Origin of the sequence: Enterococcus sp. ARL09-542, from assembly GCF_005234805.1 — a bacterium.
Taxonomy (GTDB): domain Bacteria; phylum Bacillota; class Bacilli; order Lactobacillales; family Enterococcaceae; genus Enterococcus_D; species Enterococcus_D gallinarum.
The window spans coordinates 1-115,343 of the sequence record NZ_QPQX01000003.1 but is presented as its reverse complement, the minus strand read 5'-3'; the positions used below and the strand labels follow the sequence as shown (position 1 = coordinate 115,343).

The window sequence follows — 115,343 nt, the reverse complement described above, 5'->3', positions numbered from 1 at the left end:
ACGTTTTGATCGTTTTTGATGATTTATCAAAACAAGCCGTTGCTTATCGGGAACTTTCCTTACTACTTCGTCGTCCGCCAGGTCGTGAAGCTTACCCAGGGGACGTTTTCTACTTGCATTCTCGCTTATTGGAACGGGCTGCAAAATTAAGTGATGAACTAGGCGGAGGCTCAATGACTGCCTTGCCATTCGTTGAAACCCAAGCAGGAGATATCTCTGCTTATATTCCAACCAACGTGATCTCCATTACAGACGGACAAATTTTCTTAGAAAATGACCTGTTTTATTCAGGTGTTCGCCCTGCCGTAGCTGCCGGACTTTCCGTTTCACGGGTTGGGGGTTCTGCACAAATCAAAGCGATGAAGAAAGTGGCTGGAACATTGCGTTTGGACTTGGCAAGTTACCGCGAGTTAGAAGCCTTCACGCAATTTGGTTCTGATTTAGATGCCGCTACTCAAGCAAAATTGAATCGTGGACGTCGGACTGTTGAAATTTTGAAACAAAAACTGCATGAACCATTAGCAGTTGAAAAACAAGTGGTTATTTTATACGCATTGACGCACGGATTCCTTGACAGTGTGCCAGTAAATAAAGTATTAGACTTTGAAGCAGAATTGTTTGAATACATTGAAGCAAATCAAGCAGATGTGTTTGAAACGATTCGTGCAACGAAAGACTTGCCAGAAGAAAGCTTATTAGATGACACAATCAAAGCATTCAAAGATATTTTCATGGCTGCAAATACATCACGTGTTTCAGCACAAGACAAAATGTCAACAATGCAAAATGCATAAAAGAGGTGAGAATGAATGGCTGCTTCATTAAATGAGATCAAGCAACGAATTGCCTCAACCAAGAAAACCAGTCAGATCACAAACGCCATGCAAATGGTTTCGGCTGCTAAATTGACTAAATCAGAAGCACACTCAAAACAATTTCAAGTCTATGCAACGAAAGTGCGTGAGATCGTTACTCACCTTACTGCGCAACAACTCTCAGATCTTGCAGCTGCTGGACCTAAAGAGGGCGTCAATTACAACAGTATGCTTGTTAGTCGTCCTGTAAAGCGCACTGGCTATATCGTCATTACTTCAGATGGCGGTTTAGTCGGTGGCTACAACAGTTCGATTTTGAAACAAATGATGACGATGCTGGACGAAGATCATGCTCAAGATGAAGAATATGTTATGATCGCCATCGGTGCGACAGGAGCAGATTTCTTTAAAACACGAGGAATCAAGTTAGCTTATGAGTTGAGAAATCTTTCCGATCAGCCAAGTTTTGACGAAGTGCGTAAAATTGTTACCTTAGCTACAACGATGTATCAAAATGAAGTATTTGATGAACTATATGTTTGTTATAACCATCACATCAATTCGTTGACGAGCCAATTTCGCGTGGAAAAAATGCTGCCTATCTCAGATTTGGATCCAGAAGAAGCAGAAAGCTATGAACAAGAGTATTTGTTTGAGCCTTCAAGAGAAGCAATTTTGGATCAGTTGTTGCCGCAATATGCTGAAAGCTTGATTTATGGTGCCATTGTCGATGCCAAAACAGCAGAGCATGCTGCTGGAATGACTGCGATGAAGACGGCAACAGATAATGCCAAAAATATTATTGGGGATTTGACGATTTCTTATAACCGGGCGCGTCAAGGAGCAATCACCCAAGAAATTACTGAAATTGTTGCGGGGGCATCCGCGTTAGAATAATTTCGAGAACGAATGGAGGAATACGAATGAGTTCAGGCAAGATTGTTCAAGTCATTGGTCCCGTTGTCGACGTGGAATTCTCTCTAGACCAATCCTTACCAGATATCAACAATGCGTTGATCGTTTACAAAAAAGACGAGAAAAAAACAAAAGTAGTATTGGAAGCCGCTTTAGAACTAGGGGATGGTGTGATCCGCACCATCGCAATGGAATCTACAGACGGTTTGCAACGAGGAATGGAAGTCATCGATACAGGTGCCTCAATCTCTGTCCCTGTAGGAACAGATACTCTAGGCCGAGTATTTAATGTACTAGGCGATACTATCGACTTGGAAGCACCATTCCCAGAAGATGCCAAACGTAGTGGTATCCACAAAAAAGCCCCAGATTTCGATGAATTGTCAACAAGTACAGAAATCCTTGAAACTGGGATCAAAGTTATCGATTTATTAGCTCCTTACTTAAAAGGTGGTAAAGTCGGCTTGTTCGGTGGTGCCGGTGTTGGTAAAACCGTATTGATTCAAGAATTGATTCACAATATCGCTCAAGAGCATGGGGGAATTTCAGTATTTACCGGTGTTGGCGAGCGGACGCGTGAAGGTAATGACTTGTATTATGAAATGAAAGAATCAGGCGTTATCGAAAAGACAGCCATGGTTTTCGGTCAAATGAATGAACCACCAGGTGCCCGGATGCGGGTTGCTTTGACTGGTTTGACCATTGCTGAGTATTTCCGTGACGTTGAAGGTCAAGATGTGCTCTTGTTTATCGATAATATTTTCCGTTTCACACAAGCGGGTTCTGAAGTATCTGCCTTGTTAGGCCGGATGCCATCAGCCGTTGGTTACCAACCAACTCTAGCAACTGAAATGGGTCAATTACAAGAACGGATCACCTCGACAAAAAAAGGTTCCGTTACATCGATCCAAGCCATCTATGTGCCAGCCGATGACTATACTGACCCTGCCCCAGCAACAGCATTCGCCCATTTGGATGCCACAACAAACTTGGAACGTAAATTGACTGAGCAAGGGATTTATCCAGCGGTCGATCCATTGGCTTCATCATCTAGTGCATTAGCACCTGAAATCGTAGGGGAAAAACACTATGAAGTAGCAACCGAGGTTCAGCATGCGTTGCAACGTTATCGTGAGCTGCAAGATATCATTGCGATCTTAGGGATGGATGAATTGTCAGATGAAGAAAAGACTCTCGTAGCGCGTGCGCGTCGAATCCAATTCTTCTTATCACAAAACTTCCACGTAGCAGAACAATTTACAGGACAACCAGGTTCTTATGTGCCAGTTGAAGAAACCATCAAAGGATTTGCTGAGATTTTAGAAGGTAAATACGATGATCTTCCTGAAGAAGCCTTCCGAAGTGTAGGTCGAATCGAAGATGTAATTGAAAAAGCAAAAGCACTAGGTTATTAATAAGCAACCATAGAGAAAGAAGGGAACCTCATGGATCAATTTTTAACGGTTAATGTGGTGACACCTGCTGGTTTGGTGTATGAACACCATGCCAAAATCGTGGTTGCACGAACGACAGATGGAGAAATCGGGATCTTACCGCAACACGCGCCGATCATCGTGCCTTTGGCTATCGATGAAGTTCGAGTGAAACGGATCGATTCCGATACTCACGTCGATTGGATCGCTGTCAATGGCGGAATCATGGAAGTGCGGGACAATGTAGTTTCAATTGTAGCCGATAGTGCTGAACGTGATCGTGATATCGATGTTTCTCGTGCTGAACGTGCCAAACAGCGTGCCGAAAAGCAAATCGAAGAAGCAAAACAAGTGGAAGATATCGACCAATTACGACGTGCGACTGTTGCTTTGCATCGTGCAATCAATCGAATCAATGTGTCAAAACATTCCTAAGCGAAGACCAGTGGTCTTTGCTTTTTTTTATCTCAAAAACGTTTTAAAGTCTTTTTAAAGTCTTCCAATGAAAGTTTCAAGAAAGAATATTTTGGCTCTTTTAAATTTTGTGGTATGATAGTAACGTTCAGATGTGAAAAGGAGAATCGAGGATGCAAGTTTATGGAGTAGATGCGATTATTCGTATCGTCAGTCATTTAGCATTTATCTATTTAGCGTTTTGGGCGTTGCAGTCTTTGCGGATCGATGCTTTTTTTAAAGCCTTACAAACGACGCAAATACGGATGGTCATGGTCTTTTTAGCAATTGCTTTAGGCTATACTGCTAGCACTTTTTTCCTTGAACTGATTGCATTATGCCGTAATTTATTTTTAATAGGTTTTTAAGAAATTCAATAATACATGCAGGTTGTGCGATTGTATGCTATAATTGTCAGGATTTTGTGTATGATTCAACTGCATTATTTGGAGGGAACAAAATGGAAGAGATTATCGTTCAAGGTGGTAATCGTTTAATTGGAACTGTCAAGGTTGAAGGTGCAAAGAATGCCGTTTTACCTATTTTAGCAGCAAGTTTGTTAGCAGAAGAAGGAACAACGACTTTAGAGAATGTACCGATTTTATCTGATGTTTTGACAATGAATGAAGTGATCCGTCATTTAAACGTCGAGATTGCTTTTGATCAATCAAAAAATACCATTACAATGGATGCTTCCCGCGAATTAGCTATTGAAGCACCGTATGAATATGTTAGTCAAATGCGTGCATCAATCGTTGTTATGGGACCTTTATTAGCCAGAAATGGTCATGCGAAAGTTGCAATGCCAGGAGGTTGTGCTATTGGCAAACGACCAATTGATCTGCATCTCAAAGGATTCCAAGCTCTGGGAGCTGAAATTATTCAAAAAGATGGCTACATAGAAGCGATTGCTAGTGAGTTAAAAGGAAATACGATCTACCTTGATTTTCCGAGTGTAGGCGCTACTCAAAACATCATGATGGCAGCAGTCAAAGCCAAAGGAACGACGATCATTGAGAACGTCGCTCGAGAGCCTGAAATCGTAGATTTAGCGAACATTTTAAATAAAATGGGCGCAAAAGTCTTTGGTGCTGGGACAGAAACCATGCGCATTGAAGGCGTCGACCATTTGCATGCGGTCTCTCATGCGATCGTACAAGACCGTATTGAAGCAGGAACTTTCATGGTAGCTGCTGCAATGACAGAAGGCGATGTGATTATCAAAGATGCAATTTCTGAACACAATCGTCCACTGATTTCAAAATTAACTGAAATGGGTGCTAAAATCACTGAAGTTCCAGAAGGGATTCGGGTAGTTGGACCTAAAACAATCAAAGCAACTGATGTAAAAACGATGCCTCATCCAGGTTTCCCAACAGATATGCAAGCGCAAATGACGGCGATTCAAATGTTGGCTGATGGGACTAGCATCGTGAATGAAACGGTTTTTGAAAATCGCTTCCAACATTTAGAAGAAATGCGCCGTATGAACGGTCATGTTAAAATTGACGGAAACATCGCTGTGATCGAAGGCGGCCACGAATTACAAGGCGCGCTAGTTTATGCAACGGATCTACGAGCGGCAGCAGCTTTGATTTTATTAGGCTTGCGTTCAAACGGATTGACTCGTGTCCGTAATCTGAAGTATCTTGACCGTGGCTATTATAAATTCCACGAAAAATTGCAACAGTTAGGTGCTTCTGTTGAGCGGGTAACAACTTCTGAAAAAACAGCACCAGTAACCGTTTAAAGAGGAGATGCGACCTTGAAGCTTAATCGATATATTTTAACTAGTTTGGTAAAAATTTTGTTGGTTATCTTATTGGCGATCCTGCTCTTTATTGCCGGCACTATGATCGGCTATGGTATCATTGGAGACGGTATGCCGTTAAAAGTGTTCTCGCCTCATCTATGGAACCATATATTGGACTTCATGAAGTAAACAAAGCTGAAACTAGAATGGAGCACATTGCTTTATTCTAGTTTTTTTCAATTCTATAAATAGAAGAGAGAGGAGTATGAGATGTGAGCAAGCTTTTGATTGGATTTGTTCGGCTGTATCAGCGATTCATCTCTCCCTTATTTCCCCCTAGCTGTCGCTATTATCCTACGTGTTCGTCCTATATGATTCAGGCGATCCAAGTACATGGGGCAGGTAAAGGAAGTTTGATGGGAATCTCGCGAATTTTACGTTGTCATCCGTTTGTAAAAGGGGGAATCGACTACGTACCTCAGCGCTTTACACTAAAACGAAATACCCAAGATCAGGAGCAGCCTACTTATCACTATCGCAAAAAATAAACCCTTCAAACTGCAGGGGTAGGCAGGAATGAACGGAGTAAAGGAGCAAAACGATGATTCGAGCTTTATCACCAAAAGAATCTTTGCCATGGCCGCTATTACTGGATGCTGATCCAGAAAAAGAAGCGGTAGATCGATACATACAAGCCAGTGAGATTCTTGTTTTTGAAAATGAGCAGCAGATCGTAGGAGTGATTGTTTATCAACTGCAAACAGCAGGATGGGAAATCATGAATGTTGCTGTTGCACCGGAAGCACAGAATCAAGGAATCGGTGGTCGTTTACTGACCGCAGCGTTAAGTAAGATTGCTGCAACAAAAACTACGGAAACTCTTTGTGTAACTATCAAAACTGGTAATCTTCCTTCCGCAGCGTTAACACTTTATAAAAAAATGGGTTTCATTGAAAAAAAAGTAGTCAAAAACTATTTTGTCGATCATTACAAAGAGCCCATTTATGAGAACGGCATTCTACTTACTGATCAAGTGATTTTAGAGAAAATTCTCTAAAAAGCATCTCGCGCACTTTGACTTCATTTGAAAAATGGGTTTTGTCCGCCATTCATGTTACTCTGAATCAAATCATTTAGAGCGCGTTATTGTCCTTTTCAACGAAATCAACAGAAATCGCTTTCTTAACTGAGGAAAGTACAGTAAAATAAGGGAGACAACTGAGTGAGAAAGGAATGTTGAGATGACATTACTAGTATTTGATATGGGCGGTTCTGCAGTGAAATATGGATTATGGCAGGACGAACAATTAAGTGACAAAGGACAATTTGCGACGCCTGATACTTGGCAAAAAATGAAAGAAGAGCTCAAAGCAATTCGAGATAGCATTAAAAAACCTCTTGAAGGCGTTGGCATTAGTGCGCCAGGAGCGGTGAATGTTGCACAGCAGCAGATCAATGGGATCAGCGCCATTCCATATATTCACGGATTTAATATTTTCGCTGAATTGGAAGCGTTATTTCAATTGCCAGTCACTATTGAGAATGATGCCAATTGTGCCGGAATGGCAGAATTTTATCAAGGCGCTGGGAAAGATTTTGACACGGCAGCATTCATCGTGATTGGTACTGGGGTCGGCGGAGCACTTTTTCAACAAGGAAAACTGATCAAAGGCGCCCATCTTTACGGCGGCGAGTTTGGTTTGATGGTTCTTGATAAAGGCAAATCTTTTTCGCAGTTAGGGACGGCTGTTCAAATGGCTTGGCGTTATTGTGACCGAATCGGTGTGGATCGCAAAACGATCAGTGGCGAGGAAGTCTTTCGTCGAGCAGAAGAAGGTGATATTATCGCCAAAGAAGAGGTAGACAAATTTTATCGCTATTTGACTGAAGGGTTATTCAGCATCCAATTTGCTTTTGACCCTGAAGTATTGATTATTGGTGGCGGAGTCAGTGCAAAAGCAGGATTGTTGCCAGAAATCAATCAACGAATGAAGAAAATGCTGGCAGCACAAGACTTAAATGACTTTGTTCCACTGATTAAGCTTTGTGACTATCGAAATGATGCCAATCTAGTTGGAGCGGCAGCTAATTTCACCGCACAAGTGCTGAATTGATTCAGCTCATTGTTGCTGCCATTTTTTCAATTTTAAACATAAACCTTGAATCAACAGATACACAAGTTGTGATCACTTTGGAAGAGTGGTCACAACTATTTTTTTCGGAAATCGATTACAATCGCGACGCATCAATCTTTATTTTTTTTTAAATAATTTAAAGTATCTGAATAAAGAAAATATTCTGATAATTCGTTGACATTTTCCCTATTATTAAGTATATTTGATAACATATCCATGGGAGTAGGGGAGGAATAATGATGAAAAAGAAATTTGCATTTTTATTTGCTAGTTTATTTTTATTATCGGCTTGTAGTGCGGGACCAACTGGTGGTTCCACTAGCGGTAGCGGTTCTGCTAGCGGTGGCAACAAACAAGAAGGTGATACGATCAAAATTGGTGTCAATTTAGAATTATCGGGTGCTGTTGCAGCTTATGGAACGGCGGAAAAAGAAGGAATTGATCTGGCGGTTGAAGAAATCAATGAGAGTGGCGGTATCTTAGGAAAACAAATTGAAATTGTTTCAAAAGATAACAAATCTGACAATAATGAGTCAGCGACAGTCGCAGCCAATTTAACGACCAATGATAAAGTAGTAGCAATGATCGGGCCAGCAACTTCAGGTGCGACGAAGGCGGCATTGCCAAATGTCACCAAAGCACAAGTTCCGTTAGTGACACCTTCCGGAACAGATGATGCGATTACTGTCAGCAGTGACAAAGTTCAAGGATTTGCTTTCCGTTCTTGTTTCCAAGACAGTTTCCAAGGAACGATCTTAGCAAAATATGCTGCAGACAACTTGGATGCTAAAAAAGCAATTATTTTAGGCGATAATTCCAGCGACTATGCGAATGGATTATCAGCAGCCTTTAAAGATAGCTACAATGGCGACATTGTACTCGAAGAGAATTTCACAGAAGGTGACAAAGATTTCCAAGCGGTGTTGACGAAAATCAAAAATGCTGACTTTGATGTATTGTTCATTCCTGGCTACTACACCGAAGCTGGTTTGATTATCAAGCAAGCCCGAGAATTGGGAATCGATCAGCCAATTATTGGTGCGGATGGCTTTGGTGATGAAAAAATGGTCCAAACAGCAGGCGCGGAAAATGTATCGGATGTTTATTATACAGGACACTTCTCAACTAAAGCTCCTGCCAATGACAAGGTAGAACCTTTTGTCGAAGCATTCAAAGCAAAGTATAGCAAAGAACCTTCCGCATTTAATGCATTGGCATACGACGCTGTCTACATGATCAAACAAGCCATTGAAGATCAAGATTCAGCAGACTCAACTGCGATTGCTGAAGGACTATCTGCTTTGAAAAACTTCCAAGGTGTGACGGGAGAGATCACCATGGACAAAAATCATAATCCAGAAAAATCAGCAGTTGTATTAGGACTAACTGAAGGTAAAGAAACGTCAGCTGATACAGTAAATCCTTAAATAGAAGGACCGTTCTTTACACGATCAAATAGGGACTGAGACAAAGTCGAAGGTAAGCGAACAAAATGATGAACGATAAATGAAAAAGTCGTAAATCTGTGATCCTATCAATCATGGCAGATACTCATTTGACTCGTTGCTGCAGACTTCTGTCGCGGTTCCTTTTTCTTAGACAAGTATCAAGAATTTAAGGTATTGGAAGTGAAAACATGGAAATGATGATCCAACAACTAATCAACGGTTTATTTCTAGGTAGTATCTATGCCTTATTAGCGTTAGGCTACACGATGGTTTACGGCATCATTAAACTGATCAACTTTGCTCATGGTGAAGTGTATATGATCGGCAGTTTTATTGGTTATTTTTTGATCAATCAATGGAATCTGGGCTTTTTTCCTGCACTATTCATCTCAATGATTGCTAGTGCAGCGTTAGGCGTGACGATCGAGTTTCTGGCCTATCGCCCACTCCGGAATTCCACCCGGATCTCGGCTTTGATCACCGCTATCGGTGTTTCCTATTTATTGCAAAATGTCATGATTTTTTTCTTTTCACCAGATGTCCGACCATTTCCACAAGCCATTGCCCGCAAAACTTATAGTATTGGTTTTGTGGAGGTAAGTAACATACAATTATTGATTTTAGCAGTCTCATTGGCGTTAATGATCCTTTTACAGCTAATCGTCAAGAAAACCAGAATGGGAAAAGCGATGCGTGCTGTTAGCGTGGATGCGGATGCCGCACGGTTGATGGGGATCAATGTCAATCGGACGATTTCCTTCACATTTGCTCTTGGTTCTGCGTTGGCAGCTGCTGGTGGGATGTTAATTGGATTGTATTACAATTCGATCGATCCTACGATGGGGGTTGTGCCGGGACTAAAATCTTTTGTTGCGGCTGTATTAGGCGGTATAGGGATCATTCCTGGGGCAGCATTAGGTGGCTTCGTGATCGGACTAATTGAAACAGTTGCTACTGCATTAGGTTTTTCTGATTATAAAGATGCTTTAGTCTATGTCATTTTAATAATTATATTGTTGGTCCGTCCGGCAGGAATATTGGGCAAGAACCTGAAAGAGAAAGTGTAGGTGTCAGTGATGAAAAAGAATTTGAAATACAACATTACTTGGTTAGCACTCGCCGCTGTTATCTACTTCGGTTTGTTTGCAGCTTATAACGGCGGATTGATCAATCTATTTTCAGACGCGATTATCGTCAATATCGGAATCAATATTATTTTAGCAGTAGGGCTAAATTTAATTATTGGTTTTTCGGGACAATTTTCTTTAGGTCATGCAGGTTTTATGGCGATTGGTGCTTACGCAGGGGCAATTTTAACAGCCAACAATCCTACATTTGGCGGATTTCTTTCTGGTCTTATCGTGGGGATGTTCGTTTCGGGGCTGATCGCACTAGTTGTCGGGATTCCAACATTGCGCTTGAAAGGAGACTACTTAGCGATTGCAACGTTAGGTGTTTCAGAGATTATCCGTATCTTATTAGTCAATTTACGAGGATTGACGAATGGACCTGCAGGGATATTCGGGTTACCGCAATTCAGTAATTGGCAAATCGTCTTTCTTTTTGCTGTCGGCTCCATCTTGGTGGTCTCTAATTTTATCCATAGTGGACCAGGACGAGCAACATTAGCGATACGAGAAGATGAGATCGCTGCGGAAGCAATGGGGGTCAATACAACGAAATACAAAGTGATTGCTTTTGTGATGGGTGCTGTCATGGCTAGTATTGCCGGCACATTATATGCAAGTTATCAACAATCGGTATTTCCGAAAGATTATGGCTTTATGAAATCGATCGATGTCTTGATCATCGTTGTGTTTGGCGGGATCGGTAGTACGACAGGAGCAGTGGTTTCAGCGGTCGTATTAGGTATATTGAATATGTACTTACAAGGCTTCTCAGATTTGCGCATGATTATTTACGCACTGGCATTGATCGCCATTATGATTTTCAAGCCAAGTGGACTTTTGGGAACTTGGGAATTTTCTGTGAAGCGCATCTTTGATAAATTTACAAAAAAGGGGGATGACACGAATGCCTCTATTGGAAGTTAAGAAGCTGACTAAGAACTTTGGTGGTTTGGCGGCAGTTTCACATGTCGATTTACATTTAGAAACTAATGAACTAGTTGGCCTGATTGGTCCGAATGGTGCAGGGAAAACGACACTCTTCAATCTGCTGACAGGCGTCTATGAACCAAGTGAAGGCGACGTTCTTTTAGAAGAACAAGGACAATCCAAGCGATTGAATGGGGAGAAGCCCTATCTTATCGCAGCTATGGGATTATCCCGCACCTTCCAAAACATTCGGTTGTTCAAAGATCTTACAGTGATGGACAATGTTCTGATTGCCATGAACAGCAAACAAAAAGAAGGCTTTTTTACGAGTGTGTTGCGGTTGCCAAAGTTTTATCACAAAGAGGCTGCAATGAAAGAGAAAGTCATGGAATTATTGCGTATCTTTGACTTAGAAAATAAAAGCCAAACACTAGCAAAAAATCTTCCTTACGGTGAACAACGACGTCTTGAGATCGTTCGGGCATTGGCTACTGAACCAAAGATCCTTTTTCTTGATGAGCCAGCCGCCGGGATGAACCCTCAGGAAACAGCGGAACTGACTAAATTGATCTACCGTATCCAAAAAGACTTTCAACTGACGATTTTATTGATCGAACATGACATGAGTTTAGTCATGGAGGTTTGTGAACGCATCTATGTACTGGAATATGGGCAAGTGATTGCTCATGGAAAGCCAGAAGAGATCAAAAATGATCCGCGAGTGATCGAAGCCTATTTAGGAGGGGAACTCTAATGCTGCGTATTGAAAATTTAAGTGTCCATTACGGCATGATCCAAGCGGTTCATGATGTTTCCTTTGAAGTCAATCAAGGAGAGATCGTCTCGTTGATCGGTGCCAATGGTGCAGGGAAAACGACGATTTTGCGGACGATTTCCGGTCTGATCCGACCCTCTAAAGGCACGATTCTCTTTGAAGGCAAACCCATCCAAAAAGAAGCTCCACAAAAAATCGTTGCTAATGGATTATCACAAGTACCTGAAGGACGTCACGTTTTTCCAGGACTCTCCGTTCAAGAAAACCTTGAGATGGGCGCTTTTTTGCGAAAAGACAATCAAGTCAAAGAGGACTATCAGCAGGTCTTCACGAAATTTCCTGTCCTAAAAGAACGACTAAGTCAAGATGCTTCAACGTTATCAGGAGGAGAACAGCAGATGTTGGCAATGGGACGTGCACTGATGTCCAAGCCTCGGTTGCTTTTACTCGATGAACCATCCATGGGCCTAGCCCCAATATTCATCAAAGAGATCTTCTCGATTATCCAAGAAATCAAACAGCAAGGAACGACCGTTTTATTGATTGAGCAGAATGCCAAAATGGCTTTGTCCATTGCTGACCGCGGGTATGTTCTAGAGACTGGCAAAATCGTCTTGCAAGGAAGCGGGCAAGAGTTATTGGAAAGTGATGAAGTCAAGAAAGCCTATCTAGGTGGTTAATAGCTTACAACAAGGAGGATGAAAAATGAGTGTACGTGATTTTATGACCAAGAATGTCATCACTGTTCATTCGGCAATGCCAATATTTGATGCGATAGACTTAATGAAAAAACATGACATCCATCGATTGCCGGTTGTTGATCAGCAACGGTTAGTTGGCCTGATTACAGAAGGCACGATTGCAGAAGCAATGCCTTCAAAAGCGACAAGTTTAAGTGTTTATGAAATGAATTATTTATTAAACAAAACGACTGTAGCAGATATCATGCTGAAGAAAGTGACCACCATCAAACCGGAGGCGCTGCTAGAAGACGCGATTGCAGTCATGCGGGAAGAAAATGTCGGTGTGTTGCCTGTTTTAGCAGATGACGAACTAGTAGGGATCATTACGAATAATGATATCTTTGATGCTTTCTTGAAGATCACAGGTTACTATGAGGGCGGTACAAGAGTAGCTCTTGAGATTATTGATGACCACAGCGGTGTCTTAGCGGAAATCACGCAGTTATTAACAGATCATCAATTAAGTATTTTAACGATCGTGGTCAACCGAATGGCTTTGAAAACGATCGTAGAGATTCAAGTTGAATCCAGACAAGTGTCAGAAATCGAGAAAATTTTTGCCAATGCTGGGTATACGGTATTGAGTGCGGTATTGACCAATCAAAAATAAGCAAAAATCATGCAAACACAATCAGTGATTGCATGATTTTTTTCTGGATGAATGGTTGACTAGATTTGCTTTTGCTTTGCGGTGTTTTCTGGTAGAATAAACAAGGTATCTGAAAGAGGTGAGTATGATGTCGAAAAAAAATAAAGATATTGAAGTCCGTGTGGAAGAAACCGTTAAGGTGATCCAAGGAAAAGAATATGAAGTCCATCAACTAGTATTAGGGAAAAAAGTGATTGGTGAAATTCTCGCATCCGGTCCGAAAGAATTCCAAAGCTTTCTGGACGAAGAAGATTTAGGTGCAAGCCGAACTTTGGATGCAGCAATTGAAACGATTTTGCGCCAATGGAACTTACATGAATAATTTCTTAAAAAAAATGACATTTTGCTCTTGCAATTTGTTATATTTTTAGGTATTATAACTGAGTCAGGTTTTTTAAAAGCCGTTTGGAGGAGTAGCGAAGTGGCTAAACGCGACGGACTGTAAATCCGTTCCTTCGGGTTCAGTGGTTCGAATCCACTCTCCTCCACCATTGGGGTATAGCCAAGCGGTAAGGCAACGGACTTTGACTCCGTCATGCGTTGGTTCGAATCCAGCTACCCCAGTCAGTGAACAATCAAGAAAAGTCAGCAAGCATGTCTTGCTGACTTTTCTTCGTTATTTATAGCAAAATTCTAAGGGTTAAAAGTTGAAGATTTTTTTTATTTACGATAGGCTATAGGTAAATAACTCAGGAGATGAGAAGATGAAATTTAAATTGAATCTAAAAGAAAAAGTCACCGAAGCAGCTGAGCATGTGTATGATGTTGTCAAACGTGAAGATTATGCTATTCGTATTGCACCAAAAGGTATCAAAGTTACACAATTGCGTAAAACAAAAGATACGATCAAATGGCGTTCAAAGAATCATTGATTGCGAAAAGACATTGAGTAAAACAGCCCAATAACAAATAAACCGGACAAGAGTTGTCACCCGTTTCACGTTTTCCTGATTTCTGAGAGGAAGTACTGGGGGAAGCAACTCTGGTTCGGTTTTTTGATTTATACGATATACTCTCCTTCTCGTATGTTACCCTTCGATTTCGATACCGAGAACGGTTAAGTGTCCATTGGCGACTAATTTAATGACCAGTTTAGCTAGTTGGTCAGGAGTCATTTGACTATCGGCAGTAAGCCACCAGTGCAGAGTACCAACAAAAATCGATGTCATATATTCAATAACGAAATCCAGCGGTACTTCGATGGAGCTTTCTGTAATTTTTAATTTTGAAAAAATATGGTCATATTGTTCATAGAGAATCTCCGCGATTCGTTGCCGGACTAATTCGATGGCTGCGCCATCCATGATGGTCAGATAAAAAAAGCGATTGTCCTGAATGTGCTGATAGATTTTTGTCATCGCAAGTTCGACTCGTTTGATCTTGATTCGATTTCCCTGGACTAAATCTTCAAGGGACAAAATCGAAGTAAAGGAGTCGATTGCCATATCAAAAATTTTTTCATATAAATCTTGTTTGTCTTTATAATGAGCATAGAATGTCGCACGATTGATCATGGCTTCGTCGGCAATATCTTGGACAGTCACTTGATCGTAGCCTTTATGCTCTACGAGTCGGATAAAAGCCTCCATGATATGTTTATTCGTGCGTTGAACCCGCAAATCAACTTTTTTCATTTTTGTGAACTTCCTCTCAATTTAAACGACATTTTTACCGTTCCTGTTGCTTATCCCACACATCACATGAATCTGTTTGTTGAAATCTCAATAGATTGTTCTTAAAATAGACATAAGTATTATAACAAACAGTTTGTAAGATAATCAACAAAGTGTTGGATAAAGCGGAGGCACCCTATGAAAAAATTAAGTGCTGGTATCGATGTAGGATCGACGACTGTCAAAATGGTGGTCTTGAATGAAAAAAAGCAGACCCTCTTTGCCAAGTATGAACGCCACTATTCGGATATCAAAACTGCCACAAAAAAAGTTTTACTGGAAGCTCAGGAAGTCATCGGTAATCAACAGGTCGCACTAGCAATCACTGGCTCTGGAGGGATGGGACTGGCCGAAGTTTTAGCGATCCCTTTCGTGCAAGAGGTCATTGCCTGTACTAAAACAGTTGAGACACTGATTCCTGAAACAAATGTTGCCATTGAATTAGGGGGAGAAGATGCCAAAATCACCTTTTTTGAAGGGGCGTTGGAACAACGAATGAATGGTAGCTGTGCAGGTGGGACGGGTGCGTTTATCGATCAAATGGCGGTATTGTTGAAAACCGATGCTAATGGTGTAAATGATTTAGCGAAAAATTATCAAACGATCTATCCTATCGCTTCCCGTTGCGGGGTATTCGCAAAAACAGATGTGCAACCTTTGATCAATGAAGGAGCAGATAAAGCCGACATCGCCGCCAGTATTTTTCAAGCAGTGGTCAATCAGACGATTGCAGGGTTAGCTGCTGGTCGTAAAATCAAGGGGAAAGTGGCTTTTTTAGGTGGCCCCCTTTATTTCATGTCTGAACTACGGCGCCGCTTTGTGGAGACACTGCAAATTGCTGAAGAAGACATTATTTTTCCAGAAAATCCCCAGCTGTTTGTTGCGATCGGCGCCGCTTTATATGGAGAAGAAACAGCTCAACTCAATACATTATTAGCCCGGTTATCAACCGATGATTCAGCGAAATTGCAACCGTCTCACACATTGGCGCCGCTATTTGCTACGGAAGAAGAGCTCGCAGTTTTTAGACAGCGTCATGGCCAATCTTCGGTGGAAGAAAAAAAACTTGCTTCTCATACAGGAGCAGCCTTTCTCGGTATCGATGCGGGTTCAACGACAACGAAAGTCGTATTGATCGACGAAGTGGGTAGGATTCTTTACTCTTTTTATGGCAACAATGAAGGGCAGCCATTGGAAACCACCATGCGGGTATTACAGGAAATGTATCAGCAGATGCCACCAGCTGTGTTCATCGGGAAAGCTGCGGTCACAGGATATGGAGAACAGTTGATCAAAAATGCACTGAAAATTGACATTGGTGAAGTTGAAACGATGGCTCATTATAAAGCCGCCGAACATTTCCAACCGGGGGTCGATTTTATTTTAGACATTGGCGGGCAGGATATGAAGGCCATGACTATCAAAGATGGTGCACTCTCTTCGATCCAGCTGAATGAAGCTTGTTCCTCAGGCTGCGGGTCCTTTATTGAAACCTTTGCGCGTTCGCTGAAATACGAAGTCAAAGAATTTGCGTTAGCAGCCACTACTGCCAAGAATCCAGTCGATCTTGGTTCTCGCTGTACGGTATTCATGAATTCAAAAGTGAAACAAGTCCAAAAAGAAGGTGCATCTGTCGGGGATATTTCTGCGGGTCTATCCTATTCTGTGATCAAAAATGCCTTGTATAAAGTGATCAAAATTCGTCGCCCAGAAGATCTAGGTGAGAAAATCGTCTGCCAAGGAGGAACTTTTTATAATGAGGCGGTGTTACGAGCCTTTGAAAAAATCAGCGGCAGGGAAGTCGTGCGGCCGTCAATTGCTGGCTTGATGGGGGCTTATGGTGCAGCACTGATCGCGTTAGAAAATTACGAGATTGGTGAAGTCACAGCCTTGCTTTCAAGTGATGAATTGAGTCAATTTACTGCTGAAAAAGAATTCACTCATTGCGGGTTATGTGAAAATAATTGTATGCTGACTGTCACTTTATTCTCGGATGGACGCAAATTTATTACCGGAAATCGCTGCGAGCGGGGTGCCCGCATCAAAATCAAAAAAGAAGAGCGCAAGATAAATTTAGTCGATTACAAATACCGCCGCTTGTTTAAGTATCGCCCGCTTCGCAAAAAAGAAGCGTCTCGTGGGCGTATCGGCATTCCTCGTGTATTGAATCTATATGAAAACTATCCGTTATGGCATACTTTTTTTACAGAACTGGGCTTTCGCGTTGAATTGTCCCCACGATCAAACAAAGAATTGTATGAGAAAGGTATCGAGACGATTCCAAGTGATACCGCTTGTTATCCGGCCAAAATCGCTCATGGACATATTCAAGCGTTGATCGACCAAGGGGTCCCATTGATTTTTTATCCAGGAATTATTTTTGAAAGACCAGAAACAGCGCAGGCTGAGAATCATTTCAACTGTCCCATCGTACAAAGCTACCCAGATGTTATTCGCAACAATCTGGATGATATCCGTGCTGGCCGTGTGGATTATCGTAACCCGTTTCTAAATTTGGCAGACGAAACTTCAATGGTCAAAGTGTTGTCAGAAGAATTTCAAGATTTTGGTATCACTGAGACAGAGATCGCGCACGCATTGCGGCTTGGTTTTGAAGAATTGGATCAATTTAAGCTAGATGTTTGTCAGCAAGGGGAAAAAACCTTACGGATGCTGACCGAAACCAATCAGCGAGGCATCGTACTTTCTGGCAGACCCTATCATTTGGATCCGGAGATCAATCATGGGATCGCGGAAGTGATTACCCAAGAGGGCTTTCATGTATTAACAGAAGATAGCATTGCGCATTTGGGAAATGTCGGTCATTTACGGGTCGTTAATCAGTGGGTTTACCATTCTCGTTTATATGCCGCAGCACGGGTCGTCGCTAAAAGCAAGCAGTTGGAATTGGTCCAACTAAACTCATTTGGTTGTGGAATCGACGCCGTCACAACAGATCAAGTAGAAGAGATTATGGAACAATATGGCAAATTGTACACTGTATTGAAAATCGATGAAGGGGCTAATTTAGGCGCCATTCGGATCCGTTTACGTTCTCTTAAGGCAGCTGTCAATGAAAGGGAGAAAAACCATTTTATTCCTACTCAACGTTTTGAAGAACCAGCCAAGATCACATTTACTAAAGAAATGCGTAAACAACATACTTTGTTATTACCCATGCTAAGCCCAATCCATCAAAGCGGGTTAGTCGATGTGGCACTGCAAGCTTCGGGATACAATGTGATCTGCTTGCCGGCGGATGATCGAGAAGCAGTCAATGTGGGCCTGCGTTTCGTAAATAACGATGCTTGCTATCCAGCCATTATTTCCATCGGTCAATTGATCGAAGCACTCCAAAGTGGAAAATATGACTTGCAAAACACTAGCGTATTGATGACACAAACGGGCGGGGGATGTCGGGCAACCAATTATATCCCGCTGCTGCGTAAAGCATTGAACGAGGCGGGGTTTCCACAAGTTCCCGTCGTTTCGGTCTCCATGGGAAATCAAGGCGTGGAGTCAAATCCTGGCTTTAAGTTTACATTACCAATGCTCAAACGCGTGGCTGTTGCATTTTTGTATGGAGATTTATTTGAACGAGTTGTTTATCGAACGCGGCCTTATGAAGCCATCTCTGGTTCTGTAGATCGGCTTCATGAAACGTGGCTTAAAAAAGTTGAAAAAAATGTACGCAACGGTTCTTTTACTTTGTTCAACCACAACATGAAAAAAATCATTGCCGATTTTGATACGATTGATCTGCAGGACATCGTGAAACCAAGAGTCGGTGTGGTAGGCGAGATTTTAGTGAAATACTCTCCTACAGCGAATAACGATATCGTGAGACTTTTGGAAGCAGAAGGGGCGGAAGCGGTAGTACCAGACATGGTTGGTTTTATGAATTATTCGCTTTATAATCAGATTTGGCGCTATCAAAACCTAGGAATGGCCAAAAAAAGCAAATGGATCGCTGAATTTGCCATTGGATTAATCGAACGGATCCAAAAACCGATGGACCGTGCGTTGCGGGCTTCTCAGCGATTTGAAGGATTACACTCGATTTATCAATTAGCAGATGATGCTAGCAAAATCTTATCTATTGGTAATCATACGGGTGAAGGGTGGTTTTTGACTGGTGAAATGATTGATCTATTGAAATCTGATGTGACTAATATCGTTTGCATGCAGCCTTTTGGTTGTTTGCCAAATCATGTGGTCGGTAAGGGTGTAATCAAAGAACTGCGGCACCAATATCCTAAAGCCAATATTGCTGCGATTGATTATGATCCTGGAGTCTCCATGGTCAATCAATTGAATCGGATTCGTTTAATGTTGGCAACGGCCAATAAAGCTTTGCAAAGCAGCAACTAACATTCAGCGCTTTAACTATCCAATAAGACTGTACCAATTTGAGGGAACTTTTTTTCTTATTTTGTCTTTTGTAAGAAGAACAGAATGAAAAAAAGGATTTTTCCCTTAAATTGACAGTCTTTTTAGTTTTTTCATTGGTTATTTAGGTATATACCAGTTATAATAGAAACTGAATGGAGGAATAGACTATGGCAGAGAACTTACCCGTATACATACAGATACATGATCAAATCAAAGCAAACATCGAGAATGAAACCTACAAAATCGGTGACCGTTTGCCTTCTGAGCGCGAATTAGCGAAACAATTCGGTGTTAGTCGCATGACATTGCGCCAAGCTATTCAGACACTAGCCGATGAAGGGATTTTGGAAAGAAAAATCGGATCAGGAACTTATGTGGCTCGTCAGAAAGTACAGGAGAAAATGAGCGGAACCACGAGTTTTACTGAGATCATGCGCTCACTTGGACGGGTGCCTTCTAGTAAAGCAGTGGCCTACTTCTTGACAGCCCCAAGTTCGAGTGAAATGGAAAAATTGCAATTAGAAGGACATGAGACGATTTTACGGATGGAACGCATTCGTTATGCAGATGATGTACCTATTTGTTTCGAAGTGGCGAGTATTCCAGAGAAATTGATTTACAATTTTAGTAAAGAAGAAATCATCTCATCTTTGTATCATGTGTTAGAAGAAAAGGGCGGTCATAAGATCGGAGCTGCCTCACAAACGATCTCAGCAATGATTGCTTCGGAGCAAATCGCTGATTACTTGCAAATCAAACGCGGGGATGCAATTTTAAGAATGCGGCAAATTACCTGTTTTGAAAACGGACAACCATTTGAATACGTGCGTACACAATACGTAGGGAATCGTTTTGAATTTTATTTAGAAAAATAAGACAGGAAATAGAAAATTATATTGACCAAAATGAAAGACAAAAGTGAAAGCTAGTAAACGAGGTGAAAGAGTAGCAAGAATTGTCAGAAATGATGCCTCAAGCAGATTCATGAGGCATCGCTTGACAGTAGCTATCTGAACAATCATTCTGCTTCACCAGCAAGTAATGACAACACAAATTCGATCTGTTTCTCAGGAAATCGGTCGTTCCACATAGCTGACAGGGCCGTGTGCGATCTCTAGTTGTCCTTGTAACAGATCTGTTAGATCGGCTTCTACCGCGGACAAGGATATTTCGGGAACCATCAGCGTTACTCGGATTTTATCCGTATAGTCAATGGATGCTAAGTGAATGTTTTGGTGCTCTAAGTGATTTTGCAGCTTTCCTAGCTGAGGATAATCGATGGTCAAATAAAGTGTCTGGTTAAGTGTCCCTTCAACGATACCGATTTCCTTTAAGGCAGCGGCAACAGTGCTTGCATAAGCGCGGATCAAACCGCCAGCGCCTAATTTCGTCCCACCAAAGTAACGGGTCACAACAGCAACCACATTGATTAATTCATTTTTTTTGAGGACATCTAGCATGGGGACACCAGCGGTACCGCTTGGTTCCCCATCGTCGCTGCTTCGTTGGATCTCATTGTTCTCGCCAATAACAAAAGCACTGCAATTATGATTAGCCTTCCAATGCTCTTTTTTGAGAGCGAGGATGAATGCTTTGGCTTCCTCTTCGGAAGTGACACGTTTAAGGGAACAAATGAATCGGGATTTCTTGATTTCTTGTTCACTTTGTCCATCCTCACGAATGGTGCGATAACTATTCTTCATAGGCTCCTCCTTTTATTTTCAGTATAGGTAATGTGGAGAAAAGTTTCAATGAAAGAAATCAGTAAAGAATAAGTGAACGGATAAAAAAGGAGGCGTTGCCATTGAGTAAACGCAAGAAATACGATATCATCACTCATTACTTAAAATCTAATGGCGGTTCTCAAGTCACATTGACTTTCACACAATTTGATGAACTGTTATTTCCGGCGACAGGGCTGCCAAAGAGTGCCCGCAAGAGCATTGATTGGTGGGCCAATGATTATCGACATCCGGAAAACGGTGCCTATGCGTGGTTGAATGCAAGATATGAAGTGGTTCACGTGAATTTAAAGAAGGAATATGTTGTTTTCAATCAATTGGTCAAGTCCAATTGGTTAATAGACAGTAAGCGTTGACAAATTTGAAACTTGTTCTATACTAGGAATAGGTAATGTTATATTATTTAAAATTTTAGGGAGTGTTCGATATGGCTAAAAAAACGATTATGTTAGTTTGTTCCGCAGGAATGAGCACCAGCTTATTAGTGACAAAAATGCAGAAAGCTGCTGATGCAAAAGGTCTTGATACAGATATTTTTGCTGTTTCCGCTTCAGAAGCAGATCAACATTTAGAAAGCAAAGATGTGAACGTTTTATTATTAGGCCCTCAAGTTCGTTTCATGAAAGGCGATTTTGAAAAACGTTTAGCACCAAAGGGAATCCCATTGGAAGTTATCAACATGGCTGACTATGGTATGATGAATGGTGAAAAAGTGTTGGATCAAGCATTGACATTGATTGGTGAATAAGCCCAATCCATTTTCAACGATTACTTAAGACTATTGAGTAGAACCTTACAGGTTTCGAATTTCTCTGTTTTGGCAGAAAATGAGAACGAGTAAGGTTCTTTTTTTGTGGATGGCGTACTTTAATTGTGTCGAATGTCCAAGGCTTTCGAAAAAACTAGCGAATGTACCTGCTTTTGAAGGCTTGATCAGTCATATATAACGAGAGGAGGGATACGATGGAAGAAGGCGGTCGTCAAATTTTAGTATCCGAAAGGGAACGCAACAACTCCGACCAACTCAAAGGTGACATTCGTCCAGCCGTCTTAATCAAAGAGGGACAAATTGAATGTCAGCGTTGTGGCAGCTGCTTCAATAAAGAGGAGGTACAACTGCCAACAGGGATTCACTATTGCCCTGCCTGCATCCATTACGGACGGGCAGATACGTCTAAAGTTTTTGTGACAGTTTCGGAACAAAGCAGCGTCAGTTTTCCGAAAATTCATTGGCCTGGTCCACTAACGGTTTTTCAAAAAAGAATCTCACAAGCGTTGGTAAGAAATTATCAACAAAAAAAAGCAACGTTGGTTTGGTCGGTAACCGGCTCTGGCAAAACGGAAATGATTTTTGAAGTGATACAAGCGGCAAGGCTGCAAGGACATCGGGTAGCTGTCGTCTCTCCGCGAATCGATGTGTGCCGCGAACTGTTCCCTCGGATCCAACAGGCATTTCCCAAAGAATCTTGTTTACTGCTTTACGGAGATTCAGAGGAAGACTATCGGTATACAGACTTGCTTGTGGCGACCATTCATCAACTGCTGCATTTTTATCGGGCATTTGATCTGATAATCGTTGACGAAGTAGATGCTTTTCCTTATGAAGGGGACCAGCAACTAAGGTTCGGGTTAATGAATGCACTGAAAGCGACCGGCTGTCTGATTTATCTAAGTGCCACACCTTCAGATGCGTTACTAAAAGAAACAACAAATTTTGCAGTGGAAAAAATGCCGCTGCGTTTTCATCAGCGACCGCTGATCGTTCCTCAACTGATTTGGTATGAAGGTTGGCGTAACGTGTATCAAACAAAAAGAAGACTACGGCGCTTATTGTTTCATCTGCAACGCCTATCTCAAACAAATTTTGTCTTAGTTTTTTGCCCAAGTATTGTTTTTATGGAACGGCTAGAAAAAGCTGTTCGATCATTCTTAAAAGAGGAGACGATAACCAGTGTTTCAGCAAAAGACCCTGCTCGAATAGAAAAAGTAGTCAAGGCGCGCAATTCAAAGTATCAGATTCTTTTCACAACTACCATCTTGGAACGAGGTGTTACCTTTGAAAATGTTTCTGTAGTGGTGATGGGAGCAGATCATCCTGTTTTTTCTAAATCAGCACTGGTCCAGATTGCTGGACGAGTTGATCGAAAAGGTCCATTCAATCATGGAGAAGTTCTCTTTTTCTATGATCAAGCAACATCAGCGATTCGTAAGGCGATCTTGGAAATCCAAGCGATGAATCGATTAGCAAAGGAGTGGCTGGCAAGTGAAGTGTAGCTGGTGCCAACAGGAGTTTGCACGAGAACTGTGGCTGCGGGAGATTTTATGGCCATTAGGAATTCCTGCTTCAGAGAAGTGTCCAGACTGTAGGAGTAAATTGCAGTTTGTTGATTTGACTAGCTGCTGCAAGACATGTTGTAATGAAAGCCAAAATTGTCGGGATTGTCGCTATTGGGGGCAACGTTATCCAAAGTTTCAGCTACAGCATCGTGCTCTGATGACATACAATCAAGGAATGCAGGAGTGGCTCCATCAATACAAATTAATGGGCGATTTTCGTCTGCGAGCTACCTTTCTCCCAGAGATCAAGCAAGCTTTCAAAGGATTGCTCTATGATCTGGTCATCCCGATCCCCCTTTCTCATGAACGCTATCAGCAGCGTGGCTTTAATCAAGTGACAGCAGTATTACAAGCTGCCGGGATTGATTACCGATCCTTACTAAAGAAAAAGATCCATTTACCTCCTCAAGCAGCAATGACTAGAAACGAACGATTAGCAGCTCCGCAACCATTTATTATCGAAAAGGGTCAAGAAATCAAAGACAAACGTGTGTTGCTGGTGGATGATGTGTATACGACTGGACAAACAATTTATCATGCTGCAGAAGTACTTTTGACTTGCCAGCCGAAAACGATCACGTCCTTTTCTTTTGCCAGATAAGGAATTGTAAACGCTTAAAAAAATCTTAGCGATTCGCTTTCCAAATGCAAGATACTTCGATATAATAGAGTTAAGAAGAAGAAGAGAGTGGTCCTTTTCCTTCTTAGTGTGGTAGACGAAAGGGGTAATTTTTATGTTTAGATATAATGTACGTGGCGAAAATATCGAGGTAACTGAAGCGATCCGCGATTACGTTGAGAAAAAAGTAGGTAAACTAGAGCGTTATTTTAATGATGTGCCTGAAGCAACAGCGCATGTTAATTTGAAAGTATATACCGAAAAAACAGCAAAAGTTGAAGTAACCATTCCGTTACCATTCCTAGTCTTGCGTGCGGAAGAAACTTCTCCTGATCTATATGCAAGTATTGATTTGGTTGTTGATAAATTAGAACGCCAAATCCGTAAATTCAAAACGAAAATCAACCGTAAATCTCGGGAAACAGCTTTAGTGGCTCCAGACAATGGCGACTTATTCACAACGGATACAAACGAAGAAGAAACCAATGGAGCAGAACTAGACATTGTACGTACAAAACGTCTTTCTCTAAAACCGATGGATAGTGAAGAAGCCGTTTTGCAAATGAATATGCTAGGACATAACTTCTTCATTTTTGAAGATGCCGAAACAAACGGCACAAGCATTGTTTATCGCCGTAAAGACGGCAAGTATGGATTGATCGAAACCGATTGATCAAAGAATGACTTGTCGGAAATCCCCAAAAAAGTCTTTTTTGACAGAGCAGAGTGATCTGCTCTGTTTTTTTGAATAAAAAAGCTGTGATAAAAGGGGCAGTTAAACAAAATGATTCGCTGAGTGAAATAAAATTGCCCTATCAATCCTGCAGGTGTAAATCCGATCTGCGGGATCATAGGGGCAATTTCATGGCCTTTCGGCTGCTGTGTTTGCTAAAGTCTTTTTGACATAGTTCTTTGCTGAGAAATCAATAAATCGTTGGTACTAAACCACCGTCGAGTCTCAAGGCGGCTCCAGAGAAAGAGGATGCGTAAGGACTAGCAACGAAAGCTACAAAGCGTCCAATCTCTTCTGGACGAATGAGCCGTTGAATTTGAGACAGTGGGCGATGCTTTTTCATGAAATCTTCTTCCCACATGGACTCCGGCAAATCACTTTCTTGATACATCGTTTTCAGCATCGTTTCTACGCCTTCGGTCAGTGTTGAACCAGGCATGATCGTATTTACAGTGACCTGTGTCCCAGCGGTGAGTTTTGACAAACTTTTAGCCAAAGAGAGGTTCATCGTTTTTGTCATGCTGTACTGCGGCATTTCTCCAGAAGGCATAACGGCTTCCTCGCTGGCAATAAAAATCACACGGCCGAAGTTTTGTTGGAGCATATGAGGCAAATAAAATTTTGCTAAAGCATTTCCCGACAAAACATTCACATGGAAAAAATGTTCCCAAACTTCATCGGTAATTTCCATGTAATCCATTGGTTCGAAGATCCCCATATTATTGACAAGAAAATCTACTTTAGGGAAGTGGTCAAAAAGCTGTTGGCGAGCTGCTGCATCGGCTAGATCATATGGAGCCACTTGAGGATTCGTCTTAGGAAATTTTTCTTTTAATTCAGCAACGAAAGCTCTGACACTGTCCTTTTGCCGTCCATTGACGATGACATCCGCGCCTTCTTTTGCCAGCTCGAAAGCAATTGCTTTTCCAATACCTTTCGTAGAGCCAGTGACCAGTGCTGTTTTCTTTGTTAATCCTAATTCCATTTCCTTCACTCCATTTCCTTAGTTAAAGTTAAATTGATCCGGATCGGGACCTACCCGGTGATCTTCATTCAAACGATTAAGTTCACGCATATCTTCTTCCGACAAAGAAAAATCAAAGAGTTGCTGATTTTGTTCCATTCTGTCGGGATTAACTGTCTTAACTACCAGTAAAATATCTTGCTGGATATGCCAGCGTAAGGCGATTTGTGCAGGGGATACGTGATGGCGTTGAGCCATCTTTACGAGGATTGGATGTTGGAGAATCTGACCTTGCATCAATGGAGACCAAGCTTGGATCTTGATTCCTTGTTGCTGACAATAATCACGCAGTTCTTTTTGAGCTAATTTTGGATGTAGTTCCACTTGATTTAACACAGGTTTGACTTTTGCTGTAGCGAGCAATTTCTTCAAATGATGGCTCTGAAAATTGCTGACGCCGATGGCTTTGATCTTTCCAGCTTGATGGAGGTCTTCAAGTGCCCGCCAAGATTCTTGATACGCATTTTTGCCAGGCCAGTGGAGCAAATAAAGGTCTAAATAATCCAATTGCAAAAGCGCGAGGGACTTTTCAAAAGCCACGATCGTTTCATCGTAGGTCAAATAATTGTTCCAAACTTTAGAAGTGACAAAGAGTTCTTCTCGTGTAAGTCCCGTTGCTGCTAGTCCTTCTTTGATCCCTTGGCCTGTTCCGCTTTCATTATCATATATTTGCGCGGCATCAATCAAACGATAACCTTTTAAAATGCCGTTTTTTACAACAGTAGCTACTTCTTCATCAGGAATTTGAAAGACGCCCAAACCAAAGCCAGGAATGCTGACTTGTTCGTTCAATGTAATTGTGTCGGTTAATGAATGAATCATATAAATTTCCTCCTTGATTTTTGGTAAATATACCTTATACTAAAAAAGTTCAGATGAATAGTACCTACTTTTTTGTGCTATAGTGTCAAAAAAGTAACTTTTTTGAATTTAAAGGAAGTGTTTAAAGTATGACTCCAAAAAAATACAACATTGGTGTGGAAGCTACTATGGATGTGATCGGTGGAAAATGGAAACCGATTATTCTGTGTAATCTGCGAGATGGCGCCTTGCGTCCGAGTGATTTGAAGCGACGGATACCTGATATCAGTCAAAAAATGCTGACGCAGCAACTAAGAGAGCTGGAGACAGACGGCATCGTTTTGCGAACCTCTTATCACCAAGTTCCACCAAAGGTTGTCTATTCTCTCAGCGACTATGGTCTGACATTAAGCAGCGTATTGGATGCTCTCTGTCATTGGGGAGAAATGCATGTTTCAACATTGAAAGAACAAGGCGTTGAAGTAGCGTTAGCTAGTCAAGAGGCGTAGGGAAGATCAAAAACAAAAACTAGCAATCGTCGAGTCGAGAGTCACTCAGCGATTGCTAGTTTTGCTTAAAAAAAGTGAGGTAGGAAGAGGGTTATTTCACTGAACCGGAAGTAATTCCTTGTACATAATATTTTTGCATATAGATAAAGAGTAGAGTGATTGGAATAGCGATCAGCACACAGCCAGCTGTAAAGGACATAAACAACGAATTGGCTGTTGTTTTTGTCATCATAGAATAAAGTCCGATCGCAACGGTATAGTTTTTGACGTCATCACCCATGATGATTCGAGCAAAGATGAAATCCATCCAAGGACCCATGAAGGCCATCAAAGAGGTATAGACGATAATTGGTTTTGATAACGGCAATGTGATCTTGGTAAAAATATGCCATTTATTGGCACCATCGATCATGGCAGACTCATCTAGCGCCATTGGAATCGTATCAAAGAACCCTTTGGCAACGTAGAATCCCAGTGCCGCTCCAGCCGAATAAACCAAGATCAGCGCTAATAAGCTTTGTGTTAGGTTGAGGGCTTTTAGAATATAATAAACGGCGATCATGCTCATAAAGCCTGGGAACATATTCAATACCAAGGCAACTTTCAAGAAAGGTTTACGAAGTCTAAAGCGCAACCGAGAGAGAGAGTAGGCCATTGCGATTGTAATAAATGTGGACAAAAGACAGCTGCAGACAGCAACAAACAATGTATTCAAGAACCAGCGGACAAAAGGGTAGCTGCCGCTATCATTGGCTAATAGTTGTCGGTAATTTTCAAAAGTGAATTCTTTGGGAATGATATAAGGAACGAAGGCCCCACCTTCTCCTCTAAAACTTGTCAAAATGATCCAAACGATCGGGAATAACCAAAGAACAGAAAGAATGATCAAAATCGTATAAATCAGAAAACGGGTTTTTGACTGCCCTTGTTGGTAGCCGGATTTCTTTTTCTTTACAGACATTGTTACCCCTCCTTATAAGAATTTGTTCGCGTGTACGCAAACAGGCTAAAGACAGCAGATAAGATAAAGATCAAGATACCGATTACGGAAGCTAAATTGTAATCCATCGTGTTGACTGTCAAGTTGTACAGCCACGTTACTAACAGATCGGTCGAGCCAGCACCATAGAAATTAGAGTTAGATGGGCCGCCGCCAGTCAATAAGAAAATAACATTAAAGTTGTTGATGTTGCCGATAAACTGTTGAATCAATGCGGGCATCATTACAAACAATATCTGAGGAAATGTGATGGAGCGGAAAATTTGGAATTTATTGGCGCCATCGATTTCGGCTGCTTCTAGTTGTTCCTGATCAAGATTTTGTAAGATTCCTGTTGTTACAAGCATGGTTGCTGGAATCCCGATCCACATGTTCACAAAGATAATGCTGACTTTCGCAAAGAAAGGATCGGTCAGAAACGGGATCGAAGAAGAGATCCATCCCCAATTCAGTAAGAGTGAGTTAATCGGACCAGAACCGTTTAGTAAGTTACGCATGATCAAAAGTGACACGAATTGAGGAACTGCCATCGTCAAAACAAAAATGGTGCGCCACAATTTTTTGTAACGGATCCCTTTCGCGTTGATCAACAAGGCTAAGATCACGCCGAAGAAGAAACAAGTGATCGTTGCGAGTACAGCCCATGTCAATGTCCAAGCTAGTACTGGGAAAAAGGTGGACGCCATATCACCAGTGATGACATTAGAGAAATTCTTCAATCCTACCCAAGTAAACAGATTTTTTGGGGGTAAATTTTTGTGATCATAATTGGTGAAGGCAATCGAAATCATATATAAGAGCGGTAAGATAGTAAAAAATAAGACACCAATCAATGGGATTGTCATCAATGTTGCATGAAAGCGTTCGTTCACCAGACTATGTAAATCGTCGCGTGTCGTAGGGATTTTAAGTCCTTGTTGTTTTAATTCGTACAAATGACGGGCGCTTTTCAAATTAATGATATAGAGAATAATCAAGAGTGCACAAACGAGCAGGGAAGCAATACCGAAAAGCAATAAGAGCATTGAATTGTCACCTTTTTGCAAGATTTCAATACCAAGTGCTTCGTTATAGACCAACCCTTGTTTTTGTGTTCCTAATGTTTGCAGCATCAGAAGAGCGTGGAAACCATTTCTTATGAACCAAGCGATAAAACCAACTTGTGATACGATGAAAATAATTCCTTTCAGCCATTGTTTATTGGCGAAATTAGCGCTTCCCATCAAAATAAAAGATAGTTTTGTCGCTAGATCGCCTTTTTTGAATAATTCTCTAAAAGTGATATGCGACGCATGTTTTTTCCTGAACATATCCTCTCACCTTGCTTTCGTAATTAACTAGAAAAGGGAAAGCAGGCTTTCCCTTTGTCATGTATAGTGATGTGTTGTTGATTATTCGGTTACTTTTGAAATATCGGAAACAAACTTATCGAGTTTATCTGGGAACTGATCTGGTTTGATTTGACCTTTATAGGTATCGTTGATTAACGCATCCATTGGTGGCCAGAAAGAAACCATCTCAGGCAATTTAGGCATTACGACAGAGTGTTCTGCATCAGACATTTCCATCACAGCTTTTGCTACTGCATCAGCTTTTACTGCATCAGATTCTTGTGCATCTTTATTTGAAGGGACAACGCCGTTTTCAGTAAATTCGATTTCTTGTGTTTCTTGGTTGCTTAAATATTCTGCTAAAGCCATAGCTGCTAATGGCGCTTCGGTTTGTTGGTTGACAGCATAAAGTTTTACACCTAAGAAAGCTTTCATTTGTTTCGCACCACTGCCGAAGTCGATCGTTGGATAGGCGGCAACACCCATGTTGTCTCCAAGCGCTTTTTCTACGTCATTTTTTGACCAAGGACCTGAAAGGAAGGCATCTGATTTACCAGATTGCAAATCAGACAACGCGGATTCACTGGCTTGAAGGACACCGCTATTATTTTTTTGATCGGCGATCCATTGTAAGACTTCAACACCAGCTTCGTTGTTGAAATTGGTTCCATTAATATCTTCACCGTCTTCTCCATAAAGAACATTTCCGTTGCTCATAAATAGAGGGCCAAAAATGTAGTTTGCACCGTCTTCTGCAAAGTTGGTACCGATTTTTCCAGCGGAAGTCAATCCTTCCCAAGTTTTTACATCATCTGCTGTCAATGTAGAAGTATTGTAATAAAGCACTTGAGATTCAACACCGTAAGGATAGCCGTAAATTTTGTCTTTCCAAGTCACGGCATCAACTGCTGCTTCCACGTTCGTATCTTTGATTGTTGCTGCTTGCTTATCACCGATTGGATAAATCAGACCAGCTTCAGCCATTTGTCCTACTTGGTCATGAGGCATCATGAATACATCGGCTGCTTGTTCAGGGTCCTTTGAGACGTCTGCTTTGGCATCGGCAGAAGAGCCAACTGCAACTGTTACTTTTACATCAGGATACTCTTTTTCAAATTTGTCGACTTGCCCTTGTAAGGCATCAATATGTTCGGTATCTACCCATAATTTAATATCACCTTCGACTTTTGCACTAGACTCCGCTGCACTGCCATTGCTTGAAGCAGCATCGTCGTTGCTGTTGCCACAAGCGCCTAGTACGATTGCAGACAAGCTTAAAATACTTCCCCCAATAAGTAATCGTTTTACATCTACCTTCATTCTTGTTCCTCCTAAAAATTAATTGTTTGCGTTTACAGACCTAATTATGCAATCGATTGCAATAATAGTCAAGCAGAAAATGAACAACTTTTTTGGTTTTCTATTGCTTATAAGAAAAATTAAGAATCAGTCCAACACAAAACCTTTCTACAATTGGAATGATAAAGTCGAAATTTTCAGGAAATAACTTAGTTATTCTATTCACATTTGAAAAGCGAATGAAAATGTGGCAGATCATTTTTCCGTCCGTTGTAAAGCAAACGATTGCTTTCTGTTTCAGAGATTGTTTTAAGGAGCAAGAGAAGTAGAGTTTCTTTTGGACACAAGAAGCAATGGGCGTAAAAGAAATCTATTTAAAACAATTGAAAAAAGAAAAAAAGAGTTAAAAAAATCATGGAGAAACATGAACTGCGCCGAAAAATATTTCCTTTATGATGAACTAGTGATAAAATAGTTAGGAGAGTTTCCAGTTAGGAAAAGTAGAAATAAAAGGAGAATTATATAGGCATGGCCAATTTTTTTAGAAAATTAATCGAGAATGATAAAAAAGAATTAAAACGTCTTGACCATATTGCTTCACAAGTTGAATCTCATGCGGACGAAATGGCCGCTTTATCTGACGAACAATTGCGCGAAAAAACAGATGAATTTCGCGGTCGTTTTCAACAAGGTGAAACGTTAGACCAATTATTGCCAGAAGCCTTTGCTGTGGTTCGCGAAGCGGCAAAACGCGTCTTAGGGCTGTATCCTTACCATGTCCAATTAATGGGGGGGATCGTGCTTCATGACGGAAATATCCCTGAAATGCGTACCGGTGAAGGAAAAACCTTGACTGCGACATTGCCGGTTTATTTGAATGCGTTAAGTGGTGCCGGTGTACACGTTGTAACGGTCAATGAATACTTGGCAACCCGTGACTCTACAGAAATGGGTGAGTTATATAATTTCTTAGGATTGACTGTTGGGTTAAACATCAATTCGAAGACAGCAGAAGAAAAACGGGCTGCATATGCCTGTGATATCACCTACAGTACGAATAATGAACTAGGCTTTGACTATTTACGCGACAATATGGTGGTTTACCGCCATCAAATGGTTCAACGGCCATTGAATTATGCCATCGTCGATGAAGTTGACTCAATCTTGATCGATGAAGCCAGAACACCATTGATTATTTCTGGACAAGCAGAAAAATCGACTGCACTATACAATCGGGTCGATAATTTTGTGAAACGATTAAAAGAAGAAGAAGATTACAAAATCGACATCCAATCAAAAACAATTGGATTGACTGAAAAAGGGATCGAGAAAGCCGAAGAAACATTTGGCTTGGAAAACTTGTATGATATCGAAAATACAGCGTTGACCCATCATATGGACCAAGCGTTGCGGGCGAATTATATCATGATCCGCGATATCGACTATGTCGTACAAGAAGGCAAAGTCTTGATCGTCGACCAGTTTACTGGACGGATCATGGATGGACGTCGTTATTCTGACGGATTGCACCAAGCGATCGAAGCAAAAGAAAATGTTGAGATCGAAGATGAAACCAAAACGATGGCTACAATCACTTTCCAGAACTATTTCCGGATGTACAAAAAACTTTCTGGTATGACTGGTACCGCAAAAACAGAAGAAGAAGAGTTTCGTGAAATCTACAATATGCAAGTCATTCAGATTCCGACCAATCGACCAATCGTTCGTGATGACCGTGCAGATTTACTTTATCCAACGCTGGAAAGTAAGTTCCACGCAGTGGTGCAAGATATCAAAGAACGGCATCGTAAAGGGCAACCAGTTCTTGTTGGTACAGTAGCTGTAGAAACTTCCGAGCTGCTTTCAAGCATGTTGGATAGAGAGAAAGTCCCTCATGAAGTACTGAATGCCAAAAATCACTTTAAAGAAGCTGAAATCATTCTGAACGCAGGACAAAAAGGTGCTGTAACGATCGCAACGAACATGGCTGGTCGGGGAACAGATATCAAATTAGGCTTAGGTGTTGCTGAATTAGGCGGATTAGCGGTCATCGGTACGGAACGTCATGAATCTCGCCGGATTGATAACCAATTACGAGGACGTTCTGGGCGTCAAGGAGACCCAGGGGTTTCTCAATTCTATCTTTCTTTGGAAGATGATTTGATGAAACGGTTTGGTTCTGAGCGGATCAAAGTGTTCTTGGATCGGATGAAGATTGATGAAGAAGATGCCGTGATTCAAAGTAAGATGTTGTCTAAACAAGTAGAATCTGCGCAAAAACGAGTAGAAGGTAACAACTACGATACCCGGAAAAACGTTTTGCAATACGATGATGTTATGCGTGAGCAACGGGAAGTCATCTATGGTCAACGTCAAGAAGTCATCATGGAAGAGCAGGATCTTTCACAAACATTGATGAATATGGTCAAACGATCGATTGAACGAGTTGTCGATAGCCATACCCAATTAGAAGAAAGCAATTGGAATTATGAAGGGATCGTCGACTTTGCCGGAAATGCTTTAGTGCATGAAGATTCCATCTCTGTTGATGATATCAAAGGCAAAAAACCACAAGAAATCAAAGACTATCTCTATCAACGGGCAGAAGAAGTTTTCGAGCAGAAAAAAGCCCAATTAAACAGTCAAGAACAATTGTTAGAATTTGAAAAAGTAGTTATTCTGCGAGTGGTGGATACGAAATGGACGGACCATATCGATGCGATGGACCAATTAAGACAGTCAGTCGGTCTGCGGGCATATGGGCAGAACAATCCATTGGTTGAATACCAAACTGAAGGATACAACATGTTTGAAGATATGGTGGGAGCGATCGAATATGAAGTGACACGCTTGTTTATGAAAGCCGAGATTCGCCAAAATGTACAACGAGAACAAGTCGCTCAAGGAGAAGCTCAAGAAACTGAAACAGTCCCAGAAGAAGATCCTAGTTTCAAAAATGTTGGCCGTAATGATCCGTGTCCTTGCGGCAGTGGCAAAAAATTCAAAAACTGTCACGGCAAAAAATAGAAGAATTGATACGTTAGGAAAAAGGCTGGCAGCTTTTCTTGTCCAGCCTTTTCCGTTCATTTACAATACGCGTGAAGAAAGAAGGAAATCAAATGGAAATCGCAGATATCCGGAATCAATTGAATCAAATGAATGAAAAAATAAATAGTTTTAGGGGGTCTCTTTGACTTAGATCAGTTAGAAGAGGCAATCGCTGAAGCAGAACACCAGATGGCGGACCCTACGTTTTGGGATGATTCTGAGCAAGCACAGAAGGTGATCAACGAGAACAATGCCAATAAAGAAACCTATGATCAGTTCAATCAATTGGCAGAAGAATTTGAAGAGTTGGAAGTTCTTTTGGAAATGATCCAAGAAGAACCAGATGCAGAAATGGAAGCAGAACTAGCAGAACGTATCCAAGCTTTGAATGAAAAAATGGGAACTTATGAACTGTCTATGCTGTTAGATGAACCATATGATCGAAACAATGCAATCATCGAACTGCATCCAGGTGCTGGCGGCACCGAGTCCCAAGATTGGGGCAGTATGTTGTTGCGGATGTATACTCGTTTTTGCGAGCAACATGGATATCAAGTCGAAACATTGGACTATCAGGCAGGAGACGAAGCCGGAATTAAGAGTGTCACTTTGTTGATCAAAGGCCATAATGCTTATGGGTATTTGAAATCAGAAAAAGGCGTCCATCGCTTAGTTCGGATTTCACCATTTGATTCAGCCAAAAGACGGCATACCTCTTTTTGTTCGGTAGATGTCATGCCAGAGCTAGATGGTGCGATTGATATCGAAATTAATAGTGATGACTTGAAAATCGATACTTATCGAGCGAGCGGTGCGGGCGGTCAGCACATCAATAAGACGGAGTCTGCTGTACGAATCACGCACATTCCAACTGGTACCGTAGTGGCTAGTCAAGCACAACGTTCGCAGTTGAAAAACCGGGAACAAGCAATGGGAATGTTGAAAGCAAAACTTTATCAACTAGAAGTAGAAAAGAAAGAACAGGAAGCTGCAGCGCTTCGCGGAGAACAGATGGAGATCGGTTGGGGTTCACAAATTCGTTCCTATGTCTTTCATCCGTATTCCATGGTCAAAGATCACCGGACTAACTTTGAAACAGGAAATGTACAAGCAGTAATGGATGGTGATTTAGACGGCTTTATCGATGCCTACCTCAAGTTGAAATTAAATCAAAAATAACTATACTGGGCTATTAAACAGATTGAAATATAATTGTAATCTGTTGAAAGCATTGTGAAATATATTCATGCTATAATAAGCCAGTATGAAAAAAAGTGAGATGGAGAGATAGCTGCATGATTGAAATGAAAGAAGTAATGAAAAAGTACTCTAATGGTACGACTGCTATCCGTAATCTTTCGATTTCAATTGATCAAGGTGAGTTTGTTTATGTCGTCGGACCTTCCGGTGCAGGGAAATCGACCTTTATCAAATTGATGTATCGTGAAGAAAAAGCAACGAAGGGTGTTCTTAATGTAGCAGGGTATGACCTGTTGACGATCAAGAATCGCGAAGTGCCATTGATGCGCCGCGAAATCGGTGTTGTTTTCCAAGATTATAAATTGCTTCCGCGAAAAACGGTTTATGAGAATGTCGCTTATGCGATGCAAGTTATTGGCCGCAAGCCTCGGGAGGTCAAAAAACGGGTAATGGAAGTATTGGACCTTGTAGGATTGAAACACAAAGTACGAGTCTTCCCAAGTGAGCTTTCAGGCGGAGAACAACAACGGGTTTCTATTGCACGAGCAATCGTGAATACCCCGAAAGTATTGATTGCAGATGAACCAACAGGAAATTTAGATCCTGAGAATTCTTGGGAGATCATGAAGTTGTTGGATCGGATCAATGCACAAGGAACAACAGTAGTGATGGCGACACACAATAGCACGATCGTCAATACGATTCGTCACCGTGTAATCGCAATTGAAAATGGTCGGATCATTCGCGACCAAGCGGAAGGAGAATATGGTTACGATGATTAGAACGTTTTTCCGTCATCTCCTTGAGAGTATTAAAAGTTTAAAACGAAACGGCTGGATGACGATCGCGTCACTCAGTGCAGTCACGATCACGTTGACGTTAGTCGGTATCTTTTTGGGTGTTATTTTAAATGCAACGAAGTTAGCCGAAGACATCCGTAAGAATGTGGATGTTTCTGTCTTTGTGGATATCGGAACAGAACAAAAAGACATGGATACTTTGGAACAATCGCTTAAAGAATTACCGAATGTTTCAGACGTTCGTTTTTCGAGTCGTGATGATGAATTGAAAAAAATTCAGGATGCGATGGGGGATTCTTGGAACTTATTCGAAGGGGACAGCAATCCGCTTTATAACGTATACGTTGTTAGTGCCACAGATCCTGAATACACGAAAAAAATTGCAAAACAAGCTGGAGAATTGCCAAATGTTTTCAAAGCAGACTATGGTGGCGATTCTTCTGACAAGATCTTTGCTCTATCAGCTGCGGTTCGTACTTGGGGACTTGGGGCTGCTATCCTATTGATCTTTGTGGCAATGTTCTTGATTTCAAATACGATTCGGATCACGATCTTGTCTCGTCAAAGAGAGATTCAAATTATGCGTCTGGTAGGTGCTAAAAATGGTTACATTCGCTGGCCTTTCTTCTTAGAAGGCGGCTGGATCGGATTGCTGGGATCAATTGTCCCTATCGCTATTATGTATTTTGGTTATCACCAAGTTTACTTGTTAGTCAATCCAGCACTGCTACGTTCCAATTATAGTTTGATTGCACCAAATCAGTTTCTACTGCAAGTTTGTGGTGTCATGGCTCTGATCGGAATCGTGATTGGTTCATTAGGATCGATCATCTCAATGCGCCGTTTCTTAAAAGCGTAGAACGTGTTATTGAAACAGATCTGCTGACTAGCAGGTCTGTTTTTCATTTGCCGACACCTTTACTTTAGACTGCAAGTTCGCTATTCTTTTAGGAGAGGTGAGGGTTGGTATGTTAGTTATGGATAACCTGTTCACGATCATTTTCTTCGTGAACATTTTGTTGTCGATTGTGATTATTTTTAGAGAAAGACGGCAAACGGCTCAGACATGGGCGTGGTTGCTTGTTTTATTGTTTATACCAGTCGTGGGATTTGTACTCTATTTTTTCTTTGGTCGCGGAATCTCCAAAGAAAAAATTTTCGATTTGAGGACACAAGCCAAAATTGGTTTGAACGTGGAGCTGGAAGAGCAAAAGCAAGCGCTGCAGCGGAATCTTTATCCCCATCCACCCACTGCGCAAGTAGAAGTCAAGCAGCTCGTTTATTTATTGACGATCTATGGTCAGTCGTTATATACCACTACAAATGAAATGACTCTTTATAAAGATGGCCGAAAAAAATTTGATGCATTACTCAAAGATATTGAAGGCGCCACAGATCATATCCATATGCAATATTATATTTATCGCAGTGATACATTGGGGGGAGAAATACGAGATGCTTTGATCCGTGCAGCCAAACGAGGAGTGAAAGTCCGTGTGCTTTTGGATGCTTGGGGCAGCACCCAGGTTTCACTGAAATTCTTCGATGAATTACGGGTTCATGGCGGTCAAGTTGCGTTCTTTTTCCCGTTGTTCGTTCCTTATCTCAATCCTCGGATCAATTATCGCAATCATCGGAAAATTGTCGTGATCGACGGCAAGATTGGTTATACCGGTGGTTTCAATGTTGGAAATGAATATTTAGGTGAGGTAGAAAAATTTGGTTATTGGCGGGATAATCATCTGCGAATTTTAGGACCAGCTGTTTACTCACTACAAAACCGGTTTTTGATGGACTGGAATTCACAACATGCTATCGAAATCAAATATGAAGCAGCGTTGTTTCCAATGATCGAAACAAACGGAACGATTGCTGCACAGGTAGTGACTAGCGGTCCTGATTCAGAACACGAAGAGATAAAGATAACTTATTTGAAGATGATTAATTTAGCCAAAAAAGAAATTTTGATTCAAACTCCCTATTATATTCCTGATGAATCGATCCACAATGCCTTGAAACTGGCACTTTTGTCCGGTGTTTCTGTTCATTTGCAGATCCCTAATAAACCAGATCATCCACTTGTCTATTGGGCAACTTACTCTTTTGCTGCTGAGTTATTAGCCTATGGTGCAGTGGTAGAGACTTATGAGAAAGGTTTTATGCACGCCAAAACGATGATTGTTGACAGTGGGGTCGTTTCGATTGGTTCTGCGAATATTGATGTTCGTTCGTTTCGACTTGACTTTGAGGTCAATACAGTTGTCTATGATGCAAAAGTTGCTGAGGAAGCGCGCCAAGCATTTTTTGCTGACTCCAAGGATTCAGAGGAATTGACTTTGGAAAAATACCGGAATCGCCGATTGTTGATCAAGGTCAAAGAGGGATTAGCACGACTTGTTTCGCCGCTTCTATAGAAACTATTTAGTAAACGTAGGTGAAAGTTGGGTAACAAAAAAACAGCAGTAATGCTGAAGCACCTCTTCTAACGTTTGTTTTTTGGATCAACGTTAGAAGGTGATTCATGCAACTGCTGTTTTTTATTATTTCATGATACTTGTGTAGGCTGCCAGAAAAACTGACCCGACTGTCAAAATAAGCATTGTCCAAATAACTACTTGAGTGATTTTGGCGAAGGTGCTTTTTGGTTTTTTTTCGTTCATCGTGATCCACCTTTTAGATTGATTTCTAGTCACAGTTTACCTCCAATTACCAAAGAACTCAAGCTGCTATTCTTATAAATTAAGAAATCTTGAATATTTTGCAAGAGCACAAAAAGTTTTTTCAAAGATTCTCTTGTTGAAGGGTGGTTGTTCTGTTTTAATTAGTAAAGATATAGAGAAAAAATAAGTAGAAAATAAGCAGGATGCTTGAGTAAGGAAAGTAAAAGATTGCAGACTGTCTTATTGGACCGCGGATTTTTAAACGAACTGAAACATAGATGTAAAGAAAATAAAGTATAGTTACACTAGCTGTTAGAAAGGATTTGTTTGTATGTCTGGATTTGGGCCTGCTGTTTTATTTTGGTATATCTTTCCATTAGTCGTTTTTTTTGCTTGCAGATTTTTAGTTTCTGCGTTGTCTTTGAAAGAACGGTTTGGACTGAAGGCACCCGACTTAGCTGTGCCTTTTTTGGTGATTGGGATTCATCAGTTATCAAAGAATACTTTTGAGCAATCGATCACTCCCTATTATTTGATCTCTATCTTATTACTGGGGATTCTCTTAGCTGTCTTTCAAGCGTATTATTACGAAGAAATCCAGTATGGCAGATACATCAAAATGTACTGGCGGAGTATCTTTTTGTTTACATTGATTTTCCATGTTGTTTTGATCATTTTAAATATCGTCACGTATTTGTAATTTGTGACAGGGAGAACCCTTATCCCATCGAGATTTTTCTGCTTAAAGTTTTTTTAAAAACTTTTTAAGAGAAAGAAACTCCTGTTTTTTCGTTTGGTAAAAATTAGTCAAAGAACTTCACTTTTAAATTTCACGTTAAATGTGGTAGAAAGTGGGGGATTGTGGTAGACTGTGATTATCAGGTGGAGATCGGGGGTTATTTATCGATGTTTATGGGTGAATTTCAACATTCGATAGATGCAAAAGGCCGACTAATCGTTCCTTCAAAACTGCGAGAAAAACTCGGAGAAAAATTTGTTGTGACACGTGGATTAGATGGCTGTTTATTTGGCTACCCCTTATCTGAATGGGAAAAACTAGAAGAAAAACTGAACGAAATGCCTTTGGCGAAGAAAGATGCTCGGACATTCGTACGTTTCTTTTATTCCGCTGCCACGGAGTGCGAGATCGACAAACAAGGTCGTATCAATATTCCGGCAACCTTGCGTGAACACGCGTCACTTATGAAAAGCTGCGTGATCATCGGCGTTTCCAACCGGATTGAGATCTGGGATGAAGCGCGTTGGCAAGCATTTACCACTGAAGCAGAAGAAAATTTTGATGAAATTGCTGAAACAATGATTGATTTTGGCTTATAGGAAGAGGAAAGCGCATGGCAGAATTTCAACACTACACCGTAATGTTGAAGGAGACAGTGGACGGTTTAGCTATTCGTCCGGATGGAATCTATGTCGATTGTACATTAGGTGGAGCGGGTCATAGTGAATATTTATTGTCCCAATTATCAGAAGAGGGACACCTCTACGCATTTGACCAAGATCAAAAAGCGATCGATCATGCCAAAGAACGCTTAGCGTCTTATGTGGCTAAAGGAATGGTCACGTTTATAAAAAGCAATTTCCGCTATTTAAAGGAAGCTTTGCAGCAACAGGGTGTCGACCAAGTAAGTGGTGTGTTGTATGATTTAGGCGTTTCTTCGCCGCAATTAGATGAAGCAGAACGTGGGTTCAGTTATCATCAGGATGCACCATTAGATATGCGGATGGATCAGTCGGCTGCTTTGACTGCTTATGAGGTAGTGAATCAATTTGATTATCAACAACTTGTAAAAATCTTTTTCCGTTATGGAGAAGAAAAATTTTCAAAACAAATTGCTCGTGAAATTGAACGTACACGAGCAAATAAACCAATCGAAACGACTGGAGAATTAGTCGAGATTATCAAAACAGCGATTCCCGCTCCGGCGCGGCGCAAAGGCGGACACCCGGCCAAACGGATCTTCCAAGCCATTCGGATTGCTGTGAATGATGAATTAGGTGTCATTGAAGAATCTTTGGAACAGGCCATCGATTTATTGGAAAAAAATGGACGAATCAGTGTTATCACTTTCCATTCTTTAGAAGATCGAATCGTCAAGTCTACGTTCAAAGCTTACAGCACCCCAAAAGATGTGCCACCAGGGTTGCCGATCATCCCCGAAGAATTTCAACCAGTACTAAAATTAATTACTCGAAAACCACTTCTTCCCTCTGAAGAAGAAGTATCTGAAAACAATCGTTCCCGTAGTGCTAAACTGCGGATCGCGGAAAAAATGAAGGAAAGCGAAGGTTAGCAATTATGGCAGAACTAAAAGTTCATGATTATGAATTTGAAGAAACGTCTGAACAAGAGTTTTATGCTCACTCTGAACCGACAATTGAACAGCTGCCAAGCGAACCTGAGCGTCCTGAGGTTATCCGTGTACCAGCATCTCCTGCTCGCCGGTTAAAAAGTATCTCTAATTTAGAAAAACTGATTGCAGCATTTGTGATCATTGCCGTTTTGACATTAGCGATCCTGACGATCAATATTCGGACTACGATCAGTCAAGTCGAACATGATATTTCACTGATCCAATCAGACATCAATGAAAAAAATAGTCAAGCAGAACAATTAGAGCAAGAAAGAAACGAACTTTCTAAAACTGAGCGTATCAAAAAGGTTGCTGAGGATAATGGATTGTCGATCGATGATGACAATTTAAGGAAAGTGGATTAAATGAAGCTAACAGATAAATTCAAGCAATACTTGAAAAAGAAAAACCAAACTACAACGAACAATCGCAAAAAAGTAGGTATTATTCTCTTTGCTACGAGTATTGGATTGTTCTTTTTGTTTGTCACGCGTTTGAGCTACATTGTTATCGTAGGTAATGTGGCAGGTACTTCATTGGCTGAGAAAACCAAGAGCCTTTATCAAGGAAGCGAAGTTGTCAAAGCAAAACGCGGGACAATCTATGATCGCAACGGGATCGCAATCGCAGAAGATGCAACTTCTTATTCTGTTTATGCTATTTTGTCAAAATCCTACGTTAGTGGGAAAAAGAATTTATATGCTGAAGAGAAGAACTTTGATAAATTAGCCAAAATTCTGAATGAGCAACTAGGTATTGATCAGAATGAGGCTGTGCAAACTTTGGAAAAAGGTCTAAAAGAAGAACGTTGGCAAGTGGAATTCGGTAGCCAAGGAAGTAAAATGACGCTGGAGAAAAAGACAGCGATCGAAGAAGCAATGAAAAAAGAAGGAATCGCTGGCCTTTATTTTACAGATCATCCTTCTAGAATGTATCCTAATGGAATTTTCTCTTCTCACTTTATCGGCTATGCTCTAGCAGAAAATGAGGAGAACGACTCTTCTGGCTTAGTAGGAAAAACTGGTTTAGAAGCTGCTTATGATGATGTATTATCCGGAACAGACGGGAAAATCGTCTATCAAAAGGATAACAATCAAAACCCGCTACCGGGAACGGTGGCAGAATCAGTGGCAGCGGTAGATGGCAAAGATATCTATACAACGATTGATAGCCGGATTCAAAGCTATTTAGAAACGCTCATGGATAAAGTGTTCAAAGAATACAAGCCAGAAGATCTGACTGCCACATTAATGAATGCAAAAACAGGAGAAATCGAGGCGATGGCACAAAGGCCAACCTATGATCCTGATGATTTAAGTACCATCAAAACCTGGCAGAATTTATTGGTCGAAGACAACTATGAACCAGGATCGACCATGAAAGTCTTAACCACAGCTGCTGCTATCGATCAAGGGATATTCGATGAAAATGAAACTTTTACACCAAGTCCGGACGGATTGAAACTGTATGATGCGACAATCAATGACTGGGACTTTGGTCAAAAAGGAACATTGACGATGCGTCAAGCTCTTTCTTGGTCAAGTAATATTGGGATGGTTACTTTGGAACAACGAATGACAGACCGTTGGCAACAATACTTGCAACAGTTTGGATTTGGTCGCAGTACGTACTCGGGTCTGCCAAATGAGAATACTGGGATCATGCCGGAAAATAATCCGGTCAGTCAAGCAATGACTTCATTTGGTCAAGCAATCGGTGTGACGAATTTTCAAATGATGCAGGCTTTTACCGCAGTCGCAAATAACGGCACGATGGTCAAGCCGCAATACATCAGCAAAATCGTGGACAATGAAACAGGTGAAGAGACTGTAACACAGCCAGAAGTTGTTGGACACCCTATCACGGAACAAGCAGCGACGAAAGTTCGAGAATATATGCGTGATGTGGTAGAAAGTGAAAACTACGGAAGTGCGTATGGTGTCTATAGTGTACCTGGTTACAATATTTCAGCAAAAACTGGGACTGCCCAAGTAGCTGATCCAAAAACTGGGAAATACTTATCTGGGGATTCCAATTACTTGTACTCAATCGTAGAAATGGTTCCTTCAGAAGACCCTGAATACATTCTTTATCTAACAATTAAATTACCAGAACACCACGACAGCGAAGCATTGGCAAAAATCGCCAATCCGTTGATGAAACGCGTGATGGATTTAAAGAAAGCAACATTAGAAGAAACAGCAACAGAAAATAGTCAGAAAGTAACCGTCAATGATTATCGTAAATTAGATACAACTACCGCGGCAACTGATGTACAAAAAATTGGTCTAGCACCTGTAGTATTAGGGGATGGAAAAACAGTTATCGATCAGTCTGTGGACAGTGGATCGAAAGTACTGCCAGGAGAAAGACTTCTTTTGCTAACGGATAGTGACAAAATTTATATGCCTGACACCACCACATGGTCAAAAGCTGATTTAGTCAAATTGGGCAACATGTTGGATGTTGATGTCAAATTTGAGGGCGACGGGTATTGTGTTTCCCAAAGTCTTGCATCTTATGAGGAAATCACGGATCAAACAATTACCTTCAAATTGAGCGAAAAAGAATAGGGAGAGAACACTATGGAATGGACAGAGATGATATTGCCACTTGCCAGTAGTTTTGCAATCGTTACTGCTGCAATGCCGCTGTTTATCGGCTATTTTCAAATGAAAAAATACGGACAAGAGATTCGAGGAGAAGGGCCAAAATGGCACAATGTCAAAGCTGGCACTCCTACAATGGGCGGCTTCGTATTTTTGATTGCGGCATTGATCACAGCAGTTTGGGTTGGCGCATGGCAAAAGCAGTTGACCGCATCGCTGTTCATTTTGTTATTTATTATCTTGGTTTATGGTGCGCTTGGATTCTTGGACGATTTCATCAAAATTTTCAAGAAACGCAACATGGGTTTAAACTCTTTACAAAAATTGATCGGACAAATCATCGGTGGGATTGTCTTTTATCTGGTCTTTTTATCAGAAGGCAATGCGAATGTTTTGAATCTCTTTGGATTTGAGCTGCCGCTATCGATCTTTTACGGCGCATTTGTGATTTTTTGGTTAGTTGGCTTTTCAAACGCCGTCAACTTAACAGATGGGATTGACGGCTTGGTTGCTGGACTCGGTACGATCTCATTTGCAACTTATGGCCTCATTGCTTGGCGTCAAGATCAAATCGATATCCTGATCGTCTGCTTAGCGGTCATTGGAGGATTGATCGGCTTCTTCCCTTACAATCGTAAACCAGCTAAAATTTTCATGGGTGATGTGGGCTCCCTTGCATTGGGCGGTCTTTTAGCAGCAGTTTCAATACTGCTTCACCAAGAATGGACATTATTACTTGTCGGACTTGTCTATGTGATTGAGACAGCAAGTGTCATGCTGCAAGTCGCTTCTTTCAAATTGACTGGTAAACGAATTTTTAAAATGTCGCCTATTCATCACCATTTTGAAATGAGTGGCTGGTCGGAATGGAAGATCGATACAATTTTTTGGCTGATTGCTTTAGGATGTTCGATCATCACATTAGTGATTGTATGGTAGGAGAGAGGGATCATATGAAAAATATAAATGAATATCAAAATAAAAAAGTTCTTGTGCTAGGATTAGCAAAAAGTGGGTTCAGTGCGGCTAAATTGTTACATGATTTGGGCGCGCTTGTTACTGTTAATGACGGAAAACCCTTTGCCGAAAATCCAGAAGCACAGGATCTTTTGGCGTTAGGCGTTAAAGTAATCACCGGCAGTCACCCAATTGAACTACTGGATGAGGGTTTTTCACTTGTGGTCAAAAATCCTGGGATTCCTTATGATCAGCCTATTGTCCAAAAAGCGATCGAGAAAAATATCCCAATCATTACGGAAGTAGAGTTAGCTTACAAAATTTCGGAAGCACCGATCATTGGGATCACTGGAACGAATGGAAAGACCACGACCACTACGATGATCGCTAATGTTTTAAATACGGGATTTAGTGAAGGCCGGGCATTGTTGTCTGGAAATATTGGCTTTCCAGCAAGTAACGTCGCCCAAACCGCTAGCGCTAAAGATCGCTTGATCATGGAACTTTCCAGCTTCCAATTGATGGGGATCGAAACATTACATCCCAAGATTGCAGTCATCACGAATATTTATGAAGCTCATCTAGATTATCATGGCAATCGATCCGAATACGTGCGGGCTAAATGGCGGCTGCAGCAAAATATGACAGCAGAAGATTTTCTAGTCATCAATTGGAACCAGCCAGAATTAGTCGAACTTTCTCAACAAACAAAAGCAAAAGTGATTCCATTCTCGACACAACAAAAAGTGGCCGGTGCGTATCTTTTTGAAGAGCAGTTATATTTCAAAGATGAGGCAATCATGCCTGTTTCTGAACTGGGCGTTCCCGGCAGTCACAATGTTGAAAATGCATTAGCTGCAATCGCAGTGGCAAAATTAGAAGGGATAGCAAATGAGGCTATCGTTCAAGCATTGCATACATTTAGCGGTGTACCTCACCGTACTCAGTATGTTGATACGATTGAAGGGGTTCGCTTTTTCAATGATTCGAAAGCCACAAATAGCTTGGCGACAGAGATGGCTTTAGGTGGTTTCCAAAAGGATCAGTTGATTTTGTTGGCTGGAGGATTGGATCGCGGCAACTCCTTTGATGAGCTGATTCCATCACTGCAAGATCTCAAAGCGATTGTTTTGTTCGGACAAACAAAAGAGAAACTTGCTGAAGCCGCACGTAAAGCAGGAATCAAAACGATTAAATTGACAGAAGATGTAACTACAGCTGTTCCTTTGGCTTATCAATTAAGCCAACCGGGAGATATCGTTTTATTATCACCGGCCAATGCAAGCTGGGACCAATACCCGAACTTTGAAGTACGGGGGGATAAATTTATGGCGGCAGTAGCAGAACTTAACAGAAATGAGCGAAGTGAATGAAAATACTAGTAACTGGCGGTGGAACCGGCGGGCATATTTATCCGGCATTGTCTTTTGTCGATTATGTTCGTTCCATTGATCCAACAGCTGAATTTTTATATATTGGGGCTACCCGTGGATTAGAGAACAAAATCGTTCCACCAACCGGGATTCCTTTTAAGACGTTAGAAATACAAGGCTTTAAACGAAAACTTTCATTGGACAATGTCAAAACAGTCCAACTTTTCCTGAAAAGTTATCGTGAAGCAAAGAAAATACTCAGAGAATTTCAACCGGATGTAGTGATCGGGACAGGGGGCTATGTCTCTGGTGCTGTGGTCTACGCGGCATCAGTACTTAAGATCCCAACGATCATCCATGAACAAAATAGTGTTCCTGGAATCACTAATAAATTTTTGACCAGATATGTGGACAAGATTGCTATTGCTTTTCAGGATGCAGCGCACTATTTTCCGGATAAGAAGACGGTCTTGGTGGGGAATCCCCGCGGGCAAGAAGTAAAAAACAGTCAGAAGTCTGCGATCCTTGCTTCCTATGACCTTGACCCTAAGAAAAAAACTGTTTTAGTCTTTGGCGGCAGTCAAGGAGCACTGAAAATCAATCAAGCGATTATCGAAGCAATTCCGCTTTTTGCAAAGAAAGATTATCAACTGTTATATGCTTCTGGTGACCGTTATTACCAAGAAATCGAAGAGAAGATCGGTATGTCGAAAGATGCCTTTCCAAATATCAGCATTCGCCCCTACATCGATCAAATGGCAGAAGTCATGGCGAATAGTGACTTGTTGATCGGACGAGCTGGCGCTACATCGATCGCTGAATTTACTGCATTGGGATTACCAGCGATTTTGATTCCTAGTCCTTATGTGACGAATGATCATCAAACAAAAAATGCGCAAAGCTTAGTCAATGCTGGGGCAGTCAAGATGATTGCGGACAATGAGTTGAACAGTCAAAATCTAATTGAGTGTGTCGATGCGATCATGAGTGATGAAAACGTACGGATGGAAATGGCAAAGGCGTCGAAAGAGCAAGGAATCGGTGATGCATCTGAGCGACTATTTCGACTTGTGCAAGAGGTAATCAAATAGTACAATGTGTTGGATAGAAAGGAGAGATTGTCATCAGTAAAGATAAGAAATCTCATGATAATCAAACCACCCCCACGACAGAAGAATTGCCCCCTTGGCAGAAAGAAAATCTGCGTTATCAAAAAGAAAAAGGCGATCAACCTGTATGGTCACCCTCTGTCATTTCCGGGATTCACTCAGATGAAGAACAATCAGAAGACCAAACAGAAGAAAAGCACGAAGAAGGCGCAGAGACTGAAGATTCAGAACAAGCTCCCCGCTCTTTTGCTGATCGATTGCCCAATTTAAAAAAATACCGTAATCGAGTATTGTTGCGCCGATTGCTGTTGATTATTGGTGTTTTGCTGATCCCGTTGTTATTTATTCTGTATTACGTCTCCCCGTTGAGTAAGTTAGCGGATGTTAAAGTCGTGGGCAATGATCAAGTGTCCGCCCAATCAATTATTGAACATTCGGAATTAACGACTGGAGAAGAAATATGGCCGCAGTATTTTGACAGCGAACAAACGGAACAAGCCATCAAAAAAGCGTTGCCTCGTGTCAAAAATGTTCAAGTGACAATCACTTCTTTAAACCAGTTCAAGATTCGGGTATCGGAGTACCAAGAGGTGGCATTGCTAGCAAGCGATAATCATTATTCACCTATTCTTGAAAGTGGTGTCGTGGTCAATGAACCGAGTGACCATCCTCTGGAAGGACTACCTATTTTAGAGAGCTTTTCAGATCAGTCAAAAATCAAAGAAGTACTGACTGCTTATCAGAAGCTCAGTCAAGAGATTCGTGAAGGAATTTCTCAAATCAAGTACACGCCTCGGGACAGTAATGACGAGTTGTTAACGATCTATATGAATGATGGTAACCAAGTGATTGTGAACATTTCAAATATGGCTAGTCAAATGCAGTATTATCCGCAAATCGCAAAAGATTTGAAAGAAGACAGTATCATCGATATGGAAGTGGGCATCTTTACCTATCCGATTTCCAATACAAAAGACAGTGACTCGGCAACAGAACAATCGACCGAAGGGGATTCTTAGGAAAAATTCAAGAGTTTTTTTCATTAACTTGTTTCTAAAAATCGCTATTATATGGTAGAATTGGTAACAGTGAACAAATTATTCTAATTAGATATAAATACGAACTTTTCAAGGTTCGCGATATATGCAAATTAAGTAGGAGGGAACCCCATCCATGGCAAAAACGGGAATGTATGTTGGCCTCGATATTGGTACGACATCTGTGAAAGTTGTTGTAGCTGAATACGTTGATAGCCAAATGAACATTATTGGTGTAGGAAATGCAAAATCAGAAGGAATCAACCGCGGAATCATTGTAGACATTGACAAGACGGTTCAAGCCATCCAAAGAGCAGTAAGACAAGCAGAAGAAAAAGCGGGTATCCAAATTCGCAGTGTGAGCGTGGGTGTGCCAGCCAATCTGTTAGAAGTTGAAAATTGCCAAGGGATGATTGCTGTCAACAGCGAATCAAAAGAAATCACAGATGACGACGTGCGTAACGTAGCATCAGCAGCGCTCGTTCGATCTACACCTCCTGAAAGACAGATCATTGCCATTTTACCGCAAGAGTTTACTGTGGATGGCTTTGAAGGGATCAAAGATCCTCGCGGAATGATCGGTGTCCGCTTGGAGATGTTTGGGGTAGTTTATACAGGCCCTAAAACGATTTTGCACAATATTCGCAAATGTGTTGAAAAGTCCGGCTTGATTGTTAACGAACTTGTAATCACACCACTAGCTTTGACTGAATCGATTTTATCAGATGGCGAAAAAGATTTTGGTACGATCGTGATTGATATTGGTGGCGGTCAAACAACAACTTCGGTAATGCATGACAAACAGTTGAAATTCACCCATGTCAATCAAGAAGGTGGAGAATTTGTAACAAAAGACATCTCTACTGTGTTGAATACTTCTTTCAATAATGCAGAAGCGCTAAAAATCAATTATGGTGATGCTTATCCTGAACGTACATCGGCAAGCGAAGAATTCCCAGTGGACGTCATTGGTAAATCTGAACCTGTCAAAATCGATGAACGGTATCTTGCTGAAATCATCGAAGCACGGATGGAGCAAATCTTTAATAAATCAAAAGATGTCTTGAATGAAATCGATGCGTTTGAATTACCAGGCGGAATTATTTTGACTGGCGGAGCTGCTAGCTTACCTGGCGTTGTCGATTTAGCACAGGAAGTCTTCGAAACAAATGTGAAATTATACGTGCCAAACCATATGGGATTGAGAAATCCGGTTTTCACTAATGTGATCAGTATCGTTGATTATTCTGCTAATTTAAGTGAAGTTTATCAGCTTGCTAAAAGCGCGATCACGGGTGAACGTACGACGCAACAACCTGTTGCTGTTCAACAAGAGATTTCTTATGAGCAGTATGAGGCTCCAGAAGAAACTTATGAAGAACCAGAAGAAGAGAAGAAAGGCGAATCGATCACGAATCGTGTAAAAGATTTCTTCTCAAATATCTTTGAATAATCTAAAACGATACTCAGGAGGAAGATAAACTATGGAATTTTCAATTGATAACAATATCAATGATGGCGCTGTAATCAAAGTTATCGGTGTCGGCGGCGGCGGCGGCAATGCTGTCAACCGTATGATCGAAGAAAACGTTAAAGGTGTCGAATTTATCGCTGCCAATACAGATGTGCAAGCATTGAAAAATTCAAAAGCTGAAACAGTGATCCAATTAGGCCCTAAATATACTCGCGGTCTAGGTGCTGGCTCTCAACCTGAAGTTGGAGAAAAAGCAGCAGAAGAAAGTGAAGACGCAATTCGTGATTCCTTGCAAGGCGCTGATATGATCTTTATCACTGCCGGCATGGGTGGAGGTACCGGAACTGGGGCAGCTCCGATCGTTGCAAAACTTGCCAAAGAAATCGGTGCATTGACAGTCGGCGTAGTAACTCGTCCATTCACATTTGAAGGACCAAAACGCGGCCGTTTCGCAGCTGAAGGAATTGCAAAACTAAAAGAAAACGTCGATACATTATTGATCATCTCCAACAACCGTTTATTGGAAGTTGTTGACAAGAAGACACCAATGCTGGAAGCATTCCGTGAAGCAGACAATGTATTGCGTCAAGGGGTACAAGGAATCTCTGATCTGATTACTGCACCAGGCTATGTCAACTTGGACTTTGCTGACGTGAAAACAGTAATGGAAAATCAAGGAACAGCATTGATGGGTATTGGTGTTGCTAGCGGCGAAGAACGTGTCATCGAAGCAACGAAAAAGGCGATCTCTTCTCCATTGCTAGAAACATCTATCGATGGTGCAGAACAAGTCTTACTGAACATCACTGGCGGATTAGACATGACTTTATTTGAAGCACAAGATGCTTCTGATATCGTAGCAAGTGCTGCAACAGGCGACGTAAACATTATTCTAGGAACTTCAATCAATGAAGACTTAGGAGATGAAATCCGTGTGACTGTGATTGCAACAGGTATCGATCCTTCAAAAAAGGAACGCTCTTCTCGTACAAGCAGACAAAGTCAAATCCATTCAATTCCACAAAAACCAACGTTAGATATGGATCAGGCGAAACCTTCACACGTAGAAGATGATCATGGCTTTGGTGATTGGGATATTCGTAAAGAACAAAACGTTCGTCCTAAAGTAGAAGAAAGCCAATTTGAGAATGTTGAAAAAAAAGAATTTGATACATTCAATAGAGATGAAGTAAAAACAAATGACGACGATGAATTAAGTACACCACCATTCTTCCGTCGCAAACGCTAGGAGGCAGAGCACATGATTTCTGAGAACTTGCACAAGATCCAGCAAGAGATCCAGGATTCTTGTGCTCTTGTTTCTAGAAAAGCAAGTGAGGTTCGTCTGGTTGCTGTGACAAAATCTGTCGATAGTGAAAAAACACGGAAGATCATCGAAGCCGGTGTCACTGACTGTGCGGAAAACCGAGTAGAAAAACTCCTGGAAAAAAAGCAGCAACTAGCAGACTTTCCAGAAGTAAACTGGCATTTTATTGGTAATTTGCAACGCAGAAAGGTAAAATCAATTATAAATGAAGTTGATTATTTCCATGCGTTAGAATCGCTGAAATTGGCGCAAGAAATTCAAAAACGAGCAGCAAAAACGATTGCTTGTTTTGTAGAAGTCAATATTTCAGGTGAAGCAAGTAAACAAGGAATTGCACCAGACGACGTTGTTTCATTTATTGAAGAGTTGCAGCCCTTTGATAAAATCAATGTCATCGGCTTGATGACCATGGCACCACTTGCTTCTTCAGAAGCAGAGCAGCTTCATTATTTTCATCAGTTGAAAGAATTACAAGAAAAAATCGCAGCGCTGCACTTGGCACATGCTCCATGTACAGAAACAAGTATGGGAATGAGTAATGATTTTGCCGTTGCGATCCAAGCGGGTGCGACAGTTGTTCGCATCGGCACCGCATTATTTCAGGAGTAAAGGAGGTTGACATATGTCTTTAAAAGAGAAATTGACCAATTTTTTTGGATTGACAGATGAAGAAGATTATTACGAAGAAAGCGTGGTAGCTCAAGAATCTGTGCGATCCCCGCAAAATATCGCCGTCAATCAAGGTAGTTCTTATGTTGCACCACGCACGACTCGTGCTGAAAATCCAACGAATACATTTTCACGAAGCCATATGCCATCACAGCAAGCGCAAGCGCAGCGTTCAACAGCATCAAGTGCGTCCTTTGAAAGACAACAACGCCCTGTCCAGAAGACAGAGGAAAAGGTCGTTTCTATGGCCCAACAACGCAGTAATCCCAAAACAAAAGAAATAAAGTCCAAGGCTGCAGGCAAGATTACTATCGTAGAACCAAGAGTTTATTCAGAAGCGATGGGAATCGCGAAACAAGTGATCAATGGCGATGCAGTACTTGTTAATTTTCATTTAATTGAGGAGTACCAAGCACGGCGAATAGTTGATTTTTTGACGGGAACAGTGTACGCTGAAGATGGCGATATCAAGCGTGTTGGAGATGAAATCTTCTTATGTACGCCAAAAGGAATGGAGATCGAGGGAACTGCTCAAACATTAGCAGATAGTAATTTCTTCGATATCTGAGTCAAGGAGGAAAGCATATTTTAGTCTTTAGGTTATTAAATCTATTCAGTGATGCAGTATATCTCTATACAGTATTATTAGTGATCTATGCCTTGCTTTCTTGGTTTCCGGGAGGATACCAATCAGCATTTGGACGTTTCTTAGCAAAAATCTGTGAACCATATCTAGGTTTGTTTGATCGTCTAAATCTGAGTTTCGCTGGCATCGACTTTACGATTGCATTTGCCATTATCGTTCTGCAGCTAGCAACGCAAGGTCTGTTCGTTCTTCTACAAGCAATCTTATTCTAACGTAAGGGGTGAATATCGATGAACGCAAATGTCTATCAGCATTTTCGAAGCGATGAGCACCCTTTTATTGATTCTGCGCAAGGCTGGATCGAACAAGTGCAGATGCAATACGCACCCTATTTAACAGATTTTCTTGATCCGCGGCAAGCCTATATTTTAGAAAGTCTGATTCGGCAATCAACCGATTTGAGTTTTCAATTTTTTGGCGGATATGAAGCTGCTGAAAGAAGACGGTGCCTGATCTACCCAGACTATTACCAACCAGCAAGTGAAGAATTTGATTTGGTATTATTCACCATTATCTATCCAAAAAAATTCACGGTTTTAAGTCATGGGAAGGTTTTAGGAACGTTAATGGGCACAGGGGTCAAAAGGGAATACTTTGGTGACATCATTTCTGATGGGGAAAATTGGCAAGTATTTGTGGCAAGCGAAATCAGTCATTTTGTCCAAACACAGGTCGATAAAATCGGGAATGTCTCAGTTCGCCTCGAAGAAACGAAGTACACGGAATTGATCGTACCAAAAGACGGCTGGAGCGAAGAACGAGAAACGGTCAGCTCTCTCCGTTTGGATACTGTCATTTCTGCTGTCTATAATATTTCGCGCCAGCGTTCCAAACAACTCATCGAGTCTGGCAAAGTGAAAGTCAATTGGACAGAAACATTACGTCCGGATTTTATGTTGGATCTACTGGATATCGTATCAATCAGAGGATTTGGGCGTATCCAGATTCAGGGGTTAGAAGGCACGACAAAAAAAGAAAAAGTTAGATTGTTATTAGGTGTATTACGTAAATAAAACAAAGAGGTGTAAACTTATGGCATTAACTCCATTAGATATTCAAAACAAAAGCTTTTCAGTAAAAATGCGCGGTTACAATCAGGATGAAGTCGATGACTTCTTAGATATGATCGTTCGTGATTATGAAGAAGCTGTTCAAAAGAACCGTGAACTAGAAAAATCATTGAAGCATGCAGAAGAAAAACTTGAGTATTTCAATGAATTGAAAGATGCATTGAACCAATCGATCATCGTGGCTCAAGATACCGCAGACAAAGTAAAAACGAGCGCAAGCAAAGAATCTGAAGTGATCGTTACTTCTGCTCAAAACCGTGCAGATGAATTAGTAACGAATGCCGAAAAACGCGCTCATGCATTGACAACAGCTGCAGAAGAAAAAGCCAAAGAAATTCTGACGGATGCAACCAATAATGCGCGTCAATTGGCAACTGAAACCAATGATTTGAAGAAGAAAACGCGTGTTTTCCACAACAATCTTTTGGTTATGCTGCAAACACAATTAGAGCAAGTAAAAAGTCCAGAATGGGAAGAAATTTTGGCGCCATTTTCTAGCTATGTAAAAGATTCTCATCAAGTAATCAAAGAAGTTTTATCAAAAGAACTTGACAGCGAAAATGATTCTGAAGTAAACTCAGAAGCAGTGGAGAGTCCAGTAGAAATCGTGGAATCCAGTGAGAAAGAAATTGATGTAGAAGAAAATCCAGAAGTGAAAACATTGGATGATGCACGTCAATTACTAGATGAATTAAATAAAACAAATGACTAATATACAGAACAGAAAAATTTCTTATACTTTTAAAGCGAGTCTGGGAGAGTGGAAGCCGGATAAAACCCTGTAAGAAATTAGATCATCTGTTAGTCTTGGTCTTGAACAGTGGTAGAGTCCAACGTTTGATCTCGTTACCGATCAACAAAGAATTGTCACTGACAATAAAATTTGGGTGGTACCACGAACACGTTCGTCCCTTTCCGGGATGGATGTGTTTTTTTTTATAGCTTCATAGCCTATGGGCTTATTAGAAGGATTTGGTCGATTCAATGAGTGAATTCACTGAAATTGAGGCAGGATAGACAAAATTGTTTGATCGACATGTGCTTGCACATGCCATAATCATGAGTAATCAGTAAAAGGAGCGAATACAATGAAGATGAAAGAAACATTGCATCTGGGAAAAACGGCTTTTCCGATGCGGGGAAATTTGCCTAATCGCGAAATCGAATGGCAAAAAGATTGGGAAGAACAAAATATCTATCAACAAAGACAAGCACTGAACGAAGGGAAACCAACATTTGTCTTACATGATGGCCCTCCCTATGCGAATGGCAATATCCACATTGGTCATGCATTAAACAAAATTAGTAAAGACATTATTGTACGTTCTAAATCAATGTCAGGATTCCGCTCACCTTATGTACCAGGTTGGGATACGCATGGATTGCCGATCGAACAAGTGCTGACAAACAAGGGCATGAAACGCAAAGAAATGACACTTGCGGAATATCGCAAAAAATGCGAAGAGTATGCTTTGACACAAGTAGATACCCAACGTGAGGACTTTAAACGTTTAGGAATCTCAGGTGATTGGGATCATCCTTACATCACTTTGACACCTGATTACGAAGCTGCTGAAATCCGCGTATTCGGAAAGATGGCAGAAAAAGGCTACATCTATAAAGGATTAAAGCCAATCTACTGGTCACCATCCAGCGAGTCTTCATTGGCAGAAGCAGAGATCGAATACAAAGATGTCAAATCACCTTCGATCTATGTCGCTTTTCCTGTAGCAGATGGAAAAGGAATCCTTGATGAAGATACATCTTTCGTTATTTGGACGACGACACCTTGGACATTACCAGCAAACTTAGGAATTTCAGTAAACCCAACGTTTACTTATGTTCAAATCATGGCAGATGGCCGTAAATTTGTAATCGCCAAAGATTTGTTGGAGACTGTTCAAGCAGCTATTGGATGGGAAAGTGTTGAAATCTTGCAAGAAATTGCTGGAGAAAAACTAGAATACATGACTGGCCAGCATCCTTTCTATGATCGGACTTCATTGGTGATGCTAGGTGACCATGTCACGCTGGAAGCAGGTACTGGATTGGTTCATACTGCTCCTGGGCACGGGGAAGACGACTACATCGTAAGCAAAAAATACAAATTAGATGTCCTATCTCCTGTCGATAGTCGTGGGATGTTTACGGAAGAAGCACCAGGATTTGAAGGAATCTTCTATGATAAAGCGAACCCAATGATCACCGATTTGTTAGCAGAAAAAGGTGCATTATTGAAACTTGATTTCTTTGTCCATAGTTATCCTCATGATTGGCGGACCAAAAAACCTGTTATCTATCGGGCAACACCACAATGGTTTGCTTCAATCGATCAATTCCGTCAAAACATCCTTGATGAAATCGAGAAAGTGGACTGGATCATTCCTTGGGGCAAAACACGCTTGTACAACATGATTCGTGATCGAGGCGATTGGGTCATCTCACGTCAACGTGCCTGGGGGGTACCACTGCCGATTTTCTACGCCGAAAACGGCGAAGCAATCATTACGCCAGAAACGATCGAACATGTTGCAACGCTATTTGAACAACACGGATCAAATATCTGGTTTGAAAAAGAAGCCGAAGAATTATTGCCTGCAGGCTTTACGCATCCGGGTTCACCAAATGGCAAATTCTCTAAAGAAACAGATATCATGGATGTTTGGTTTGATTCTGGTTCTTCTCATGAAGCAGTCTTGCGTCAACGTCCAGAGTTGACTTTCCCAGCTGACATGTATTTGGAAGGTTCAGATCAATACCGTGGATGGTTTAACTCAAGTATCACCACAAGTGTGGCGATCAATGGGGAAGCACCTTACAAATCAGTCTTGTCTCAAGGGTTTACCTTGGATGGTGAAGGCCGGAAGATGAGTAAATCTCTTGGAAATACCATTGCTCCAGAGAAAGTAATCAAACAAATGGGTGCCGATATCCTTCGCCTTTGGGTTAGCAGTGTAGATTATGAAGCAGATGTCCGAGTTTCAATGGATATTTTGAATCAAGTCTCCGAGGTTTACCGTAAGATCCGTAATACAATGCGTTTCTTATTAGCCAATACGGCTGATTTCGATCCAAAAACGGATATGGTTTCTTATGAAAACTTACGCTCTGTAGACAAATACATGCTGGTTCGATTAAACGAAACGATCAAAACCATTCGTGAAGATGGGTATGAGAAATACAATTTCTTGCATATCTATAAGACGATCATCAATTTCTTGACTGGCGATCTTTCTGCTTTCTATTTAGACTTTGCGAAAGATGTTGTTTATATCGAAGCGGAAAATGATCCACAACGGCGAGCAATGCAAACTGTCTTTTACCAAACGGCAGTGGCTTTGACAAAATTGTTGACGCCAATCATTCCTCACACAGCCGAAGAAATCTGGTCTCACTTAAAAGAAGAGGAAGCCTATGTTCAACTAGCTGAATTGCCAAGTTATGAATCATTTGCGAATCAAGCTGAGTTGCTTGATATGTGGACGGCATTTCTTTCATTCCGTGACAATGTCCTGAAAGCACTAGAAGAAGCACGGAATGAAAAACTGATTGGTAAGTCATTGGAAGCAAAAGTGACCATCTATCCATCACAACCGCTGGCAGACCTATTAACGGCTGTTGATGCTGATTTGGCCCAATTATTGATCATTTCACCAGACTTCTTCGAAATCAAAGAGGCAGGAAGTGCCGCTCCAGAAGCAGCGTTACAATTTGAAGATGGTGCAATCTTGATCGAAAAAGCCGATGGTGAAGTTTGCGACCGTTGTCGGCAAGTGCGGACAGATGTCGGAGTGGATGAGAAACTGCCAACACTTTGCGGGCGTTGTGCTCATTTGGTGGAAGAATATTATCCAGAAGCCGTTGCTGAAGGCTTTGAGAAATAAAAATTAGCTGAGAAATAAAGGTAAGCCAAAAATTATCAGTGTGCCGTTGGACGATCTACTTAGATCGTCCGATGGCACACGTTTTTTGTGATCATTTCATTGTGCTGACTTAGTTATCAGCTTTTGTGTCTTTTTCATTGTTTTCTCCTAGCAATAGCAACTAGACGACAGCAACTGATGATAAGAAGCATAGAAGTGACAAAAATGCAGCGCTAGGCAATCGTGCTTGCTTTGTCCCAATCGGTTTTACCCGTTCAGCGTTTTTGAGAGAAAGCTAGACCAACTTGCAGAAAAAGATTGCAAGATTTACATAGAAAAGGTAAACTGTTAAAAATTGGAATATTCAGAATATTTAAAGAAAGGATGAGGGGATGAGGGAAAAAGAGACATTAATGTATGATCCTCGTTTTGAAAGTGATGCTTGTGGCATGGGCTTTATCGTACAAAAAGATGGATTATACTCGAGAAAACTGATTGAAAATGCGTTGACGATGTTAGAACGAATGAATCATCGTGGCGGAACAGGAGCCGAACCAGATACAGGGGATGGTGCTGGTGTGTTGATGGCATTACCTGATCCTTTTTTTCAAGCAATTGCTTTAGCGGCAGAGATTGTTTTACCGCCGAAAGGTCACTATGCAGTAGGCATGTTTTTTTTGCCGCAAGAACGAGAATCCGCAGTCAAATTAAGAAAGGCCGTTGCTCAGGATATTCAGCAAATGGGATTTCGGGTGTTGTGGCAGCGGGAAGTTCCCTATGACTATTCGCAATGTGGTCCAGGAGCACAAAAAGTGATGCCTAGTTTTTGTCAATTCTTTATTGAAAAACCTCTCGATGTGACAGTCGGAAGAGATTTTGAGGACCGTTTGTATCATTTGCGGCGACAATTAGAAAAAAACTATGCAGCCAAGGAACTAGCCATCTGCAGTCTTTCTAGCCAAACAATCGTCTATAAAGGCATGTTACATGCTTATCAGGTCGGACTGTTTTATTCGGACTTACAAGATCCGCGTATGACTTCCAGTATCGCATTGACTCATTCTCGTTTTTCAACCAATACTTTTCCTAGCTGGAATCGCGCGCAGCCTTTTCGTTTTTTAGCCCATAATGGGGAAATCAATACGTTAAGAGGAGCCGAAAATTGGATGCATAGTCATCAAATCGAAGTCTATGATGAGGAAAATTCGGACTCCGCAAAACTTGAGAATTGCATGGAATTCTTGTATCGCCAAGGGAGAGATTTACCTCAGGCGCTTTTGATGATGGTACCTGAAGCCTGGTCGAAAGAAGCCGGTTTGCCAGAAGAACTAGTTGCTTTTCATGAGTACAATGCTAGTTTTATGGCACCATGGGATGGACCGGCAGCGCTTTGTTTTACGGATGGTGAGCTGGTGGGTGCTGCTTTGGATCGCAATGGGTTGCGGCCTTCCCGCTATTCAATTACGAGGGATGGCTTAGTTGTCGTAGCATCCGAATCAGGGGTGGTTGATCTACCCGCAGCAGAGGTAATTGAAAAAGGGGTTTTAGGTCCAGCCAATATGTTTTTGGTCGATACCAAAAATGGCTTGATTTTGAGAAATAAAGAGATCAAAGAAAAATATGCGCAAGCTCATCCTTATCGCGAATGGTTGACAGAAAATTTGTTAACGATGGATGACTTACCAGAACCCCCTTTTTCTGATGGATTATCGACAGAGACACTACAGCGGTTATGGAAACTTCACGGGTACACCGACGAAGTCATCCGGACACTGCTGATCCCTATGGCTCAGACAGGAGAGGAACCGGTTATCTCCATGGGATTTGATTCACCATTAGCAATCTTAAGTGAACGTCCCCAGTCGCTTTTTACGTACTTTAAGCAACTATTCGCACAGGTAACGAATCCACCAATTGACGCGATTCGCGAAAAGCTAGTGATCGGTACAGAATTATTTCTGGGACGAGATGGCGATGTTACAAAAGATCTTAGCCAAAATTGCCATAAATTAAAAATCGCTAGTCCGATTTTAACCACAAGCGAGTATCTGAAGATCAAACATCTAAGTCAGAAACAACAATCGGCGGCAGTCCTCTCTACTCTTTATTTTGTGACTGGCAATGAGCAGCAAACACTGCACCATGCATTGGATACTCTTTTTAAAGAAAGTGAAGCCAAAATTGATCAAGGGGCTACGATTCTCGTGTTAAGTGATCGCGAACCCATTGCACCACAACTAGGTAAGATGGCAATTCCTGTCTTGTTGGCTGTTTCGGGTTTGCATAATTACTTGGTGCGAAAAGGAAAGCGAGCGCTTGCCTCACTCATTGTTGACACGGCTGAAGTCTGCGAAGTTCATCACTATGCTATGTTAGTTGGCTACGGTGCCAGTGGGATTCATCCTTACGGGGCTTACGAAACGCTGCATTATTATGACATGAGTGATCATGTCGAAAATTATCGACAGGCCTGTGAGAAGGGACTCATAAAGATTATGTCTCGTATGGGAATTTCAACTATTGCCGGTTATCATGGTGCTCAGCTCTTTGAAGCTGTCGGTATCTCACCACAAGTCACTGAGGTTTATTTTACGGGAACTGTTTCTCGGATTGGCGGCCTGTCGTTGAAACAAATCGAACAAGAGTATTTTGAGCGATACGAAGCTGCCTATGGTGAAAAACAACAGGATTATCTAGATTCGGGAGGCAGCTTTCAGTTTAAAGCAGAAGGTGAGCATCACCTTTTTAATCCCAAAACCATCTATCACTTTCAAAAAGCGGTGCGCACAGGAGATTATCAGTTGTACAAGGAGTATGCAGCTGTCATGAATCAAGAGGCTTTAAGCACACCCACGACACTTCGTTCACTATGGGAGTTCACACCTTCGCGTCAGCCAATTCCATTGGAGGAAGTAGAGCCTGCTGTCCAAATCGTCAAACGATTCAAAGTAGGAGCAATGTCTTATGGATCGCTAAGTGAGGAAGCTCATAAATGTATTGCTGAGGCAATGAATGCCATCGGAGCTAAATCAAATAGTGGAGAAGGCGGGGAACATCGCGAGCGTTTCAAAGCGGTCAACGGCAAAAATTACAATAGTCGGATCAAGCAAGTTGCTTCTGGACGTTTTGGAGTTAATGCGGAGTATTTAATGAGTGCCGATGAGTTGCAGATCAAGATGGCTCAAGGAGCGAAGCCAGGTGAAGGCGGTCAACTGCCTGGAAATAAAGTTTTCCCTTGGGTCGCTGAGATTCGCGGATCAACCCCTGGGGTTCGCTTGATTTCACCACCTCCTCATCACGATATTTATTCGATTGAAGATTTGGCACAATTGATCCATGATTTAAAGACCATCAACCCTTATGCGCGAATCAATGTGAAGCTGGTTGCCAGTACGGGTGTTGGAACGATTGCAACCGGTGTTGTCAAGGCAGGTGCTGATGTTGTTGTAATATCAGGCTATGATGGCGGTACCGGTGCTTCTCCCCGCAATTCCATCAGAGATGCGGGCTTGCCTTGGGAAATGGGGTTAGCAGAAGCTCATCAAACATTGGCACTCAATCATCTTCGTCAGCGGATGACCTTAGAAACGGATGGTAAATTGATGACGGGAAGGGATATTGCGATTGCGGCACTTTTAGGTGCTGAAGAGTACAGTTTTGCTTCATTGGCCCTTGTTGCGATCGGCTGTGTGATGATGAGAGTCTGCAGTCTGAATACTTGTCCCGTGGGTATTGCCACCCAAAATCCAGCTTTACGAAAGTTTTTTGCTGGTAAACCGGAACATATTATTCATACTATGTTTTTCTTAGCAGAAGACCTCAGAGAAATCATGGCAGAACTGGGTTTTCGTACCATTGATGAGATGGTGGGGCACACAGAAGTCTTGGTACCTCGTTTCATTGCCAAAGGGAAAGCAAAATCATTGGATTTCGCTCGCATCTTGGGTACGACACTTCCGATTGCACGTAAAGTGACGGATCCTTTTTTGGAGAAACGACAATGGCCAGAATTGGATAGTTTTGCCAAAGCAGCAATTGAAAAACAACATCCTGTTGCTATCAGTCAACCGATCAACAATATTCAACGTTCTGTTGGTGCCCGCATAGGGGGATGGATTGCAGAACGCTTTGGGAACTATGAACTTCCTCCAGGATTGCTGCAATTCAATTATCAAGGAATTGCGGGTCAAAGTTTTGGTGCCTTTGCAACGCAAGGACTTGAGCTGAGATTGGTTGGAGAAGCCAATGATTACGTAGCCAAAGGATTGAGTGGTGGCCGTTTGATCATTGTACCGCCAGCAGATGCTAGTTATGATATTGAACAGTCGCCCATTGTAGGTAATGTGGCTTGCTTTGGGGCAAATCGAGGAGAAGGATATTTCAGAGGTCTGGCAGGAGAACGTTTCTGTGTTCGAAATAGCGGAGCCAAAGTGGTTGTAGAAGGAATCGGCGATCATGGCTGCGAGTATATGACTGGAGGTGTCGCTGTTATTCTAGGCAAGACGGGCCGCAATTTTGCTGCTGGCATGTCTGGAGGTGTCGCCTATGTGTATGATCCGGAGCAAGCGTTTGCTGCTCAATGCAATTTAGAAATGGTGGAATTGTTTAAGGTAGATGAGAGCGGGGATGATGCGGTATTGAAAGAATTGATCGAGAACCATTTTGCCTATACAGATTCCTTAAAAGCAGCCGAGATTCTAAGCGATTGGCTCTATCATAAGCAGTTGTTCATCAAAGTTTATCCTAAGGAATATCATCAAATGGTGGAAGCGACTCATCAATTGGCGCAACAAGGTCTCTCAGGAGATGAACTGATCGCTAAAGCTTTTGAGTCAGTTGTCGGTCCTCAGATGACGATCCCAGGAAAGGAGCATGACTAGTATGGCAGATCCTTTTGGTTTCTTAAAATACCCTCGAAAAGAAAATCCGTATCGTCCGGTAGCAGAGCGGATCACTGATTGGCAAGAACTGCAAGAACCATTGCCGGCAAGTGAGCGGCAAGAACAAGCAGCAAGATGTATGAATTGTGGCATTCCTTTTTGTCATACCGGTTCTTTCTATGGCGGGCAACGGACAGTTTCTGGATGCCCCAACGATAATTTGATTCCTGAATGGAATGATCTTGTTTATCAAGGCAGGTTTCAAGCGGCTTTTGAACGGTTAGCGAAAACGAATCCATTACCTGAAATGACCGGACGGGTTTGTCCAGCTCCTTGTGAGAAAGGCTGCACGGAGGCACTAAATGGGAGCGGGGTCACGATTCATGACAATGAGCGTTTCATTATCGACACTGCATTTGAGAATGATTGGGTCCGAGCATCGGGAGAACCGCAAGCAGCAACTGGTTTCAAAATCGCCATCATTGGCAGTGGACCAGCTGGTCTATCCGCTGCTTGGCGCTTGAATCAGTTAGGTCATCAAGTGACGGTTTATGAACGCAGTGATCGTTGCGGGGGGTTGCTGATGTATGGCATCCCTAATATGAAACTAGATAAAACAGTGGTTCAGCGCAGAATCGATTTGATGGCAGAACTAGGCGTGACGTTCCTAACGAATGTCGAAGTCGGCCGCGACATTTCTGCTGAAGAATTAGAAGCTGCTTATGATCGTGTTATTATTTCTACTGGCGCCAGTGTTCCGCGGGATTTAAAGATCCCAGGAAGGTCTTTGACAGGGATTCAGTTTGCTGTTGATTATTTGACAGCAGCAACCAAAGAGGTATTGAACCATGGAAAAGCTGCGAATGAATCCTTGGCAGGCAAACACGTGGTCGTGATCGGCGGCGGAGATACCGGAAATGATTGCTTAGGGACTGCGATGCGCCAAGGGGCTGCTTCTGTTCGTCAGTTGGAAATCACGCCACAGCTTCCACCACAGCGTTTAGCTGAAAATCCATGGCCTGAATACCCAATGACAGCTAAAATCGGGTATGGTCAGGAAGAAGTTGCTGCGGTTCTACAGGAACATACGTATCACAGCATTTCGACAACTGCTTTTGTAGGAGCGGAACGGGGACAGGTGATTGGGATCGAAACAGTCAAAGTAGATGAGAATTTTCAGCCAATCTCTGGTACAGAGCAAGTGATGAAAGCCGATTTAGTTTTGTTGGCAATGGGCTTCTTAGGTCCAGAAACACACTTGTTAGACACCTTCAATGTCCGTGAAATCTATGATGATTATACAACCAATAATGAACGGGTTTTAGTAGCTGGTGATGCAAAAAGAGGTCCTAGCTTAGTGATTTGGGCAATTCGAGAGGGGCGGCTCGCTGCGGAGAAAGTCGATCAATCGCTGAGGGCCTTGATTTATCAACAAATTTAGCAAAAACAACGGGAAAAATGCGACAGATAAGACAAATAAACCGAAGGCTATCTCTGAAAAGCGATGCGCAATCTTGCGCGAAGGACGAATCGTCCAAGAAGCTTAGCAGGTATCCTTCGGTTTTGTTGAATCTTTCGTCACATAGCAGATACTTTGTACTGTGCCCGCGGTCCGCCGATATATTTGGGGCGTGAGCCTAATGCAGTCACATGAGCTGCACCTAACGTTTTGATACTTGGCCGAATAGGGATCTGTACGTGTTTGACATGCATGCCGATGGCAGTATCACCAATATCGATGCCAGCTTTCGCAACGATATGCTCCACTTCAACGGGATCAACAAACAAGCGAAATGCCGCTACAGAACAAGCACCTCCCGCATGAAGTGCAGGGACAACTGCCACTTCTTCTAATTGATAATACTGAGCAGTGCTACGCTCTACAGCTAATGCACGGTTCAAGTGTTCGCATCCTTGAACCGCTAAGCGAATGCCAAGCGGATCCAACACCTCTTTAATGGTCTTAATAATGATGTAGCCTACTTCTTCGCTGGAGTTTTTGCCGATCATCCCGCCAACGACTTCGCTAGTAGAACAGCCTAAAACAAATAAATCATTTTGCGTTAAGTGTGCTGCGTCAATTACTTCAGTTGTGATGGTTACTAAGTCATTTTTAAGTTGATGAAAATCATTCATTGGAATCTTACCTCTCATTCAAAGAAAATTTTTGTGTTCGTTTTAAATAATTGACAAGCGGAAATGCTACCAATATACCAAAAACATTTTGAACGCTATTGCTGAGAATCGAAGCAATGCCTGCTCCAAAGCCAAACATGATGGTCGTTGCTGCGGCATAGCCTAAAATCATCGTCACGCTTCCCAAACAAAGTGCCAGCAGGGGATAGTGACGAAAACGACCAGTAATGTAGCCTTGGCAGCCATGGATCAAAATAGAAAACAATGCCCATTCTGGATAACCGGACAAAAAGTCGATCATTCCGCCGCTCAAGCTGCCGACGATCGCACCTGAAGGACCGCCTAATAAAAGAGCCGTGGTATAGATGCCGGCTTCGCAAAGGGTCACGACACCTTTTGTCTGAGGAACTGGCAGGACAAATAATAAAGAAAGAGCGGTAGTCAGTGCTGTCAGCATAGCTAACCTTGTTAGTTTCTTGGTAGACATGAGGTAACTCCTTTCCTAAAATAAGCAAGTTGATCGACATTTCCTAAAGATTCTGTCAGCTGTAGCCCATTTTCAATGCCGGCAAAAACAAAGTCTTTGGCTTGCTGTACAGCATCTGTCATTGAGCGGTCAGTAGCCAAGAGCGCAGCGATGGCAGCGGATAACGTACAACCGGCGCCGTTCGTTGTCTGTTTGGGTGATTTTGGTGTCTCAAAAAAGAAAAAGTCATCCCCATCATAGAGCAGGTCGCAGGCTTGCTGCCCGTTCAGACGAGCGCCACCTTTGATCAACACAAAAGCAGGCCCAAGTGCTTTGATTTTTTTGGCAGCTATCTTCATTTCTTCCCGAGTAGTAATGGCTTGATTTGCGAAATATTCTGCTTCAACCAAATTGGGAGTAACGATAGTGGCTAAAGAAAATAAGGATTGCAGGGCGTGTTGATACTCTTGATTGGCTTTTGTCTGTCCTTCTTTAAAAGCTAAGACTGGATCTAAGATGATCGGGCAGTCTTGGGTCACTAGGAAATTTTTCACTAATTCGATCGTTTCCAGTGTATGTAATAGGCCGATTTTGATGGCTGCTAAACGGGTGAAAGCTGTAACTGAAGCTAATTGGTCCTTCAGCGTTGCAGGAGGGATATCATAAATGGTGATTTCCTCATTGATGGCTGCGACACAAGTGAGCACCATGTGACCAAAGGTATTGAATTCTTCAAAGGTCTTGATATCTGCAGTGGCACCACCACCTGCTAAGCTGTCTAAGCCAGCAATGGTCAATACTTGTTTCATTGATTCACATCCTTTAGTCTTTCGTTTTATTATAGCGAATGGAGCAAAAATAAAAACAGCCAATTGGCTGTTTTTTTACCCATCCAATTGGCTGCTGCTTATTGATTATTTAGTAAGTTCCGTTCACGATACCATTCATCTGGTTTCCAAATCCATTCAAAGCCATCAGCTGCTAATAGATCATAGGCGGCTTTTGGTCCCATGGTCCCTGCTGAATAATTCGGAAAATCAGGTGTTTCTTTATCCCAAGCATGTCGGATGACATCGACGATGCGCCATGATTGAGCAACTTCGTCCCAATGAGTAAAGTTGGTGCCGTCCCCATTCAAAGCATCTAAGAGCAATTTTTCATAGGCTTCTGGCGTATTTTCTACGATTTCAGTACTATTGCGGTAATCTAGTTTAACAGGAAGGGTGTCGAATCCTTGACCGATTTCTTTGCCATTTAGAGAAAGTGAAAAGCCTTCCGTCGGTTGAATATAAATCGTCAAGACATTAGGTGCTAATTTCTTCTTGCTTTCGCAATCAGTCACATCTTTCTTGAAAACATTCACTGGAACTTGCTTGAAAACGATATTGATACGGGTGCCTTTCTCTGTTAAACGTTTCCCTGTGCGTACATAAAAAGGGACTCCTGACCAGCGGAAGTTGTCGATCAAAAACTTGCCTGCGACAAATGTTTCGGTGGCAGAATCTTCCGCAACATTCATTTCTTCACGATACCCAGCAAACTGCTGATCCTCTAATTGCCCGTGAGCATACTGTCCGCGGACAAAATTGGTTTTGACTTCTTCTTCTGAATAAATGCGAATCGCATTCAATGCTTTGATTTTTTCTGTACGGAGTTCTTTTTCTGAGAAAGCGACTGGTGGTTCCATAGCTAGCAAAGAGAGAATCTGCAAGATGTGGTTTTGGACCATATCCTTTAAGGCACCACTCTTATCATAATAGCCGCCGCGTTCTTCAACGCCGAGATCTTCAGCGATATTGATTTGAACATTGTCGATATAGCGGTTGTTCCATTGCGATTCAAAAATATTATTGGCAAAACGGATTGCAGAAATATTTTGGATCATTTCTTTTCCTAGATAGTGATCGATTCGATAGATCTCTTGCTCACTGAAAACTTGATTGATTTCTTCGTTCAATTGTTTCGCAGAGGCATAGTCACTTCCGAAAGGTTTTTCAATCACCACACGATGGTAGCCTTCGGTTTCAAGCATGCCTTGTGATTTTAAATGTGAGACGATGGTACCAAAGAAGTTTGGAGACATTGCCAGATAAAACAGTTGGTTTCCTTCAAGCTGATACTTCTGATCTAGAGAATCTGCAAGCTCTTTCAATGAGTCATAGTGAGTGGTATCTGTCACATCATGAGACTGATAATAAAAATGTGAAGCGAAAGTCTCAGCTTGTTCTTTTGACTCGATCAAATCTTCGATCGTTCCCATAACAACTTCACGGTAATGGTCATCTGACCAAGGACGACGAGCCGTACCGATTACAGCAAAATCCTCTTTAAGATCGCCTTTTTTATACAAACGGAAGAGGGAAGGGTAAAGTTTGCGTTGTGCAAGGTCACCGGTTCCGCCAAAAATAGTAAAAAGCACCTTTTTTTCCATCGTTTTCACTCCTTACAATTTATCTACAAAAATCGTACTAGCTGCTTTATAACTGACAGCAATTTCTTTATCCGCATTTTTAATGGTGATCGGTCCTTCGTAGGCAGCCGTATCAATGATCTCAAACTCTTCATGAATATTCAGGTCGATGGCTACCAGATAGTCCAACAATTCCCGTTCATCCAACACGCGAGCAATCCGGATCTTTGTCCCGACAGGGTAAGCACTCATCGTCGTTTTTTCTCCTTCGTGGACGGGTTGTCCCTGTTCGGGGATCATTCCGCCGTGAGGACAAAACTTAGGATGTCCTAGATAGGCTTCTAAATGATCAGCCAATGTCCCTGATGTGACATGTTCAAGTACCTCCGCATCATCGTGGACTTCATTCCAAGAATAATTCAAATGCTCCACTAAAAATACTTCCCATAAACGATGTTTACGAATGAGAGCACTTGCCGAAGCTAGTCCGCTTTCGGTCAATTGGACGCCTTGATAAGGAGAGTGTTCCACTAAGCCTTCTTTTAAAAGCTTAGAAATCATCTCGCTTACTGAAGCAGCAGACACATCCAGACCAGAAACGATTTGTTTGTTGTTGATTTTCTTCTGATCACCGCCCAATTCCAAGATGAGCTTCAAATAATCTTCGCGGTTTGGTGTCATGGTATTCATCCTCTCTTATCAAAGACTATCAAACTAAATTCTATCAAAAAAAGCCACAGATTACTACGGAAAAAACCGTGGGAAGAAGGTTTTTTATAAACCGCTTTACTTTATTCGCTTATTCTGACAGTCAGTTTTTTTAAGAAGAAGAAAACTGAGAGAATGATTCATCCTCTCAGTCTTTTTAGTGTGTATTAAGCCCAATCGCCATTTCTGAATACTGGGACTGTTGTGCCATCTTCTTTGATTCCATCGATGGACATTTGGGCAGATCCTACCATAAAGTCAACGTGTGTTTGGCTGCGGTTGAGACCAGCAGCGGCCAATTCTTCTTCGCTCATTTCTGTTCCGCCTTGTAAGCTGAATGCATAAGCCGAACCAAGAGCTAAGTGGTTTGAAGCATTTTCATCAAAAAGGGTGTTGAAGAAAATGATCCCGGATTGTGAGATTGGTGAAGGATCAGGAACAAGAGCCACTTCGCCTAAATGTTTTGCGCCTTCATCAATGGCTAATAATTTTGCTAAAACTTCTTCTCCTTGTTCTGCAGAGAAATCAACCACTTTCCCATCTTTAAAGGTGAACTTCATCCCAGAGATGATCGTTCCCGCATAGCTTAATGGTTTCGTACTTGAGATATAGCCATCGATGCGGCGACTATCAGGAGCGGTAAATACCTCTTCTGTTGGCATGTTTGCCATAAACTTTTCGCCACGGGCATTGAAGCTGCCGGCACCTTCCCATAAATGGTTCTTTGGCAAGCCGATAATAATGTCTGTGCCTGGGGCAGTATAATGCAACGCTGTGAATTGTTCTTCGTTGAGTTCATTAGCTTTTTCTTGCAACGTTTTATCATGATTCTTCCAAGCTGCCACAGGGTCTTCTTCATAGATGCGCGTTGTTTTGAAAATTTGATCCCAAAGCAAGTCTTGCGCTTCTTCTGGTGTTGCATCAGGGAAGACTTTTTGTGCCCAATCTTGACCAGCGGCTGCCACAACCGTCCAGCTCACTTTGTTGGCTTGGGTTGCTTTTCGCAAGTTAATCATGGCTTTCCCCGAGGCGGCTTGATAAGTCGCTACGCGGTCTGAATCTACACCTGCTAATGCATCGGGATTGGCTGAAACCACACTGATACGGCTCGCACCTTTTGCTACCCAATCGTCTGTTTGATCGATTTTGTATTGAGGAATCGTTTCCAAGCGATCGCTGTCGGCGTGGGCAAGAAATTCTTTTTGAACGACATCATCTGTCCATTGAACGATGACTTCTGCTGCCCCTAATGCATAGGCTTTTTTTGTCAAAAGGCGAGCCAAAGGTGCTTGATCAACAGCGATTTGGATGACGATCGTATGGCCTTTTTGAACATTGACGCCAACTTCTGTGATTAGTTGGGCATATTTCTCAAGATTTTGATTAAAATTTGGTAAAACCATTAAAATTCCTCCTAATTTTTCTAACTATAACTTTCTCTATGATAGCACTATTTTTTTTTGAAAACAAATGAAATCGAAGTCAAAAAAACAGATTTTTTCATGCTGAATTGGAAGCAAATAGGGACTAGGACAATCTTAAAAGTTGTTTTGCAATCTTAAAAAAACATGATACAATGAATAAAAGGTTTTTCTGAAAGCGATGTATAGCAGAATTAAGGAGATTAAAAAATTATGGCAAGAAAGAAAACAATTACTAGAGACCAGATTTTAAAAGCTGCCTATGAAGTTGTCGCAACCGAAGGATTCACACGTTTTACCGCACGGAATATTGCAGCGAAAATGAAGTGTTCAACCCAACCGATTTACTTAGAATTCAAAAACATGGATGACCTTAAAAGTGCCTTGATCAATCAAATTTATGATTATCTAGCAACAGAAGTATTTCCCATTGAGAGACGTGGGGACGTGATCGTCGATCTGACTTTGAATTACATTGGTTTTGCGAATAAAGAAAAACGCTTGTATCGCGCGCTTTACCTGGAAGAGTATGGCGGTGGCGATTCCATGCAAAAATTTTCTTTTGATTTATTCGTCAAATCTGTGAAAAAAGATCCGAAATATCAGGATTTAACAGAAGTCGAACTGAAATCATTGCATACGGGTGTATGGATCGTTGCCACTGGATTAGCCGCATTGATGTCTTCGGGAATTCTTCATCCGACGGAAGACCAAATTGCAAAATTGATGACCGAGACCGCAGAAAATATCATTCATCGAGAAACACCGATTGATATTTCATACAAGTCATTCGATCAATAATTAAATCATACGTAAAGAGAAAAAAGCATGTACCCAGCGTGGGATACATGCTTTTTTATGTATGCGCATCAAAGAGATGCAACGATTTTTTTCGCAAAGTCTTCTAAGTTTTGAATGTCTTCTTCTTCGGCAGCCAAATCAACTTTGACGCTTTCTGCTCCTTTGATAGCACCGGTCTTGGCAAAAGCTGCTTCAAAATCATCGACAGATTTGCAAAAATCATCGTAGAACGTGTCACCTGAACCGCAAACACCAAATGTTTTTCCACTCAGGTCTAATTCTTGCAAGTCTTCATAGAAATCAACGATCTCGTCTGGCAGTTCACCATCACCATAGGTATAAGTGGCTACAATGCAAATATCTGCCTCTTCGAATTCATCGGCATCTACTTGCGTACATTCATTGATATCTACCTCAATAGCCAGATTTTCAAGTGCTTCTGCAACGATATCAGCTATTTCTTCGGTGTTGCCTGTCATGCTTGCGTAAACGATTTTAGCTAAAGTCATAAATAAGTCCTCCGATCCTTTAACGGTCAACAGTAAAAACCCTCTCTGATTATAGCAAACCCAGTCAAGAATAACAATTCTTGAAAAAAGTCTTAGGTGAATCAGCAGACTTTGTAAAATTCTTGCTTTCTATGGTAAAATAAGAGGAATTTAAATAAGGGAGACGAGAAAATGATAACATTAAAATCTGCCAGAGAGATTGATCAAATGGCTGAGTCCGGCGCATTACTTGCGGACGTTCATAAACAACTTCGTACGTTTATTAAACCAGGGATCACTAGCTGGGATATCGAAGTATTTGTGAGAAATTATATTGAAAGCCATGGCGGAATCGCTGCACAGATCGGCTTTGACGATTATAAATATGCGACTTGCTGCAGCATCAACAATGAGATTTGTCATGGGTTTCCCCGAAAAAAAGTATTAAAAAATGGTGATCTGATCAAAGTAGATATGTGTATTGATCTAAAAGGCGGAATCTCCGATTCTTGCTGGAGTTATGTCGTAGGTGAATCGACCCCAGAAATCGATCGTTTAATGGAAGTAACGAAAAAAGCGATGTATTTGGGAATCGAACAAGCACAAGTTGGGAATCGAATCGGTGATATTGGTCATGCGATCCAAACGTATGCGGAAGGTGAAGGCTATGGTGTTGTCCGTGATTTTGTCGGTCATGGCATTGGTCCAACGATCCACGAAGCACCAATGATTCCTCATTATGGCGAAGCAGGGAAAGGCCTGCGCTTGAAAGAAGGGATGGTCATCACGATCGAGCCGATGATCAACACAGGAACTTGGAAAATGAAGATGGATCCAAATGGTTGGACAGCGTACACACTTGATGGTGGATTGAGTTGTCAATATGAGCATAGCTTAGCTATCACAAAAGATGGTCCACGGATCTTGACTTCTCAAGGAGAAGAAGGAACCTACTAGAAAAGAATGGACGGATGTCGGAGGAACCCCAAATGAAATGGATCGATAAGGCGAAAAGCAATCAAAAGCTTATGCGATTTATAGAAACGACACAAACGCGGATCACGGAATCTGAAATGGGAACGACCTCAGTTGTCGTAGCCTATTATTTATTACTATCCTTGTTTCCATTGCTGATCGCGATCGGAAACTTGCTGCCTTTTCTTTCAATCGCTCCTAGTAACGTGCTGCCCTATGTCCAAGAATTGATTCCTGGTCAAGTGTATGAATTTATCGGACCGGCCATTGAGAATCTGCTGACTTCTGGTTCCGGCGGCTTGTTGTCTATTTCGGCACTTGCAGCTCTTTGGTCAGCCAGCCAAAGCATCAATGCATTACAAATTGCCATGAACAAAGCGTTTGGTGTCGATCAGCGTTCGAACTTTATTGTTGTTCGTGCGGTCTCTTTTGTCATTATTCTCTTGTTTATGATTGCAATCGTAGGTGTGACGATGGTTATTGGTTTAGGGAAGATCATTTTGGACTTTCTACAACCAATCTTCCATATTCAAGATGATTTGATTGCTACCTTCCAAACTGTCAAATGGCCTTTGACGATCATTGCGTTGCTGTTTATCTTGATGCTAATCTACTGGTTGGTGCCTAATGCCAAAGTAAAACTTCGGTCAACGCTTCCTGGCGCAGTATTTGCTACGGCGGGCTGGATGTTGCTGTCGCAAGTGTTCGGCTTATATGCCCGCTTTTTTGCTGCTAGGATCAGCGGCTATCAAATCATCGGGAGTTTCATTGTGTTGATGATTTGGCTGAATCTGGCAGCAACGATCATTATTTTAGGCGGCATCATCAACGCAGTTGTGGAAGAATATTTATCGGGACAAGAGATCAAAGAACGAAAAGATCCCGTGGAACGTATCTCATCAAAACTTGAAGATACATTTTCCAATAAGGAGAAATAAATGAAAGTGAGAATGAGCGATGGAATTTGCATTTAAATTTATTGTACGTCTTTTCATCACGATGATCATATCTTTGATATTGACGCCCATCATTAAATTGATATCCTTTAAAATTGGTGCAGTCGATCGCCCAGGAGAACGACGAATCAACACCAAAACAATGCCTACAGCAGGAGGACTTAGTATTTTCCTGTCCTTCTCTTTTGCCTTGCTTTGGGAGTTTCGCGAGATGATCCCATTTAACTATGTCTGGCCAATGCTCTTAGGAGCCGCGATCGTTGTAGTGACTGGTTTGCTTGACGATATCTTTGAGCTCTCTCCATTACAAAAGGTCTGTGGGTTAACGCTAGCGGCTTTGGAAATCTATTTTGTGGCGGGGATCAAGATCAGTACTGTGTCGATTCCTTATATCGGTGTATTCGATTTAGGGTGGTTAGGCCTGCCAATGACAATTTTATGGATATTGGCAATCACAAATGCTGTCAATTTGATTGATGGGTTAGATGGACTGGCTAGTGGAGTATCGATCATCAGTTTGATAACGATTGGGATTATCAGTTACTTCTTTTTGCCTGATTCAGTAGCTGTTTCAATGGTGATCTTTACTTTAGTCGCTGCCATCGTGGGATTCTTTCCCTATAACTTTTATCCAGCAACGATTTTTCTGGGTGATACGGGTGCTTTATTCTTAGGGTTTATGATTTCCGTTCTCTCATTGCAAGGGTTGAAGAATGCGACGTTTATTACCGTGATCACGCCTATGCTGATTCTGGGCGTACCAATCACCGATACTGTCTATGCGATGATTCGACGGAAGTTCAACAAACAAAAAATTTCTTCTGCTGATAAAATGCATCTTCATCATCGCTTGCTTTCTTTAGGATTTACTCATCGGGGAGCAGTATTGACAATCTATGCGTTAGCAATGGTATTTTCTTTTATTGCACTGTTGATGAACTATGCCAGTAATACGGCAATTATTCTACTGATCATTAGTACCGCATTTGGGATTGAATTATTTATTGAATTGATTGGTTTGGTGGGAGAGAATCGCCAACCATTGATGTGCGCCTTGAAATTTCTAGGTAATCGGCGCTTTCGTCAGGAAGTTTTGACTAAGAGAACAGGCGACTCACTAGAAACAACCGAGGAGCCAATAAAGGAACCAACAGAATCAAAAACCCCTCAGCGGACCTCGCGCAGAAAACGACGGGCTAGGCATAAAAAATAATCTCGGTCCATCAGTAAAAGAACGATCCTTACATGACATGTTCAGTTGAAGCTGAAAGTCACGTGTGGGTCGTTCTTTTTTTGTATCTATCCCTAAAAGGATTGTTTGCGCAAATCGATTATTTCAACGTTACGATCGACAACGCCAGATTCTGTTTCTAACATAATCGATTGGAAACGCTCATTTAAATTAAGCTTTGGTTCTTGGTCGAAATAATTGGCTGTATAGTCTTTGATATAAATAGGTCCAACCGCAGATGAGAGAGTAATGGTGTAAGGTGCGGGAACCTCTTTGTCTGAGACCAGCAAGAAACGAAAACTTGTATCGAGAGAACAGATCCCTAATTTCGAATAAGGTCCGACACCGTCATCCAGATCCAGCAGTAAAGCACCCTCATTGCTATGATATCCTTCTAGTTTGTTGATGACTGCTTGTGACATTTTTAGTTCCATCATGTGTTCCTCCTTCTTTCTCTTCAATTTCATTCTAAGAGCATTTCCCTCAGAACAAAAGTAATCTGCTTTCAGCTTATTGACGTCTTGAGGCTAAAACGTCTATACTGAATGAGAAGTTATTTCAGTGAAGAAAGAAGGATGGTCAATGCCAAGTGTACAGCAACGAGAAACAGAAAAAATGGGAACAGTTTATGAAGTTGAAAATGATAGCGGTGTCAAACTTGTAACAAGCCCGGAAGGAGCACGCTTACTGGATTGGATCGTGCCGATTGATGGCGGCCGAGACTTAGTTGTTGGGTATGATACGATCGCAGGACACCAGAAAGCGCGTTATTATGGCGCAACGATTGGGCCAGTTGCCGGCAGAATTGCAGGAACCCGATTTACTATCGACGGGAAAGAGTATCAAACAGAAGATAATGATAATGGCAATACATTGCATGGCGGATTTAAGGGATTGGATACCGATACTTGGAAAGCTGAAACATTTGAAACAGAAACCGCAGCTGGCGTAATTTATCGGACAGAACGCAAAGACGGCGATAGTGGATTTCCGGGCAATGTTTCATACACAGTGACTTATACATTGGAAAATGATGATTCATTTACGATTACTTACGATGCCACAACCGATCAGCCTACACTATATAATCCCACGAATCATGGCTATTTCAATTTGACCGGTGACACTAGAAATCCAATCGATGATCACATGGTTCAAATCAATGCAGAATATGTGGCTGAAACGAATCCTGATGTCACAACAACAGGAAAAAAACAACCTGTTGCTGATACGAAGTTTGACTTTCGTGTAGCGCGAAAAATGGGCACAACATTACTTGATGATCCATTCTTATTGGATCATACTCAGGACTGGGACTTGAAAGTGACGAGCCCTGATGAAAAAGTTTCCATCACAGTTACAACGGATCGACCGGCTGTAGTCATCTATACCACACGAGATGGCGAAGAAGGAGCACCAATGAAAACCGGACCTTTTGCAAACCATGGCGGAATGGCTATTGAGACCCAAGGCGTTCCTGGAACAGAAAAATATCCTCAGTTTGGGGAGATCCTCTTACGTCCAGAAAAACCTTTCCATTCTGTGACTCGTTATCGTGTTTTTTATTAATCATAGATAATATATGACCTCTGTCAGTTGATCTCAAACACTGCAGAGGTTTTTTTTGACAATTTTCGATTACGGATGTAAACTTAAATCGTGAACAAGCAAGGAGGAAAAAATATGCAATCATCAAGTGCTCCTATAAAAATCAGTGATTCCGAATGGGAGATCATGCGAGTGATTTGGACATTAGGAAAATCCGATGCCCAAGAAGTCACGGCACTTCTTAGCGAATCCAAAGACTGGAAAACAGCAACCGTTAAAACATTACTAGGCCGTCTAGTGAAAAAAGGCGTATTGCGGACAGAAACCCAAGGAAAAAAATTTGTTTATTATCCTTTGGTTTCCGAGGATGCTACGATTCAAAGTGCCACAGAGAGTTTATTCTCTCATATCTGTGCAAAAAAAATCGGCCAAACATTGGCAGAAATGATTCGTGAATCGGAACTAACGAATGAAGATCTAACAATGTTGGAAGAGGCACTGGCGCAAAAAGAACCGGTAGCCGCTATTGCTTGCAACTGTATACCGGGACAATGTCAATGTACAATGAATGAAGGAGAATAAATCATGAAAAAAATCTATCACATTGAAGGAATGAGCTGCGACCACTGTGTTGCTCGGGTAGAAAAAGCATTGTCTGAAGTGCCAGGTGTCAAAAAAGCAAAGGTAAATTTAAAGAAAGCCAATGCCAAAGTCAAATATGACGAACAACTTGTTACAGATGAAGACATCATCGCTAAAGTAACGGAGGTGGGGTACACAGCCACGGTTGAATAAGTCTCTCGCTGCTGTTCTTGAAAGATATGGAATGAAAAAAGTTCATTTAATTGTTTGCGGAAAGACGGTAGGCAACTTCTGTCACCCCCCAACGCGTTCCAGCAGGGCGCAAAACTTTCCAGCAAAAAGGAGGAGTTTGAGATGAGCCATAACGAAATGGACGGAGGACATTCGGAAATGGATCACAGTAAGATGGATCACAGTAAGATGGATCACAGTAAGATGGATCACAGTAAGATGGATCACAGTAAGATGGATCACAGTAAGATGGATCATAGTAAGATGGATCATAGCCACATGGATCATAGTATGCATATGGGGAATTTCAAACAAAAGTTTTGGCTTTCCTTGGTTTTAGCAATCCCGATTATTCTTTTATCCCCTATGATGGGGCTTGAATTGCCTTTTCAGTTCACTTTTCCAGGGTCTGACTGGCTAGTGATGATTTTAGCCACGATTTTGTTCTTCTATGGCGGTCAGCCTTTCTTGAGCGGAGCGAAGATGGAACTGCAGCAAAAGAGTCCAGCAATGATGACGTTGATTGCTATGGGGATCACAGTCTCTTATGTCTATAGTATTTACGCGTTTATCGCGAATCATTTCATGCATGGCGCACATGTCATGGACTTCTTTTGGGAACTGGCTTCATTGATCGTGATCATGCTTTTAGGACATTGGATCGAGATGAACGCTGTGTCCAATGCAGGGAATGCATTGCAAAAATTAGCTGAATTATTGCCTGATGAAGTAACTCGCAAAAAGGCAGATGGTTCTGAAGAAAAGATACCACTGGACACAGTGAAGAAAAATGATCGTTTGATCGTACGAGCGGGTGACAAAATCCCTACAGACGGTATCATCAAAGAAGGGGCAACCACGATTGATGAATCCGCAGTTACGGGTGAGTCCCGTAGAGTAGCGAAAGAGTCCGGTTCGAAGGTAATCGGGGGTTCCGTAAATGGAAATGGAACGATTACTATTGAAGTAACAGGAACCGGTGATGAGAGCTATCTTTCAAAAGTAATGGAAATGGTTCGTCAAGCGCAGGCGGATAAATCAAAATTGGAAGCTTTGTCAGATAAAGTGGCAAAATGGTTGTTCTATATTGCATTGGTCGTCGGAATTACCGCATTTGTAATTTGGGTGTTCGCAGCGGATTTGCCAACAGCGCTGGATCGAATGGTAACTGTTTTTGTCATTGCCTGTCCTCATGCACTTGGATTAGCCATTCCGTTGGTTGTCGCACGTTCGACATCAATTGCTGCTAAAAACGGCTTATTGTTAAAAAATCGTAATGCACTGGAAAATGCCCATGATCTAGACTATTTGTTACTTGATAAAACCGGTACTTTAACACAAGGAACTTTCTCGGTCACAGGAATTGAAAGCTTTGGTGACTATACAGCAGATGAACTACTAGCCTATCTAGCAGGGCTGGAACAATCGGCCAATCATCCTATTGCTGATGGCATCTTAGCGCAAGCAAAAAAGGAAAATGTTCAGCCGAAGGAAGCGACTGGAATCCAAGCGCATTCTGGTATCGGGATCGAAGGGATGATTGCTGGGGAGAAATGGCAGATCGTCAATCAAAAAGGGATCGAAAAGTATCAGACAACCATTGATCCGGACCAATTGAATAAATATCAAGAACAAGGGAACACCATTAGCTACTTGGTGAAAGGCAATCAAGTCGAAGGGCTCGTAGCTTTGGGAGACAAAATCAAACCAGAGGCGGTAAAATTCATCGAAACATTGAAGAAACAGGGGATTACACCAGTGATGTTAACTGGAGACAATCAAGCAGCTGCTAAGGCAGTGGCAACTTATCTAGGCATCGATGAGTATTTTGCTGAATTATTGCCAGAAGATAAAGAACGAATCGTTGCTGATTATCTGAATAAGAAACAACGGGTAGCGATGGTTGGTGATGGTATCAATGATGCACCAAGCTTGGCTCGGGCAACGATCGGTATTGCTATCGGCGCTGGAACAGATGTCGCGATTGATTCCGCAGATGTTGTTTTGACCAATAGTAACCCTAATGATATTCTGCATTTTCTTGAGCTGGCTCATAAAACTAGACGAAAAATGATTCAAAACCTTTGGTGGGGAGCAGGGTACAATATTGTGACGATTCCCTTAGCTGCAGGAATCCTAGCACCAATTGGTATCATTTTAAATCCCGCTGTCGGCGCCGTTTTGATGTCACTAAGCACAATCGTAGTAGCAATCAATGCTATGACACTCAAAATTGATGAGTGACAAAAAACCGAATCGTTTGTTTCCATTGATTCTCTTGTAAGCAGGAGAACGACCGAAACAAACTGATTCGGTTTTTTAGTCAGTTGAGAATCGAAGATTCTTTGGTAATTTAACGGCAAAGCCGTCGAAATAAACCTACAATCGACCAGTGACTTTATGCTATAATGTGTTCGTTGAGACAAGGAGGACGTTGAGAATGGAACTGAAGAAGTTAGAGGTTCCCACTACTTCGATCACTGAAGTAAAAAAATCTCCGATGGATGTATTTAATCAAGCGAGAGAAGCGGGAACAGCAGTATATGTATTCAATCGTGAAAAAGTGGCGGGGGTCATGCTGACACAAGAGCAATATGAAACACTCTTACAGGAACTGGATCAACGGCCATTAGCGGAAGAAGAGCCGGATCAACCAGCTGTGGCGGGATTGGAAGAATTCTTACAGATTATGCGGCAAGCATTGATCACAGGGGCAACGATTTCTGCAAAAAATTTGGACGAACGAATGGTCGCATTAGGCTTTATTACCCGCAAAACAGGCTTTGGCGGTGTAGTTGACATGATCAATGAATTAAAAGAAACCGGAAAGATTGTCTATCAATTGCGCAAAAAGCCCGATGGAAAATCTGTCAGTGCCGAAGTCATCGGCGAGCAAGACAATCAAACGCAGCTTTTTGATAAATTGATCATCAAAAAAATATTCCTTAAAGAAAACTAACAGTTATGCTGCAGCATAACTGTTTTTTTGCGTAAGTGTAATAGTGTGAGTTTAGTCGATACCGATAGAAATAATGGCTGAGACAAAAGGTGTGAAAAAGATACTCCTGATTAGGATCAAAAAGTACCATCAGATAACAGCTAAGTCTCAGCCTTTTTCAGCGACCCACTAAGCAACCGTCAACCAATAGGTTTTACCATCTTTGGTTCGCTGCATGAATCCGTATTCGATCAAATAGCGGCGAACAGTGACGTAGTCAGCAATAAACTGTTTCAAAATATCATTGACGGCACTTTCGGAATAATTTTTCTGAGAATCAAATTTTTGAGCCAAAACACTCAATACCACGATTTTGCGTTTTTCCTTACTTGGGAATTGATGAATCACCCCATCTTGATCGAAGTAAGTCGCAATGATTTTTTCTCTTTCTTCGCTGGTGATTGCATAACGATCATCCAACATGGTTGCTCCTGTATGGGGAAGAACAAAATCTTGTTCCTCTAAATGTGCCATAATACTTAAAAAGACTTTCGCTTGCCGTTCTTTTTCTTTTAATTTAAAGCGGTGATTTCGTACTGTCGAATTAGAGATACCTAGACGTTGCGCGATGACGGCATCGCTGAGTCCTTGCGCAAATAATGATAAGATCTCTTGTTGGCTTTCTGACAAACCTGTCTGCTCGCGACTTAATGACAGCAATGCATTCAGTAAACCACCATGGACCTCATTTAGATGTAATAAGATGCATTTTTTGGCGGTATAAAAGCGATCAGAGGTTGGATAAATCTGTCCTTTTTCATAATTAACATCGCAGAATAGGCATTGATAATGTGTTTTTGTGGAACGATACCCATGTTCATAGTCAGACAAAGAGGTGGCGGGAATAGTTTTCACTTTAATCATCTCCTTTTGTTTGTTTATATACTAACATTTATAAATATCGTTTGCAAATATATAAACAGATGGATTTTTTATTTTTTGTTTTAGCGAAAGTATTAAATTACGGATCAAAATGTGATAGGATTAACAGCAATAACAAAAGGTAACTTTGTGTGGATAGGAGTGATACGATGACAGATGTCAGTCAACGTTTTAACAAAGAAGTCTATCAAATTGCTGTTTCTTTGATTCGAAAATTTGATGAGCGGGTATCTGGTATACCAGATATTTTGAAATTAACATTAGGCGAACCGGATTTCAATACACCGGATCATGTCAAAAATGCTGGTGTTCAAGCAATTGAGCAAAATTACAGCCATTACTCAGGAATGGCCGGGTTAACGGATGTTCGAGAAGCCGCAAGCCTTTTTTTAAAAGAAAAATATCAATTGAGTTATGATCCGTTATCAGAAGTATTAGTGACTATCGGTGCAACTGAAGCAATCTCTGCTTCTTTATTAGCAATTCTGGAACCAGGAGATAAAGTCCTTTTGCCAGCACCTATTTATCCCGGATATGAGCCCGTGATTCAACTAGCTCACGCTACCCCCATTTATTTAGATACCACAGCGAACGATTTTGTATTGTCACCGGAGATGTTGGAAGGGGCTTTGATTGAGCATGGGGATCAGGTCAAGGCGGTTATCTTAAATTATCCTAGTAATCCAACCGGCGTGGTTTATTCTCGTGAAGAAGTTCAAGCACTTGCGGAAGTTCTGAAAAAATATCCTGTGTTTGTCGTTAGTGATGAAATTTATAGTGAACTTTCTTACGACGCACCTCATGTATCGATCGCAGAATATTTACCGGAACAGACCATTTTGATCAATGGGTTATCAAAATCACATGCAATGACTGGCTGGCGGATTGGTTTTATCTTTGCTCCCGTTGCCTTAACTGCCCAAATTATCAAAGTTCATCAATATTTAGTAACGGCAGCCTCAACGATTTCACAAAAAGCAGCTGTAAGAGCGTTAGTTGAAGGAATCAATGATGCTGCAGTTATGAAAGCCGAGTACCGTCAGCGACGTGATTTTCTCTATGAAAAAATGACAGCATTAGGTTTTGAAATCGCCAAGCCGTCAGGAGCTTTCTATTTATTTGCAAAAATCCCAACCGGTTATGAACAAGATTCGATGGCATTCTGTGTTGATTTAGCAGAAAAAAATCAATTAGCAATCATACCAGGGATTGCATTCGGACCCGAAGCCGAAGGATATGTACGCCTAAGCTACGCAGCCAGCCAAGAGAACCTGCAAGAAGCCATGAAGCGACTAAGTAATTATATGAAGAAACAACCAAATCAATAAACACATCAGAGCGTCCCAATGGGACGCTCTTTTGCTGCGAATCACTGCGATTGACACTCGAAGAGTGGCAGAGCAGATGATGAGCAGTACTAGGCGATCAAAGAGAGCGTAGTCACATTCAAATGAATCACTGCGATTGACACTCGAAGAGTGGCAGAGTAGATGATGAGCAGTACTAGGCGATCAAAGAGAGCGTAGTCACATTCAAATGAATCACTGCGATTGACACTCGAAGAGTGGCAGAGCAAATGATGAGCAGTACTAGGCGATCAAAGAGAGCGTAGTCACATTCAAATGAATCACTGCGATTGACACTCGAAGAGTGGCATGTAAGTTCGTCTTAGCGCAAACACGCTAGAAGCCAGTGCAAAGCAAAGTAAGTGTAGCCCCAATATGGAGTCATAAAGAACAACACACAGCGGCACTTGTACCTTTTGCTTTTTAAGAAGGAACCAGGCAAGCTCTTTTCACTTCAATGAAAAGAGAGGAACAATGACGAGCGATACATTTTAATGTTTACAAAAGATTTACATGGGTTTATCTATTCTTTACTTTAAATCAATCATGGGTTTACAAGGGGTTGCTAAACTAAGCATATAACGAAAGGAGATTTAACAAATGAAAAAACTGGGATTCTTAATTTTAGCAACAGGACTATTACTAGCTGGCTGTGGAAATAGCGGATTAAATGCTGCTGATAGCGGTCAAGCATCAAATGAATCAAGTGCTTCAGGAGCAGCGTCTGGAAATGTAGAAATTTTGGCTGTTGGATCAACTGCACTACAACCATTAGTTCAAGCTGCACAAGAAAGTTTCACCTCTGAAAATCCAAACTATATGATTACTGTTCAAGGCGGCGGTAGCGGCACAGGACTGAGCCAAGTAGAAGCTGGTGCTGTAACAATCGGTAATTCTGATGTTTTTGCTGAAGAAAAAGACGGAGTAGATGCTAGCAAATTGGTAGACCATAAAGTCGCCGTAGTTGGAATGGCTCCTGTAGTGAATAAAGAAGTTGGTGTTAAAGATATCAGCAAACAGGACTTGATTGATATCTTCACTGGTAAAACCAAAAATTGGTCTGAACTTGGTGGAAAAGACCAAGAGATCGCAGTGATCAACCGTGCATCTGGTAGTGGTACACGGGCAACATTTGAAAAATGGGGACTTGACGGGGCCGAAACAATTCAAACCCAAGAACAAGACTCTTCTGGAACGGTTCGCAAAATCGTTGCAGAAACACCAGGAGCAATCAGCTATCTTGCTCTATCTTATCTGGATGATTCTTTACAAGCATTAACGATTGATGGTGTTGAAGCAACTCCAGAAAATATTGCTACAAATGACTGGAAAATTTGGTCTTACGAGCATATGTATACAAATGGCGAACCAGATGCAAACATCAAAACATTTCTTGATTACATGTTGAGTGACGATATTCAACAAGGTGTCGTGAAAGAATTAGGATACTTACCAATCACAGAAATGAAAGTTGAACGTAGTGTTGAAGGGGAAGTTACGAATATAAACTAAGAAACTATAGTTATCAATGAATAGTCAGAGACGAAAAGGGCAAATAAATGCCCTTTTTTTCTGTATTTTTATGCTTTTTTCCTATAAAATGAAAAGGAGTAAAATTGAAAGGGGAAAAAAATGTCAAAACAGACAAAATACTTTGTATATATTTGTGCACTTTTGCCGCTACTGTTTTTAGGAAATACAGGAACTGTTTTAGCTATAGAAATTGAAAGCAGCAGTCAAACACTTACTACAGAAACAATGAATGAAACAAGTGCCTCTAACACCTCAACGACGGATAGCACAAGTACCGTGTCGTCAGATGCAGAGGGAGCTTCGAATACCAGTAGTTCAGAAAAGAGTAGTCAAGAAAGTACAAAAGAAGAAACACAAGCTTCAGATGAATCACAGCAAGAAACACAAGAAGAACCCGAAAAAATTTATGATGTTCAAGGTGGACTTGATCCGTCGAGCAGAAATCGTTCCGATTTGAAAGAACAGGTGGGCATTCAGCGGCGTTCTCTGCGTTCAGCAGACGTCGCGTTTATTGAAGCCGGAGACCCATCGACTCCTAGTCAGGATTTTATTGATGTCTCTTCTCACAATGGCATCATTAGCGTGGAACAATACAAGATTATCAAAAGTTATGGTATTTCTTCCGTGGTTGTGAAATTGACAGAAGCTACTTCTTATCGCAATCCATTAGCAGCATCTCAAATTGCGAATGCTCAAGCGGCAGGACTGGTAGTACATGCTTATCATTACAGTTGGTTCACGACAGAAGCGCAAGCTAAAGCAGAAGCCGAGTATTTTGTCAAATATGCCAAAGAATTGAAGCTGCCAACCTCAGCTTTGATGGTTAATGATATCGAGGACAATCAAATAATGGGAAAAGCAGATCATACTGCACTTTCTAAAGTATTTGCCAATCGTATCAAAGAATTAGGCTATAGTAATACCCATCATTACACTGGGGTACTTTGGGTCACTCAAAAAGCGATCGATCCTGCTGCACTTGGCTATAGTAATGTCTGGATCGCGAATTATCCGTATGTTCCTGCAGGACAAAAATTCACGGAATATAGTGCATGGCAGTGGACCTATAATCTTTCTTTCCCAGGAGTCAGTGGGACCTTCGATATGTCTTCTGACTATCAGAAATACTTTACTGGTCAGGGGCAAGGAGGAGCAATACCAGACAACCGCTACGCTACGATTACGAAAGATAACTACATGATTTGGCAGAATTTTTCTTGGAAGAAAAAAGCAGATTCAAAAGATTATTTGGGTCAAACGTTACAAATAAAATATCGTTACGAGCATATCAATGGTAGTACGTATTTTTCTGTGTACGATAATCAAGGTACTTGGATAGGTTATATTAATGCTGGTGGAACTAAGACAACTGATGGCGCACAAGGAAGTTGGCAGTCAAAAGAAACGTATGTAAAGTTTCGTTCGACCGGAACGGTTTATCGCAATTTTAATTTCGATTCCACAGCAATAGTATCAGAAGAAATGTTGAGGAATCTTTACAAGGTAACAGGCACCTATCGTCATTTTAATGGTGTCGTATATGATTCAGTATATGATCTCAATGGTAAATGGATCGGTTATATCGATTCTGCAAAGCTTAGTGTGGAGAATCAAGGTCCAGCTATTAGCGACGAACGCTATACAACAGTCACTAGTGCAAATTACTCGATTTGGCAAAATTTTTCTTGGAAAATGCGTGCGTCAAGTAGTTCTTATTTGCACCAGACGCTAAAAATTAAATATCGTTATGAGCATTTGAACGGCAGCGTTTATTTTTCATTATATGACAATCAAGACAATTGGGTGGGTTATATTAATGCAAATGCCACGAAAGTTGCCGACAATGCAGCGGGTGCTGTGTTATTCAGTGGACAATACGGAACGGTTACTAGTAAAAATTATTCAATATGGCAAAATTTTTCTTGGAAAGAAAAAAATAAAAGTGCTAACGTTTATGGACAGACATTGCAAGTGAAACGCTATTATAATCATTTTAATGGCAGTACCTATTATTCTTTATATGATAATCGAGGTACTTGGCAAGGATATATTAATAGTGGTGGAATGAAGATGGCGGATAATGCAGCTGGGAGTGCACAAAGCTATCATAAGAAAATAAAGTTCACACAAAATTTTCCTTTGTGGCAAAACTTTAACTGGAAAAAGAAAAGTACCGTTACAGATGCAATGAAACAAGAGACGTATGAAGCAAGATATGTATATCGTCATTTTAACGGAAGCAATTACTTATCAATTTATGACAACAAAGGTATTTGGCAAGGTTATATTAATGAATCGGCCACTCGCCAAGTAAACTAAAAAATTCAGGACTTGCGTATAGATTACGCAGGTCCTGAATTTTTTTTGGTCTCAAGAGGAAGTGTGATCGTAAATGTTGAGCCAGCCCCTGGGAAGCTGTCAACTGTGATAGTGCCGCCTAACAGTTTCGTATAATCTTTAACGATGGCTAGTCCTAAGCCGGTTCCTCCTGAATTACGCGTACGAGCTTTATCTACGCGATAAAAACGTTCAAAGATCCGAACTTGATCTTCTCGATCTATACCGATCCCTTGGTCACGAACTGAAAGCTGTAATTGTTTTGCTCGATACGAATAGTCAACTTGGATGGTCCCTTGTGATTTGGAATAATTGACTGCATTTTCAATCAAATTTTTTAAGATTGGTTGCAGTAGCTCTCTTTTTGAGATGAAAATCAACTCTTCGGGACCATTAATGATAAAGGACAACTGTTTTTCTCGTGCAATTGGTTCATAGGAGCGGATGATTTGCTCAATCAATGCTCGAAGGTTGATTTCTTGTGCGGTGTAATCAAATGAATGACTATCTTTGGATAAAAGAATAATCTCTTGAATCAAATTTTCTAGACGATAGGCATCTTTTTGGATGATTTTAAGGAACGAAACCAATGTTTCTCGATCTTCTAAGGCACCATCCAATAATGTTTCCGTAAAACCAATCAAAGAAGTGACTGGCGTTTTCAATTCATGAGAAACATTACCGACGAAATCTTTTTGCATTTTTTCTAATTGACGCACCCGAGTCAGATCATAAGAGATCCCTAACAACTCATTTTCATTAAAGAGACGCAATGTTACATCAAGAACTCGCGGATGATCATCACTCAAAGCAATTTCTTCTTGTAAAGAAGGGGTCTGCTCGTTCATGTGATAAATTAATTGAATCAACTGTGTATCATGAATCACTTCAGTGAATGGTTGTGGCAATTGAGGCAATGCTTCGATCCCTAGCTGCTCTTGCATGGTAGGGTTCAGCAATAACAATCGGTCATCCTGATCAATGATAAAAACCCCGATCATCAGTTCATTCAACAGGCCATACAATTGTTGCTCAGAAGCGGCATAAGCTTGATAGGTTCGACTCATTTGTTCACTCAATTGATTGATTGTCTGGTATAAGTCATCATGCTCAGGTGTTTCTTGCATAATGATCGCCTGTTGATCAGGAGAAGAAATCATTTTTTTTAGAACAGGCAAAATAGTCTGCACAGGACGATTTCTTTGACGTAACGCATGAAACGTCAAAAAGCTGACAAATAAACAAAATAGGAGATAAACTAAAAAGATCGAACGCTGAATGGTTTGGCTTTTAGCAAAAAAAGGTGCCGTTGGTTCAGCGATCCGCAAAATTTGCTGCAAGTTGCCATCTTCTTTGACAGGGATCGCAACATACAGCAATTCTTCATTCAATGTATCACTTTTTCGCAAAGACTGGCCCAGATTACTACCTTTTAAGACTGCTTGCACTTCAGGCCGGTTGGCTCTGCTTTCTTTTAAAGACGAATCGTAAGTATCGTAGATGATCCGCCCATCCTTGTCCAATAAAGTGATCCGGCTGGAACTATCCTGTACATAGGCATCAGCAAATTGTTGCAATGTCGCTGGTTGATTATCAGAAAGGTTCAAGAAAATCGCCGCTTTTTCTTCCAAGAAGTCTACTTGTTGGGCAATCACTTGCTGGCGATAGAAGCTGCTAAGAAATTGCCAGCAGATGATAAACAGTACGGCTAATAGCAGACTCCATAGGCCATAGCCAAAGCGTTTCATGAATGAGGCTCCTGAAATTTATAACCAAATCCGCGAACTGTCACTAAATACTCGGGATGTTTCGGGTCACGTTCCAGCTTTTCGCGTAAATGACTGATATGCACATCAACGATTCGGCTTTGGCCATCAAAGTCAAAATTCCAAATGCGATTCAGCAGCGTATCGCGGTCGATCACACGGCCTTTCCGTTTCATGAAGTATATTAGCAGTTCAAACTCTTTTGGAGTCAGAAAAATCTTTTCTCCCTTGACGCTTACTTGGTAATTGGTCAAGTCTGCTAAAATGTCACCAATTTGCAACATTTCTGCTGGCTGATCCGAAAGATCTGCAGTGCCTCGCGGTTCCAACCGTCTAAAGATTGCTTTCATCCGAGCAAGCACTTCTCTAGGGCTAAAGGGCTTGGTCAAATAATCATCTGCTCCGATTTCAAGCCCAAGAATCCGATCAATCGGATCATCTTTAGCGGTTAAAACTAAAATAGGGGTCTCGATTTTTTCTTGTCGTAGTTTCTTGGTGATTTCGATACCGTCCATTTGCGGCAACATCACATCTAAGATAATGAAGTCAAAATCTTCAGATAGTGCCAGATCAACCCCCATTTTACCGTCGACAGCCGAAACGACTTGGTATCCTTCTTTTTCTAAATTGAATGTAAGTAAAGTAACGATAGATGGTTCATCATCTACCACGAGAATTTTTTTCATCATGAACTCCTTTCTTAACAAAGGAACAATCATTTTACGTTGTTCTAGCTATATTTTAGCATGAATAAAGAATTGGTACTATTGTCTACCACAAATAAATGCTATAATAAAGGACGATTTGAGAAGAAAGCTGAGGGTGTTCGATGATTGGAATCAGTGCATGTTTAGGTGGGGTCATGTGCCGCTATGACGGGCAGCATCAAGCGGTTGCTCAACTGGTTGAACTCGTTCAAACTGGTCAAGCAGTGATGGTCTGTCCAGAAGTCCTTGGCGGGTTGCCAATTCCTCGTGAGCCAGCAGAAATTGTTGGTGGGGACGGTAGAGATGTTTGGTCACAAAAAGCCAAAGTCATTACTGTCACTGGAGAAGATGTCTCAGAACAATTTATGAACGGCGCAAAGCTTGCCTATCAAAAATTACACGATCTTGGGATCACGCAACTGATCTTAAAAGAAAAAAGTCCTTCTTGCGGCAGTCGGATTGTTTACGACGGCAATTTTTCAGGAGTCAAAAAAGAAGGTGTTGGTGTCGCCAGTGCTTATTTTCAACAACAAGGAATGACCGTGCTGTCGGATGTCGACTGGCTTGCTGAGCAGGAGGAAAATAATGGAGATTGAAAAAACCAATCGAATGAACGCGTTGTTTGAATTTTATTCTACACTGTTAACTGAGAAGCAGATGAATTATATGGAATTGTATTATGCAGATGACTTCTCATTAGGTGAGATTGCAGAAGAATACCATGTAAGTCGGCAAGCAGTGTATGATAATATCAAACGAACGGAAAAAATTCTTGAAGACTATGAAAAAAAACTACACATGTTTTCGGATTATATGATGCGGGAAGACTTGTTGGAGCAATTATCTGAGTACACCAAGACGCACTATCCCAAAGATGAAACATTGCGCTCGTTGATCGAAGAGATCCAAGAAATCGAAGAATAAAGGAATGAAAAAAGATGGCATTTGAAAGTTTAACAGAACGCCTACAGCAGGCGATGAGCAAACTGCGTAAGAAAGGGAAAGTTTCTGAAGCAGATGTAAAAGAAATGATGCGGGAGATTCGTTTGGCTTTATTAGAAGCCGACGTTAATTTACAAGTAGTCAAGGAATTTACCAAAAATGTTCGTGAACGTGCAGTTGGAGCAGAAGTCTTAGACAGCTTATCTCCCGCGCAACAAATCGTCAAGATCGTTGATGAGGAACTGACCAAAACATTAGGTTCTGAAACAGTTGGTATTGAGAAATCACCAAAAATCCCGACTGTTATTATGATGGCTGGTCTGCAAGGGGCCGGTAAAACGACATTTGCTGGGAAATTAGCCAACCATTTGATCAAGACAGAAAATGCGCGGCCTTTGATGATCGCAGGGGACGTGTACCGTCCAGCAGCGATCGATCAGCTGAAAGTTTTAGGCCAACAATTAGATGTACCAGTTTTTGATATGGGAACCGATGTCAGTCCTGTTGAGATCGTTCGTCAAGGGATGGCATTGGCAAGAGAAAAGAAAAATGATTATGTCCTAATCGATACTGCCGGTCGTTTACACATCGATGAAACATTGATGGATGAATTGAAGCAGATCAAAGAGTTAGCACAGCCGAATGAAATCCTCTTAGTCGTTGATGCGATGACTGGACAAGATGCCGTGAATGTCGCCGACAGCTTCAATCAACAATTAGGTATTACTGGGGTCGTTATTACGAAACTAGACGGGGATACTCGTGGGGGTGCTGCGCTTTCCATTCGACAAGTGACTGGTGCGCCAATCAAATTTACCGGTACTGGGGAAAAACTGACAGACTTAGAAGTCTTTCACCCTGATCGGATGTCCAGCCGTATTTTAGGTATGGGAGACATGTTGACGCTGATCGAAAAAGCCCAACAAGATTACGACGAGAAAAAAGCAGAAGAATTAGCGCAAAAAATGAAAGAAAATTCCTTCGACTTCAATGACTTTGTTGAGCAGATCGACCAAGTGATGGGCATGGGACCTATCGAAGATCTTTTGAAGATGATTCCAGGAATGAGTCAAATGCCAGGTATCGAAAACGTCAAAGTCGATCCGAAACAAATCGCGCGTCAAAAAGCGATGGTCTATTCAATGACGCCTGCAGAACGGGAGAATCCTGATTTGCTGAATCCAAGTCGTCGTCGTCGGATCGCAGCGGGGTCTGGAAATAGCGTGGTCGAAGTCAATCGGATGATCAAACAATTCAAAGAATCCCAAAAAATGATGCAACAAATGACCAAAGGGAATATGAATATCCCGGGTATGGATCAAATGTTTGGCGGCGGTGTTAAAGGAAAATTAGGTAAAATGGCCATGAACCGAATGGTCAAAAAACAAAAGAAGAAAAAGAAAAAACGTAAATAATTAACTGAAATAAGCAAGCAGCCGTTATGCTGATCACCATGAAAAGTATCGAAAAGATTCCAGGATCATTTCTGATACTAGAAGATGGTTTGGTCGACAACGGTTGCTTTTTTCGTTTGCGGTCTTCTGTTCGTCAGTTGCTTGTTTGGAAAGGGAATACCTATCAGTTGGATCGATAGCTGAAACGTAATATAGCGACCTTTGAACATGTATCGGCTGAGCAAGGATAGATGGTTTAACTAGCTGATCCAAGTAGATTCATTAAGTACTTGAACGCGTTGCAAGGCAAAATATTCGTGCTTTAGACGGATAGATGCTACTATTTATTTATAGTAATTGAAAGGAGCAAGTGACGATGACAAACAAAGATCGAGTTGAAGGTAAAATTACTGAAACAAAAGGGAAAGTTACGGGCGATGACTCCGAAAAATTAAAAGGGAAAACCCAAAACGAATACGGTAAAGTGAAAGATAAAGTAGAAGACTTTGCAGATGACGTTTCTCGCAAAGTGAATCATTTCTTTGATAAACATGACGATAAAGATAAGCCTAACCGCTAATTTAACTGAAACAACCGTTAACGATTTCGTTAACGGTTGTTTTTTTCTTTTAAAAAGGAAGACTGTCAAAGAAGTGCTAGCTGACAGTCCGGCTATTCATAAAGCGACGAGCATGCCACCATTTTTTGATTGCTTTCGGATAAACCAATAGGAAGCTGACTACAAGACAGACCACTAAGTAAATACAAATCGAAACGATAGTTCTCGTTTGAGAGAAGTCATCATAATAGAGTTGGACCAGCAACCAATTCATATTGATCAAGTAGAACCAAGTACCAATGGCCATCACTAAAAAGACGGGCAATCGAAAGGCGGGAACCGTCAGATAGTCGCCGTCATTTTCTAAGGAGATGCGGGCAAACACTTCTTGAGCAGCAGCAATCAACAACAAGGATAGGAGTAGTGTGGCGAAGACTGCCCACCAATTGACTGGTAAGCCATTGGGCCAGTCATTCCAAAGATTGTTCAATACTAAGTGCCCCCCTTTTCCATAGAAGAAAAAGCTGAGAAATTCTTGCAGATTATAGTAAAAACTGTAAAAACCGCTCATCAAGAAAAAAATCAAAACGATCGTTAATGGACCGAAAAAGAGATTGCCCAAAAGCACCCCTAAGAAGGATCCGATGGCTGTCACTGCCAAATTTCCTACAAACGTACCAACACCAGATGCGAATAGATCTGATAGCGGAATTTGGAAATATTCGGAGGGAATCATCAAGTAGCGAATGCAAATATTGCTCAAAATACCAATGATTAAAGCGAAACTGACCGGTGCAAATAAGAAAACCGCTTTTTGACGGAAAATCTGTCGTTTTTTAAACGGCAATGAGAATAAAAAACGATTGAAATTTGTCTTTTGATCAATGAAAAAACTAAGAAAACCAAAAACAAACAATAATGGAAGAATAAAATAAGCGCCTGAGGTATTGAAATTAGCAATATACGTATCCTGTCCATTACTTTCTGGTACCGGACTATTATAAATGAGCAAGTTTTCATCCTTGTATTCATCGATCGATGAGTAATAGACTGGTTTTTCTCCGTTATAGTCCTTAATATAGTAATCAGGATGCTCTTGGAAATCTTTCTTGAATTCTTCTGAATCAAAATAGTTCTTTTGATTGTGCCAAGAACGTTGGGTATCCCAGCCCATTCCTGCATAAATCAAAACCAAGATCAGACAAAAGCCAAGCAACAGTTTGCCATATCGCTGGCAATAAATTTGTTTTAACATTTTCTTTCACCTCTAACCTTTCAACAGGGATTCTTGACTCAAATTGGCTTCAAATAAATCTTCCAAGGTCAATGGGAGTTCTTCAAAGAGCAACGGCTCTAGTTGCCGGATCTGTTCTTCTAATGCCGCGTCGTATTCTTCGAACAAAGCAACAATCACCCGCCCTTGACGATTGATCAATTTCGAATGCTGTTTGATCATTGGCGGTACCTGTTTCCCACGAAAGACGAATTGAATTTTACGGGCATTTTCCCGCATCGTTTCTAACCGATAATCTTTAGCGATTGTTCTTCCTTTGATTAAAAGGGCTCGGTCGATAATGTTCTCAAGCTCATTTAGATTATGAGAAGCGATGATGGCTGTGCGATTAGATTCACTCAAGTTTTCTAACAAAAGGCCAATGACCTTTTTGCGTACAATAATATCTAAACCGTCAAAAGGTTCGTCCAATAGCAAGTAATCGGCATTTGAAGCAATGGCTAAGATCATTTTATACAATCCTTGCATGCCTTTAGACATTCGGCGATACGAATGGCCAAGCGGCAATCCATTGCTCTGCATCAGCTCAAGATAAAGGTTTTGATTAAAGTGGGAATAAGCGAGACGATAAAAGGCATTGATTTTTTTCAATGAATACGCCGCTAAAAAGTTCTCTTTTTCATCGATATAAAATAAGTTTTCCTTTAGTTGTGGCTTCTGGGCCAATGATTGACCATCAATCATGATTTCGCCGCCGTCTAAAGCGTACTGTCCTGAGAGTGTACGGAAAAGCGTGGTTTTTCCAGAGCCGTTGCGCCCAATCAAGCCAACGATTTCATTTTTGCGCAATGAAAATGTAACATCTTCTAGAATAGTAGTCCCTTCAATTTTCTTTGTAACGCCTTCTAGGTTCATTTATTGATCCCTCCCAGTTCTTCTTCAAAAACAGTGACCCAAGCAGTGATTTCTTGGATGCTGATCTGCAAATGTCCTGCCTCGATCACTAATTCTTTCAATCGTTCTTTTAATTGTTGGATGCGCCGCTCGTCGCGTGGAACACTGTCCAGTGCTTTGACAAACGTTCCTTTGCCTTTGATGGTGATCAAGACCTGCTCATTTTCTAATATTTTGTAGGCCTTGCTGACGGTATTTGGATTCATCAACAAGCGTTTGGCCATCTCACGAACCGAAGGAATTTGATCACCCGGTCTCAAAACACCATGCAAGATGTCTTCTTTGATGCTCAATATCAGCTGCTCGTAATAAGGTTTGCTGCTTGTCTTGTTGATCATGACCATGTACTCAGCCCCTTTCATTTATGTGTACTAGTATACGTAGTACACTATCAAAAGTAAAGAACTTTTGCTAAAATAAGACAAAAAGGAGGAGTGACTATGACTCGTTGTGGTTGGGCAACAAGTAGTCCCGCAATGCAAGAGTACCATGATCATGTCTGGGGGAAACCGGAGTATGATGATCAGCAGTTGTTTCGTAAGTTGGTTTTAGATATGAATCAAGCAGGGCTGAGTTGGCAAACGATTTTGAACAAGATGTCAAATTTTGATCAAGCATATGATCACTTTGATATTGAGACAGTAGCCAATTATTCGGAGGAAAAAATTCTAGCACTGATGGATGATCCCGGTATTATTCGTAATCGCAGAAAAATAGAAGCGGCAGTTCATAATGCACAACTCGTATTAGCGATTCAGCAAGAAATCGGAAGTTTTTCTGATTTTTTATGGCGTTATGTCGACCATCGACCCGTCATCAATCATTTTCAAACACAATCAGAAGTACCCACCCATTCACCAATTTCTGATCGCTTGGCGAAAGATTTGAAAGCCCGTGGCTTTAAGTTTGTAGGAACGACGACAATCTATGCATTCATGGAAGCTGTAGGAATGGTTAACGATCACCTGACAAGCTGTATCTGTTACGAGGAACGTTAGAAAGAAGAGAAAAATCGAGGAGGAGTCTTATATGGGAAAACTGGTTTTTTATGGCGCTATCAGTTTAGATGGCTATTTAGCTGGAGCAAAGGATCAATTGGACTGGTTGTTGGAGACCGATACGGGGACAAGTACTACGTATGAGAAATTTTTTGAAACGATTGATGCAACAGCGATGGGCCGTAAGACGTACGAAGAAGCCAAAAAAATGTTGGCGACGGAGAAGCTCTATCCAGAAAAAGAAAATTATGTGTTTTCCCGTCAGATGCAGACCGATTTAACGGACGCAGTAGTTGTGGATCAAGACCCGGTTGCTTTTTTATCACAATTGAAAAAAGAGAAAACGGTTTGGTTGGTTGGCGGTGGAAAGTTATTGCACCCTTTATTGGAAGCAGATCTGATTGATGAATGGTATGTACAGATCGCTCCTGTGTTATTAGGAACAGGCAAGCGCTTGTTTGAGCCAGGAGAGTATACTACTCGTTTACAATTCGTGGATATGACGCAAATGGGTGAACTCGTAGAGATCCACTATCAACGGAAATAGATGGCTTGCTTTCTGAGTTTCTCTTTTTCTGTGTTGCAGATACTTCCTTATGATTCACTCAGAGTTTACATTGAACCATCCAGCAAAAAAACGCACACTCACTGGTTTCCCTTATGGGATAGATCAGTGAGTGTGCGTTTCTTATCTGACTGTCACAAAATCGTGACCGGTTTTTAGTTGTAACGGTTAAACAAGTCGATGTAGTTGTCAACGATTGTTTGGAAGAAGTTGACGGTATCTTCTTTGATCGTATTGTTTTCATCGATCAAGTTCATGATTCCACCGATATAAGCTTCTGGTTGTTGCAAAGTCGGCATATCTAAGAATACCAATGATTGACGCAGGTGATGGTTCGCACCAAAACCAGCGATCGCACCTGGTGAAACACTTACGACTAAAGCAGGTTTCCCGCTCCAGCTGCTTGCTCCATAAGGACGTGAACCGACATCCAAGGCATTTTTCAATGCTGCTGGAACAGAACGATTGTACTCTGGTGTAAAGAAGAATACACCGTCCACACTTTGCAATTCATTACGGAATGTTGTCCATTCAGTAGGCACTTTGCCTTCTACTTCCAAGTCTTCATTATAAAATGGGAGATTGCCGATTTCTAAAAAGACAGCTTCGAAACCTTCTGGCAATAATTCTGCAAATTTCTTCGCTACCAGCTTGTTATAAGAGCCTTCGCGTAAACTACCAACGATAAAACCAATTTTTTTTGTCATGTTGAATTCCTCCTCATATCTTTTACATGTTTTATCTTACCAAAAGTAAGTAAAACTGACAAATAAAAAGCATTTGCCTAGAAAATCCATTCATAAAGCGATGTCTCAGCTATAATGACTGTCTCTCTCTAATGATACGCGTTGCAGGAAAATCTGGCAAAAGATAACCTATAGAAGAAAGAAACAGAAAAAAAGAGACTGTAAAGAAAAAACTCTTTACACCGTCAGTAAAACCTGTTAAACTAGCTCTTGTGATTAAAACAATGGAGGTGTAAATAATGGCAGTAAAAATTCGTTTAAAACGCATGGGTTCTAAAAAGAAACCTTTTTACCGTATTGTCGTAGCAGATTCACGTTCTCCTCGTGACGGACGTTTCATCGAAACAGTAGGTACTTACAATCCTTTGCAAGACCCAGCTGAAGTGACAATCAAAGAAGATTTGATTCTTGATTGGTTATCAAAAGGTGCGCAACCTTCTGATACAGTACGCAATATTCTTTCAAAAGAAGGCGTAATGAAAAAACACCACGAAGCTAAATTCACTAAGAAATAAGGTGACGACGGATGAATGATTTGCAAGAATTAGTCTTAACGATCGTTTCACCATTAGTGACCAAACCTGAGGAGATCCAGCTTGATGTGGTTGAATCAGAAGATTTCTTTGAATATAATCTTACAGTTGCTCCGGAAGATATCGGACGAATCATTGGTAAACAAGGTCGGGTGGCTAAAGCAATCCGGACGATCGTTTACGGGGTTCGCACCAACGGCCCCAAAAAGGTCCGTTTAAATATCATTGATGGAAAGTAATTGATCGCATCACTCATTGAGTGATGCTTTTTTTCTATCCTGTTAGTTCATGCTCAAGACCTATGACAGATCGGCTGATTTTTGAGATAATAAGAAAAAGGAGGCGGGAGTATGTCACAAGTGATTGCATGGATCCTATTTATTTTTGTTTTGATCTTTATTTATAAAGTGGGGTCATTTATCTGGCGCATATTAGGCGTATTGTTTTTGCTATTTTTACTATGGATCTATCGGGATGTCATCTTTACACAAGTTAGTCAATGGACACGAGATTTCCGCTGGGATCAACTACCAACTTATTTGGACCAAGGAATTCAATGGGTAAAAGACGGCTGGCAAGCCTTGCAAAGCTGGATTTCGAATAGGATTAGCTAGGAACAGGAGACAAGCAAAGTTGTTTGTCTTTTTATTTTGGAAAAGGTATGCTCTATAAAAAGGGGGAAATCATCATGAAAAAAGAAATAGGTCTCCTAGTGACAGTATTGGCCATTGGGGCATTAGCAGGATGCGACACGAAAAATAATACGGATAAGTCTGAGTCAACCCATTCAAGCACTCATACTAGTACAACCATTTCTTCTGAAAGCAGTAGCAGTAGTAGTGAGGCAGCCTCCAGCAGTGCCGCGCAAACTTCAAGTAAGACAGTTACCCAAGCAGGAACACTGGATCAGTTGTCAGCTGCTTTTCCGCAGGATCGCTTGCCATCAGAGGTGCCGGTGACGGAGCAAAAGACCTTGAATGCTGCAACCGACGAAGGGGCAGATCAACTCTCTATCCTCTATTATCAGTTAAATGATCAACGAGAATTGAATGATCCATCATTGAACAATGAGACACCAATCGCTAGCTACAAAAATGCTGCTTACGAAAATGAAGACCAAGCGGCGGAGGCTGTACATGCGAACCTTGATGAAGGCGGACAGGCGGTCGATCTAGGACATAACATCACTGGTCATATGCAAGGTGCAGCTGGTTCCAGTTATCTAAGTTGGCAAGAAGGCAATTGGAACTTGACGGTTCGAGCAGTCAATCAAGAGAATCAAGATCCCGTGCCAGTAGCAAAAAAAATCGTGGCCTATTTAGAAGAAGCTATGCTGCCCGCTCCAGGAATTGGCCAAATCACCATTGATATGGGAAAATCAGATTACACGGCTAACAGCGTTTCTTGGCAAGACAGTAAGATCACTTATACCTTGCAACATCAAGATCCTTTATCCGCATTGAAAATGGCTGTCTCAATGAATCAATAAAAGAGCCAATCTAACGTGTAGGAGGAAGTCATGCAGATTACGTATTTATCTGATCCTCAAGAAAAGAAACAGATCGCACAAACCATTCTGGCTGATTTGCCGGAATGGTTCGGCCTGCCTGAAAGCACTGCCGATTATATTGAAAAAAGTGCCTATCAAGAAATGATCGTTGTAGAGAACAAAGGTTTTTTGACCCTTGTAAAAACAAGTCCAGCGACTGCTGAGATCTATGTTATGGGCGTATTGAAAGCCGATCACCATCAAGGAATCGGCAGCCAATTGATCCAAGAAGCCATCCGTTGGTGCCAACGAGAAAGTATGGCCTTTTTACAGGTTAAGACATTGGCAGAGACGCATCCAGACCAACACTATCAACGTACACGAAGTTTTTATGAGGCGATGGGTTTTTTGCCTGTCGAAACATTTCCCACCCTTTGGGGAGCGGAAAATCCATGCTTGTTGATGATCCAAGCAGTTCCACCTCGGGAAAACACTAGAATTCCTTAACTCCCCATGCTAAAATGAGAAGGATTATAAAGGAAATGAGGACCAATCGTGACTGAATTTTTAAATGTAGGAAAAATTGTCAATACCCACGGAATCCGGGGAGAAGTACGAGTGATCTCGCAAACCGATTTCCCAGAAGAACGCTACCGTAAAGGGCAACGATTAACACTGTTTCGAGAAAATAAAGCACCGCTGGAATTAACCGTCGCTGGTCATCGTAAACACAAGAATTTTGATTTATTGACATTCGAGGGGTACCCCACGATCAATGATGTGGAACCTTTGCGAGACGGTATCTTAAAAGTTTCAAAAGACGAATTAAGCGAACTAACAGAAAATGAGTATTACTATCATGAAATCATCGGCTTGACCGTCATTGATGAGCAAGCCAGAGAACTAGGAAAAATCAAAGAAATCCTATCTCCCGGTGCCAATGATGTTTGGGTAGTCCAACGCAAAGGCAAAAAAGATGCGTTGATTCCCTACATCGAATCAGTGGTAAAGCAAATTGATTTGGATAAAGGCGAAGTGCATATTGAGATCCCAGAAGGGTTGTTGGATGATGAGGATTGATGTTTTAACCTTATTCCCAAGAATGTTTGACGGCCCAATGGGGGAATCGATCATTGGAAAAGCTCGGGAAAAAGAGCTTCTAGAAATCAATGTCTCAAACTTTCGCGAATTTTCGGACAACAAACACCAAACAGTAGATGACTACCCTTATGGCGGAGGGGCAGGGATGCTGCTGAAAGTTCAGCCGATCTATGATAATTTAAAAGCGATCGAAACTGCCACCCCGCAAACCAAAAAACGTATTATCTTGTTAGACCCTGCCGGTAAGAAATTCGATCAAAAAATGGCCGAATCTTTTTCGCAAGAAGAGCATCTGGTATTTATCTGCGGACATTATGAAGGGTATGATGAACGAATTCGTTCGCTAGTGACGGATGAAGTTTCTCTCGGGGATTATGTTTTGACTGGTGGCGAATTAGGCGCGATGGTGATGATCGATGCGACCGTTCGTTTGCTGCCTGAAGTGCTAGGAAACGAGACGTCTGCGCAGACTGATTCCCACTCCACAGGGTTGCTTGAACACCCGCAGTACACGCGACCAGCAGAATTTCAAGGGATGACGGTCCCACCAGTCTTGATGAACGGCAACCACAAACTGATCGAAGAATGGCGCTTAAAAGAATCCTTGAGACGAACTTATCATCGACGACCTGATATGTTGGCGGATTATCCCCTAACAGCAGAAATGAAAAAAATGCTACAAGAGATCGACGAAGAAGCTTCGGCAGAGGATGAATCAAAGTAAGAAATCTCAGTATCTAGAATCGCACCTGCAATCAAATGAAACCACCACAACGGATACTAGAAGCACCAGTCTAGTCCGTTGTCTTTTTTATAGAGACAAAATAAATGTCGGGAAAAAAAGCTGGTGACAAGAAATTTGTCTTTACATGAGCTGGAAAGTTATGGTAAGATATTTCAGTGAGTGTAAACTCAACTATTACGATATTCCGCTGGAGCAAATTGCTTTAAGAATGTTTGGGAATAAGGAGAATGATAAAGATGAATCCATTGATTCAAGAATTAACTCAAGAACAATTACGTACTGACATCCCAGCTTTCCGTCCTGGGGACACTGTTCGCGTTCATGCGAAAGTTGTTGAAGGAACGCGCGAACGTATCCAGTTATTTGAAGGTGTTGTTATCAAACGCCGCGGAGCTGGTATTAGCGAAACTTATACCGTTCGTAAAGTATCAAATGGTGTAGGTGTTGAACGTACCTTCCCATTGCACACACCACGTGTTGCACAAATCGAAGTTGTTCGTTACGGTAAAGTACGTCGTGCAAAATTGTACTACTTGCGTGCATTACACGGAAAAGCAGCTCGTATCAAAGAAATCAGAAGATAAACACGGGAAACTTCCTTGGAAATCTGAAATCTGTGAAAAGTCCTTGTATATCAAGGGCTTTTTCTTTTTTCACTATCACAGTTTTAAGCCTCAATTGGCTATTTTGGATCATTTTTCATTCATATTCCATTAAATTGCCCTAGATTGTCCGATTTTGACTATCAGTGTCGTCAAAATAGGGCAAAATTTCGTAGTCAATTTGACGACAAATTTAATACGAAAAATACCAAAACATTTACCGAATTTAGCAACTTCTGAACCCGAGTTACTAAAAGGGTCGACTTTTTTCGAAAAAGCCAAAACATGTACTTTTCTACTAAAAAGTTGATGTGATAGGATTCTATCTAAATAATTTTTAGGAGTTTTTATCGTGAAACAAGATGATGGACGAATCGTATGGAAGAATCTAAGTGATCTAAAACTGATTTTGTTAATCAATCAATTTATCGAAAAACACGAAATAAAATCTAGCCGTCAATATCAGAGGAAATTATTAGAAAATCCCAATTCTGCACCAAGTATGTGGTTTATCAATCAAAAATATGGTTCATGGAAAAACTTATTAGTTAGTCTTGGGTGTGATAATGGAGAATATGGGAAATGGGCAAAAATATCAGAAAAAGATTTATTGAAAATAGTAGAGTCTTTTATTACGGTTGAGAAAATAACTTCTCAGCGTATGTATGAAAAAAGATCAGTAGGAAAAGACGTTCCTTCATTGAGTACATTGAAAAAGAGATTTGGAGATATAAGGTATCTATTTAGAAAGAATACAGAGAAGTCTTCTTTTACTGATTTTGAACTAATGCTTGAACTAAGAAATGAAATAGTCCGATTAAAATTACAGGATGATTTATCAATGACGAAATTTCGAAAACTAGTTCAATCACCAAAGTTACCATCAGTTGATACAATAATGAAAAGAACAAATAAAAATTGGGAAGAGTTGATGACAGAAATAGGGTTTGACTATCGAAAAATCAAAATCAATAAGCAGAGAAATAACTTATCTAAAAAGAAGAAAACTAAATAGTAAAACTCTAGACTAGACGTTCAAAATAAAAAGTTGAACGTCTTTTTTTATTACCTAAAAACGAAAGGGGATTTTATTTTATGATAAAGCCGAGATTTAAAAATTGTCGATTATTTGCGGCTTGGGCACTATTAGGTCAAACAATTGGCGGAACGATTGTTCCTTCGATTGCCTTCGCCGATGAAATTACTCATCCACAAACGGTAACCGTAGAACTAGATTTAGCACATCAATATGTTGTCGAAGGAACGTTTAGTGACGGTCGTCCGATGTCAGAAGTCACTGTTCCGCATTATGCAGTGTACAATGGCGTGAAACAAGATATTTTCTGTATTGAACCAGGAGTCCCGATTTACAATGAGTTCACTCCTGGCTATGAGAAAAATCCATTGCCTGATATGTCTGAGAAAGCGAAACTAGTTTCTGTTTTATGGAAAAAAGCCGGTACAGATGCAGATACTCATATTGTGGCACAGAAGATGATCTGGCAAGAAGTTAATGGATATACCCTTCACTCAATCAAACGATCAGATGGTAGTGCCGTAAATATCTCAGCCATTGAGGCAAAAATAAATCAAGCCATTGCCGATTATCAGAAGAAACCAAACTTCCATAATAGTACTGCTAAAACAGTATTAGGGCAATCGACTACTGTGACGGATACGAATAATCTTAATTTGTCAGAGTTCGATGAGGTTGTGGAAAATACCGCAAACATTGATTATCGTGTGAATGGCAGTCAGTTGATAATCACCCCAACTGCCAATTCAAAAGAAAATGGTGTGCTGACGCTTAAGAAATCTGCTGGTACCGGAACACCTGTCGCCTATAAAAAGGCTGGCCAACAGACTTTAATGGCCGGGGCAATTGATAAGCCGAACACTTACACGGTCAAAATTGATATAAAAACGGAAGGTTCTTTTAAGATTAAAAAAGTTGATAAAGAATCGGGTGATATTATACCAGGAACGGTTTTCCATTTAGACTTTGGAAAATCTTTACCTGCAAAAGACTTGACTACCGATAAAGAAGGAATTGCTTCATTGGATGAGATTCCTCATGGTACAAAAGTAACCATTACCGAAAAATCAGTACCGGCGCCTTATACGATTGATACCACCCCCATGACTACCACCATTAAAGCAGGCGAAACCATTTACGTGACTTCAAAAAATACACGGGAAAAAGGTCAAATCATTCTGGATAAAAGCGGAGTTGAAACAGGGAGTGATCTTTGGAATGACAATTATTCCTTAGCTGGTAATACGTTTGCCATTCGCAAAGACAGTCCAACCGGTGAAATCGTTCAAGAAATGACCACGGATGAAAACGGTCATGCGGAAACACCAAAAGAGATTGCTAATGCGTTGGAATTGGGAACCTATTATGTGACCGAAACTAAAGCTAGTCATGGGTTCGTGAATACGTTCAAACCTGTAAAAGTCGAATTGAAGTATGCCAATCAAACCGTAGCCCTTGTTACCAGTAACGTAAAAGGGCAAAATCAAGAAATCACTGGCGAAACCACTTTGACGAAAGAAGACAAAGATACTGGGGATAAAACACAAGGTAAAGCAGTCTTTGAGGGTGCTGAATACACCTTGTTTACTGCTAAGGATGGAAAAGCTGTTAAATGGAGTGAGGCTTTTAAACCAGAATTAGTGAAGGGAACGAAAGCTTCTGATGAAACCGTCACTTTGACTTTAGACGAAAAGAACCAAGTTGCCGTTAAACATTTATCTATCAACGAGTATTACTGGCAAGAAACCAAAGCGCCTGAAGGATATACCTTGGATGAAGCGAAGTATCCTGTATCTATCAAAAAGGTGGATGATAATGAAAAAAATGCGGTGATTACCCGAGATGTTACGGCAAAGGAACAAGTGATTCGCTTTGGTTTTGATTTCTTTAAATTTGCTGGATCAGCTGCGGGTACTGCCGAAACTGGCTTCAATGATCTGACCTTTAAAGTGTCACCATTAGAAGGAACCAATGAAATCACAGGTGCCGAAGATGAAGCGACCACTGCTTATAACGAGCAATTAGGGTTTGATGGCTATGGGAAGTTTGAAAATCTTCCTTATGGAGATTATTTACTTGAAGAAGTAGAAGCGCCAGAAGGATTTCAAAAGATTACGCCATTAGAAATCCGTTCTACCTTTAAGGAGAACAAAAAAGACTCTGTGAAGAGTGAGTATGTCTTTACTATTACCGAACACGGCCAAAAACAACCAATTAAAACGGTCACCGTTCCTTACGAGAAACTGACGAACAAAGCATTTTCTGTTAGTTTGAACCGTTTGATGCTTTATGATTTGCCTGTGGAAGAAGATAGTTTAACTTCTCTTGCGACTTGGAAAGACGGAGACAAAGAATTAACTACCCTTGATTCTACCGAGTTAGTTGATAAATTGAGTTACAATCTACATGAAATCAAAGAAGACTGGTATTTGGTAGCGCAAGCCATTGATGTGGAAGCCACAAAAGCTGCCCAAGAAAAAGATGAAAAAGCCAAACCAGTCGTGATTGCCGAAACAACCGCCACTTTGGCGAATAAAGAGAAAACAGGAACTTGGGAAATTCGGCATAAATTAACCGCCGAACAAGTTTTGGATAAAATCATCGTCTTATTCAACTATGTGTATGAAAATAAGGAAGCTTTTGAAGCAGGCGATGAGCCAGTATCGAAGGATGCTAGCTTGAATAATCAAGCCCAAACTGTTAATTGTACGGTGGAACGTCATGTTTCCATCCAAACAAAAGCCCACCTAGAAGATGGTTCTCAGACCTTTACTCATGGTGATGTGGTGGATATGTTTGATGATGTATCTATTACTCATGATGTATTGGATGGATCAAAAGAAGCTTTCGAAACAATTCTGTATGCACTACTACCGGATGGTACAAACAAAGAAATTTGGAAATCAGGCAAGATTGATTATGAAGTAAATGATAAAGAATTTACCAAAACTATGCTTGCGGAAAAAGTAGATACCGGAAAGTATCCAGAAGGAACCAAGTTTACTTTTGCAGAAATCAATTATGATAAAGATGAGAATATCAATGGGAAACACAATGAGGATCTAAAAGAAAAAAAACAAACCTTAACGCCCAAAAAAGTTCCAACCACACCACGTACGCCGAAACAACCGGAAACACCAACTGTTCCAAGTGGCTATCAAGAATCTAGTCCCACAGTGAAGACATTCCCTCAAACTGGGGAGAAAAATTCCAATGTTTTACTGTTCATTGGTTTTACTTTGATTTTTGCGACGGCGGGCTATTATTTCTGGAATCGCCGTAACTAAGGTGATGAGATGATACAAGTAAATCCTAAGAACCAACGTGCGCGACCGCCTCCTAACAAAGTGGTCACGCTATTTTTGTATCCAAAACTAACAATGAAAAGAGGAAAAGAAGATGGAATTGAAATTTGTCGTGCCAGATATGACTGAAACCTTTGGAAAGTTGAGTTATGCCGGTGAAGGAGAAATTTTAACAGAAGGATATGGACGGAATACTACGGTGATTGGTCGCAGTTATCATTTGTATTCTAGTAAGCAACGGGCTGATGATATTGAGGTGGTAGTAGCTGCGGAAGCCGGTGAAAAGGACTTTGATCAAGACCAACTGCTAAAAGCCGTGAATCCCCACTTGGTTGCCAAAGGCTATGAGATTGAGAATCGTGGGTTTACTGATTACGTGTTGTATGTTGATGATTTAGTGAAAGCATAGGAGGAAAAGAAGATGAGATTAACAGGAGGTATTGTTGTAGATTCAGGATTAACCTTTGGCAAGTTGCGATTTTCCGCATTACGCCGAGAAGTACGGAAGCAAAATGAGGATGGAACGATTAGTAACGAGGTAAAAGAACGAACCTATAATTTGAAATCCTCTGCACAAGGTCGAATGATCCAAGTTAGTATTCCAGCAAATGTACCCTTACGCGAGTTTGCTTATGATGCAGAGGTAGAGTTGGTCAATCCAATTGTGGATACAGTCGCCAATTATGTTTTTCGAGAAGGAACTACTGTTAATTGGTTTATTAAGGCAGACGATTTAGTCTTGAAACGACAACCGACTCAAGGAAATCCTACGAACCAAAATGAAGGAAAGAAATAGGTGAAGAAGATGGAAATTAATGTGGAACATATTTTAGATTGTCTCGATCAATTTGGCAAAGGCGAGTTAACTGAGGAACAACTCACTAACGCATTAACCTATGATGAAAAAATGTTTTTGATTATGCATCAAGGATTACTGGAAGTAGGTAATGATGTCGAAGAAGACTTTGATGTACTGAATTGGTTAGGGGAGGAAGAGTCCTTCTTTATGGTTGTCGAGGTAAATGAAAGTTTATGTCGTCAAGCAGAATCTGTTTTAGAAGAAATCGGTGTGGAGATGCCGGATGCTATTGAAGGTTTTTTAACACAATTGGTTGAAACGAAACAACTTCCCGTAACAGTAAATGACTAGCATGACTTTTTGAAATTGACCAATGAAATCCTATTGGTTTTTTTTGATTGGAGGTGGAAACCATCAAAATGTACAAAGGACATCGCATACGCGCAAGAGATCAGCACTTGGTTTATCACTTTATTCTTGGCTGGCTAATCGCTTTGTTCATCGGTTGGATGGGTGTCTTTTATTTTCAAGAGCTTAGAAAATTTGATATTTCTAGGGTATCACTTTCTACTATTGAAACTGTTTGGTCTATGAAGGAATTAATCTGCTTACTTGGAAGTCTCGCTTTTTCAGGAGTTATGCTGTTGCTTTATATTCACTTTTTTCCTGATCATTGGCGAAGCTTGTGGCATAGACAAAAACTAGCTCGGATGATTCTAGAAAACCATTGGTATGAAGTGAAACAAACTCAAAGTGAAGGCTTTTTCAAAGATTTAAATAGTAGTCGAACCAAAGACACTATCAGTTACTTCCCCAAAATCTATTATCGAATGACGGATGAATTACTTTCAATTCGTGTTCAAATTTCACTGGGAAAATATCAAGATCAGCTATTGAAGTTGGAAAAGAAGCTAGAAAGTGGGCTGTATTGTGAGTTAGTAGAAAAGGAACTCAAAGACTCTTATGTGGAATACACCTTGTTATACGATATGATTGCCAATCGAATTGGGATAGAAGAAGTAGTGGCAGAAAATGGGGCGTTGCGATTGATGAAAAATCAAGTATGGGTGTATGATTCCTTGCCTCATATGTTAATCGCAGGTGGGACAGGTGGTGGGAAGACCTATTTCTTACTCACCATTATTCAAGCACTATTGAAGTCAGATGCAGAATTGTTTATCCTCGATCCCAAAAATGCCGACCTAGCCGATTTAGGTACGGTGATGCCTCACGTATACTCCCAAAAAGAAGAAATTTCTGCATGTGTGGAAGATTTTTACGAACGCATGGTGGCTCGTAGCAAGGCAATGAAAGAAATGTCCAACTACAAAACTGGAGAGAATTATGCGTTTCTTGGACTTCCACCAAACTTTTTAATCTTTGATGAATACGTGGCTTATATGGAAATGTTAACGACGAAAGAAAGTGCGGTGATTTTAAATAAGCTCAAACAAATCGTGATGTTGGGTCGTCAGTCTGGTTTCTTTCTAATTCTGGCTTGTCAAAGACCCGATGCAAAATATTTAGGAGACGGGATTCGCGATCAATTTAACTTTCGAGTAGCTTTGGGTCGCATGAGTGAACTCGGGTATTCCATGATGTTTGGAGAAGTTGATAAAAATTTCTTTATGAAACGCATCAAAGGTCGAGGCTATGTGGATACTGGAGGGAGTGTGATTAGTGAGTTTTATACGCCACTTGTGCCAAAAGGGTATGATTTTTTAAGGGAAATTAGTAACATTGCTGGATTAAATGTTCGTACGGAAAGAGAAAGTAATAGCATGTAGCTTGGGAATATCAATAATCCTAGGCTTTTTTTATTGAGGTGATTTATGACATTTTTAGATTTATTCGCCGGGATCGGTGGCTTTCGCTTAGACATGGAACAAGCCGGTCACCAGTGTATCGGCTTTTGTGAAATTGATGAATTTGCCCGGCGGAGCTACAAGGCAATTCATGATACAAGTAAGGAGGTGGAAATGCATGACATCACAAGTGTATCAGATGAGTTTGTTCGATCCCTCGGACCAGTGGACATCCTTTGCGGCGGATTTCCGTGCCAAGCTTTTTCAATTGCGGGAAAGCGGCAAGGATTTTCCGATACTCGAGGTACTTTATTCTTTGAAATCGCTCGGTTCGCCACTCTTCTCCAACCTAAGTTTCTATTCCTTGAGAACGTCCGAGGATTGCTCAATCACGAAGGAGGGGCTACGTTCGAGACGATCCTCCGAACGCTGGATGGATTATGGTATGACGTGGAGTGGCAGGTGCTTAACTCAAAGACCTACGTTCCCCAAAGCTGCGAGCGGATCTTCCTTATCGGATATTCTCGAGATTCATGTACCGAACAAGTATTTCCTATCATTGGATCGTCTTCAACATCTGATCAAAACATCAGAAACTTGGTAAATATCAATCCTTCCAATCGTGGAATGGGTGGACAAGTCTATGGTTCAGATGGAGTTGCGCCAACTTTAACGGGAGATGAAGGAATTAAAATTGCCTTGCCGGTAAATGATGGGATTTCTGTAGCGGGTATTTTACCGGGAAATTTCGAACAAGGTAATCGAGTTTACGAAGTAACCGGTACAGCTCCCACTTTGTCAACGAAACAAGGGGGAACGAAGATCATGATTCGGAAAAATGGAACAGAATATCAAGAGGCCAAGCCAGGAGACCAACAAGCGGTCGTCACGGATCAGTACCAGATTCGGAAGCTAACACCTAGAGAGTGCTGGCGACTTCAAGGCTTTCCCGATTGGGCTTTTTACCGAGCTTCTCAAGTCAATTCAGATAGTCAGTTGTATAAACAGGCCGGAAACTCTGTCACAGTTCCGGTCATTTTTGATATTGCAAGAGGATTAAAGGAGGTAAAAGCACATGATTTATGATGAGTTGATTGGAGAAATCTACTGGGTGATTGGCAAGATTCAGTCAGATCCGGAATTGGAAGAAGAACTGTACCGGCTCAATTTCGATATTCGAAAAAATGGGTTGAAGGTCCCTGGTGATTCATATGTAATGGACGAGGAAATCGATGCTCGAATTGAGATGAATCAAGTCATCAGTGAATTGGAACGGATTGCGAACTTTGCCAAAGAACCGGATATCCGTCAATACTTGTTTGAGATAAAAGCAGAATTGGAAATTGAGGGTATTATCGAGGAGTAACGGCTAAACAAACCACTGATAGGCACTGACCGCGGGGGATTTGCGAAGCAGAAATCCTCCGTGGTCAGTGCCTGTTCATGGACGGCGCCAGTCGGCCATGATGTCCCACCCCCCGTATCTAACAGGGGGGTACAAAAACACAAAAAATAAGCAAGTAATCATTAAGAATTGCTGGTGTAGCAAGGAAAATTAACGATTTGATTAAGTGTGAAGAATTCGTCAATTACTTCACACTTTTGCTTTAGGAGGTGATTATTTGGCGAAAAGAAATTTAAGTAAGGAATTGCTGAAAAAAAAGCGTAAAGATTATAAGGTTTCGCAGAACAAATTAGCTGTTGCATGTAATTTGACTCGAGAGTATATCAATAAGATTGAATCAGGTCTACTTACGCCATCAGAAAAGACCATGAGGAAAATTTTTGATCAGCTGGAAAGTTTCAATCCCGAATTGCCTTTAACGTTACTGTTTGATTACGTAAGGATTCGTTTCCCCACAACGGATGTGCGGAAAGTTATTCAAGAAATTCTCCATTTGAAATTTGATTATATGCTTCATGAAGATTACGCCTTTTACTCCTATCAAGAACAATACGTCATGGGAGATATTGTGGTGATGTTATCTCATGAAGAAGATAAAGGTGTCCTTTTGGAATTAAAGGGTCGTGGCTGTCGGCAGTTTGAAACTTTTTTATTCGCTCAAAAACGTAGCTGGTACGACTTTTTCGAAGATTGTCTAAAAGTTAGTGGCGTGATGAAACGCTTGGATTTGGCAATCAATGATCGAGTGGGGCTATTGAATATTCCTGATTTAACGAAAAAATGTCAGAAGGAAGAATGTATCTCCTTGTTTCGTACCTTTAAAAGTTATCGTTCCGGAGAGTTGTTGAAAGCTGATGAAAAGGATGGTATGGGCAATACCTTATATATCGGCAGCCTCAAGAGTGAGGTCTATTTTTGTTTGTACGAAAAAGATTATGAGCAATATATCAAGTTAGGGATTCCATTAGACCAAACTGAAACGAAAAATCGCTTTGAGATTCGATTGAAAAATGACCGTGCCTATCATGCAATTCAAGATTTGTTAAAAGGTCGTAGCATTGAAAGTACTACGTTTTCCATTATCAATCGTTATTTGCGATTTGCGGATAAGGTGGAAGGAAAGAGGCGAACTAACTGGCCCTTGAATGAACAATGGGGGCGCTTCATTGGACGGAATCGTAAGGAAATTCACTTAACCTCTGAACCGAAACCATATACCATTGAACGAACGTTGAATTGGCTTGGACGCCAGGTCGCCCCTACGTGGAAGATGGCTAAGGAATTGGATCGTTTAAATCAGACAACCTATATTCAGGATATGGTGAACAATGCGCGCTTATCAGACCGGCACAAAAAGATTTTGGAGCAACAAAGTATGGCAATCGAAAACTTGATTATATGAAAAGAGGAATTGCGATGGAAAATATAAAAGATATGTTATTGGTAGTTGGTGGCAGTATGCTTGGTGTTACTATGATTTGTTTGATGAATACAAGTGCAACAGCAGACCGAGTAATGGAAAAGAAAGGAAAGTGACAAGATGAATTTCGGACAAAATTTGTATCAATGGTTTTTAACCAATGCCCAATCCTTAGTTTTACTGGCAATTGTGGTTATTGGTTTATTTTTAGGATTTAAGCGAGAGTTTTCCAAACTGATTGGCTTCTTGGTCATTGCCTTGATTGCGGTCGGACTGGTCTTCAATGCTTCTGGGGTGAAGGATGTCTTGCTTAATTTGTTTAACCGAATTGTCGGTGCCTAAGGAGGATTCACGATGGAACAGATGCGTGTTTATATTGTGAACCTTGGAAAGTACAATGAAGGTGAGTTGGTGGGGGCGTGGTTTACCCCACCTGTCAATTTTGATGAAGTGAAAGTACGGATTGGATTAAATAATGAATATGAGGAATATGCAATCCATGATTATGAGCTCCCCTTTGAGATTGATGAGTATACACCAATTGAGGAAATTAATCGGTTGTGTGGCTTAGCGGAGGAGCTTGAAGGAACGCCAGTTGGTGAAGTAGCTTTAGAGATTCAACACGCTTTCTTCAATTCTTTCGAGGAAATGGTAGAGCATGTGGATGATATTATCTATTATCCGGATTGCGATGATATGAGTGATGTAGCGTATTACTTGATTGTGGAGACAGGTGCTTTAGGTGAAGTTCCTGCTTATTTACAAAATTATATTGACTATGAGGCTTATGGTCGAGATTTAGAGACTGGAGGGAATTATTTAGTTACTAGTCGTGGAGTTTTTGAATATATAGTCTAGAAATTAATACTAGGAAATATTTTATTTGAAATGCTAGAAGATGTTTTGTTGATATGGAGCTGTTTTGTCTGCTTCATATAGCAAGTAAAATAAAATTATCGTTTTTTGTCCCAATCTATATATTTTTGTCCCGGAATATGTTATGCTCTTGTTAAGATAGGAGGGTCAAATCGTGAGAAAACAAAATATTTTAAATCTAATTAAGTACCATGTTGAAAAAAACGAAAATGCCTTTAGAAATGAAGCGATTGAGATTGCTAAACGGTTTGATAGTATGGGGGACCATCAATTGGCAGAGTATATAATGGGATTGATAGCCGAGTCAAATCTGTATACTCCACAAGCTAGTGACTTTGAAAGTGACCTTCTTAAAACAATTGAGACAAATAATCTATCACCATTAAATTTACCTGTTGAGATTACTGAAGACATAAAGGGTATCATTAATGCTATACATCACAATATTGGTATTAATAAATTTCTTTTCGAAGGAATGCCTGGTAGTGGCAAAACAGAGGCCGCTAAGCAAGTTGCTAGACTTTTAGGTAGAGCACTATACTATGTTGATTTCGACAACCTAATCGATAGTAGACTTGGTCAGACTAATAAAAATATATCTAATGTATTCCAAGAAATCAATAAATTACCTTATCCAGATAGAACTGTTATTCTATTTGACGAAATCGATGTTATAGCTTTGGATAGAATAAATCAAAATGATGTCCGTGAAATGGGGCGTGTAACTTCCACTATCTTAAGAGAGTTAGATCGATTGACTGATTTGAACAACGAAATTGTATTGATTGCAACTACAAATTTATTTTCCAATTTTGACAAAGCACTCTCTAGACGTTTTGATGCGGTTATAAGTTTCAATCGATATTCAAAACAAGATCTTATTGAAGTGGGCGAATACTTTTTTGCTTCCTATTCTAAGAACTTTAAAAATATCTCTAGGGATGTACGACTATTCAAAAAAATCCTTAATGTTTCTCCGGAGCTACCATATCCTGGTGATTTGAAAAATATTATAAAAACTTCATTGGCATTTAGCGATACTGAAAATGGATATGATTACCTAAGAAGACTGTATAATAATCTTATTGGGAATCTTGAAAGTACAAGTATCAAAGAATTGCACAAGCAAGGTTTTACTGTCCGAGAAATTGAAAAGCTGACGGGAGATTCAAAAAGCAGTGTCTCTAGAAAATTGATGGAGGATAAGCTAGATGGCGAATAACGTATTAGAACTTAGAGGTAAAAGGTTTGTTCAAGCAGTTAGATCAGGACGGCCAGGTGGAGCAAACATGAATAGTCAACGTGATGTAGCTGTTAGTAATTTGGATTTGTTAAGAAATAAAATAGATCAGATCAAAAATTTTTGGTTAAAGGAATCTAGACCATTTTCGGGGGTATTAATAAGTGTCCACTATTGTAAAATAGTTGCTAAAAGCAATCGAATTGCGGGTTTATTAAAGGGAGTAAACTCAAATGCTGCAGTTGTAGGTGCGAAATTTAATGACGATAAAACAAAACATATAATCACTTATTATTTATCAATTTCTGATCTTGAAAAAACAATAAGGTTACTTGAAAGTGCAAAAGAAATATTGATTGAGCATTATAATGGTTCAATAGACAAGGAGAGTTTTGATGATGCGGCAATAATTAAACGTATCAAATTTGAGAACTCAGTTATTAGTAAATCACTTTTCAAGCAAGTTATCGCAGATGTATCCTATATTGAAAATTTTGAAGTTGATTTAGCTGATAGGAAGAACAGCGAAAGTATTGTTACTTTGTTTGATACAAATATGGATGTTCGCAAACTTCTTAAAGGATTAGGGATTGACATAATCAACTCACGTGTTTTGGGAGACCAAACAGTATTTTTGAATGAGAATGAACTAAATATCTTATATGAAAAAGCCCCTTATCTAGTATCTATGGCAACTGAAGATTTATCTGAAATGTCACCTAGTGATTTTATTGATGATTTTTCAGATGTATTAATGAGTATTCCAAATCCAGATGGGGAACCAACTATTGGCGTAATTGATACACTTTTTGATAGCCGGGTGTATTTTAGTACATGGGTAGAATATCATCAAATGATTGACCCGGAAATACCAATTGAGTCGAAAGATTTTCGACATGGTACTGGTGTTTCCTCAATTATTGTAGATGGGCCAAAGTTAAATCCTTGGTTAGATGATGGGTGCGGTCGGTTTAGAGTACGACATTTTGGAATAGCAACAGGTGGAAATTTTTCTTCTTTTACCATCATAAAAAAAATCAGAGAAATTGTATCATCTAACTTGGATATCAAGGTTTGGAATATTTCACTAGGTAGTAATCAAGAAATTAATGATAATTTCATTTCTGCAGAGGCTGCGGTTTTGGATCAAATTCAATTCCAATATGATGTTATTTTTGTAATAGCAGGAACCAATAAAACAGTTCCAGATATTGAAAAAATCGGATCACCAGCCGATTCTATAAATGGAATTATTGTAAACTCTGTAACAAAACAAGGTCTTTCTACAAATTATTCTAGAAGAGGTATTGCATTATCATTCTTCGCGAAGCCTGACGTAAGTTATTATGGTGGTAGTGAAGAGCAATATATTACTGTCTGTGAGCCTTTAGGGGAGGCAAAGGTATCAGGTACATCATATGCTGCGCCTTGGATTGCAAGGAAATTATCGTACCTTATTGATATACTAGGATTGAACAGAGAACTTGCAAAGGCTATGATTATTGATTCAGCGAAAGGCTGGAACGATAAACCTACGCCAGAACAAATCTCTCTATACGGACATGGAACGGTTCCAATAAGAATCGAAGATATAGTTCAAACTGCAGATGATGAAATCAAATTTCTTGTAACTGATGTAAGTGAAAAGTGGAATTCGTATAATTATAGTTTTCCAGTACCTTTGACTGAAAATAAATATCCTTATGTAGCAAGAGCAACAATGTGTTACTTCCCAACTTGTAATAGGGCGCAAGGGGTTGATTATACGAATACCGAACTAAATATTCATTTTGGAAGAATCAAAGATGATGGGAAAATTAAAGATATCAAAGGTGACCGGCAAAATGAGGATGAAGTGAGTCTCGAAGATAGGTTTCTACTTTTGGAAGTTGATGCCCGTTCGAATTTCCGAAAGTGGGATAATGTAAAGTATATCGCTGAAGTGCCTAAACCAAACAAACAAATGAAAAAGTCTTATCAAAACAATAAGAACTGGGGAATGGAAGTAAAAACAACAAATAGATTAGACCCCAAAGATGGAGAGGGGCTCAGATTTGGAGTTGTAGTTACTTTGAAAGAAATTACTGGCGTTAATCGTATTGATGAATTTATCCGTAACTGTAATTTGAATGGTTGGATAGTAAATCAATTGGATATTCAAGTGAAACAAGACATTTTCCAAACCTTAAATGAAGAAATTAATTTCGAGTAGGAATAGAGTAGTTTATACGCTCTGAAAAAATAGTAATTTATGTATAGAAAGAGATGGATGATAAGGTGGATTGCTTAAATTATCATCCTCTTTTTTATTTATATATTGAGTATGAACAGTTTTCTAAATTATTTTTGTACATTTTATTATTGATGAATTTTAGAAAGGGGTTTATTATGAAACAGATTAAAAGCTACACCAGTATTTGGGCAGTTGAAAAAGTCATTTACGCAATTAATGACTTTCAGCTGCCTTTTCCTGTGACTTTTAACCAGATGGCTTGGTTTGTTTTGTCCTTGCTATTTGTCATTGTATTTGCCCATGTGCCTCCACTATCTATGATAGAGGGGGCATTTTTAAAATACTTAGGCATACCGGTGGCGGTTACTTGGTTTATGTCGCAAAAAACGTTTGATGGCAAGAAACCATTGGGATTTTTACGATCCTTTATCAGTTATCACTTGCGATTTAAGGTGACTTTTGCAGGAAAGAAGGTCAAAGAACAGAAAAAACGATGGGATGAACCTGTCACTTTAGTGAGGAGTGTGAACTATGTACCCGATTAAGTATATTGAAAATAATCTTGTTTTTAACCAAGAAGGCGAGTGTTTTGCCTACTATGAATTAGTGCCTTATAACTATTCCTTTTTGTCACCTGAACAGAAGTATCAAGTGCATGATAACTTTCGCCAATTAATTGCGCAAATTCGTGAAGGCAAGATCCATGCGTTACAAATCGCCACAGAAAGTAGTATTCGTGCCACTCAGGAACGATCGAAAATAGAAATTACCGGGAGATTAAAAGAAGTTGCGAAACAACGGATTGATTTACAGACAGATGCTTTAGTCTCCATGATTGGCGATAGTCAGATTGATTATCGCTTTTTTATTGGCTTTAAACTAATTGCGACAGATGAAGAGGTCAATTTAAAGAGTCTCAAGAAATCTTTCTTCTCCGGCTTTCAAGAATTTATCTATGAGGTCAATCATCATTTGATGGGTGATTTTGTTTCCTTATCCAATGAAGAAATTCGCCGATATACCAAGCTTGAAAAACTAATGGAAAGTAAATTGGCTCGAAGATTTAAAGTCAGACGAGTCACACCGAGTGATCTGACGTATTTGATTGAACATATTTATGATGAAAAAGGCACAACGTTTGAAGAATATGAATTTCAGTTGCCAAAGAAAAAGCTGAAATCAGAAACGCTGGTGAAACGTTATGATCTGCTACGTCCTAGTCGTTGTTTGATTGAAGAAAAGCCTCGGTACTTACGCATGGAACATGAAAATCATGAATCGTATGTAGCCTATTTGACAGTCAATACGATTGTAGGGGAGATGGAGTTTCCTTCTTCAGAACTTTTTTATTACCAGCAACAACAATTCGCTTTTCCGATTGATACTTCAATGAATGTGGAAATTGTTACGAACAAAAAGGCATTAGCTACCGTTCGCAATAAGAAAAAGGAACTAAAAGATTTAGATAACCATGCTTATCAATCTGACAATGAAACGAATTCCAATGTTTTAGATGCGTTGGATTCCGTAGATGAATTGGAAACCACTTTGGATCAGTCAAAAGAATCCATGTACAAACTGAGTTATGTGGTTCGAGTGAGTGCGGAATCAGTGGATGAATTAAAACGCCGCTGTGATGAAGTGTTCGATTTTTATGATGATACCAATGTGAAATTAGTCCGACCTTTTGGCGATATGATGGGGCTACATGAAGAATTTTTGCCCTCAAGCAAACGCTATATGAATGACTATATTCAATATGTTACGTCTGAATTTCTGGCGGGACTTGGTTTTGGGGCTACTCAAAAGCTAGGGGAATTAGAAGGCATCTACTTTGGCTACAATGTAGATACGGGGCGGAATGTCTACCTGAAACCGGCATTAGCTTCACAAGGGGTCAAGGGTTCAGTTACCAATGCTTTGGCTGCTGCGTTCCTTGGTTCACTCGGTGGCGGAAAGTCCTTTAGTAACAATCTCTTGGTCTACTATGCTGTTCTTTTTGGTGGGCAAGCTGTGATTGTCGATCCAAAAGGAGGTGCGAAACGTTCCTACTTGAAAAGAGTAGGCACAGCACTTCATTAAATCAATATTTAATGTGTGTTGGAGAACT

General features: G+C 40.9%; 115 protein-coding genes, 2 tRNA genes and 1 pseudogene (1 of these 118 running past the window's edge). 95 read left to right on the top strand and 23 right to left on the bottom strand.

What is annotated here, in order from left to right; genetic code table 11:
* From atpA to DVW06_RS17185, 20 genes are all read left to right on the top strand, one after another.
* Window positions 1-794: the 3' portion of a F0F1 ATP synthase subunit alpha gene (gene atpA / locus DVW06_RS04535; RefSeq protein ID WP_003127587.1), read on the top strand. The gene continues 763 nt to the left of window position 1, outside the view; only the last 794 of its 1,557 coding nucleotides appear in the window; its start codon lies off the left edge, out of view; it ends in the stop codon at window positions 792-794.
* 15 nt (window positions 795-809) lie between these two features.
* On the top strand, window positions 810-1,712 hold the full coding sequence (locus DVW06_RS04530) for a F0F1 ATP synthase subunit gamma (protein ID WP_003127588.1): 903 nt from the start codon (window positions 810-812) through the stop codon (window positions 1,710-1,712).
* Window positions 1,713-1,738: 26 nt separating this feature from the next.
* The gene (gene atpD / locus DVW06_RS04525; protein WP_003127589.1) at window positions 1,739-3,145 is read left to right on the top strand and encodes a F0F1 ATP synthase subunit beta; all 1,407 of its coding nucleotides are present in this window, start codon (window positions 1,739-1,741) and stop codon (window positions 3,143-3,145) included.
* Between the two features lie 30 nt (window positions 3,146-3,175).
* Window positions 3,176-3,598 (top strand): F0F1 ATP synthase subunit epsilon, encoded by a 423-nt coding sequence (locus tag DVW06_RS04520; protein WP_003127590.1) that lies wholly within the window; start codon window positions 3,176-3,178, stop codon window positions 3,596-3,598.
* 152 nt (window positions 3,599-3,750) lie between these two features.
* Window positions 3,751-3,984, top strand: a complete 234-nt coding sequence (locus DVW06_RS04515) for a DUF1146 family protein (RefSeq protein WP_003127591.1) — start codon at window positions 3,751-3,753, stop codon at window positions 3,982-3,984.
* A gap of 92 nt (window positions 3,985-4,076) precedes the next feature.
* The gene (gene murA / locus DVW06_RS04510) at window positions 4,077-5,366 is read left to right on the top strand and encodes a UDP-N-acetylglucosamine 1-carboxyvinyltransferase (RefSeq protein WP_003127592.1); all 1,290 of its coding nucleotides are present in this window, start codon (window positions 4,077-4,079) and stop codon (window positions 5,364-5,366) included.
* A 15-nt stretch (window positions 5,367-5,381) separates the two neighbouring features.
* Window positions 5,382-5,558, top strand: a complete 177-nt coding sequence (locus tag DVW06_RS04505) for a DNA-directed RNA polymerase subunit beta (RefSeq protein WP_005471848.1) — start codon at window positions 5,382-5,384, stop codon at window positions 5,556-5,558.
* Between the two features lie 83 nt (window positions 5,559-5,641).
* The gene (yidD, locus tag DVW06_RS04500; RefSeq protein ID WP_003127593.1) at window positions 5,642-5,917 is read left to right on the top strand and encodes a membrane protein insertion efficiency factor YidD; all 276 of its coding nucleotides are present in this window, start codon (window positions 5,642-5,644) and stop codon (window positions 5,915-5,917) included.
* A 53-nt stretch (window positions 5,918-5,970) separates the two neighbouring features.
* Window positions 5,971-6,426: a GNAT family N-acetyltransferase gene (locus tag DVW06_RS04495; RefSeq protein ID WP_003127595.1), complete on the top strand. Its 456-nt coding sequence runs from the start codon at window positions 5,971-5,973 to the stop codon at window positions 6,424-6,426.
* A gap of 184 nt (window positions 6,427-6,610) precedes the next feature.
* The gene (locus tag DVW06_RS04490; RefSeq protein ID WP_003127596.1) at window positions 6,611-7,483 is read left to right on the top strand and encodes an ROK family protein; all 873 of its coding nucleotides are present in this window, start codon (window positions 6,611-6,613) and stop codon (window positions 7,481-7,483) included.
* A gap of 260 nt (window positions 7,484-7,743) precedes the next feature.
* A complete protein-coding gene (locus tag DVW06_RS04485; RefSeq protein ID WP_003127598.1) occupies window positions 7,744-8,931 on the top strand; it encodes an ABC transporter substrate-binding protein in 1,188 nt (395 codons plus the stop codon).
* A 209-nt stretch (window positions 8,932-9,140) separates the two neighbouring features.
* Window positions 9,141-10,019: a branched-chain amino acid ABC transporter permease gene (locus DVW06_RS04480; RefSeq protein WP_003127599.1), complete on the top strand. Its 879-nt coding sequence runs from the start codon at window positions 9,141-9,143 to the stop codon at window positions 10,017-10,019.
* Window positions 10,020-10,028: 9 nt separating this feature from the next.
* Complete coding sequence (locus DVW06_RS04475; protein ID WP_005471852.1) at window positions 10,029-11,006, top strand: branched-chain amino acid ABC transporter permease; 978 nt, start codon at window positions 10,029-10,031, stop codon at window positions 11,004-11,006.
* Window positions 10,987-11,763 (top strand): ABC transporter ATP-binding protein, encoded by a 777-nt coding sequence (locus DVW06_RS04470; protein WP_005471853.1) that lies wholly within the window; start codon window positions 10,987-10,989, stop codon window positions 11,761-11,763. Before DVW06_RS04475 ends, DVW06_RS04470 begins: the two co-directional genes overlap by 20 nt.
* Window positions 11,763-12,464, top strand: a complete 702-nt coding sequence (locus tag DVW06_RS04465) for an ABC transporter ATP-binding protein (RefSeq protein WP_005471855.1) — start codon at window positions 11,763-11,765, stop codon at window positions 12,462-12,464. The genes DVW06_RS04470 and DVW06_RS04465 overlap by 1 nt, the downstream gene beginning before the upstream one ends.
* A 25-nt stretch (window positions 12,465-12,489) precedes the next feature.
* Window positions 12,490-13,137 carry a CBS and ACT domain-containing protein gene (locus tag DVW06_RS04460; protein ID WP_003127602.1) on the top strand — a complete coding sequence of 216 codons (648 nt, stop codon included), beginning with the start codon at window positions 12,490-12,492 and terminating at the stop codon, window positions 13,135-13,137.
* Between the two features lie 124 nt (window positions 13,138-13,261).
* On the top strand, window positions 13,262-13,498 hold the full coding sequence (locus DVW06_RS04455) for a DUF2969 domain-containing protein (protein ID WP_174784164.1): 237 nt from the start codon (window positions 13,262-13,264) through the stop codon (window positions 13,496-13,498).
* Window positions 13,499-13,583: 85 nt separating this feature from the next.
* Window positions 13,584-13,667: transfer RNA gene (locus tag DVW06_RS04450), tRNA-Tyr, on the top strand.
* 1 nt (window position 13,668) lies between these two features.
* Window positions 13,669-13,740 (top strand) — tRNA-Gln (locus tag DVW06_RS04445).
* 140 nt (window positions 13,741-13,880) lie between these two features.
* Window positions 13,881-14,048, top strand: a complete 168-nt coding sequence (locus tag DVW06_RS17185; protein WP_003127605.1) for a hypothetical protein — start codon at window positions 13,881-13,883, stop codon at window positions 14,046-14,048.
* Window positions 14,049-14,204: 156 nt separating this feature from the next.
* On the opposite strand, the gene DVW06_RS04440 is transcribed toward DVW06_RS17185, so the two are convergent.
* Window positions 14,205-14,810 carry a TetR/AcrR family transcriptional regulator gene (locus DVW06_RS04440; RefSeq protein WP_003127606.1) on the bottom strand — a complete coding sequence of 202 codons (606 nt, stop codon included), beginning with the start codon at window positions 14,808-14,810 and terminating at the stop codon, window positions 14,205-14,207.
* Between the two features lie 177 nt (window positions 14,811-14,987).
* Here DVW06_RS04440 and DVW06_RS04435 point away from each other — a divergent pair, with 177 nt between their 5' ends.
* Together DVW06_RS04435 and DVW06_RS04430 are read left to right on the top strand one after the other, a co-directional pair.
* On the top strand, window positions 14,988-19,220 hold the full coding sequence (locus tag DVW06_RS04435) for a 2-hydroxyacyl-CoA dehydratase (protein WP_005471859.1): 4,233 nt from the start codon (window positions 14,988-14,990) through the stop codon (window positions 19,218-19,220).
* A 188-nt stretch (window positions 19,221-19,408) separates the two neighbouring features.
* Window positions 19,409-20,116 (top strand): GntR family transcriptional regulator, encoded by a 708-nt coding sequence (locus DVW06_RS04430; RefSeq protein ID WP_021149431.1) that lies wholly within the window; start codon window positions 19,409-19,411, stop codon window positions 20,114-20,116.
* A 192-nt stretch (window positions 20,117-20,308) separates the two neighbouring features.
* On the opposite strand, the gene DVW06_RS04425 is transcribed toward DVW06_RS04430, so the two are convergent.
* Entirely contained in the window at window positions 20,309-20,944 is a 636-nt protein-coding gene (locus DVW06_RS04425) for a YigZ family protein (protein WP_003127609.1), read from the bottom strand.
* A gap of 101 nt (window positions 20,945-21,045) precedes the next feature.
* On the opposite strand from DVW06_RS04425, the gene DVW06_RS04420 reads away from it, so the two are divergent.
* The 5 genes from DVW06_RS04420 (at window position 21,046) to hpf (ending at window position 24,612) form a co-directional block, all read left to right on the top strand.
* Window positions 21,046-21,339, top strand: coding sequence for a DUF7662 domain-containing protein (locus tag DVW06_RS04420; RefSeq protein ID WP_003127610.1), 294 nt, complete (start codon window positions 21,046-21,048; stop codon window positions 21,337-21,339).
* 71 nt (window positions 21,340-21,410) lie between these two features.
* The gene (locus DVW06_RS04415) at window positions 21,411-21,731 is read left to right on the top strand and encodes a PTS sugar transporter subunit IIB (RefSeq protein ID WP_003127611.1); all 321 of its coding nucleotides are present in this window, start codon (window positions 21,411-21,413) and stop codon (window positions 21,729-21,731) included.
* A gap of 215 nt (window positions 21,732-21,946) precedes the next feature.
* Window positions 21,947-23,257, top strand: a complete 1,311-nt coding sequence (locus tag DVW06_RS04410; protein ID WP_005471861.1) for a DEAD/DEAH box helicase family protein — start codon at window positions 21,947-21,949, stop codon at window positions 23,255-23,257.
* Window positions 23,247-23,921 (top strand): ComF family protein, encoded by a 675-nt coding sequence (locus DVW06_RS04405; protein ID WP_005471862.1) that lies wholly within the window; start codon window positions 23,247-23,249, stop codon window positions 23,919-23,921. Before DVW06_RS04410 ends, DVW06_RS04405 begins: the two co-directional genes overlap by 11 nt.
* Before the next feature lie 133 nt (window positions 23,922-24,054).
* Window positions 24,055-24,612 carry a ribosome hibernation-promoting factor, HPF/YfiA family gene (gene hpf, locus DVW06_RS04400; protein WP_003127615.1) on the top strand — a complete coding sequence of 186 codons (558 nt, stop codon included), beginning with the start codon at window positions 24,055-24,057 and terminating at the stop codon, window positions 24,610-24,612.
* A gap of 250 nt (window positions 24,613-24,862) precedes the next feature.
* On the opposite strand, the gene DVW06_RS04395 is transcribed toward hpf, so the two are convergent.
* Both DVW06_RS04395 and DVW06_RS04390 read right to left on the bottom strand, forming a co-directional pair.
* Window positions 24,863-25,657 carry an SDR family NAD(P)-dependent oxidoreductase gene (locus DVW06_RS04395; protein WP_005471863.1) on the bottom strand — a complete coding sequence of 265 codons (795 nt, stop codon included), beginning with the start codon at window positions 25,655-25,657 and terminating at the stop codon, window positions 24,863-24,865.
* 18 nt (window positions 25,658-25,675) lie between these two features.
* Complete coding sequence (locus tag DVW06_RS04390; RefSeq protein WP_005471864.1) at window positions 25,676-26,518, bottom strand: aldo/keto reductase; 843 nt, start codon at window positions 26,516-26,518, stop codon at window positions 25,676-25,678.
* 128 nt (window positions 26,519-26,646) lie between these two features.
* On the opposite strand from DVW06_RS04390, the gene DVW06_RS04385 reads away from it, so the two are divergent.
* The gene (locus DVW06_RS04385) at window positions 26,647-27,006 is read left to right on the top strand and encodes a winged helix-turn-helix transcriptional regulator (RefSeq protein WP_003127619.1); all 360 of its coding nucleotides are present in this window, start codon (window positions 26,647-26,649) and stop codon (window positions 27,004-27,006) included.
* 91 nt (window positions 27,007-27,097) lie between these two features.
* Here DVW06_RS04385 and DVW06_RS04380 read toward each other — a convergent pair whose 3' ends face one another.
* From DVW06_RS04380 to DVW06_RS04370, 3 genes are all read right to left on the bottom strand, one after another.
* Complete coding sequence (locus tag DVW06_RS04380) at window positions 27,098-27,967, bottom strand: sugar ABC transporter permease (RefSeq protein WP_003127620.1); 870 nt, start codon at window positions 27,965-27,967, stop codon at window positions 27,098-27,100.
* 2 nt (window positions 27,968-27,969) lie between these two features.
* Complete coding sequence (locus tag DVW06_RS04375; RefSeq protein ID WP_003127621.1) at window positions 27,970-29,316, bottom strand: carbohydrate ABC transporter permease; 1,347 nt, start codon at window positions 29,314-29,316, stop codon at window positions 27,970-27,972.
* Between the two features lie 81 nt (window positions 29,317-29,397).
* Entirely contained in the window at window positions 29,398-30,657 is a 1,260-nt protein-coding gene (locus DVW06_RS04370; RefSeq protein ID WP_005471865.1) for an extracellular solute-binding protein, read from the bottom strand.
* Window positions 30,658-31,164: 507 nt separating this feature from the next.
* On the opposite strand from DVW06_RS04370, the gene secA reads away from it, so the two are divergent.
* From secA to cls, 5 genes are all read left to right on the top strand, one after another.
* Window positions 31,165-33,663 (top strand): preprotein translocase subunit SecA, encoded by a 2,499-nt coding sequence (gene secA / locus DVW06_RS04365; protein ID WP_003127623.1) that lies wholly within the window; start codon window positions 31,165-31,167, stop codon window positions 33,661-33,663.
* Between the two features lie 92 nt (window positions 33,664-33,755).
* Window positions 33,756-34,863 (top strand): peptide chain release factor 2 gene (prfB, locus tag DVW06_RS04360; RefSeq protein WP_103300934.1). Its coding sequence is split into 2 segments (ribosomal slippage): window positions 33,756-33,827 and window positions 33,829-34,863, totalling 1,107 coding nucleotides; the frame shifts between segments, so codons are not numbered across the junction.
* Window positions 34,864-34,979: 116 nt separating this feature from the next.
* On the top strand, window positions 34,980-35,666 hold the full coding sequence (ftsE, locus tag DVW06_RS04355) for a cell division ATP-binding protein FtsE (RefSeq protein WP_005471877.1): 687 nt from the start codon (window positions 34,980-34,982) through the stop codon (window positions 35,664-35,666).
* The gene (gene ftsX / locus DVW06_RS04350) at window positions 35,659-36,543 is read left to right on the top strand and encodes a permease-like cell division protein FtsX (RefSeq protein WP_003127626.1); all 885 of its coding nucleotides are present in this window, start codon (window positions 35,659-35,661) and stop codon (window positions 36,541-36,543) included. Before ftsE ends, ftsX begins: the two co-directional genes overlap by 8 nt.
* A 109-nt stretch (window positions 36,544-36,652) precedes the next feature.
* A complete protein-coding gene (cls, locus tag DVW06_RS04345; protein WP_005471879.1) occupies window positions 36,653-38,098 on the top strand; it encodes a cardiolipin synthase in 1,446 nt (481 codons plus the stop codon).
* A gap of 126 nt (window positions 38,099-38,224) precedes the next feature.
* Here the strand turns inward: cls and DVW06_RS04340 are convergent, their stop codons facing one another.
* Window positions 38,225-38,344 (bottom strand): DUF4044 domain-containing protein, encoded by a 120-nt coding sequence (locus DVW06_RS04340; RefSeq protein WP_005471881.1) that lies wholly within the window; start codon window positions 38,342-38,344, stop codon window positions 38,225-38,227.
* A 331-nt stretch (window positions 38,345-38,675) separates the two neighbouring features.
* On the opposite strand from DVW06_RS04340, the gene DVW06_RS04335 reads away from it, so the two are divergent.
* From DVW06_RS04335 to DVW06_RS04245, 19 genes are all read left to right on the top strand, one after another.
* Window positions 38,676-39,044 carry a DUF3397 domain-containing protein gene (locus DVW06_RS04335; RefSeq protein ID WP_005471882.1) on the top strand — a complete coding sequence of 123 codons (369 nt, stop codon included), beginning with the start codon at window positions 38,676-38,678 and terminating at the stop codon, window positions 39,042-39,044.
* 206 nt (window positions 39,045-39,250) lie between these two features.
* Complete coding sequence (gene mraZ / locus DVW06_RS04330) at window positions 39,251-39,682, top strand: division/cell wall cluster transcriptional repressor MraZ (protein WP_003127631.1); 432 nt, start codon at window positions 39,251-39,253, stop codon at window positions 39,680-39,682.
* Window positions 39,683-39,696: 14 nt separating this feature from the next.
* Window positions 39,697-40,656, top strand: coding sequence for a 16S rRNA (cytosine(1402)-N(4))-methyltransferase RsmH (rsmH, locus tag DVW06_RS04325; protein ID WP_005471884.1), 960 nt, complete (start codon window positions 39,697-39,699; stop codon window positions 40,654-40,656).
* 5 nt (window positions 40,657-40,661) lie between these two features.
* A complete protein-coding gene (gene ftsL, locus DVW06_RS04320) occupies window positions 40,662-41,081 on the top strand; it encodes a cell division protein FtsL (protein WP_003127633.1) in 420 nt (139 codons plus the stop codon).
* A complete protein-coding gene (locus DVW06_RS04315; protein ID WP_005471887.1) occupies window positions 41,082-43,289 on the top strand; it encodes a penicillin-binding transpeptidase domain-containing protein in 2,208 nt (735 codons plus the stop codon). It begins immediately after the preceding gene.
* 12 nt (window positions 43,290-43,301) lie between these two features.
* Window positions 43,302-44,264 carry a phospho-N-acetylmuramoyl-pentapeptide-transferase gene (mraY, locus tag DVW06_RS04310; protein WP_005471888.1) on the top strand — a complete coding sequence of 321 codons (963 nt, stop codon included), beginning with the start codon at window positions 43,302-43,304 and terminating at the stop codon, window positions 44,262-44,264.
* A gap of 14 nt (window positions 44,265-44,278) precedes the next feature.
* Window positions 44,279-45,655 (top strand): UDP-N-acetylmuramoyl-L-alanine--D-glutamate ligase, encoded by a 1,377-nt coding sequence (murD, locus tag DVW06_RS04305; RefSeq protein WP_005471889.1) that lies wholly within the window; start codon window positions 44,279-44,281, stop codon window positions 45,653-45,655.
* Window positions 45,652-46,746 (top strand): undecaprenyldiphospho-muramoylpentapeptide beta-N-acetylglucosaminyltransferase, encoded by a 1,095-nt coding sequence (gene murG, locus DVW06_RS04300; protein WP_003127638.1) that lies wholly within the window; start codon window positions 45,652-45,654, stop codon window positions 46,744-46,746. Before murD ends, murG begins: the two co-directional genes overlap by 4 nt.
* Before the next feature lie 86 nt (window positions 46,747-46,832).
* A complete protein-coding gene (locus tag DVW06_RS04295; RefSeq protein ID WP_137264445.1) occupies window positions 46,833-47,783 on the top strand; it encodes a cell division protein FtsQ/DivIB in 951 nt (316 codons plus the stop codon).
* Window positions 47,784-47,937: 154 nt separating this feature from the next.
* Entirely contained in the window at window positions 47,938-49,254 is a 1,317-nt protein-coding gene (gene ftsA, locus DVW06_RS04290; protein ID WP_003127640.1) for a cell division protein FtsA, read from the top strand.
* 31 nt (window positions 49,255-49,285) lie between these two features.
* The gene (gene ftsZ / locus DVW06_RS04285; RefSeq protein WP_003127641.1) at window positions 49,286-50,524 is read left to right on the top strand and encodes a cell division protein FtsZ; all 1,239 of its coding nucleotides are present in this window, start codon (window positions 49,286-49,288) and stop codon (window positions 50,522-50,524) included.
* Between the two features lie 12 nt (window positions 50,525-50,536).
* On the top strand, window positions 50,537-51,211 hold the full coding sequence (locus DVW06_RS04280) for a YggS family pyridoxal phosphate-dependent enzyme (protein WP_003127642.1): 675 nt from the start codon (window positions 50,537-50,539) through the stop codon (window positions 51,209-51,211).
* Between the two features lie 13 nt (window positions 51,212-51,224).
* Entirely contained in the window at window positions 51,225-51,839 is a 615-nt protein-coding gene (locus DVW06_RS04275) for a cell division protein SepF (RefSeq protein ID WP_005471891.1), read from the top strand.
* A 17-nt stretch (window positions 51,840-51,856) separates the two neighbouring features.
* Complete coding sequence (locus DVW06_RS04270; RefSeq protein WP_029487179.1) at window positions 51,857-52,129, top strand: YggT family protein; 273 nt, start codon at window positions 51,857-51,859, stop codon at window positions 52,127-52,129.
* Window positions 52,130-52,147: 18 nt separating this feature from the next.
* Window positions 52,148-52,930 carry a YlmH family RNA-binding protein gene (locus DVW06_RS04265; RefSeq protein WP_003127645.1) on the top strand — a complete coding sequence of 261 codons (783 nt, stop codon included), beginning with the start codon at window positions 52,148-52,150 and terminating at the stop codon, window positions 52,928-52,930.
* Window positions 52,931-52,949: 19 nt separating this feature from the next.
* Window positions 52,950-53,699, top strand: a complete 750-nt coding sequence (locus DVW06_RS04260) for a DivIVA domain-containing protein (protein WP_003127647.1) — start codon at window positions 52,950-52,952, stop codon at window positions 53,697-53,699.
* 376 nt (window positions 53,700-54,075) lie between these two features.
* On the top strand, window positions 54,076-56,871 hold the full coding sequence (gene ileS, locus DVW06_RS04255; RefSeq protein WP_003127648.1) for an isoleucine--tRNA ligase: 2,796 nt from the start codon (window positions 54,076-54,078) through the stop codon (window positions 56,869-56,871).
* 371 nt (window positions 56,872-57,242) lie between these two features.
* Window positions 57,243-61,730, top strand: coding sequence for a glutamate synthase large subunit (gene gltB, locus DVW06_RS04250; RefSeq protein ID WP_113850098.1), 4,488 nt, complete (start codon window positions 57,243-57,245; stop codon window positions 61,728-61,730).
* A gap of 1 nt (window position 61,731) precedes the next feature.
* Window positions 61,732-63,171, top strand: coding sequence for a glutamate synthase subunit beta (locus DVW06_RS04245; protein ID WP_029487176.1), 1,440 nt, complete (start codon window positions 61,732-61,734; stop codon window positions 63,169-63,171).
* Between the two features lie 137 nt (window positions 63,172-63,308).
* Here the strand turns inward: DVW06_RS04245 and DVW06_RS04240 are convergent, their stop codons facing one another.
* From DVW06_RS04240 to DVW06_RS04215, 6 genes are all read right to left on the bottom strand, one after another.
* Window positions 63,309-63,866: a TIGR01440 family protein gene (locus DVW06_RS04240; protein ID WP_003127651.1), complete on the bottom strand. Its 558-nt coding sequence runs from the start codon at window positions 63,864-63,866 to the stop codon at window positions 63,309-63,311.
* Between the two features lie 7 nt (window positions 63,867-63,873).
* A complete protein-coding gene (locus DVW06_RS04235) occupies window positions 63,874-64,353 on the bottom strand; it encodes an ECF transporter S component (RefSeq protein WP_003127652.1) in 480 nt (159 codons plus the stop codon).
* On the bottom strand, window positions 64,335-65,141 hold the full coding sequence (gene thiD / locus DVW06_RS04230; RefSeq protein WP_005471903.1) for a bifunctional hydroxymethylpyrimidine kinase/phosphomethylpyrimidine kinase: 807 nt from the start codon (window positions 65,139-65,141) through the stop codon (window positions 64,335-64,337). The genes DVW06_RS04235 and thiD overlap by 19 nt, the downstream gene beginning before the upstream one ends.
* A 98-nt stretch (window positions 65,142-65,239) precedes the next feature.
* Window positions 65,240-66,763 carry a glucose-6-phosphate dehydrogenase gene (gene zwf / locus DVW06_RS04225; protein WP_003127654.1) on the bottom strand — a complete coding sequence of 508 codons (1,524 nt, stop codon included), beginning with the start codon at window positions 66,761-66,763 and terminating at the stop codon, window positions 65,240-65,242.
* A gap of 12 nt (window positions 66,764-66,775) precedes the next feature.
* Window positions 66,776-67,423: a metal-dependent transcriptional regulator gene (locus tag DVW06_RS04220; protein ID WP_005471905.1), complete on the bottom strand. Its 648-nt coding sequence runs from the start codon at window positions 67,421-67,423 to the stop codon at window positions 66,776-66,778.
* Window positions 67,424-67,617: 194 nt separating this feature from the next.
* On the bottom strand, window positions 67,618-68,853 hold the full coding sequence (locus tag DVW06_RS04215) for an aminopeptidase (protein WP_003127656.1): 1,236 nt from the start codon (window positions 68,851-68,853) through the stop codon (window positions 67,618-67,620).
* Between the two features lie 231 nt (window positions 68,854-69,084).
* Here DVW06_RS04215 and DVW06_RS04210 point away from each other — a divergent pair, with 231 nt between their 5' ends.
* Window positions 69,085-69,672 (top strand): TetR/AcrR family transcriptional regulator, encoded by a 588-nt coding sequence (locus DVW06_RS04210; RefSeq protein ID WP_003127658.1) that lies wholly within the window; start codon window positions 69,085-69,087, stop codon window positions 69,670-69,672.
* A gap of 68 nt (window positions 69,673-69,740) precedes the next feature.
* On the opposite strand, the gene DVW06_RS04205 is transcribed toward DVW06_RS04210, so the two are convergent.
* Window positions 69,741-70,181: a flavodoxin gene (locus tag DVW06_RS04205; RefSeq protein ID WP_003127659.1), complete on the bottom strand. Its 441-nt coding sequence runs from the start codon at window positions 70,179-70,181 to the stop codon at window positions 69,741-69,743.
* Between the two features lie 171 nt (window positions 70,182-70,352).
* Between DVW06_RS04205 and map the strand changes: the two genes are divergently transcribed.
* The 3 genes from map to DVW06_RS04190 are packed head-to-tail and all read left to right on the top strand — an operon-like array spanning window position 70,353 to window position 73,304.
* Window positions 70,353-71,117 carry a type I methionyl aminopeptidase gene (gene map / locus DVW06_RS04200; protein ID WP_113850096.1) on the top strand — a complete coding sequence of 255 codons (765 nt, stop codon included), beginning with the start codon at window positions 70,353-70,355 and terminating at the stop codon, window positions 71,115-71,117.
* A 32-nt stretch (window positions 71,118-71,149) separates the two neighbouring features.
* Window positions 71,150-72,073 carry a YihY/virulence factor BrkB family protein gene (locus DVW06_RS04195; RefSeq protein ID WP_003127661.1) on the top strand — a complete coding sequence of 308 codons (924 nt, stop codon included), beginning with the start codon at window positions 71,150-71,152 and terminating at the stop codon, window positions 72,071-72,073.
* 19 nt (window positions 72,074-72,092) lie between these two features.
* Window positions 72,093-73,304 (top strand): glycosyltransferase family 4 protein, encoded by a 1,212-nt coding sequence (locus DVW06_RS04190; protein ID WP_003127662.1) that lies wholly within the window; start codon window positions 72,093-72,095, stop codon window positions 73,302-73,304.
* Between the two features lie 92 nt (window positions 73,305-73,396).
* Here the strand turns inward: DVW06_RS04190 and DVW06_RS04185 are convergent, their stop codons facing one another.
* Window positions 73,397-73,756 carry an iron-sulfur cluster biosynthesis family protein gene (locus DVW06_RS04185; RefSeq protein WP_021149466.1) on the bottom strand — a complete coding sequence of 120 codons (360 nt, stop codon included), beginning with the start codon at window positions 73,754-73,756 and terminating at the stop codon, window positions 73,397-73,399.
* Between the two features lie 148 nt (window positions 73,757-73,904).
* Here DVW06_RS04185 and DVW06_RS04180 point away from each other — a divergent pair, with 148 nt between their 5' ends.
* The 5 genes from DVW06_RS04180 to DVW06_RS04160 all read left to right on the top strand — a co-directional run bounded on the left by DVW06_RS04180 (window position 73,905) and on the right by DVW06_RS04160 (window position 78,642).
* Entirely contained in the window at window positions 73,905-74,891 is a 987-nt protein-coding gene (locus DVW06_RS04180) for an aldose epimerase family protein (protein WP_005471910.1), read from the top strand.
* Window positions 74,892-75,005: 114 nt separating this feature from the next.
* Entirely contained in the window at window positions 75,006-75,452 is a 447-nt protein-coding gene (locus tag DVW06_RS04175; RefSeq protein ID WP_003127665.1) for a CopY/TcrY family copper transport repressor, read from the top strand.
* A 3-nt stretch (window positions 75,453-75,455) separates the two neighbouring features.
* The gene (copZ, locus tag DVW06_RS04170; protein WP_003127666.1) at window positions 75,456-75,665 is read left to right on the top strand and encodes a copper chaperone CopZ; all 210 of its coding nucleotides are present in this window, start codon (window positions 75,456-75,458) and stop codon (window positions 75,663-75,665) included.
* A 141-nt stretch (window positions 75,666-75,806) separates the two neighbouring features.
* Entirely contained in the window at window positions 75,807-77,927 is a 2,121-nt protein-coding gene (locus tag DVW06_RS04165) for a heavy metal translocating P-type ATPase (RefSeq protein ID WP_137264444.1), read from the top strand.
* Between the two features lie 196 nt (window positions 77,928-78,123).
* A complete protein-coding gene (locus tag DVW06_RS04160) occupies window positions 78,124-78,642 on the top strand; it encodes a prevent-host-death protein (protein WP_005471914.1) in 519 nt (172 codons plus the stop codon).
* Window positions 78,643-78,810: 168 nt separating this feature from the next.
* Here DVW06_RS04160 and DVW06_RS04155 read toward each other — a convergent pair whose 3' ends face one another.
* Complete coding sequence (locus tag DVW06_RS04155; protein WP_040013708.1) at window positions 78,811-79,545, bottom strand: DUF2087 domain-containing protein; 735 nt, start codon at window positions 79,543-79,545, stop codon at window positions 78,811-78,813.
* 167 nt (window positions 79,546-79,712) lie between these two features.
* Between DVW06_RS04155 and DVW06_RS04150 the strand changes: the two genes are divergently transcribed.
* From DVW06_RS04150 to DVW06_RS04140, 3 genes are all read left to right on the top strand, one after another.
* Window positions 79,713-80,891 (top strand): pyridoxal phosphate-dependent aminotransferase, encoded by a 1,179-nt coding sequence (locus DVW06_RS04150; protein ID WP_005471919.1) that lies wholly within the window; start codon window positions 79,713-79,715, stop codon window positions 80,889-80,891.
* 618 nt (window positions 80,892-81,509) lie between these two features.
* Complete coding sequence (locus tag DVW06_RS04145; RefSeq protein ID WP_137264443.1) at window positions 81,510-82,421, top strand: phosphate ABC transporter substrate-binding protein PstS family protein; 912 nt, start codon at window positions 81,510-81,512, stop codon at window positions 82,419-82,421.
* Between the two features lie 120 nt (window positions 82,422-82,541).
* Window positions 82,542-84,761, top strand: a complete 2,220-nt coding sequence (locus DVW06_RS04140; protein WP_137264442.1) for a GH25 family lysozyme — start codon at window positions 82,542-82,544, stop codon at window positions 84,759-84,761.
* A 23-nt stretch (window positions 84,762-84,784) separates the two neighbouring features.
* Here DVW06_RS04140 and pnpS read toward each other — a convergent pair whose 3' ends face one another.
* Together pnpS and DVW06_RS04130 are read right to left on the bottom strand one after the other, a co-directional pair.
* Window positions 84,785-86,527 carry a two-component system histidine kinase PnpS gene (pnpS, locus tag DVW06_RS04135; RefSeq protein ID WP_113850094.1) on the bottom strand — a complete coding sequence of 581 codons (1,743 nt, stop codon included), beginning with the start codon at window positions 86,525-86,527 and terminating at the stop codon, window positions 84,785-84,787.
* Complete coding sequence (locus DVW06_RS04130; RefSeq protein WP_003127674.1) at window positions 86,524-87,231, bottom strand: response regulator transcription factor; 708 nt, start codon at window positions 87,229-87,231, stop codon at window positions 86,524-86,526. Before DVW06_RS04130 ends, pnpS begins: the two co-directional genes overlap by 4 nt.
* Before the next feature lie 143 nt (window positions 87,232-87,374).
* On the opposite strand from DVW06_RS04130, the gene DVW06_RS04125 reads away from it, so the two are divergent.
* From DVW06_RS04125 to DVW06_RS04110, 5 genes are all read left to right on the top strand, one after another.
* Window positions 87,375-87,848, top strand: coding sequence for a DUF523 domain-containing protein (locus tag DVW06_RS04125; protein ID WP_003127675.1), 474 nt, complete (start codon window positions 87,375-87,377; stop codon window positions 87,846-87,848).
* The gene (locus DVW06_RS04120) at window positions 87,838-88,176 is read left to right on the top strand and encodes a putative DNA-binding protein (protein WP_003127676.1); all 339 of its coding nucleotides are present in this window, start codon (window positions 87,838-87,840) and stop codon (window positions 88,174-88,176) included. The genes DVW06_RS04125 and DVW06_RS04120 overlap by 11 nt, the downstream gene beginning before the upstream one ends.
* A gap of 14 nt (window positions 88,177-88,190) precedes the next feature.
* A complete protein-coding gene (ffh, locus tag DVW06_RS04115; RefSeq protein WP_137264441.1) occupies window positions 88,191-89,609 on the top strand; it encodes a signal recognition particle protein in 1,419 nt (472 codons plus the stop codon).
* Window positions 89,610-89,647: 38 nt separating this feature from the next.
* Complete coding sequence (locus DVW06_RS17035) at window positions 89,648-89,788, top strand: hypothetical protein (RefSeq protein ID WP_156137048.1); 141 nt, start codon at window positions 89,648-89,650, stop codon at window positions 89,786-89,788.
* 176 nt (window positions 89,789-89,964) lie between these two features.
* Window positions 89,965-90,168: a CsbD family protein gene (locus DVW06_RS04110; protein ID WP_005471925.1), complete on the top strand. Its 204-nt coding sequence runs from the start codon at window positions 89,965-89,967 to the stop codon at window positions 90,166-90,168.
* A 76-nt stretch (window positions 90,169-90,244) separates the two neighbouring features.
* Here the strand turns inward: DVW06_RS04110 and DVW06_RS04105 are convergent, their stop codons facing one another.
* The 3 genes from DVW06_RS04105 to DVW06_RS04095 are packed head-to-tail and all read right to left on the bottom strand — an operon-like array spanning window position 90,245 to window position 92,679.
* Window positions 90,245-91,402 (bottom strand): ABC-2 transporter permease, encoded by a 1,158-nt coding sequence (locus DVW06_RS04105; RefSeq protein WP_003127679.1) that lies wholly within the window; start codon window positions 91,400-91,402, stop codon window positions 90,245-90,247.
* A 12-nt stretch (window positions 91,403-91,414) separates the two neighbouring features.
* A complete protein-coding gene (locus DVW06_RS04100; RefSeq protein WP_005471930.1) occupies window positions 91,415-92,296 on the bottom strand; it encodes an ABC transporter ATP-binding protein in 882 nt (293 codons plus the stop codon).
* Entirely contained in the window at window positions 92,293-92,679 is a 387-nt protein-coding gene (locus tag DVW06_RS04095; RefSeq protein ID WP_003127681.1) for a GntR family transcriptional regulator, read from the bottom strand. The genes DVW06_RS04100 and DVW06_RS04095 overlap by 4 nt, the downstream gene beginning before the upstream one ends.
* A 96-nt stretch (window positions 92,680-92,775) precedes the next feature.
* On the opposite strand from DVW06_RS04095, the gene DVW06_RS04090 reads away from it, so the two are divergent.
* Together DVW06_RS04090 and DVW06_RS04085 are read left to right on the top strand one after the other, a co-directional pair.
* Window positions 92,776-93,333, top strand: a complete 558-nt coding sequence (locus DVW06_RS04090; protein ID WP_005471934.1) for a DNA-3-methyladenine glycosylase I — start codon at window positions 92,776-92,778, stop codon at window positions 93,331-93,333.
* A gap of 31 nt (window positions 93,334-93,364) precedes the next feature.
* Window positions 93,365-93,880, top strand: a complete 516-nt coding sequence (locus DVW06_RS04085) for a dihydrofolate reductase family protein (protein WP_005471936.1) — start codon at window positions 93,365-93,367, stop codon at window positions 93,878-93,880.
* A 173-nt stretch (window positions 93,881-94,053) separates the two neighbouring features.
* On the opposite strand, the gene DVW06_RS04080 is transcribed toward DVW06_RS04085, so the two are convergent.
* Window positions 94,054-94,605, bottom strand: a complete 552-nt coding sequence (locus DVW06_RS04080; RefSeq protein ID WP_003127684.1) for an NADPH-dependent FMN reductase — start codon at window positions 94,603-94,605, stop codon at window positions 94,054-94,056.
* Window positions 94,606-94,883: 278 nt separating this feature from the next.
* Between DVW06_RS04080 and rpsP the strand changes: the two genes are divergently transcribed.
* The 24 genes and pseudogenes from rpsP to DVW06_RS03955 form a co-directional block, all read left to right on the top strand.
* Window positions 94,884-95,159 carry a 30S ribosomal protein S16 gene (gene rpsP, locus DVW06_RS04070; RefSeq protein ID WP_003127685.1) on the top strand — a complete coding sequence of 92 codons (276 nt, stop codon included), beginning with the start codon at window positions 94,884-94,886 and terminating at the stop codon, window positions 95,157-95,159.
* 11 nt (window positions 95,160-95,170) lie between these two features.
* On the top strand, window positions 95,171-95,416 hold the full coding sequence (locus tag DVW06_RS04065) for a KH domain-containing protein (protein WP_003127686.1): 246 nt from the start codon (window positions 95,171-95,173) through the stop codon (window positions 95,414-95,416).
* A gap of 111 nt (window positions 95,417-95,527) precedes the next feature.
* Window positions 95,528-95,791, top strand: coding sequence for a hypothetical protein (locus DVW06_RS04060; protein WP_003127687.1), 264 nt, complete (start codon window positions 95,528-95,530; stop codon window positions 95,789-95,791).
* A gap of 74 nt (window positions 95,792-95,865) precedes the next feature.
* Complete coding sequence (locus DVW06_RS04055; protein WP_005471940.1) at window positions 95,866-96,666, top strand: hypothetical protein; 801 nt, start codon at window positions 95,866-95,868, stop codon at window positions 96,664-96,666.
* 30 nt (window positions 96,667-96,696) lie between these two features.
* The gene (locus tag DVW06_RS04050; RefSeq protein ID WP_003127689.1) at window positions 96,697-97,173 is read left to right on the top strand and encodes a GNAT family N-acetyltransferase; all 477 of its coding nucleotides are present in this window, start codon (window positions 96,697-96,699) and stop codon (window positions 97,171-97,173) included.
* Window positions 97,174-97,221: 48 nt separating this feature from the next.
* Complete coding sequence (gene rimM / locus DVW06_RS04045) at window positions 97,222-97,746, top strand: ribosome maturation factor RimM (RefSeq protein ID WP_003127690.1); 525 nt, start codon at window positions 97,222-97,224, stop codon at window positions 97,744-97,746.
* A complete protein-coding gene (trmD, locus tag DVW06_RS04040; RefSeq protein WP_003127691.1) occupies window positions 97,736-98,491 on the top strand; it encodes a tRNA (guanosine(37)-N1)-methyltransferase TrmD in 756 nt (251 codons plus the stop codon). Before rimM ends, trmD begins: the two co-directional genes overlap by 11 nt.
* A gap of 257 nt (window positions 98,492-98,748) precedes the next feature.
* Complete coding sequence (rplS, locus tag DVW06_RS04035; protein ID WP_002357176.1) at window positions 98,749-99,096, top strand: 50S ribosomal protein L19; 348 nt, start codon at window positions 98,749-98,751, stop codon at window positions 99,094-99,096.
* Window positions 99,097-99,466: 370 nt separating this feature from the next.
* Window positions 99,467-100,129 carry a hypothetical protein gene (locus DVW06_RS04030; protein ID WP_103300913.1) on the top strand — a complete coding sequence of 221 codons (663 nt, stop codon included), beginning with the start codon at window positions 99,467-99,469 and terminating at the stop codon, window positions 100,127-100,129.
* Window positions 100,130-100,209: 80 nt separating this feature from the next.
* Window positions 100,210-103,437, top strand: a complete 3,228-nt coding sequence (gene fss3 / locus DVW06_RS04025; protein WP_137264440.1) for a fibrinogen-binding MSCRAMM adhesin Fss3 — start codon at window positions 100,210-100,212, stop codon at window positions 103,435-103,437.
* Between the two features lie 112 nt (window positions 103,438-103,549).
* Entirely contained in the window at window positions 103,550-103,864 is a 315-nt protein-coding gene (locus DVW06_RS04020) for a YdcP family protein (RefSeq protein ID WP_137264439.1), read from the top strand.
* Window positions 103,865-103,876: 12 nt separating this feature from the next.
* On the top strand, window positions 103,877-104,251 hold the full coding sequence (locus DVW06_RS04015) for a YdcP family protein (protein WP_137264438.1): 375 nt from the start codon (window positions 103,877-103,879) through the stop codon (window positions 104,249-104,251).
* Window positions 104,252-104,605, top strand: a complete 354-nt coding sequence (locus DVW06_RS04010) for a type II toxin-antitoxin system RelB/DinJ family antitoxin (protein ID WP_137264437.1) — start codon at window positions 104,252-104,254, stop codon at window positions 104,603-104,605. It abuts the gene before it with no gap.
* A 68-nt stretch (window positions 104,606-104,673) separates the two neighbouring features.
* Window positions 104,674-106,041 (top strand): FtsK/SpoIIIE domain-containing protein, encoded by a 1,368-nt coding sequence (locus tag DVW06_RS04005; RefSeq protein ID WP_137264436.1) that lies wholly within the window; start codon window positions 104,674-104,676, stop codon window positions 106,039-106,041.
* A 45-nt stretch (window positions 106,042-106,086) separates the two neighbouring features.
* The gene (locus DVW06_RS04000; RefSeq protein ID WP_137264435.1) at window positions 106,087-107,145 is read left to right on the top strand and encodes a DNA cytosine methyltransferase; all 1,059 of its coding nucleotides are present in this window, start codon (window positions 106,087-106,089) and stop codon (window positions 107,143-107,145) included.
* Entirely contained in the window at window positions 107,135-107,425 is a 291-nt protein-coding gene (locus DVW06_RS03995) for a hypothetical protein (RefSeq protein ID WP_137264434.1), read from the top strand. Before DVW06_RS04000 ends, DVW06_RS03995 begins: the two co-directional genes overlap by 11 nt.
* A gap of 256 nt (window positions 107,426-107,681) precedes the next feature.
* Window positions 107,682-108,866 (top strand): MobT family relaxase, encoded by a 1,185-nt coding sequence (mobT, locus tag DVW06_RS03990; protein ID WP_137264433.1) that lies wholly within the window; start codon window positions 107,682-107,684, stop codon window positions 108,864-108,866.
* Between the two features lie 14 nt (window positions 108,867-108,880).
* Complete coding sequence (locus tag DVW06_RS03985; RefSeq protein WP_170081242.1) at window positions 108,881-109,000, top strand: DUF3789 domain-containing protein; 120 nt, start codon at window positions 108,881-108,883, stop codon at window positions 108,998-109,000.
* A gap of 4 nt (window positions 109,001-109,004) precedes the next feature.
* The gene (locus DVW06_RS03980; protein WP_002298822.1) at window positions 109,005-109,226 is read left to right on the top strand and encodes a hypothetical protein; all 222 of its coding nucleotides are present in this window, start codon (window positions 109,005-109,007) and stop codon (window positions 109,224-109,226) included.
* 12 nt (window positions 109,227-109,238) lie between these two features.
* Window positions 109,239-109,742: an antirestriction protein ArdA gene (locus DVW06_RS03975; protein ID WP_137264431.1), complete on the top strand. Its 504-nt coding sequence runs from the start codon at window positions 109,239-109,241 to the stop codon at window positions 109,740-109,742.
* 172 nt (window positions 109,743-109,914) lie between these two features.
* Window positions 109,915-110,982 (top strand): ATP-binding protein, encoded by a 1,068-nt coding sequence (locus DVW06_RS03970; RefSeq protein WP_002395161.1) that lies wholly within the window; start codon window positions 109,915-109,917, stop codon window positions 110,980-110,982.
* A complete protein-coding gene (locus DVW06_RS03965; RefSeq protein ID WP_137264430.1) occupies window positions 110,972-113,212 on the top strand; it encodes a S8 family peptidase in 2,241 nt (746 codons plus the stop codon). The genes DVW06_RS03970 and DVW06_RS03965 overlap by 11 nt, the downstream gene beginning before the upstream one ends.
* Window positions 113,213-113,388: 176 nt before the next feature.
* Complete coding sequence (locus tag DVW06_RS03960) at window positions 113,389-113,778, top strand: conjugal transfer protein (RefSeq protein WP_137264429.1); 390 nt, start codon at window positions 113,389-113,391, stop codon at window positions 113,776-113,778.
* Window positions 113,765-115,264 (top strand): annotated as a pseudogene (locus DVW06_RS03955) (ATP-binding protein); the annotation flags it as partial. The gene DVW06_RS03960 and the pseudogene DVW06_RS03955, both read left to right, overlap by 14 nt.
* Between the last annotated feature and the right edge of the window lie 79 nt (window positions 115,265-115,343).

Bases quoted from the DNA above. Each gene is read 5' to 3' on its own strand.
- DVW06_RS04530 (WP_003127588.1), top strand. From the start codon at position 810: ATGGCTGCTTCATTAAATGAGATCAAGCAACGAATTGCCTCAACCAAG.
- atpD (WP_003127589.1), top strand. From the start codon at position 1,739: ATGAGTTCAGGCAAGATTGTTCAAGTCATTGGTCCCGTTGTCGACGTG.
- DVW06_RS04520 (WP_003127590.1), top strand. From the start codon at position 3,176: ATGGATCAATTTTTAACGGTTAATGTGGTGACACCTGCTGGTTTGGTG.
- DVW06_RS04515 (WP_003127591.1), top strand. From the start codon at position 3,751: ATGCAAGTTTATGGAGTAGATGCGATTATTCGTATCGTCAGTCATTTA.
- murA (WP_003127592.1), top strand. From the start codon at position 4,077: ATGGAAGAGATTATCGTTCAAGGTGGTAATCGTTTAATTGGAACTGTC.
- DVW06_RS04495 (WP_003127595.1), top strand. From the start codon at position 5,971: ATGATTCGAGCTTTATCACCAAAAGAATCTTTGCCATGGCCGCTATTA.
- DVW06_RS04490 (WP_003127596.1), top strand. From the start codon at position 6,611: ATGACATTACTAGTATTTGATATGGGCGGTTCTGCAGTGAAATATGGA.
- DVW06_RS04485 (WP_003127598.1), top strand. From the start codon at position 7,744: ATGAAAAAGAAATTTGCATTTTTATTTGCTAGTTTATTTTTATTATCG.
- DVW06_RS04480 (WP_003127599.1), top strand. From the start codon at position 9,141: ATGGAAATGATGATCCAACAACTAATCAACGGTTTATTTCTAGGTAGT.
- DVW06_RS04475 (WP_005471852.1), top strand. From the start codon at position 10,029: ATGAAAAAGAATTTGAAATACAACATTACTTGGTTAGCACTCGCCGCT.
- DVW06_RS04470 (WP_005471853.1), top strand. From the start codon at position 10,987: ATGCCTCTATTGGAAGTTAAGAAGCTGACTAAGAACTTTGGTGGTTTG.
- DVW06_RS04465 (WP_005471855.1), top strand. From the start codon at position 11,763: ATGCTGCGTATTGAAAATTTAAGTGTCCATTACGGCATGATCCAAGCG.
- DVW06_RS04460 (WP_003127602.1), top strand. From the start codon at position 12,490: ATGAGTGTACGTGATTTTATGACCAAGAATGTCATCACTGTTCATTCG.
- DVW06_RS04455 (WP_174784164.1), top strand. From the start codon at position 13,262: ATGATGTCGAAAAAAAATAAAGATATTGAAGTCCGTGTGGAAGAAACC.
- DVW06_RS17185 (WP_003127605.1), top strand. From the start codon at position 13,881: ATGAAATTTAAATTGAATCTAAAAGAAAAAGTCACCGAAGCAGCTGAG.
- DVW06_RS04440 (WP_003127606.1), bottom strand. From the start codon at position 14,810: ATGAAAAAAGTTGATTTGCGGGTTCAACGCACGAATAAACATATCATG.
- DVW06_RS04435 (WP_005471859.1), top strand. From the start codon at position 14,988: ATGAAAAAATTAAGTGCTGGTATCGATGTAGGATCGACGACTGTCAAA.
- DVW06_RS04430 (WP_021149431.1), top strand. From the start codon at position 19,409: ATGGCAGAGAACTTACCCGTATACATACAGATACATGATCAAATCAAA.
- DVW06_RS04425 (WP_003127609.1), bottom strand. From the start codon at position 20,944: ATGAAGAATAGTTATCGCACCATTCGTGAGGATGGACAAAGTGAACAA.
- DVW06_RS04415 (WP_003127611.1), top strand. From the start codon at position 21,411: ATGGCTAAAAAAACGATTATGTTAGTTTGTTCCGCAGGAATGAGCACC.
- DVW06_RS04410 (WP_005471861.1), top strand. From the start codon at position 21,947: ATGGAAGAAGGCGGTCGTCAAATTTTAGTATCCGAAAGGGAACGCAAC.
- hpf (WP_003127615.1), top strand. From the start codon at position 24,055: ATGTTTAGATATAATGTACGTGGCGAAAATATCGAGGTAACTGAAGCG.
- DVW06_RS04395 (WP_005471863.1), bottom strand. From the start codon at position 25,657: ATGGAATTAGGATTAACAAAGAAAACAGCACTGGTCACTGGCTCTACG.
- DVW06_RS04390 (WP_005471864.1), bottom strand. From the start codon at position 26,518: ATGATTCATTCATTAACCGACACAATTACATTGAACGAACAAGTCAGC.
- DVW06_RS04385 (WP_003127619.1), top strand. From the start codon at position 26,647: ATGACTCCAAAAAAATACAACATTGGTGTGGAAGCTACTATGGATGTG.
- DVW06_RS04380 (WP_003127620.1), bottom strand. From the start codon at position 27,967: ATGTCTGTAAAGAAAAAGAAATCCGGCTACCAACAAGGGCAGTCAAAA.
- DVW06_RS04375 (WP_003127621.1), bottom strand. From the start codon at position 29,316: ATGTTCAGGAAAAAACATGCGTCGCATATCACTTTTAGAGAATTATTC.
- DVW06_RS04370 (WP_005471865.1), bottom strand. From the start codon at position 30,657: ATGAAGGTAGATGTAAAACGATTACTTATTGGGGGAAGTATTTTAAGC.
- secA (WP_003127623.1), top strand. From the start codon at position 31,165: ATGGCCAATTTTTTTAGAAAATTAATCGAGAATGATAAAAAAGAATTA.
- ftsE (WP_005471877.1), top strand. From the start codon at position 34,980: ATGATTGAAATGAAAGAAGTAATGAAAAAGTACTCTAATGGTACGACT.
- ftsX (WP_003127626.1), top strand. From the start codon at position 35,659: ATGATTAGAACGTTTTTCCGTCATCTCCTTGAGAGTATTAAAAGTTTA.
- cls (WP_005471879.1), top strand. From the start codon at position 36,653: ATGTTAGTTATGGATAACCTGTTCACGATCATTTTCTTCGTGAACATT.
- DVW06_RS04340 (WP_005471881.1), bottom strand. From the start codon at position 38,344: ATGAACGAAAAAAAACCAAAAAGCACCTTCGCCAAAATCACTCAAGTA.
- DVW06_RS04335 (WP_005471882.1), top strand. From the start codon at position 38,676: ATGTCTGGATTTGGGCCTGCTGTTTTATTTTGGTATATCTTTCCATTA.
- mraZ (WP_003127631.1), top strand. From the start codon at position 39,251: ATGTTTATGGGTGAATTTCAACATTCGATAGATGCAAAAGGCCGACTA.
- rsmH (WP_005471884.1), top strand. From the start codon at position 39,697: ATGGCAGAATTTCAACACTACACCGTAATGTTGAAGGAGACAGTGGAC.
- ftsL (WP_003127633.1), top strand. From the start codon at position 40,662: ATGGCAGAACTAAAAGTTCATGATTATGAATTTGAAGAAACGTCTGAA.
- DVW06_RS04315 (WP_005471887.1), top strand. From the start codon at position 41,082: ATGAAGCTAACAGATAAATTCAAGCAATACTTGAAAAAGAAAAACCAA.
- mraY (WP_005471888.1), top strand. From the start codon at position 43,302: ATGGAATGGACAGAGATGATATTGCCACTTGCCAGTAGTTTTGCAATC.
- murD (WP_005471889.1), top strand. From the start codon at position 44,279: ATGAAAAATATAAATGAATATCAAAATAAAAAAGTTCTTGTGCTAGGA.
- murG (WP_003127638.1), top strand. From the start codon at position 45,652: ATGAAAATACTAGTAACTGGCGGTGGAACCGGCGGGCATATTTATCCG.
- ftsA (WP_003127640.1), top strand. From the start codon at position 47,938: ATGGCAAAAACGGGAATGTATGTTGGCCTCGATATTGGTACGACATCT.
- ftsZ (WP_003127641.1), top strand. From the start codon at position 49,286: ATGGAATTTTCAATTGATAACAATATCAATGATGGCGCTGTAATCAAA.
- DVW06_RS04280 (WP_003127642.1), top strand. From the start codon at position 50,537: ATGATTTCTGAGAACTTGCACAAGATCCAGCAAGAGATCCAGGATTCT.
- DVW06_RS04275 (WP_005471891.1), top strand. From the start codon at position 51,225: ATGTCTTTAAAAGAGAAATTGACCAATTTTTTTGGATTGACAGATGAA.
- DVW06_RS04265 (WP_003127645.1), top strand. From the start codon at position 52,148: ATGAACGCAAATGTCTATCAGCATTTTCGAAGCGATGAGCACCCTTTT.
- DVW06_RS04260 (WP_003127647.1), top strand. From the start codon at position 52,950: ATGGCATTAACTCCATTAGATATTCAAAACAAAAGCTTTTCAGTAAAA.
- ileS (WP_003127648.1), top strand. From the start codon at position 54,076: ATGAAGATGAAAGAAACATTGCATCTGGGAAAAACGGCTTTTCCGATG.
- gltB (WP_113850098.1), top strand. From the start codon at position 57,243: ATGAGGGAAAAAGAGACATTAATGTATGATCCTCGTTTTGAAAGTGAT.
- DVW06_RS04245 (WP_029487176.1), top strand. From the start codon at position 61,732: ATGGCAGATCCTTTTGGTTTCTTAAAATACCCTCGAAAAGAAAATCCG.
- DVW06_RS04240 (WP_003127651.1), bottom strand. From the start codon at position 63,866: ATGAATGATTTTCATCAACTTAAAAATGACTTAGTAACCATCACAACT.
- DVW06_RS04235 (WP_003127652.1), bottom strand. From the start codon at position 64,353: ATGTCTACCAAGAAACTAACAAGGTTAGCTATGCTGACAGCACTGACT.
- thiD (WP_005471903.1), bottom strand. From the start codon at position 65,141: ATGAAACAAGTATTGACCATTGCTGGCTTAGACAGCTTAGCAGGTGGT.
- zwf (WP_003127654.1), bottom strand. From the start codon at position 66,763: ATGGAAAAAAAGGTGCTTTTTACTATTTTTGGCGGAACCGGTGACCTT.
- DVW06_RS04220 (WP_005471905.1), bottom strand. From the start codon at position 67,423: ATGACACCAAACCGCGAAGATTATTTGAAGCTCATCTTGGAATTGGGC.
- DVW06_RS04215 (WP_003127656.1), bottom strand. From the start codon at position 68,853: ATGGTTTTACCAAATTTTAATCAAAATCTTGAGAAATATGCCCAACTA.
- DVW06_RS04210 (WP_003127658.1), top strand. From the start codon at position 69,085: ATGGCAAGAAAGAAAACAATTACTAGAGACCAGATTTTAAAAGCTGCC.
- DVW06_RS04205 (WP_003127659.1), bottom strand. From the start codon at position 70,181: ATGACTTTAGCTAAAATCGTTTACGCAAGCATGACAGGCAACACCGAA.
- map (WP_113850096.1), top strand. From the start codon at position 70,353: ATGATAACATTAAAATCTGCCAGAGAGATTGATCAAATGGCTGAGTCC.
- DVW06_RS04195 (WP_003127661.1), top strand. From the start codon at position 71,150: ATGAAATGGATCGATAAGGCGAAAAGCAATCAAAAGCTTATGCGATTT.
- DVW06_RS04190 (WP_003127662.1), top strand. From the start codon at position 72,093: ATGGAATTTGCATTTAAATTTATTGTACGTCTTTTCATCACGATGATC.
- DVW06_RS04185 (WP_021149466.1), bottom strand. From the start codon at position 73,756: ATGGAACTAAAAATGTCACAAGCAGTCATCAACAAACTAGAAGGATAT.
- DVW06_RS04180 (WP_005471910.1), top strand. From the start codon at position 73,905: ATGCCAAGTGTACAGCAACGAGAAACAGAAAAAATGGGAACAGTTTAT.
- DVW06_RS04175 (WP_003127665.1), top strand. From the start codon at position 75,006: ATGCAATCATCAAGTGCTCCTATAAAAATCAGTGATTCCGAATGGGAG.
- copZ (WP_003127666.1), top strand. From the start codon at position 75,456: ATGAAAAAAATCTATCACATTGAAGGAATGAGCTGCGACCACTGTGTT.
- DVW06_RS04165 (WP_137264444.1), top strand. From the start codon at position 75,807: ATGAGCCATAACGAAATGGACGGAGGACATTCGGAAATGGATCACAGT.
- DVW06_RS04160 (WP_005471914.1), top strand. From the start codon at position 78,124: ATGGAACTGAAGAAGTTAGAGGTTCCCACTACTTCGATCACTGAAGTA.
- DVW06_RS04155 (WP_040013708.1), bottom strand. From the start codon at position 79,545: ATGATTAAAGTGAAAACTATTCCCGCCACCTCTTTGTCTGACTATGAA.
- DVW06_RS04150 (WP_005471919.1), top strand. From the start codon at position 79,713: ATGACAGATGTCAGTCAACGTTTTAACAAAGAAGTCTATCAAATTGCT.
- DVW06_RS04145 (WP_137264443.1), top strand. From the start codon at position 81,510: ATGAAAAAACTGGGATTCTTAATTTTAGCAACAGGACTATTACTAGCT.
- DVW06_RS04140 (WP_137264442.1), top strand. From the start codon at position 82,542: ATGTCAAAACAGACAAAATACTTTGTATATATTTGTGCACTTTTGCCG.
- pnpS (WP_113850094.1), bottom strand. From the start codon at position 86,527: ATGAAACGCTTTGGCTATGGCCTATGGAGTCTGCTATTAGCCGTACTG.
- DVW06_RS04130 (WP_003127674.1), bottom strand. From the start codon at position 87,231: ATGAAAAAAATTCTCGTGGTAGATGATGAACCATCTATCGTTACTTTA.
- DVW06_RS04125 (WP_003127675.1), top strand. From the start codon at position 87,375: ATGATTGGAATCAGTGCATGTTTAGGTGGGGTCATGTGCCGCTATGAC.
- DVW06_RS04120 (WP_003127676.1), top strand. From the start codon at position 87,838: ATGGAGATTGAAAAAACCAATCGAATGAACGCGTTGTTTGAATTTTAT.
- ffh (WP_137264441.1), top strand. From the start codon at position 88,191: ATGGCATTTGAAAGTTTAACAGAACGCCTACAGCAGGCGATGAGCAAA.
- DVW06_RS17035 (WP_156137048.1), top strand. From the start codon at position 89,648: ATGAAAAGTATCGAAAAGATTCCAGGATCATTTCTGATACTAGAAGAT.
- DVW06_RS04110 (WP_005471925.1), top strand. From the start codon at position 89,965: ATGACAAACAAAGATCGAGTTGAAGGTAAAATTACTGAAACAAAAGGG.
- DVW06_RS04105 (WP_003127679.1), bottom strand. From the start codon at position 91,402: ATGTTAAAACAAATTTATTGCCAGCGATATGGCAAACTGTTGCTTGGC.
- DVW06_RS04100 (WP_005471930.1), bottom strand. From the start codon at position 92,296: ATGAACCTAGAAGGCGTTACAAAGAAAATTGAAGGGACTACTATTCTA.
- DVW06_RS04095 (WP_003127681.1), bottom strand. From the start codon at position 92,679: ATGGTCATGATCAACAAGACAAGCAGCAAACCTTATTACGAGCAGCTG.
- DVW06_RS04090 (WP_005471934.1), top strand. From the start codon at position 92,776: ATGACTCGTTGTGGTTGGGCAACAAGTAGTCCCGCAATGCAAGAGTAC.
- DVW06_RS04085 (WP_005471936.1), top strand. From the start codon at position 93,365: ATGGGAAAACTGGTTTTTTATGGCGCTATCAGTTTAGATGGCTATTTA.
- DVW06_RS04080 (WP_003127684.1), bottom strand. From the start codon at position 94,605: ATGACAAAAAAAATTGGTTTTATCGTTGGTAGTTTACGCGAAGGCTCT.
- rpsP (WP_003127685.1), top strand. From the start codon at position 94,884: ATGGCAGTAAAAATTCGTTTAAAACGCATGGGTTCTAAAAAGAAACCT.
- DVW06_RS04065 (WP_003127686.1), top strand. From the start codon at position 95,171: ATGAATGATTTGCAAGAATTAGTCTTAACGATCGTTTCACCATTAGTG.
- DVW06_RS04060 (WP_003127687.1), top strand. From the start codon at position 95,528: ATGTCACAAGTGATTGCATGGATCCTATTTATTTTTGTTTTGATCTTT.
- DVW06_RS04055 (WP_005471940.1), top strand. From the start codon at position 95,866: ATGAAAAAAGAAATAGGTCTCCTAGTGACAGTATTGGCCATTGGGGCA.
- DVW06_RS04050 (WP_003127689.1), top strand. From the start codon at position 96,697: ATGCAGATTACGTATTTATCTGATCCTCAAGAAAAGAAACAGATCGCA.
- trmD (WP_003127691.1), top strand. From the start codon at position 97,736: ATGAGGATTGATGTTTTAACCTTATTCCCAAGAATGTTTGACGGCCCA.
- rplS (WP_002357176.1), top strand. From the start codon at position 98,749: ATGAATCCATTGATTCAAGAATTAACTCAAGAACAATTACGTACTGAC.
- fss3 (WP_137264440.1), top strand. From the start codon at position 100,210: ATGATAAAGCCGAGATTTAAAAATTGTCGATTATTTGCGGCTTGGGCA.
- DVW06_RS04020 (WP_137264439.1), top strand. From the start codon at position 103,550: ATGGAATTGAAATTTGTCGTGCCAGATATGACTGAAACCTTTGGAAAG.
- DVW06_RS04015 (WP_137264438.1), top strand. From the start codon at position 103,877: ATGAGATTAACAGGAGGTATTGTTGTAGATTCAGGATTAACCTTTGGC.
- DVW06_RS04005 (WP_137264436.1), top strand. From the start codon at position 104,674: ATGTACAAAGGACATCGCATACGCGCAAGAGATCAGCACTTGGTTTAT.
- DVW06_RS04000 (WP_137264435.1), top strand. From the start codon at position 106,087: ATGACATTTTTAGATTTATTCGCCGGGATCGGTGGCTTTCGCTTAGAC.
- DVW06_RS03995 (WP_137264434.1), top strand. From the start codon at position 107,135: ATGATTTATGATGAGTTGATTGGAGAAATCTACTGGGTGATTGGCAAG.
- DVW06_RS03985 (WP_170081242.1), top strand. From the start codon at position 108,881: ATGGAAAATATAAAAGATATGTTATTGGTAGTTGGTGGCAGTATGCTT.
- DVW06_RS03980 (WP_002298822.1), top strand. From the start codon at position 109,005: ATGAATTTCGGACAAAATTTGTATCAATGGTTTTTAACCAATGCCCAA.
- DVW06_RS03975 (WP_137264431.1), top strand. From the start codon at position 109,239: ATGGAACAGATGCGTGTTTATATTGTGAACCTTGGAAAGTACAATGAA.
- DVW06_RS03965 (WP_137264430.1), top strand. From the start codon at position 110,972: ATGGCGAATAACGTATTAGAACTTAGAGGTAAAAGGTTTGTTCAAGCA.
- DVW06_RS03960 (WP_137264429.1), top strand. From the start codon at position 113,389: ATGAAACAGATTAAAAGCTACACCAGTATTTGGGCAGTTGAAAAAGTC.